The sequence below is a fragment of the Phaeobacter sp. JH20_34 genome (genome assembly GCF_048056095.1).
GTDB classification, from domain to species: domain Bacteria; phylum Pseudomonadota; class Alphaproteobacteria; order Rhodobacterales; family Rhodobacteraceae; genus Phaeobacter; species Phaeobacter bryozoorum.
The window spans coordinates 339,971-452,586 of record NZ_JAYMWT010000021.1; the positions used below are offsets into that span (position 1 = coordinate 339,971).

The following is a 112,616-nucleotide window of genomic DNA, read 5'->3' on the forward strand; positions in this document are numbered from 1 at the left end:
AGCGCATGACCCCCTGTCTGGTGCCGGCGGATTCACCGCTTGGCCAGCTGGAAGGCGGCACCAATATGGTCGTGATCGAAGGTGACGCAGTTGAACAGATCGTTCTGCGCGGCCCCGGCGCCGGCGAGGGCCCAACCGCCAGCGCGGTCCTGGGCGATATCTGCGATCTGGCCCGTGGCACTCGTCTGGCCACCTTTGGTCAGCCTGCCACCTCGCTGGAGGATGCCCCCGCCGCCCGCACCAGCCTGGCCGCACCGCATTACCTGCGCCTGGCGCTGCTGGACAAACCCGGCGCGCTGGCCAAGGTGGCGGCGGCCCTCGGCAATGCCGGCATCTCGATCGACCGGATGCGCCAATACGGCCATACCGAACCGACCGCTCCTGTGCTGATCGTCACCCACAAATGCACCTCCAGCAACCTGCAGACCGCGCTGGAAGACCTCGCCAAGACCGATGTGGTGGCAAGCGAACCCGTTGCCCTGCGGATTGAAGAGGTCTGACAGGCCCAAACGCAGAAAAACACCGGCAGCGGCGCCGATTGCAGCGCGCCGTTACCGCCAACTGCCCTTGCCCGCGCTGCCAGATGCAGGGTATGCGACGGCACCGACCCGGGATTGAGATAGGACATTGGCTATGACTTCTGACACCAACGACGCCGCATTCAACGACCGCCTGCTGTCGCTCGGCCTGGCCCGTGTGGCCGAACAGGCCGCTCTGGCCTCGGCACCGCTGATCGGCCGCGGCGATGAGAAAGCCGCCGATCAGGCCGCCGTCAACGCCATGCGCGAGCAGCTGAACCTGCTGGACATCGCAGGTGTCGTGGTCATCGGCGAAGGCGAGCGTGACGAGGCGCCGATGCTTTATATCGGCGAGGAAGTCGGCACCGGCAATGGCCCCGGCGTCGATATCGCTCTGGACCCGCTGGAAGGCACCACGCTGACCGCCAAGGACATGCCCAATGCGCTGACCGTCATTGCCATGGGACCGCGCGGCTCCATGCTACACGCACCGGACACCTATATGGACAAGCTGGCTGTCGGCCCGGGCCTGCCCGAGAATGTCGTCTCCCTCGACATGAGCCCGCGTGAACGGGTCGAAGCCCTCGCCAAGGCCAAGAACTGCGCGCCCGGTGACATCACCGTCTGCATTCTGGAACGGCCGCGTCATGAGGCCATGATCGCCGAGGTCCGCGAAACCGGGGCCTCGATCCGCCTGATCACCGATGGCGACGTTGCGGGCGTCATGCATTGCGCCGAAAGCGAGATCACCGGCATCGACATGTATATGGGCCAGGGTGGCGCACCTGAGGGCGTGCTGGCCGCCGCTGCGCTGAAATGTATGGGCGGGCAGATCTTTGGCCGTCTTCTGTTCCGCAACGACGATGAGAAAGCCCGCGCCGCCAAGGCTGGCATCACCGATCTGGACCGGGTCTACAGCCGTGATGAAATGGTGACCAGCGATGTGATCTTTGCCGCGACCGGCGTCACCGGCGGTTCGCTGCTGCCGTCGATCAAGCGCCAGCCGGGCTGGGTTGAGACCACCACCTTGCTGATGCGATCCAAGACAGGCTCGGTCCGCCGGATGAGCTATCGCACTCCGCTGAGCGCGCATCAGTAAGCTCTGACCGTGCGGCTTGCAGCACCGGTCGGGATTTGAGTATTTGAAGAAAGGTGAAAGGCCGGGTCCGCGCAGATCCGGCCTTTGCCTTGGTCAGCCCCGGTATCGGACTAGGGGCGGGCACGCAGGAAAGGGGCGCAGATATGAGCTTTCTGGGAGTTGAGACCTCGCTCACCGGTCGTCGCTGGATCGGTCCCGACGTGGACACCGCCCGCGCCGCCGAGATGATGGAACAGCAGACCACCCTGCCCCCGGCCGTCTGTCAGGTGCTGGCCCGGCGCGGCGTCCCGGCGCATGAGGCCAGCGGCTTTCTGACCCCGCAGCTGAAGGAGCTGCTCCCGGACCCGCGCCGGATGAAGGATATGGAAAAGGCCGCCGCCCGGTTTCTGCAGGCGGTGGAGCGGCGCGAGCGGATTGCGGTCTTTGCCGATTATGATGTGGATGGCGGGTCTTCTGCCGCACTGCTTCTGGTCTGGCTGAACCAGGTCGGCCTGAGCGCCTCGCTCTATGTCCCGGACCGCATCGACGAAGGCTATGGCCCCAATGACGAGGCGATGGCCGCCCTGGCGCGGGATCACGATCTGATCGTCTGCGTCGATTGCGGCACGCTGTCTCATGGCCCGATTGCCGCCGCCAAAGGCGCCGATGTGGTGGTTCTGGACCACCATCTGGGCGGTGAAACCCTTCCCGACTGCGTGGCGGTGGTGAACCCCAACCGTCAGGATGAGGACGGCGATCTGGGCTATTTCTGCGCCGCGGGTGTGGTGTTCCTGATGCTGGTCGAGCTGCGCCGCCAGATGCGCGACAAGGGACTTGGCACCGGGCCGGACCTGATGGCGCTGCTGGATCTGGTGGCGCTGGCCACCGTTGCGGACGTGGCGCCGCTGATCGAAGCCAACCGGGCGCTGGTCCGTCAGGGGCTGAAGGTGATGGCCGCCCGCCAGCGCCCCGGCCTGGTGGCGCTGGCCGATGTCTCGCGGATGGATTCGGCCCCTTCGACCTATCACCTCGGCTTCCTGCTTGGGCCTCGGGTCAATGCAGGTGGCCGCATCGGCAAGGCCGATCTGGGCGCGCGCCTGCTGGCGACCACGAATCCTGCCGAGGCCGAGGCAATCGCGGCCCGGCTGGATGAGCTGAACACCGAGCGTCGTGATATTGAAAACGCCGTTCGCGCCGCGGCGCTGGAACAGGCGGAGGCGCGCGGACTGGATGCACCGCTGGTCTGGGCCGCAGGCGAGGGCTGGCATCCGGGCGTTGTCGGCATTGTCGCCTCGCGCCTGAAGGAAGCCGCAGGTCGCCCCGCCATTGTCATCGGCCTTGACGGCGACGAGGGCAAGGGGTCGGGCCGCTCTGTCAGCGGCATCGACCTTGGCGCCGCGATCCAGCGGGTCGCCGCCGAAGGGCTGCTGATCAAGGGCGGCGGTCACAAGATGGCCGCTGGTCTGACTGTCGCGCGCGACCAGCTGGAGCCCGCGATGGCACGGCTGAGCGAGCTGCTGGCGAAGCAAGGTGCCGGTGATCTGGGGCCCAGCGACCTGAAGCTCGACGGAATGCTGATGCCGGGCGCCGCCACGGTATCGCTGATCGAACAGATTGAACAGGCGGGCCCCTTCGGCGCGGGCGCACCGGCCCCGCGCTACGGGTTCCCCGATCTGCAGGTACGCTTTGCCAAACGGGTTGGTGAAAGCCATCTGAAACTCTCGCTCAGCGACGGGCTGAGCAGCGGGATTGACGCCATCTGCTTTGGTGCCTTTGACACCCCATTGGGACAGCGCCTGCTGGACCACGGCGGCGCGCGGTTCCATTTTGCCGGGCGCCTTGAAATCAACACCTGGGGCGGCCGACAGTCGGTGCAGCTGCGACTGGAGGATGCGGCAGAGGCCTGACCGCGCGCCGCCAGCAGAGCCAGGGAGAGCACAACAATCTCCAGCTTTTGGCGGGGACAAAATAAATCGCGATGCCGGTGTTTTTTGGCTTGCGGCTTCCGGCCTGAGCCACTAAATACCCGCTCACACCAAGTGGCCCGTTCGTCTATCGGTTAGGACGCCAGGTTTTCAACCTGGAAAGAGGGGTTCGATTCCCCTACGGGCTGCCACTTTTCCTCCCCTTGCATATCCTTGCTGATCTTGACGCCCCTGTTGCCTTTTGCGCGTCTGCGTGGCCTGCCTGCGGGTCTCCCGCCGTCATGTTCCCTTGCAACACCGGCAAACGGCCCGTTCGAATAAATCCGAAAAGCTCTGATTATATTCTGAGGTTTTTCAGAAGCTTGCAGAGATTTTTGCGATTTGGAAAAAAACTGGTCTTCTTGTGAAAATCCCTCTTGCACCGGGGCAGCGTACTCAGTAAACACCCCCTCACAGACCAAGTGGCCCGTTCGTCTATCGGTTAGGACGCCAGGTTTTCAACCTGGAAAGAGGGGTTCGATTCCCCTACGGGCTGCCACTGTATCTCCCCAGATTTTGCTTAGAGATGCCTACGCGCTTGAGACCCAACTGGTCCTGTTGGTGGGTTCAAAGGGTATCCGGGTCTCGAATATATCACCCGTTTTCCCCGCAGATGCTGAGCCCCTGCGCAACGGGTGATCTGGCAAATCCATCTGAAAAACTGCCTCCGATGCGCCTCCAGCGACGTCTGCCGACAAGACAGGTCCAACTCGCCGGTCGCGAAATCAGGCCACAGGGAGCATCAGACGCCTGAAGGCCGCGCGCAGGTCGCGCCGCCGCGGAACAGCCGCTTAAATCGGCTTGACGGTGTCTTTGTCTTCCATACCCGGCTGGTAAAAGAAATGGCGCGCGCGCCCGGCGTTTTTCGCCGCATAGAGCGCCACATCGGCCTGATTGAGCAGCGTCGCGGCATCCAGCCCGGCAGAAAACATCGTAGAAAGCGCGGTGCCTGCGCTTGCCGAGATCTTGCAGGTCTTGTCGCCAAAAGGGATCGGCTCTTCAATGCTGGCGATCAGACGGCGCGCGATGCCCGATAATTGGATCCGGTCAATAAGCCCCTCGAAGATCAGAACAAACTCATCCCCGCCGACCCGGGCAACGGTGTCGTTCTGGCGGGTACATTGCACCATAAGCTTTGCCACCCGCTGTAGCACGGTATCGCCGGCGGCGTGACCAAGCGTGTCGTTGACCTCTTTGAAGAAATCCAGATCCACATGCATCAACGAGAAATCCCGGCCCGAGGCGATCAGCCGGTTGAGGATATGATCCATCGCGCGGCGGTTCTTCACCCCGGTCAGCGTATCAGTGAAGGCCTGTTCCTCGGCGGCGATTTTTGCCCCCTGCAGGCGCAGGTTCAGCTGGCGTGACGCCTCCATCGCGGCCGATTTGGCTTCAACCAGATAGAGCATCTCGATGGTCAGATCGGTGGGGGAGAAATCGGCGCTGGTCAGGTCATAATCACGCACGGCCTCAAGCACGGAAATACCAAAAGACAGGTTGATGAACCCACCCTTCCCCTCTGGAAACGGTGCCAGAACCCCCTTCAGGCCGGTCTGCGGCGCATCGCGGAAATTCAGGTGCAGTTTGGCCCCCGCCGTCTTCATCAGATCCTCGGTCGAGCGCACCCGGCGCGGCCGCGCCAGATCAAAGATCCGAAAGAACCTGCTGCCCAGCCATTCCGTATCCGGGCGCAGCTTTCGCAGCGTCGGTCCGACCCCGGTAATCCGACCGTCATGGTTAATGACCACATGCATCGGGCAGATTTCATTGGCGATGGAGGAGATTTCCTGCATGCTCAGCATCATAGCGAATGGGCCCCAAGATCGAAGGCCCGGCCTTCGGCAAATTCGGTTTCGACCAATGTGATCGATATCACCTCGGCATTGTCCTGCGTGCCGGAGTGGTCAAGGAAGACCAGATCGCCGTAGTCATCCGCCATCGCCCGAAGCACGCCCATCAAAACATGGGCATAGCCCGGCAGACCCGGCTGGCAATGCAGTTCGAATTGCCCCGGTGCCTGTTCGATCAGTTCCAGTCCGGGCAGGTTCAGATCAGATACCGCAAGCCGCGCACGATCCGGCAGATCGTCCAGAGAATGCAGGAATTCCACATAGTTAACCCCGCCAAACCGCAGCAATCTGCGCAGCGATTCCAGCTGCGGGTTCGACACCAGAAACGTGCCCATATCCTCAAGCATTTCAGGCAGCGGACGCCTCAGTAGCTCTTCGGCGGTGCGCAGCATGGTCTGGGATTGTTCATCCGTGTAGGTGAGCATGGCTTCGAACTCGCTGAAGCCGAGCTCTGCCGAATCCATAATCGCCTGCCAGCTCTCCGTTCCGAAGGTGGTGCTGACAAACGCCTGGAATGCCCTGTTGATCAGACCGTGCATCACTGGCCCCTTGCTACATGTCTCTACTTTTGGCCCAGCCTGGTTAATAAAGGGCCAACAATTAAAATTGCTACGGTTTTCCCTCAACCGTCGATCAGGGGGTTATCAGAACCTCCAAATCGCCCAATTTCAACGTATTTTGCCGCGCGGGCGAGATTTCGAAACGACCCGCCTGCGCCGCCGCCAGCAGGGCCTCGACCTGCGCTATGGTCTGCTCTGTCCGCGCCGCCTCTCCAAGCAGAACGCTGCCCAGCATCTCGGCCCCATCCGGGCCAAACCGCAGGGCCAGACTCTCAAGCTGGGCACCGTTGCGGCCCTCTCTGAACAACAGCAGCGCCTGATCATCGGCCGCATCAGCACTCACCCCGAGTGGCCCGCGAACCAGCACACATCCGGCGGCGCCATCCGGCAACAGCTGTTTGCAGCCCCGGATCCAGCGGACCAGCTGATAACGTCTCAGCCCCCTGAAATCCTCAGGGGTCGGCGCCGCTCCGGCTGGCTGCACCGGCATCACCTCCAGCAGGTCCCGGCGCAGATCATCGGTGACATCCTGCACATCCGCCGCCAGTTCCCAATAGGTCGCGGCACTGCGCGCCTCTTGCAGCCGGGTCGTCAGATCCGTGTTGCCCGAGGCCTCGGCATAGGCCGCCAGCTGCTCCAGCCCGTCGCGCCCGGCCGTCCCCCACCGATGCGCCATCTGCCACAGGGGCAATTCCGCCGCATCGGCCTCGCCCGCCAGCACCCGCGCCACCTGGCTCTTGGCGGCAATGCGCCCGGCATCCACAACCGGTGTCAGGATCAGGGCCAAGGCGGCCGCGGTCACCAGCGCAAGGCCAACAGCCGCCCGGCGCAGCCGACCGGGCCACCCTGACCCGCCAAAGACGGCACAGCCGGCATAGGCCAGCCCATGCAGCAGCAAGACCGCCGCGAACCACAGCGCATAGACCCGATCCGGGGTCCAGCCATATTGCCGCACGCGCATCAGCACCGCCCAGACGGCAAGCCCGGTCACCAGCATCAGCGCACCCGCCAGCAGGCGCGCGGCAGCCCCGTTGACCCCGCTCGGGTGCTGTTGCCAGGTCAGCGCCACGCAGACCAGCATCATCATCACAAGAGCCATCGCCATCAGGGTTCCCGCCGACGACAGCTGGCCAAAGGCGCTGGACAACCCCTGCACAGGGATAGCGGCCAGGAACAGGCCGACCACCAGCGCCACCGGAATCAACAGCAGGCTGAGCAGCCGGAACAGCAGCTGAGGCGCACCGCTGCCACCCAGATCCTGCACCACCGCCAGCCCCAGCCCAAAGACAGCGCCGCTCAGCATCAGCGCCAGCCAGTCGATCTCGGCGATATCCTCCAGCAGGGTGATGTTCACCAGATCAAGAAGCGCATGGGACAGGAATCCCAGGATCCAGAACACCAGAACAAACCCGGCGCCACAGGACAGGCGGAACAGCATCCCCCAGCTGGCCGACGACAGATCAGCAAAACGCATCCAGCGCCCCGGATGCGACATCCGCAACAGAACAAAGGGGCAGGCGATCGCCACCAGCACCACGGCCACCAGGACCAGAACTTCGTTGTCAAAGAGACCTGTTGCGACCTCGTACCGCGTTCCCGCCAGCAGCATCAGACCCGTGATCGGCAGCGCGATCCACAGCGCCCCCCGCAGCGCCCGCGCCAGCGATACCGGGCCAATCATCGCAAGCGCCGCACCGCAAAAGCTGGAGAGAAACGCAAATACCGCCAGGAACCCGGCCTCCGGCAGGACCGTCTGATCCCAGGACCGCGCCAGCAGCCAGAAGGCAAACCCGCTGCCAGCCCCCAACGCCACCATCGGCAAGCGGGCCCGTAGCAAGGTCGCGGTATCCGGATCAGTCATGGTTGCGATTCTCTCGTTAGACCGTCCTGATTTATACAATCGCATCAATTAATGGCAGAGGTCCGAACAGGCGAAACTTCCCCTCAACCGGGATTAGAAGTCCGTGGGGGCACCTCCCTCGGATTTTCGCCGCGCGACAAACTCCGCCAGCTCCTCGCGCAGAGCGGGATCCAGCGGTGGAGCCTCAAACCGGGCGATGATCTCCTTGAACAGATTATGGGCGCGCTGCGGGGTCCAGATGGCGCCGGCCGCCTCCCAGGCCTCGTAATTGCGCCAGTCGCTCAGATAGGGCTGGTAAAACGCGGTGCTATAGCGGTCCTGCGTGTGCTGGATGCCAAAGAAATGGCCGTCGTTCCCGACCTCGCGAATGGCGTCCAACGCGATATCCTCAGGGCCGGTCCCAATGATCTCAGGCTGCATATAGCGCTGTATCTGCTGGAGAATTTCGCAATCCATGATGAATTTCTCGGGGCTGGCGATCAGCCCGCCTTCCAGCCAGCCCGCCGCGTGATAGACCATATTGGTGCCGGACTGCACCGCCGCCCAGAGCGAATTGGAGGTCTCCCACATCGCCTGCCCATCAGGCACATTCGCCGCGCAGACACCGGAGGATCGCATCGGCAGCCCATAGTAGCGCGCCATCTGCCCGGTCATCTGGGTCGAGCGCATATATTCCGGCGTGCCAAAGGCCGGGGCGCCGGACTTCATATCCACATTGGAGGTAAAGGTGCCGATCACGCAGGGCGTCCCCGGGCGCACATATTGAAACAGGGCAATGGCCGACAGCGCCTCCGCGATGGATTGCGCAACTGCACCGGCCATGGTCACCGGCGCCATCGCCCCCGCCAGGGTAAAGGGCGTCACGACAATCGCCTGACCACGGCGCGCCAGCCGCAGACAGCCGTCGATCATCGGCTGATCATGTTTCAGCGGCGAGGTGGAGTTGATGTTGGTATACATATGCGGACGGGCCTCGAACTCCTCATGAGTAAGCCCTGCGGCGATGCGCACCATCTCCATCACATCCTCGACCCGCTCCTTGCCCAGCGAATAGGCGTGCATCGCCTTGTCGGTCAGCGTCAGCTTGTCATAAACCACGTCCAGATGCCGCACCGAGGCATGGATATCCACGGGTTCCACCGGGTAGCCACCGGCAAAATGAATGCAGTTGAAATACTGGGTCAGCTTCAGCAGGTTCTGGCACTGCTCGCGGGTGCCTGCCACCTTCGCATTGAGCGACATGTCCCAGTAGTTCGGTGGCGAGGAGACATTGCCGAACAGCAGGTGATTGCCGCCCACCGGCAGGCTATGGTTCGGGTTGCGCGGGGTGATGGTGAACTCAGATGGTGCCTTGGCGATCATCTCCATCACGAACTCACGATCCAGATGCACGCGGTCGCCGACCACCTTGCAACCCGCTTCCCTGAAGATCGCAAGCGCCTCATCGTTGAGGAACACGATGCCGATCTCTTCCAGGATCCGCATCGCGCCATCATGGATCGCCGCAACCCCCTCAGGCCCCAGCGGTTCCACCGGGCGGTCGATGTTGCGCGGAATCGACCAGGGCATCTGTTCGATCACCGCATCGCCGCGCCGGGCAGCTGCCCCCGCGCGCCCACCACCGCGCCGTCTGGATCTGGTCTCGGATGTCATGGCGGCCCTCCCCTGCTGTCATCCAGCCGCAGCAGACACATTGAGATGCGCCCGACCGCCGGCTCATGTCTCTCAGCAGGCCCTGTTCACACCGGGCAGGAATGCCTGTTCCCGACAGGTTTTGTCGCTTTTCAGCGCCAAACCGTCTCAGAACACATAATTCTGGGCATATGTGTCCAGTCCGTCAAACCCTGACCGCCGGTCAGCGGTCCAGCCAGGCCGGGATATGGCCAATATCCGGCAGGACCACATCGGCATGCGCTTCCAGCTCCGCCGCCCCGGCAAGGCCGGTCAGAACCGCGATCCGTCGCATCCCCGCCGCCGCACCGGCCTCCAGATCGTGCAGGCTGTCGCCCACCATCGCCGTCCGCTCAGGTGCGATCCCGGTGGCGGCGCAGAAGGCCAGCAGCGGATCGGCATCCGGCTTTGCGCCATGGCCGCTGTCGAACCCCGCCACAAAGGCAAAGCGATCCAGCACACCGACGCGGCTCAGCTGCGATTTGGCCGAGAGTTCCGCATCATTGGTCATCACCCCAAGCACCTTGCCCCGCGCCAGCAGATCATCAAGGAAGGCCGCCAGAGGCACCGCCTCTGCAAGCTCTGCCGCCCCGGCGCTTTCAGCCATGTAACGCTCCAGCGCATCCAGATCCATCGTCGACACATATGGCGCCAGAGCCTCGGCAACCTGTCGATTGGTCGAGGCGATCACCAGACTGCTGGGCAGGATCTTTCCCGTCTCCAGGTCAAAATCTATCGCCGCCGCCATCGCCTGCAACCGCTCGGCATCGCCGTCCGACAGCAGCTCCAGCATCCGCCGGGTCCAGCGGTTCCAGGTCTCGGCAAAGTCGAACAGGGTTCCGTCCTTGTCGAACAACAGGGCATCAACGGGCATGGGCTCTCCTAGATCAAAGCTCTGTTTCATCCCGCGCCCTGACATCAGCGCAACGGGTCAGACGCGGAACGGTTGCCCGCAGGCTGCCGGAGACGTCGCCCGAGTCATAGGCGATTGCCACGCCCCACACCAGAGCGCGGCAGCACCGCCCAGATCGCCTGGTTCAGAGAGGGTTAATCAAATCGGTTAACACCGCGCCCACCGGCTGCGCACGTCAGCGTCACATTCCCGCCATCACAGCCATTGCAGACCTGCCGTCCCGGCTGGGAGTCGTGGCTGGGCGTCGCTGCCGCGTGGCTCAGGTCCAATGCACCTGCGAACCGCCGGGCAACGCCATCCGCGCCTGCATCGGTTGATCATAGGCCAGCCCGACACTGTCGCAGAACTGTATGACCCAGGCGTCATCCATGGTCAGAAAATCAAGGACGGACCCCAGAAACTCGGGATTTGCGGCCTGATCGCGCAGATCCGCCTCGCTCGCTCCGGTTGCGCCCAGAAAAACCGGCAGCAACTCATCATTGCCCGCCAGCCAGGCAAGCGCTTTTAAGCCCAAAGTCTCGGCTGCATCGGCGGAAAATAGCATATGGGCACACATTCCTGACACTTCGCTGTCAAATTGATGAAAATACGAAAGGGTTTGTTAACCAGTCTCATTAAAACTTGAGTCAATTCCAATGCAAGGGGCGAAAGGGCACCACGTGCAGGGCACTATCCTCATCATCGACGGGGTTGCGACCAACCGGATCATGCTAAAGGTCCAGCTGTCCGCCGCCTATTACCGGGTGGTTCAGGCCGAAACGGTCGCCGATATTGCCAAGACCGCCAGACGCTGCCGCCCCGACCTGATCCTCAGCGCGATGTCGCTGCCCGATGGCGAGGCGATGGATGTGAAACAGGCGCTGGCCGCAGATGACCAGCTTGCCGAAATCCCGATGATCGCCATTGATCGCGACAGCGACGCCGACCGCCGTCTGGCCGCTCTCAGCGCCGGCATCGACGACGTGCTGTGCCAGCCGCTCGACGACACCATGCTTCAGGCCCGCATCCGCAGCCTGCTGCGCGCCAGCAGCACCCAGGAAGAGCTGCATCTGCAACAGGGCGGCTCGCATGGCTATGCCCTTCCCCTGTCCAGCCCGCATATCAGCGCCGGTCTGAGCGGCGCCCATGTCGCGCTGGTCACCGAACAGACCGCCACTGCGGTCTACTGGCAGGCGCAGCTCGCGCCGCGGGTTCCCTACCACCTGTGCAACCACCAGTTCAGCGCCGTGCATCCGCTGATGCGCGAACCGGTGCCGGATGCCATCGTGATCGAACTCGGCCGCAATACGCTGGCGCAGGGCCTGCGCCTGCTGGCCGACCTGCGCGCCCGCGCCGCCACCCGGAAATCCGTCGTCATCGCTGTCGTCCACCCCGCCGATCCCGCCATCGCCGCAGAAGCTCTGGACCGGGGCGCTCATGATGTGCTCCAGTCCGGGTTCGATGTCGCCGAACTGGCGCTGCGACTGGATAGCCAGCTGCGCAACAAGGCGCGGATCGACCAGCTGCGCGACAATCTGCGCAACGGGCTGCGCGCCGCCGTCGAAGACCCGATGACCGGCCTCTTCAACCGCCGCTATGCCAAGCCATTTCTGGAGCGCGTCGCGCAGACATCGGCCAAGACCGGCGAGACATTTGCCGTCATGCTGGCCGATCTGGACCACTTCAAGCAGATCAATGATCTCTACGGCCACCCGGTCGGTGACGCCGTGCTGATCGAAGCGGCCAAGCGCCTGCAGACCGCGCTGCGCCCAGTGGACCTGCTGGCCCGCATCGGCGGCGAGGAATTCATGATCGTGATGCCCGCGATCGGCGAGGCCATGGCCGAGGCCGCCGCCAGCGATCTCTGTAACCGGATCAACAGCAAGCCGTTTCACATCGCCGGTGTCGAGACACCGATCTATGTGACCATCAGCATCGGTGCGGTGATCGGCGGGCGATCGACCCCGGCAGATCAGCACAGCCGCACCGCGCTGTCGCCTCAGGATCAGGACAGCGCCGTCAGCGCCCTGATCACCAATGCCGACCGGGCGCTTTACGCGGCCAAACATGCCGGACGCAATCAGGTCTCGCTCGCGGAGCTTGCCGCCTGACGCAGTCCACCGCAGCTCCGGGACTACTTACGGGGCAAACGGCTCAGAGATATCCGCGCGGACCATGGCGCGGCGCAGGACACAGACCACGACCACCAGACACGGGACAGTGTTATGGGCGCCAGCGGCCACAGACCGGGACAACCCGGCAGGCCACTGGCACAGACGCAGGCAGGACCGGCCGAGCAGCCAAAGGGTCCAGAAACATGAAACGGGGCAGCGATCCTCTCACTGCCCCGTTTGGTATGGTTGCAATTCGACGAGGTGCTATATCCCGATCATTCGCACCTCATGCCTGTTAGCCTGCGCAGAAATGGCTCAATGCGGCCACCGGCGCCGACGCGGATGTTTGATCCGCTGTTCCAGATTGTCGGCATAGGCCGCCCGTTCGAGCGGGCTCATCGCCACCACCTGATCCAGCCAGGCCGCCTGCACCGAGCGCTGGAACCCATGCCGCCGCTCGGCGTGTTCATCCAGCATTCCGCTCAGCGCCTCGGCATCAAAGGGGTCGGCCCGCAGCAGATCCACCACCTTGCGCCCCTCGGCCTGACGCCGTCCCTGATAGCTGCCGTGCTCGCCTTCTGCCGCTTTGCGCAGGCTACGGCGGGTCTCGACCTCCAGATCCCGGAACAATATCGCGCCCACCGGCGGTGGCATCCCGGCAGCGGCCCTGCCGCCCGCAAACCGCCAGGCGGCCCCGCCCACAATGCCGACAATCACCAGGTTCAGCGCCAGAGAGGCAATCAGAAGCCAGCGCATCCAGCGACGCCGCTCAGGTCTGGGGGGTTCGTTGGTCATTCCATCTCCTCGCTCAGCACCATCGCCAGGTCGTAACTGTCATCCGGCAACGCATCCTCACTCATCTCCAGCCCGGCAAGGCTCACCGGGTCGGGCAGGAACGACGGCGGCGCCAGCCCGATCCACAGCCCCGCCGCGCCCGCCACGCTAAGGCCTCCTAGGGCAGGCCATCCGCCCAGCCCGGCCAGCAGATCCCGCAGCCCGGCAAAAATCCGGTCGCGCATATCAGCGGGCTCAGCCGCCAGATCCCCCACAGGCACGCTGCGCTGCAGGATCGCCGCCTGCATCGCCTGTGCATCGCTCAGGATCGCGCGCTCCAATGCCGGGGGCAGCGCCATCGGGGCGGCGGTTCGCGCCTCGGCAAACAGATCGTCCAGCACCAGCTCCGCAGCTTCCAGCGCCGCCGGATCCAGCTCATGCAGCGCATCATCGCCCATATCCGCGGGCGCAGTTTTTCCAGTTTTATCAACCATCACTATACCCCAGTTCGGCCCGCCGCCCGGCAAGAAGAGCCGCCAGCGCCCGCTTGCCCCGCGCGGTCAGACTTTCGACCGCCTCGACGCTGATGTCCATGATCCCGGCAATTTCCGGGTTCGGCAGATCCTCAATGTGGCGCAGCACCACCGCCTGCCGCTGACGCTCCGGCAGCTGCATCAAAGCCGCCTGCAAAGCATCCTGCCGCGCGCCATCCTGCATCTTCTCTGCGGCGGATTTCGACGGATCGGACGGATCGGGTATCGCATCCAGATCCACATGCCCCCCGCGCAGGCGGCGCTTGTGATCGATACAGAGGTTCATCACCACACGGTAGAGCCAGGTCGACAGCCGCGCCCGTCCGGGTTCCCAATGTTCCGCCTGTCGCCACAGACGCACCATTGCCTCCTGGGCGATATCCTCGGCCTCGGCCCGGTTGCCCAGAACCCGCATCGCGACCCCTAAGGCCCGAGGCGCCAGCCGCGAGGTCAGCAAACCCGCCGCATCGCGGTCGCCCGCCGCAAATCGGATCAGCAAGGCGCCATCGGGATCATCCAACACAGGACCATCCACAGCGCCCGCATCAGCCGCCGCTTTGACGTCAGGCGGTGACATCAGCGGGCCCTCATCACGGGCCCGCTGCAGGGTATCGGCAGAATTATGCACCTGTCGTATCGGATCAGTTCTGTTCCGTCCCGCTGTCCTGCGCCCCGGCGCGTGGTCGGTGACCAGCGCCATGGCGGTCACGGAGCTTTGCCCGGGCAGCTTCGAATTCATCCTTGCTGATTGCACCATCGTCATTGGCATCGGCGCGGTCAAACATCTTTCCGATCCGGCGCGGTTTCGGCAACTCATCCAGGCTCAGCGCGCCATCCTTGTTGGCGTCCATCCGCTCCAGCATCGCTGCGGCACGGGTCTTGGCACGGGCCTCGGCAGCCTTTTCCATCTCCGCCAGCGTCAGCTTGCCATCGCCATCCGCATCCGCCGCAGCAAAGCGCGCCTCGCGCAGACCTTCCATCTCGCTCCTGGTGACCTGACCATCACCATTGGTGTCCATCTCCTCAAAGCTCATCCGTGGACCATGCCCGCCCTTGCCCGCAAACCCCGGTTTGGCGATCGCACCGGTGGCCCCAATCAGAGCTCCGACAGCAACAACAGCGGCAATAAAATTGGTATGCTTCATATCTGCGCGTCCTCTTGCAGCAGGCAGCCCCATGCTGCCGATCACAGAAACAAAACGCAGCCCCATCCGGGTTCCGTCGCAAAAACTTCAAAACCGTCGCAGAAAGCTTCAACCGTCCATTGCACTGAAGCACTTGGCAGCGCAGTCTTGCGGCATGCCGACGCACTGTGGCGCACTGCCTCTTTAAACTTATGGGAGAAACGCTCAGATAAGCGGACAAAAGATAGGATTTGTCATGACCGAGTCATCTGTGGCCCTTTCGGCCGATATTCAATCGAACGATCAGGAAGACCGCCCCACCATGCCCGCCGTTCTGCGCGGCTGGCGGTGCAAATGCCCCAACTGCGGCGAAGGCAAGCTGCTGCACTCCTATCTGAAGGTGAACGACAGCTGCTCCAACTGCGGGCTTGATCTTACCCATGCGCGCGCCGATGACGGCCCGGCCTATCTGACCATTCTGCTGGTCGGCCACATCATGGCCCCGCTGCTGCATGTGGTCTATTTCACCTGGCGGCCCGAGCCGATGGTCACCTTCACGGTGTTCTCGCTGGGCTGTTTGCTGTCCTCGCTGTACCTCCTGCCACGGATGAAAGGCATCGTGATCGCCTATCAATGGGCACGCCGGATGCACGGCTTCGGCAAGGACAGCTGATCCCGAAAATCGACAGGAAGACCCAGACATGAGCAAATCGCCCAGCCCGGCCCAGGCAACCATGGACACCGGCTACGCCGATGCCGCCACTGCCCGCCGGGACACAACACCGATCCGCAACGCCGCGACAATTATCGCCGTGCGCGACCGGATGGGCGACGACCCTCAGGTGCTGATGGGGCAGCGCGGGGCAAAGGCCGCCTTCATGCCCAACAAGGTGGTCTTTCCCGGCGGCGCCGTCGATCCGGGCGACGCCGATGTCCCGCTCGCCAGCGCCCTGCCGCCCCTCTGTCGCGAACGGCTGACGGAGCAGGCGCAGGAGGATCTGCATCACGCTCTTGCCGCCGCAGCCATCCGCGAGCTGTGGGAGGAAACCGGCCTCATCCTCGGGCAGCCCGGCAGCTGGCCGACAGCCCCCACCCCCGACTGGGTCGATTTTGCCGCGACCGGTCATCTGCCTGCCGCCGAGGCGCTGCAATTTGTCTTTCGCGCCATCACGCCCCCCGGTCGCCCGCGCCGCTTTGATGCGCGGTTCTTTCTGGTGGATGCGGCGCATGTCAGCAGCGATATCGACGATTTCTCCCGCGCCTCGGATGAGCTGTCGCACCTGCAATGGATCCCGCTCAGCCAGGTGCGCACCTATGATCTGCCCTTCATCACCGAGGTGGTGCTCGCCGAGGTCACCCGCCGCATCCGCCAGGAAGGCCCGCCCGCAAGCGTGCCGTTCTTTCGCAATGATGATGAATCGAGCCATTTTCTGCGGCTGAACGGCTATCCGATGCCGCAGGACGGCTGACCCCCGGCCAGTTGCCTTGCCCGCACGATCGCTCAGATCGCCAGCAGCAGTGCCAGAATGGACAGGATCAGCAAGCCCATGCCCAGGATTTCCCGGCGCGTGATCTGTTCCCTGAAAAACAGCACCGATGCCAGCAGGGACAACAGCAATTCGATCTGTCCCAGCGCCTTTACATAGGCCGCGTTCTGCAGGGTGAAGGCCCAGAACCAGCAGAAGGATCCCGCCATGCTTGTCAGGCCAACCCAGATCGCAACCCGCCGCGCCGCCCAGACCCGCGCGATTTCGCCCGGCTCCCGCCACTTCAGCCAGACCAGCATGAACAGCGTCTGCAGGCTCACCACGATGGCCAGCGTGACCCCGGCACGAAACGCAGGCGCCAGCGCGTCAAGCTCAAGCGAGGCGGCGCGGTAGCTCACCGCGGAAAAGGCAAACAGCACCCCCGATCCCAGCCCCAACAGCGACGCCGGGCTGGACAGATGCCGCCACCACGGCCCCTTGCTTTCGGGCGTCTTCGACAGCACCAGCACCGCGCAGAGGCCGATGACAATGGCCAGCCAGCCCAGCGGCGTGATCTGATCGCCCAGCACCACCAGCCCCACCAGCGCGGTCTGAATCACCTCGGTTTTCTTGAAGGTGATGCCCACGGCAAAATTGCGCTGGCGAAACAGCGCCACCACGCAGACGGTCGCAAGGATCTGCGCCGTCCCGCCAATGGTGGCAAATACCCAGAACCGCCCGGTCAGCGCGGGCATCCCCTGCCCCGATATCGCCAGATAGGCCAACAGCCCGGCCCAGATCACCGGCGCCGAATAGACAAACCGGGCAAAGGTCGCGCCGGCCGACGACAGCGTGACGCTGCTCAGCACTTTTTGCAGCATGAAGCGAACCGTCTGGAAACTGGCCGCGGCGATAGCGATGGGGATCCACAATGTCATACCGCCCTTATGGGGCGCTATCGGCGCTCTGACCAGATCGGATGTGCCACTGGATCCTTTGCGCGCAGCGCATATCGGCGCAGGACCGCGCCATAAGACGGGTAGGCATAGCCTTCGTTGCGCCTGAGAAATTCCGCGCGCCGACTTCGGTACAGCTTCGGCAACGCGTACCAGGGCACCCCCGGATGGCTATGGTGCACCACATGCAGGTTGTTGTTCAGAAACAGAAACCCCAGAACACCGCCCCGCTCGATGATCACCGTGCGCGCCGCCGGGCTGACATGGGCGCGATGCTCCAGAAAGGTGCGGATCTTCAGGATCGCAAGCCCCAGATAGGCCGCCAGCAGATAGGCCCATAGCGGCAGCGCGCTCTGTCCCACCAGCCACAACGTCAGCCCAGCCCCCAAGATATGCAGCAGCCAGTCGCGCAGCACTGCAATGCTCCCGCCCCGGATCAGCCGCCAGTCCGCCACCATAAAACGGATCTGCCCCAGCAGCGGCCCCAGCAGCACCCGCCCCAGAAGCGTGTTGTTCACCCGCAGCAGCAGCCGCGCCGACAGCCCCAGCCGCCGCCAGCGCGCCGGATCCAGGTAATTGCTTTCGGGATCATCATAAGGATCGGTCAGCCGCTCATCCCGGTGATGCGCCAGATGGGTGTCGCGAAACCGGCCATAAGGAATGGCAAGGTTCAGTGGCAGCGCCATCAGCGCCTCGTTCAGCGCCCTCAGGCGGAACGGATGCCCATGCAGCGCCTCATGACAAAGCGAGGAATGCAACGTGATCAGACAGGCCAGAACCGGCACCGCCAGCCAGACCGATAGAGGTGGCAGCCAGATCAGTGCCGCGCCCCAGACCGCGTAACAGCCGAGCATCAGCCCCAGCGTGCCCCATTCGACCCGCCCCGGATTGAGCACGAAACGGTCTAGGCCAACGCTGCGAGCGGTATGCGGATCAGACATGCCGCCGCCCCCAGCCCACGCCTGCCCAGACCCGTTCATAGATCACATAGCACAGGAACCCGACGCAGCTGTTCAGGATCGCAAGCCTGCCGCCCAGCCCGGCAGATCCGGTCACCAGCCAGCCAACGCCTGCCATCATTATCAGGCCAAGCAGGTTCCAGATCACCGCCTTCGCCACGGATCGCGCCCGCGTTTCCATCCGCATCCTCCTGTTTTTTCGGCTCCCCTCAGGCCTACCCCGGCGCGACACGATGCAGAATTCGGAATATGATTAACAAAATTCAGCAACAGTGATAATAATCACCACATGATTGAAATTCTGGACAAACGGCTACGCGCCGAACAGTTCCGCCTGCGTCTCAACCGCGCGCTCAGCGACAGCGGCCTCAGCCAGAGCGCGCTGGCCCGCGCCATCGGCGTCGACCGCTCCACCATCTCGCAACTGCTGACCGACGCCGGCGCGCGGCTGCCGAACGCCCATGTGGTCGGCGCCTGCGCCGCGGCCCTCGGCGTCTCTGCTGACTGGCTCCTCAGCCTTTCGGACCGCCCGGAGAACGCCGCCGATCTGGTGGCCGCCAGCCTGACGATGACCGAGGCCCCCCGCGCTCTGGTGGATGAACGTATCTTTGAATGGCACCAGGAGGCACAGGGCTACAAGATCCGCCATGTACCCGCCGCCCTGCCCGACATGCTGAAAACCCGCGCCCTGCTGGAATGGGAATATGCCCCGCATCTGGGCCGCACCGCCGATCAGGCCATCGGCGCGTCGGAGGATCGTCTGACATGGATGCGCCAATCAGCCTCCGATTATGAAATCGCCATGCCCATCTATGAGCTGGAGAGCTTTGCTCAGGGCGTCGGCTACTATGAGGGGCTGTCGGCAGAGATCCGGCGGGAGCAGCTTACCCACTTTGAACGCCTCTGTGAGCAGCTCTACCCCCGCCTGCGCATCTATCTCTTTGATGCCAAGCGGCTTTATTCCTCACCGATCACCATCTTCGGCCCGCTCCTAGGGGTGTTCTATGCCGGCTCGCATTATCTGGCCTTCCGCGACAAGGAGCGGATTGCCACCTTCACCAGCCATTTCGACAATCTGGTGCGCGAGGCCGATATCACCGCCCGGCAGCTGCCGGGACGGCTCAGAGCGCTCAGCGCCGCGATCGGCAGCGGTTCCACCTAACACCGAGGGCTGCGCCTGCCTTGCAGCCGGGCAGAACATTTCACCGTTGGGCAAGCGTTTCCGCCCGCCACTCCACCGTCACAGCTTCGGGTCCGGATTCTCCGTGTGGCCATCAACCGCAATCACCTGCCCCGATACCAGCCGCGCCGCGTCCGACCCCAGAAAAACCGCCATATTGGCAATGTCGCTGGCCTCGACAAACCGTCCCATCGAGGTGCCGGAGGCATAACCCGCATAGACCTCATCCCGGGTCATGCCCTTGGCCGCCGCCTCGCGCTCCAGCACGCCCTCCATCCGCGGGCCTTCCACCGCTCCGGGACAGATTACATTGGCGCGGATGCCAAAGGGGCCAAGCTCCATCGCCAGCGTCTTCATCAGGCCGATGACCGCCCATTTGGCCGAACAATAAGGTGCCCGGTTCGGATAACCGTACTGCCCGGCAGTTGAGGATGTCACGATGATCGACCCGGCCTTTGCCGCCTTCATCAAAGGTGCGGCGTATTTCGCCGCCAGAAAGCAGCCCTCCAGATTGACGCTCACGCATTTGCGCCAGTCCTCCAGCGCAATGTCTTCGATCAATGCGGTCGGCCCGGCGATCCCTGCATTGGCACAGAGCACATCGAGCCCGCCCCAGGCGTCAGCGATTTCGGCAAACAGCGCCTTGACGCCCGCCTCATCGGTGGCATCCACTGCCGTCGCCCTCCAGCCCTCCGGCACGTCTGCCAGTGCGACGGCGCTCACATCCGTGACCCAGACCTGATGCCCGGCGGCGGCAAAGCCCTCGGCCATGGCGCGGCCAATTCCTGACCCGCCGGCGGTGATCAGAACCCGGCTCATGCCCTCGGTACTCACCGTGGCGCGCCGATGGCGCGGCCCAGCCCGTCCGGCGCGGGCAGCGCCGCATGAGCCTCGGCCAGCTTCACCAGATTGGCCTCGATATGCGGCGCAGGCGGGGCAGAGCGGCGGGTCGCAAGGTCCACATGCAGCAGCATATGCTCGCCCGTCGCCAGCAGACGCTCGCCCGAATACATTTCGTGCCACAGGTGCATCTTCTTGCCAGCGCCCATGATCACCCGTGTCCGCACCTGGATCGGGTCGCCCGCGTGCACCTCGTCGATGTGGCGGATATGGGTCTCGGCGGTGAAATAGCTGCCGCCACTGGCGATATACTCCGCATTGCAGCCGATGATCATCATCAGCCGGTCGGTGGATTGCGCAAAGGCATCCAGATAGCGGCTCTCGGTCATGTGGCCGTTGTAATCGGTCCAATCCAGCGGCACCACGCGGCTCTGGGTCAGCACCGGCTGGCTCAGGTCCTCGATGTCATCAATCGCGCGCACCAGACCGGCCTCGCTCTCGCGGCCCCGGTCATGGGCATTCTGCAGCGCGCCGGTGCCCCAGTCATTGGCGCCCAGCGCCCGCATCATGCCGACCAGGTTGTCGTCCCGGTGCCGCTCCAGCTCGCGGATCGAATACTGGCCGGACTGCGCGTCCGACTGGCCCGCGATCAGGTCTACCAGCTCATCGGTGAACTCCGGCACATCCATCAGCTTGGTCCAGGGCCAGCTGAGGCAGGGGCCGAACTGCGCCATGAAATGCTTCATGCCCGCCTCGCCGCCCGCCACCCGGTAGGTCTCGAACAGACCCATCTGCGCCCAGCGGATGCCAAAGCCATAGCGGATCGCGTTGTCGATCTCCTCGGTGGTAGCGATACCGTCCTTGACCAGCCACAGCGCCTCGCGCCAGACTGCCTCCAGGAAACGATCCGCCACATGGGCGTCGATCTCTTTCTTCAGGTGCAGCGGGTACATGCCGATCTCGGTGATGATCGCCTTGGCCCGGTCGACAACACCCGCCGGGTTGGCCCCGGTGGTGACCAGCTCCGCCAGCGGCAGCAGGTAGACCGGGTTGAACGGATGCGCGACCACGATCTGACCGGGGTTCTCGCGCCCGTCCTGCAATTGTGACGGCTTGAAGCCCGAGGTGGAGGAGCCGATCACCGCATCCGGCGCGCAATGCGCCTGCAGCTCGGCATAAACCTTCTGTTTCAGGTCCAGCCGCTCCGGCACGCTCTCCTGAACCCATGCCGCGCCGTCCACGGCCTCCGCAATGGTGTCATGGAAGGTCAGGCTGCCCTCCGCAGGCAGCGCCACATTGCCAAGGCCGGGCAAGCTCCGGCGGGCATTCCCCAGCACTTCGCCGATCTTGCGCTTCGCTTCCGGGTCCGGGTCGAACACCCGCACGTTCCAGCCATTCAGCAGGAACCGCGCGGCCCAGCCGCCGCCGATAACCCCGCCGCCGATGATTGCTGCTGTTTTCATGTCAGAATACTCATCCAAGTCCAGGTCCATAGCGTGGCAATACCGACAAGAAATGCCACGCCTCCTACTTTTCCTGCTGTACTGATTCGCTTGCCGATCAAACCGATCACTGCGCCAGCCAACACCAATGCACCTGCGTTGAAACCGCTTCCCACGAGAAACGCAATTTGCCCATTCTGTTGCCAGCCCTCATGAAGAAATGCCGGAGCGGCCAACGCTGCAGCCATCATGGCGACCGCGGCGGCAAAGTACCTCCATCCGCCATCGCTTGCCTGAAGAAAGGCAGAAAGACCAACAATCCCTGCAAACGGAAGCGTCATTACCAAAACCATGCTGAAATCCCCTTTTTGGTTATGATTCGCATCATTGGGTTTTCGCTGCCAAGTTCAAGCAGGGCCAATTGGCCGGTGCACAGGGGGTGCACGCATGTCACCCCCGGTTTTGAATGCTTACGTCGCCACCGGTGCGCGTTTCACCAGACCCAGCTGCTCCCGCACGTCCTGCGGCCCCATCACACGGGCCCCCATGTTCTCGATGATGGTGCCCGCCCGTTCGACCAGCTGCCAGTTTTCCGCCAGCTGCCCCTTGCCGAGCCACAGGTTGTCCTCAAGACCCACCCGCACATTGCCGCCCGCCAACACGGAGGCCGCCACATAGGCCATCTGATCGCGCCCCAGCGAGAACGCCGACCAGTCCCAGTCACCCGGCACATTATTGACCATCGCCATGAAGGTGTTGAGGTCATTGGGCGCGCCCCAGGGGACCCCCATGCACAGCTGGACCAGCGCCGGGCTGTTCAGCACGCCTTCCTTCACCAGCTCCTTGGCGAACCACAGATGACCGGTGTCGAAGGCTTCGATCTCCGGCTTCACCCCCAGATCGGTCATCATCTGGCCCATGGCGCGCAACATGCCCGGCGTGTTGGTCATCACGTAATCGGCCTCGGCGAAGTTCATCGTGCCGCAATCCAGCGTGCAGATCTCCGGCAGGCACTCAGCCACATGCGCCATCCGGGCGGTGGCGCCGATCATATCGGTGCCAGCCTCGCTCAGCGGCAGCGGGTTTTCGGTGTCGCCAAACACCATGTCACCGCCCATGCCCGCTGTCAGGTTCAGCACCACATCGACATCCGCATCGCGGATCCGCTCGGTCACCTCGCGGTACAGATCCAGCCGTCGGCTGGGGGCACCGGTCTCGGGATCACGCACGTGGCAATGCACGATCGCCGCCCCGGCCTTGGCCGCCGCAATCGCGCTATCGGCAATCGCCTGGGGTGATCTGGGCACATGCGGGCTGCGATCCTGGGTGCTGCCAGAGCCGGTCACGGCGCAGGTGATAAAGACGTTTTTGGCCATATTCAGAGGCATTTTGGTTTTCCCCTCGATGTACAGGGTTGTGCCCGAGTTATCCCCAAGCCTGCCCCCAGATTCCTGTTTGTGTTGCTTTCAACAGTGCCGCAGCCTTGGTGCACCCACTAGTCAACATGCGAATCGAACTTGATGAAATCCGCAAAAAACATCCTCCAGCCCGAGAATCAGCCGCTAAAAACCGCTGTTTTGGTGCTTGATGAGAGCAATACGCTGTCCTTCGCCGCGGCCGTCGATCCGATGCGCGCGGCCAATCGGCTGGCAGGTCGCGGCGCATTCGACTGGGACTATGTCACCGCCACCAGCGAGCCTGCGATGCTGACCAGCGGCCTCTCGGTGCCCGGCATCCCGCTGGCCCGGCTGCAAAGCTGCGAATTGCTGATCGTGATCGCCGGCTTCCAGCTCGCGCGCCATGCGACCCCCAGCCTGCTCGCCGGTCTGCGCCGTCTGGCGGCAGGTGGCGCGACCATCGCGGGCATCGACGGCGGCCCCTGGCTGATGGCCGAGGCCGGCCTGCTTGATGGCCACCCCGCGACGACACATTGGGAAGATCTGGACAATTTCGCCAGCCGCTTTCCGGGCGTGCAAAGCCGCAACGACCGCTTCACCCTCTCCGAGGGGCGGATGACCTCCGGCGGGGCGACCCCGGCGATCGAGATGATGCTGCATATCATCGGCAGCCGTCATGGTGCGGGCTTTGCCTCACGCGTGGCCGGCCTGTTCCTCTACGATGGCCCCGGCTCGACCGAACGGCCGCAAAGCCGCCTTGGCAGCTCCAGACATTCCTCGCTCACGGCACGGGCCAACGCCCTGATGGAGGCCGCGCTGGACGATCCCAAACCGCTCAGCGAGATTGCCGAGGAACTGGGAACCAGCACCCGCAGCCTGCAACAGCAGTTCCGCCTGCGGCTGAATACGACGCCGCAGGACCATTATCTGCAACTGCGTCTGGCCGAGGCACGCCGACTGGTGACCGACACCGATCTGCCGATCATGGAGGTCGCGCTGGCCACCGGCTTCAACTCGCAGTCGAGCTTTGCCCGCGCCTTCCGCACCGCCCATGGCATCACCGCGCGCGAACTGCGCCAGACCAGCCTCGCAACCGCCGCAACGCCACGTCTGGCGGCAAGCAAACCGCTGTTCAGCCAAGCCCCCCTGTCGCAGGGCCAGACCTCGCTGCGCCAGAGCGGACCACTGCCACGGCACTCAACCGGTTCTTACTGACTGAGCCTTTTGCAGATCAGAACGGGCGCCCCGGCGGGCGTGCCCGTTCTGCCAGCAGCACCGCCAGATCAATAAGGCATCGGATGGGCGCGATGGGCCGCGTCGATCTCGTCCATCAACTCCGGCGACAGCGTCAGATCATCGCCCGCCAGCGCGTGCTCCAGCTGCGCCAGCGTGGTGGCACCCAGAATGGCCGACGCCATGAACGGCCGGGTATGGCACCAGGCCAGCGCCATATGCACCGGGTCCAGACCATGGCGCGCGGCAATCTCCAGATAGGCAGCAACCGCCGGATAGACCCGCGGCGTATCACGCCCGCCCAGTTCCGGGTTCAGCGTCTTGCGGGAGGCCTCAGGCACCGCACCATCCTGATATTTCCCCGTGAGCAGGCCCGTTGCCAGCGGCGAAAATGCCAGCAGCCCGACGTCCTCATAGGCGCTCAGCTCCGCCAGATCGGTATCGTATAGACGGCACAGCAGCGAGTATTCATTCTGGATCGAGGCCACCCGTGGCCCGCCCGTCTCCTCCGCCAGCCGCAGCCAGTGCGCCGTGCCCCAGGCGCTTTCGTTGGACAGACCAAAGGCGCGGATATTGCCCTTGTCCACCTGCGCTTTCAGCGCCTCCAGGCAGCCGGCCATATTGTCCAGCACCTCGGCCCGGTCATCGCCACCCGGATCATACTGCCAGTTCTTGCGGAACATGTAGCTGCCCCGATTGGGCCAGTGAAACTGATAGAGGTCGATGTAATCCGTCTGCAGCCGCCGCAGCGATCCCTCGACGGTGGCCGGAATGGTCTCTGCGGTGATCGCAGCGCCATCGCGCACCGCCTGCAACCCCTCGCCGGAATGTTTGGTCGCCAGGATGTAATCCCCGCGCCGCCCGCTGCGGGCATTCCAATTGCCGATGATCGCCTCGCTGTCCCCGATCGTCTCGGCGCTGATCGGATTCACCGGGTACATCTCGGCGGTATCCAGAAAATTCACCCCCGCCGCCAGCGCCAGGTCGATCTGCGCATGGGCGTCAGACTCATCCGTCTGGGTGCCAAAGGTCATGGTGCCAAGACAGATACGCGACACCTCCATACCGGTGCGGCCAAGCGGGTTCTTTTTCATTTCGCGCAGATCCTTCGTGTTGCAACTCGCAACAGACCCTAGCCCACCCGCGGCCCGGTGCAACCAGATCGCCTCCGTCGTGCATCAGGGCGTTAACCTTTCATGCACAATCCAGACGTGAAACACGATGAATATGATATGATTAAAATTGTCGCAAATCTAGAAAAGGAGAGTGACAACATGACGTTCTCTATGTCCAAAAGCTACAAAGACCTGATCGCAGAAGCTGAAGCCATCGTGGTGTCGATTTCCCCGGCAGAGGCGGCAGATCTGCATGGCCGTGACGACAGCCTGTTTGTCGACCTGCGGGTAATCCGCGAAGTTGAACGCACCGGCGTCATCCCCGGCGCCCTGTCCTGCCCGCGCGGCCTGATGGAGTTCTGGATTGATCCCTCCAGCCCCTACCACAAACCGGTCTTTGCCGAGGATCGGGCCTTCATCTTCTATTGTGACAACGGATGGCGGTCGGCCCTGGCTGCCAGCACCGCGCTGGAAATGGGATTGCAGCGGGTGGTCTTTTTGAAAGGCGGCTTTGATGCCTGGATCGCCGACGGGGGCGATGCCATCCCTTACAAGTGGTAAATACCGGCTGATACCGGACAAGCGGTGCTTGTCACCCCGCGCAAAACCCGGCAGCCTGTGCCTCTGACAGCCAGAGGGAGCACAGCATGCCGCAAACCATCACAAAAGGCGTCAAGGCGCTCCTTGACGAGGCCAACGCCGTCGTGGACACCATGTCCGTGGAGACCGCAAAAGAGGCCATCCATGATGACGCCTATGCCTTCATCGACCTGCGCGATATCCGCGAATTGCAGGCCAGCGGCATGATTCCAGGCGCCTTTTCCTGCCCGCGCGGGATGCTGGAATTCTGGATCGACCCGGACAGCCCCTACCACAAACCGGTGTTCAATCAGGACAAGACCTATGTCTTCTACTGTGCCAGCGCCTGGCGCTCCGCGCTGGCCGCCAAGGCGGCGATGGAGATGGGGCTCGGACCGGTGATGCACCTTGAGGGCGGTTTTACCGCATGGAGCAAGGCCGGCGGCGAAATCGCCCAGCGCGACGACTGACCCGCAGCCCACCTGCGCCGGAATGACCTGCACCGGAATAACCCGCGCCTGACAGGCCTGCGCGGCAAATCTGCCGCGCCGCTGCACAATACGACATTCCTGACCGGCAAATGTCGGAAACACCCGTGCAATCCCGCGGCGCAGCGGTCATGACTGGCCATTATGCGGATGATGATTTCCTTTGCGGCGCTGTTTCTTTCGGTGATCCTGTTGCAACTGTCGACCGGCGGCGTTGGCCCGCTGGACGCGATCTCTGGCCTGACGCTTGGCTTTGACAAGGAGCAGATCGGCTTTCTCGGCTCGGCGCATTTCCTTGGCTTTTTTGTGGGCTGCTGGTGGGTGCCGCGCCTGATGGGCAATGTCGGCCACAGCCGCGCCTTTGCCGTCTGTACCGCGCTCGGCGCCATGGGGCTGATCGGCCACACCCTGACCGAGGATCCAATGGCCTGGGCCGTGATGCGCATGGCCTCCGGCCTCTGCGTTGCGGGCTGCTATACGGTGATCGAAGCCTGGCTGAACGCCAAGGTCACCAATGAAAGCCGTGGCCGCGCCATGGGCACCTACCGGATCGCGGATCTCTCCGCCTCGCTCGCGGCGCAGCTGCTGATCGCGGTGCTGCCGCCGGCCTCCTACGTGTCCTACAACCTGCTGGCCATCCTCTGCTGTGCCGCGCTGCTGCCGCTCACCATGACCAAGGCGAGCCAGCCGGAGATCCCCGACGCCCCGCGCCTGCGCCCGAAACTGGCCTGGGCCTGCTCGCCACTCGCCGTCGCGGGGGTGATCGTCGCCGCGCTCAGTTCAGCCTCCTTCCGTATGGTGGGGCCGATCTACGGTCAGGAGGTCGGTCTGGAGGTCGGCCAGATCGCCTTCTTCCTCGCCACCTTTGTTCTGGGCGGCGCGCTGGCGCAATATCCGCTCGGCTGGCTGGCCGACAAATACGACCGCCGCTGGGTGCTGATCTGGCTGTCGGTGGTGGCGATCCTGTCCTGTGGCGTCACCATGGCGGCCAGCGGCATGGGCACATTGGCGGTGATGGCCTCTGCCGCCTTCTTCGGTTTTACCACCATGCCGATCTTCTCGGTCTCGGCCGCACACGCTAACGACTTTGCCACCTCGCAGCAGCGCGTCGAACTCTCCGCCGCGCTGATGTTCTTCTACGCCCTTGGTGCCATCGCCTCGCCGCTGATCACCTCGGCGCTGATCGAAAACTACGGTCCCGGCGCGTTGTTTGCCTTTGTCGCCGTGGGCCACCTTGGGCTGATCATCTTTGGTCTGCTGCGGATGCGCGCCCGCCCCGCCCCCGAGGATCGCACACGCTATGTCTATGCGCCGCGCACCTCCTTCACCATTGGCCGCCTGCTGAAACGCTCCCGCGAGCGCCGCTAGCCCGCCGCGACCCGATACGGGAAAATGGCGGCAAAGCGCACCACGGGGTTTTCGGCGGCAGCGCCATGCGCTAGACGGGCCAGCAGAGCTTTAGTTGGATGGATGATATGGCGCGCTTTCTCATTACCTCGGCGATCCCCTATATCAACGGGATCAAGCATCTGGGCAATCTGGTCGGCAGTCAGCTGCCCGCAGATCTCTATGCCCGCTACCAGCGGGCGCGCGGCCATGAGGTGATGTTCCTCTGCGCCACCGACGAACACGGCACCCCCGCCGAACTGGCCGCCGCCAAGGCAGGCAAGCCGGTGGCGGAATACTGTGCCGAAATGCACGAGGTCCAGGCCGGTATTGCCAAGGGGTTTGGTCTCAGCTTTGACCACTTCGGCCGTTCCTCCAGCGCGCAGAACCATGCGCTGACCCAGCATTTCGCAGGCAAGCTGGCCGAACAGGGTCTGATCCGAGAAGTGACGGAAAAACAGGTCTATTCCCACGCCGACGGCCGCTTCCTGCCCGACCGCTATATCGAAGGCACCTGCCCCAACTGCGGCCATGAGAAGGCGCGCGGCGACCAATGCGAGGAATGCACCAAGCAGCTGGACCCGACCGACCTGATCGACCCGCGCTCCGCGATCTCCGGCTCCACCGATCTGGAAGTGCGCGAGACCAAGCACCTGTACCTCTGCCAGTCGCAGCTGAAGGACCAGCTGGATGCCTGGATCGACTCCAAGAAGGACTGGCCGGTCCTCACCACCTCGATTGCCAAGAAATGGCTGCATGACGGCGACGGCCTTCAGGACCGCGGCATTACCCGCGATCTCGACTGGGGTGTCCCGGTCAAGAAAGGCGATGAAGATTGGCCCGGCATGGAGGGCAAGGTGTTCTACGTCTGGTTCGATGCCCCCATCGAATACATCGCCTGCGCCAAGGAATGGGCCGACGCCAACGGCAAGACCGACGCCGATTGGGAACGCTGGTGGCGCACCGACAAGGGCGCTGAGGATGTGAAATACGTCCAGTTCATGGGCAAGGACAACGTCCCCTTCCACACCCTCTCCTTCCCGGCCACCATCCTTGGCTCGGGTGAGCCGTGGAAGATGGTCGACCACCTCAAATCCTTCAACTACCTGAACTATGACGGCGGCCAGTTCTCCACCTCGCAGGGGCGCGGTGTGTTCATGGATCAGGCGCTGGACATCCTGCCCGCCGATTACTGGCGCTGGTGGCTGCTGAGCCATGCGCCGGAAAGCAGTGATTCCGAATTCACCTGGGAGAATTTCCAGCAATCCGTGAACAAGGATCTGGCCGACGTGCTGGGCAACTTTGTCAGCCGCATCACCAAATTCTGCCGCTCCAAATACGGCGAGGCGGTTCCCGCAGGCAATGACTACGGCGAAGCCGAACAGGCGCTGATTGACGAAATCAGCACCCGCGTCACCGCCTATGAGGGCCATATGGCCGCCATGGATGTGCGCAAATCCGCGCAGGAGCTGCGGGCGATCTGGGTCGCAGGCAATGAATACCTGCAATCCGTAGCCCCCTGGTCCGTCTTCAAAACCGACCCCGATCAGGCCGCCGCTCAGGTGCGTCTGGGGCTGAACCTGATCCGGCTCTATGCGGTGCTGTCCGCCCCCTTCATCCCCGACGCGACCGAGCGTCTGCTGGCCGCCCTTCAGACCGAGGATCGCAGCTGGCCCGACGATGTGGCCGCCGCCCTCAGCGCGCTGCCCGCAGGTCATGCCTTCACCGTGCCGGAGGTGCTCTTTGCCAAGATCACCGACGAACAGCGCGAATACTGGCAGGAGCGCTTCTCCGGCACCCGCGACTGATCTCAGGGCCGCGCCCCGTGACAAAGACCAAGGCCGCTCCACCGGGAGCGGCCTTTTTCGTCAGATGCGGGCCATTCCGCCCAGCACCGCCACCACCCACACCTGCGCGCTGACAAAATATCAAGGCGCGCAAAAAACCTTAATCTGACTAAAAAAGTCAGGTTGACGATTCCGATTAAATCAGTCAGGTTTAGCGCAGTTCAGCCAACCTGTGATTGTGCAGCCAGCCCGACTGATAGCAATTCAACCGAGATCGTCCAGTGTCGTTTCTTCTGCAATTCTTTTCCCTGCGCCACCGCCCCGCCGAGGGTCGGAGCATACCGCACAGCCTGAACGCCTACGGGCTGCCGCGCGGCGATCAGGGGTTTTGCCTGGAGTGGTATCTGGATCGGTCGGAAAACAGAAACGGGTGACCCTGATGAACCAGATGAATTTTGACCACGCCACCACCACGACAACTGCGGCCACCGAAGTCTTCCCAACCTACCACGCCGAGGAACTGGCCCGTGGCGGGAACCAGGCCCGCATTCTGCTCAACGGCCAGATCTACAGCCTGCGGATCACCCGCGCCGGAAAGCTGATCCTGACAAAATGATTTCCAATACTGCAACAGCCGCATCTGCGGTCTCACGGGGCGGGGCCACTGTTGGTCTGCTGACCGACTTGCCCGCCCTGGAAGCCATGGTCGTGCGCCATCTGCGCCACTGGTTCAGCGGGGCCGAAACCCGCATCGCCCTGCGCCACCAGCTGCAAGACCTGCTTGGCCCGGTTCTTGGCCGTCAGACCTATGAGAATTTTGGCCGCCTCTGCAACTTCTGCGTGACCGAAGGCCGCCGCCCGCTGGTGCGCCACGGGATGACCTGCACCTGCCTTGGCGCTGACGAAAACTGCTTTGCCAATCTGGTCGCCGCTGCCGCGCGTGGCGAATATGAGGATGCCAATCTCTTTGCCGCGCTGATGGTGCAGCCCCGACAGGCGCAGCGCGCCACCGTTCTCGCCGCCAAGATCGGCCTGGTACTCGACCAGCTCGCGGATCGGCAGGCCCGCCCCTCCGCGCATCCGGCACCGCTCACCCCGCTGTCGGCAACTCTTCACTGACGGTCCGGCGCCGACCGGCACCCGTCGCTTAACCCGTTCCACTTTACCCGTTTCGACGATCACCTAAGGACCAACCAGATGACATCGCATTTCCTCGCAGGCACCGCTGTTGCAGCGCTCGCCACAGTTGCGGCTCCCGCTTTTGCGGCCGACAAGGCTGAGGTGCTGACCACCTACGCAAATATTGCCCAGGCCAAATACCAGGACAGCCTTGAAACCGCCAAAACCCTGCAAACAGCCGTGGACAGCCTGATCGCTGAACCCTCCGCCGAGGCGCTTGAAGCCGCCCGCAAGGCCTGGCTCGCCGCCCGCGTGCCGTATCAGCAGTCCGAGGTGTTCCGCTTTGGCAATGCCATCGTTGACGACTGGGAAGGCAAGGTGAACGCCTGGCCGCTGGATGAAGGCCTGATTGATTATGTCGATGCCAGCTATGGCGGTCCGACCGATGAAAACACCCTCGCCGCGCTGAACATCATCGCCAATCCCAGCTTCGAACTGTCCGGCACCACCATCGACGCCAGCACCATCACCCCCGACCTGCTGGAAACCACCCTGCATGAGGCCGACGGCGTCGAGGCCAATGTCGCCACCGGCTATCACGCGATCGAATTCCTGCTCTGGGGGCAGGACTTGAACGGCACCGACCATGGCGCAGGCACCCGCGCCTGGACCGATTTCGCCGCAGGCGAGGACTGCACCAACGGCAACTGCGACCGCCGGGGCGACTACCTGAAGGCGGCGACCGATCTGCTGATCTCCGATCTGCAATGGATGGCCGCGCAATGGGACAGCGAAGGCGAGGCCAGAACCACGCTTCTGTCGGACGAAAACGCAGGCATCACCGCCATGCTGACCGGCATGGGCTCGCTCTCCTACGGAGAGACCGCAGGCGAACGTATGCGCCTTGGCCTGATGCTGAACGACCCCGAGGAAGAGCATGACTGCTTCTCCGACAACACCCACAACAGCCACTACTACGACGGTCTGGGCGTGCAGAATGTCTATCTCGGCGAATATATCCGCGCCGATGGCAGCCTGGTCTCCGGCGCCTCGCTCTCCGATCTGGTGCAGGATATCGACCCGGCGCTGGACGCTGAAATGCGCAGCAAGCTTGCGACCACCATGCGTGCGCTGGGTCAGATCAAAACCGCAGCCGAGGCTGGTTTCTCCTACGACCAGATGCTGGAACAGGGCAATGAGGCCGGCGAGGCGCTGATCATGGGCGGCGTCAACGGTCTGGTCGATCAGACCCGCTCCATCGAACGGGTGGTCACCGCGCTGGACCTCGACGGCGTCGCCATCGAAGGCTCCGACTCGCTCGACAACCCATCGGCGGTTTTCCAGTAACCCCGAAAACACTGCGCCAGCAGCACTGATCAGGCAGGGGCCGCGCATCGCGTGGCCCCTCTATCCGGGGGTCGGCCCGCCAGTCCGCTGCCCCCCGGACCCGCCCCGGCCCACCGGGGCACTTTAGTGCCCCGGCAAGAGTTGATGCCAGCTGCGGTTCCCCCTATCCATGGAAAGGAGGCACAGCGCCCGCCCAAGAAAAGTTGTCCTGCCCGTATGCGAGTTGTCCCGCCGCCCTGCCGTCCGCACCTGCCCTCCCTCGTGGTGGGGCTCAGCCTGATCGCACTGGCCGCGCCGCTTGCGCCCGCCTCGGCAAATCCGCAGGCCACCCCGCTGTCAAAGACCCTCACCGGGGATGTTGCCAATACCACGGCGCGCCAATCCTCCCCCTTTGACATCCTGACTGACGCGCATCTCGCCACCCTTCCCCGCACCGCCCAGGAACAGACCCGCATCCGCGCCGTCACCCGCCCGGCAGATCAGTTCGACCAGACCGAACCCTATGAGGCCCTGCCCGCAGGGGCCGCCACCGTCCGCGCCCGCACCGATGACGAGGCGTTTTCGCAGCACAGCGCCAATCTCAGCTTTGAGGAAGAGCTGGAATTCAAGCTCGGCAACGGGCTGTTCAAGAAAATCTGGGTCTTCTCCCCCGCCTCCACCCTTGCCTCCGACGGGCTGGGCCCGCTCTACAATTCCCGCGCCTGCCAGCGCTGCCACCTGAAGGACGGGCGCGGCCATGTGCCGGATAGGCCGGACTATGCCTCGACCACGATGTTCCTGCGCGTCTCTGTTCCCGGCCCGGTGCCAGAGCAGATGCAAACCATCGCCGACTATATCGGAACCGCGCCAGAGCCGACCTATGGCGGCCAGATGCAGGATTTCTCCGCCCCCGGCATCGCCCCGGAATACCGCCTCGGCGTCACCTACACCGAAGACACCATCGCGCTTGCAGGCGGCGAGATCGCCACCCTGCAACGCCCCGAGTACAGCGCCAATACCCTCGGCTATGGCCCGCTGCACCCCGATGCCATGCTCTCCCCCCGCGTCGCCCCCAGCATGATCGGCCTCGGCCTGCTGGAGGCGATCCCGGCCGCCGACATTCTGGCGGGCGCCGACGAGGATGACAGCAACGGCGACGGCATTTCCGGGCGCGCCAATCTGGTCTGGTCGGTAGAGCACAACCGGATCATGCTCGGCCGCTTTGGCTACAAGGCCGGGCAGCCCACGGTGCATGAACAATCCGCCGCCGCCTTCTCCGGCGATATCGGCATCTCCACGCCGCTGTTTCCTGCCCATGCAGGCGATTGCACCACCGCGCAGACCAGCTGCCGCAGCGCGCCCCATGGCGGCGCGGACATCCGCGAGACCGAGATCGACCAGCCCAATATGGATCTGGTCACCTTCTACAGCCGCAACCTCGGCGTGCCAGCGCGCCGCACCCCGGACGACCCCGCCGTGCTGCGCGGCAAGGCGCAGTTCTACGGCGCAGGCTGCACCAGCTGTCATACACCGAAATTCGTCACCAACCGGCTGGAGGCGCAACCCGCGCAGAGCTTCCAGCTGATCTGGCCCTATAGCGACCTCTTGCTGCATGACATGGGCGACGGCCTCGCCGACAACCGCCCCGAAGCCCGCGCCACCGGGCGCGAATGGCGCACTGCGCCGCTCTGGGGGCTGGGGCTGGTGCAGCAGGTCAATCCCCGCGCAGGTTTCCTGCATGATGGTCGCGCCCGCACCCTGCTGGAGGCAATCCTCTGGCATGGCGGCGAAGCCCAATCCGCCCGAGACACCGTGGTGGGCCTTGCGCCCGAAGACCGCGCCGATCTGATCCGCTTTCTGGAGTCGCTCTGATGCCCGCATCCCCCAACGCCACCCCCGCGCCATCGCGCCGCTGCCGCGCGCTCCTCACCGGTCTCGCTCTGGCCGCAACCCTTGGCGCAATCCTCCCCGCGCCGCCGCTGCTGGCCCAGACCGCGCCGCCGCTTCAGATCACCGCGCCGGAGCTGCCGCCCGCGTCGCTCAGCCGCGCGCTTCAGGTGGACTGGATCCTGACCCACCACATCCTCCCCGGCTTTGACGAGCTGGCCGCCCGCAGCACCACCCTGGCAGAGGTCGGCGCCCACCACTGCACCCCGGATGATCCGGCCCTGCGCGATGCCTTCGGCCGTGCCTTTGATGCCTGGATCAAAGTCAGCCATCTGCGCTTTGGTCCCACCGAAACCGACAATCGTGCCTTTGCCCTCGCCTTCTGGCCCGACAGCCGCAACAAGATCCCCGGCACCCTGCGCCGCGCCGTCACCGAAACCCCGCGCGAAGAGCTGACCACCCCCGAGATCTTTGCCAGCCAATCGGTGGCCCTGCGCGGGTTCTATGCGCTGGAATATCTGCTGTTCGATGCGGACATGCAGACCGAAGGCAGCGCCGCACAACGCTGCGCGTTGGTGGCCGCCATCTCCAGCGATATCGCCCGCACCAGTGCCGCGATCCGCAACGACTGGCACACCAGCTATGCCGCAACGCTGGTGACCGCCGGGCCGGGCTATCGCTACCGGTCCCAGGCGGAAATCCGGCAGGAGCTGTTCAAAACCCTCACCACCGGGTTTCAGGTGCTCTCCGACATGCGGCTGGGCCGTCCGCTGGGCCAGTTCGACGCCCCCCGCCCCAACCGCGCCGAGGCCCGCCGCTCAGCCCGCAGCCAGCGCCATATCGCGCTGAACCTCGCCGCGATGGAACCGCTTGCCCTTGCCCTTGCGGCGGGCGACCCCGCGCTGATGCAGGATATCGACGCAGGCTTTGCCAAGGCGCTGAAACGCGCCTCCGCGCTGGACGATCCGTCCCTCGCCGGGGTTGCCGATCCCGCCCGCCGCTTTCGCATCGAAGCCCTACAGCAGGATATCAACGACCTGCGCGACCTGATCTCCACCCGGCTGGGCGCGGCCCTTGGCGTCACTGCCGGGTTCAACTCGCTCGACGGGGACTGATCCATGGCAGGCCCCTCCCGTCGCGGCTTTCTCGCCGGTCTACTCGCCGCAGGCATGGCCCCGCAGGCCAGTTGGGCCGACCTTGGCCACCCGGCCTATCTCGCCGCCGGTAAAACCCCCGATGGCCGCTTCCTCCTCGCCGGTCTGGACCGCGGCGGCGCCATCCTGTTCCGCCACGCCCTGCCCGCCCGTGGCCATGCCGCAGCCGCACACCCGAGCCGCCCCGAAGCCGTCGCCTTTGCCCGGCGCCCCGGCCAGTTCGCGGACGTGATCGACTGCCGCAACGGCGCGGCGCTGGCGCGGCTGACGCCACCGACCGGGCATCATTTCTACGGCCACGGCGTCTTCTCACCGGACGGCGCCTATCTGTTCACCACCGAAAACGCCTATGAAAGTGGCGATGGTCGCATCGGGATCTGGGACGCCAGCGCGGGCTACCGCCGCATTGGCGATCATGCCTCCGGCGGGATCGGACCGCATGATATCCGCCTGCGCACCAGCCCTGACGGCCAGCACAATCTGGTGGTGGCCAACGGCGGCATCCAGACCCACCCCGACAGCGGCCGCGCAAAGCTGAACCTCGCCACCATGCAGCCCACCCTCAGCTACCTCAGCCTTGATGGCACCCTGGACGATCAGCTGATCCTGAACGCCGACATGCGCCTGAACTCGATCCGCCACCTTGCCATCAGCGCCTCCGGCACCGTCGGCTTTGCGATGCAGTGGCAGGGCGATGCGGGCGCCGATCTGCCAATCATCGGCCTGCACAATCCCGGCTCCGCCCCCCGCCTGATGGCCGAGGATGACCCCCGCCTGCGCAATCTTGATGGCTATGGCGGCTCCCTCGCCTTTTCCCGCGATGGAACACAGATCGCCGTCACCTCGCCACGCGGCGGCGTGGTGCAGATCGCCGACTGCGCCAGCGGCGCGCTGCTGCATGAGGTCCGGCTGGCCGACGTCTGCGGACTCACCGGCGCGGGTGCGGGATTTATCGTGACCACCGGCACCGGTGAGGTCAGCACGATCCGCAACGGCACGCTGACCCATCTGGGCCGGGCCGATCTCGCCTGGGACAATCATCTGGTTCCAATCCCCTGACGCGCCCCTGCAGAAAGCAAAACGAAAGCAAAACGAAAATAACTCGTGACTTTTCGCAATCGGAGGCCTAGATAAGCCTGCGAGAGGACGGGCTATGGACGCAACCGAAAGACAAACGGCAATTCTGGATCTGCTGACCCGGCAGGACCGGGTCGAGGTCGAGGACCTCGCCCAGCGCTTTGGCGTCTCATTACAAACCATCCGCACCGACCTGCGCGATCTGGCCGCCCGTGGCGCCCTCTCCCGCGTACACGGCGGCGCGGTGCGCAGCAGCAGTGGCGCCAGCCGCGACTACGCCGAACGGCGCAAGCTGAACGCCCGCGGCAAACGCGCCATGGCGGCCCTTGCCGCTGATCTGATCCCTGACAATTGCGCCATCACCCTCAATATCGGCACCTCCACCGAACAGGTCGCGCGCGCGCTCTCCGGCCATCGCGGCCTCACGGTGCTCTCCAACAATATCAACATTATCAATATGATGATGGAGGATGAGAGTAAGGAACTGATACTTGTCGGCGGTGCCATCCGGCAAAGCGATGGCGCTATCGTGGGCGAGGACGCGCTGGAGTTCATCGCCCGCTACAAGGTCGATATCGCCGTTATCGGCGCTTCGGCCATGGACGCCGACGGTGCCATTCTCGACCATGATGCACGCGAAGTCTCGGTTGCCCGCGCCATCCTGAAGAACGCCCGCAAACGGGTGCTGGTCTGCGACGGCAGCAAGTTCGAGCGCACCGCCCCGGTCCGCATCTGCGATGTTGCCGATCTTGACGTGGTGATCACCGACCGCCCCGTCCCCCCTGAATTCTCCCGCGCAGCCGAGGCTGCGGACACGCAAATCCTCTGGGTTGGCGAACACGAAAGTAGCGAAAATGCCTGATACTCACGCGCAAGACCAGATCACCGATCTTTTCATCATCGGCGGCGGCATCAACGGCTGCGGCATCGCCCGCGACGCCGCAGGGCGCGGCCTGTCGGTGGCGCTGGCCGAAATGAACGACCTCGCCTCCGCCACCTCCTCGGCCTCCACCAAACTGTTCCACGGCGGCCTGCGCTACCTTGAATACTTCGAATTCCGTCTGGTCCGCGAGGCGCTGATCGAACGCGAGGTGCTGCTGAAGGCGATGCCGCATATCTCCTGGCCGATGCGTTTTGTCCTGCCGTTCCACAAGGACATGCGCTTTGACAACACCACACCGACGTCGAAACTGCTGACCACCTTTCTGCCGTGGATGAAGGGCCGCCGCCCCGCCTGGCTGATCCGCCTTGGCCTGTTCATGTACGACAGCCTCGGCAAACGCGGCATCCTGCCCGGCACCTCCAAACTGGATCTCGCCAGCGACCCCGCAGGCCGCCCGCTGGACCCGAAGTTCAAGACCGCCTTTGAATATTCCGACTGCTGGATTGAAGACGCCCGTCTTGTGGTGCTGAATGCCCGCGACGCCGAGGCCCGCGGCGCCGAGATCATGACCCGCACCAAGGTCACCGGCGCCCGGCGTCGCGATGACCACTGGGTGATCCAGCTTCAGGATATCGCCACCGGCGAGACCTTCGAACGGCGCGCAAAGATGCTGGTCAATGCCGGCGGCCCATGGGTTGCCGATGTGCTGCGCCAGAAACTGGGCCAGAACAGCCGCGAAAGCGTACGGTTGGTGCGCGGCAGCCATATCGTGGTCCCGAAACTCTACGATCACGGGCGCTGCTACTTCTTTCAGGGCACCGATGGCCGCATCATCTTCGCGATCCCCTACGAAGAGGACTACACGCTGATCGGCACCACCGACGCCGACCACCCGGATCCCGAAACCGCCCCGACCTGCACGCCCGAGGAACAGGATTACCTGATCAATTTCGCCTCGCAGTATTTCGCCAATCCGCTCAGCCGTGACGATATCGTCTGGACCTATTCCGGCGTGCGTCCGCTTTATGACGATGGTGCCAGCTCGGCCACCGCTGCCACGCGCGAATACGTGCTGACGCTGGACAACACTGCCGCGCCGCTGCTGAATGTCTTTGGCGGCAAGATCACCACCTACCGCAAACTGGCCGAGGCCGCGCTGGAGAAAATCGGCACCCAGTTTCCCGACCTCCCCCGCGACTGGACCGCAGGTGTCGCCCTGCCCGGCGGCGATTTCCCGGTCGGCGATGTGGCGAAACTCACCGCGAAACTGGCGCAGGACTATCCCTTCCTCAGCCCCTACGCGACCCGCCGCCTGATCCGCGCCTATGGCACCGAGGCCTGGGACGTATTGGGCGAGGCAACCTTAGCCGAGGATCTTGGCCAGGCTTTTGGCGCCACCATCACCGCGCGTGAACTCGACTGGACCATCGCCCGCGAATGGGTCCGCACCGGCGAGGATTACCTCCTGCGCCGCACCAAACTCGCCCTGCGCCTGACCGAGGAAGAGCGCGCCGCAGTTGACGGCTATATCCGTGCAAGGGCCGCCGATCTGACCGCCTGAGGTCCAGTTGCAGAGCGGGCGCGCCTCAGCTCGTTTCAGCCTGCGCGGCTTAACCCCGCGGCAACACATCCCAGCCCTATGCGCCCGCAGCCTGCGCAACGCCTACAAAAAGTATCAGCCCCCCTGTCCGATTGTTTCGCACGCGAAACATTTGGTCAGAGGGGCTGACATTGTTGGCAACAAGAGCGGCAATGCCCGGGGTGAGCAAGCGTTGCCATATTCCTTCGATCAACAATCCGCAGCGGCCTTCGTCCGGCGCGGCCTGCCGGTGCTATGTCCCGGCACGACCCAAGGATCTCTCGCGCCTCATGCGGTCTGATCTGCGGGCGACGGATCGTTGGAGCACAGCTTGCTGATGTGCTGAAGCCGCTGCGAGATACGCTGCTGGAATCGTCCCAGCTGGTCGATGATGTCAGACAGAGAATGCCCATCCTCGGGAAGCCGCGCGCTTTCGATTTTGCACAGCACCCGCGTCGAACTCAGCCCCAGCAGCTGGCGCTGCATGTTTTCGCAGATCTTGGTGATCCGCTCCGCCTCGCGGTTCACATCCGACAGCAACGTGCGGGCATGTTCTTCCCGCACTGCGGCCAGCGACCGCAACACCGATTGCTCATGCGACCGGCCTTCCTCGTCCAGCACGGAATGGTTCTCACGCTGAAGCTGCTTGTTACAGTCGCTGAAAATACGCGCCATGCCTTCGACGAACAGGCTCTGGCTGACCTGGCCCTTGATCTTTGAGAAATTGCTGTCCTTGCCCAGAACATGGGTGGCGAACCAGTTCGACATCTCCTGCGAGATGGACCCGTAGTTCTGCGACAGCACGGTCACCGGGCCGCCCGACGGTTCGATCCGCGACGCAAGGACCCGCAGGTTGTGGGGAATGGTGCGCATCGCCGCAAAATCGTCGATCAGACCACGGGTTTCTTCTGCCAGCACGTCGGAATTCGCAAACATCGTCCGCAGCCGTTCAATCGCCAGATCCGGCGCCCGTTCCAGACCCTGATCGCGGGCCGCCAGCTCATCCGCCAGCGCGTTGGCGGCGAACTGCTGGTAGTTCTCAAATCCCAGATCAACACACCAGGCCATCAGCCTGTCGCGGCTTTCCTCAGGGCTGAGCCCGCCGTCCTGCTCGGCTTTCAGCAGATCCGCGTAGCCCTGCTTGACGCTGTCAAACAGCTTGCTGGTCGGTTTGATCCGCACCGAAAGGAACCCCTCTTCGCAGGGGACAACAACGGCATAGACCCAGTAGTGCAGCCCATCGCGGGACTTGTTCTTTATGTAGCCGCCAAAGAAGTCGCCGGCCTGGATCGTCTCCCAGAACAGCTGGAACACCCCACGCGGCATATCCTCATGGCGGATGATCTTATGTGGCGCTCCGATCAGATCGCCCCACGGGTAGTCTGACACACGCCGGAAAATCTCGTTTCCGGTCTGAATAACCCCACGGCCATCCGTTCTGGAGTAGAATACTTCATTGAGCGCAAAGGGAGCCTCTCCCCTGAGCGGGCGCGCTTCGATCCGGCTGTCCATGAACGTCAAAGTGATTTCCCATCGCTACTTGTGTAGGTGACCTGCCTAAACCTTGTGCGTTACACAGCCGTAAATTTACCGTGGAAAATCGAGATAAATTTCAAGAATTCGGACTCTCCCGGCCCGGAGCCCGCCCTGCGGGTCCGCTTTCACCGCCTGCCACCGACCCCGCATCCGAACAACAATCGCCAACAAAAAAAAAGCCCCCGCAAAATAGTGCAGGAGCTTTTTGCCTCATGTCACGATCACGTCAGGAAATCAGAACTCCACACCCTTCTGGGCTTTGATGCCGTCGCGGAAAGGATGTTTGATCTGACCCATTTCGGTGACCAGATCGGCGATCTCGATCAGCTCTTCCTTGGCGTTGCGACCGGTCAGGACGACATGGGTCATCGGCGGTTTCTCGGTCTCAAGGAATTCCACCACATCGGCAATGTCGATGTAGTCATAGCGCAGCGCGATGTTGATTTCATCGAGGAGCACCATGGCGTTGCGCTCGTCGCGGATCATCTCCTTGGCCTTCTCCCAGCCCTTCTGTGCGGCGGCAATATCGCGCGCCTTGTCCTGGGTCTCCCAGGTAAAGCCTTCGCCCATCGCGTAGAACTGGCACAGCTCGCTGAAGTTCTCCTCGATCAGGGTGCGTTCACCGGTCTGCCAGGCGCCTTTGATGAACTGCACCACTGCCGAGGGCATCCCATGGGCAATGCAGCGCATGATCATGCCAAATCCGGAGCTGGACTTGCCCTTGCCCGGGCCGGTGTGGACGATGATCAGCCCCTTTTCGCCATCCTTGTTCTGCATCATGCGGTCGCGGGCGGCCTTCTTCTTGGCCATTTTCGCCGCATGGCGTGCCGCTTCTGCTTCGGAAATGTCGGTCTCGGGCGTATCGCTCATTGTGGCTCTCCTACTGGTTCGCCCATCTCTTGACAAAGACAGGGGCAATGGCGCAAGGGGGTTTTGTTGGTTCCTGCCATTTGGCAGGCGAAGAGGGAATGTGACAGTTGGGCCATCAGGGTCCGTCAAAGCACAGCCGCCCCCGCGACCGTGACCGGAGAGGTCTCCGACGCCACTGAGTACCACTCGGGAAGGCAGGATGACCGTCAGGACCCGAAAAAGGTCCTGGCATCCGCAAGCCGGGAGACCTGCCAACGCACGAAATGCAACGGGCGGACGGGGTGTTCCGCGACCGGCTGGGATCCGCGCGCGACCCTCGCGCCCCCGCTGGCCCGCAGCCCCCTCGCTGAACCAAGTGAAGGGCGCTCATGGCCGAGGTAATATTGACGATCTGCACCACCTGCCGTCGCGGCGAGGTGACCGACCCGGAGGCCCCCCGCCCCGGTGCCCGTATGCTGGCCGCCCTGCAAGAGGCCGATCTGCCCGAAGGCGTTGCGGTGCGCGGTGTCGAATGCCTCTCGGCCTGCACCCGTGGCTGTTCCATGGTGCTGAGCGGCGGCGACGCCCGCTGGAGCTACATCTACGGTGATCTTGATCCCGACGAGCATGTGCCCGACATCCTGAGCGGCGCTGCCGCCTATGCCGCCACCACGGATGGTCTGGTGCCCTGGCGCGAACGCCCCGTGGTGTTCCGCAAGCAATCCATCGCCCGTATCCCGCCTGCGCCCGCACCTGCGGCGACCTCTCCCACTCCTCCCTCCTTGTCCAAGGACTGACCCCATGAGCGATCTGAACAAAATCCCCGTCACCGTCATCACCGGCTTCCTTGGTGCGGGCAAAACCACCCTGATCCGCCATCTGATGCAGAACCCGCAGGGCAAGCGTCTGGCCGTGGTGGTCAATGAATTTGGCACCGCCGGTGTGGACGGTGAAATCCTGAAATCCTGCGCCGATGAGAACTGCCCGGCGGAGAACATCATGGAGCTCGCCAACGGGTGTATCTGCTGCACCGTGGCCGATGATTTCATCCCCACCATCGAACAGCTGATGAACCTGCCGGAAAAACCCGATCACATCGTGATCGAAACCTCCGGTCTGGCGCTGCCGAAACCGCTGCTGAAGGCCTTTGACTGGCCCGCGATCCGGTCGCGCATCACCGTGGATGGCGTGGTTGCGCTGGCCGACGCCGAAGCGGTCGCCAAGGGCCAGTTCGCCACCGATCTGGATGCGGTGCAGGCCCAGCGGGAAGCCGATGAGGGCATCGACCATGAAACCCCGCTGTCGGAGCTGTTCAAGGATCAGATCTCCTGCGCGGACATCATCCTGCTGTCGAAGGCCGATCTGGCCGGTGAAGAGGGCCTGGACAAGGCACGCGCGATGATCGAGGCCGAAGCGCCGCGCAAACTGCCGATCCTGTCGATGTCCGAAGGCGTGATCGACCCGCGCGTCATTCTGGGGCTTGAGGCCGCGGCCGAAGACGATCTGGATGCGCGCCCGTCGCACCATGAGCATCATCACCACCATGACGATGATCACGACCACGATCACGATCATCACCACCATGATCACAGCCATGACGATTTTGATACAATCGTGGTCGACCTCGGCGAAGTTTCCGATCCGCAGGCATTGCAAGATGCCATCGTGAAACTCGCCCGCGAGCGCAATATCCTGCGCGTCAAAGGTTATGTGGCGGTGGAAGGAAAACCGATGCGGATGCTTGTTCAGGCCGTGGGCGAACGCCTGCGTGCGCAATATGACCAGCCCTGGGGTGACATGCCCCGGCGTACCCAGCTGGTGGTGATTGCCGAGCATGACAACATCGACGCCGCCGCCATCCGCGCCGAGCTGGGGGCCTGAGCCGATGCCGGTCGGGCGCATTCGCACCCTCCCAGGCTCGGACGCAGCCCACAGAGCGCCCGCCGCCTGCCAGAATACAAAGGCCTGACCCATGCATGTCGTCTTCCGCGAAAGCCACGGCCTCGACGAGAGTGATACACCACAGGATCTGGGGCAGACGCCTGCGGACCTTGTGGTGCTGTCGTTCTCCGACAGCGATCTCGGGGCCTTTGCGGCGGGCTGGCACCGGGCCGAGGGCAAGCTGCCCAGCCTGCGCCTTGCCAATCTGGTGGCGCTGAAACACCCGCTCTCGGTCGATGTCTATGCCGAACAGACACTGGAGGGCGCCAAGGGCGTTCTGGTACGTCTGATCGGCGGCGAAAGCTACTGGTCCTACGGGCTTGCCACGCTACAGGATCTGGCGCGGCGCAAGGGCATCGCGCTGGCGATCCTGCCGGCTGACGGGCGCGAAGATGCCCGTCTGGACGCCCTCTCGACCCTGCCGGTTTCAACTCTGCGCCGGCTCCAGCATCTATGTGATGCCGGCGGTGCGGTGGCGGCACAGGCCGCACTTGCCCAGCTGTCGCTGGCGGCGGGGCTTTATGCCGGTCCGGTCCTTGGCCTCAAGAGCACGCCCGAACACGGGTTCTATGACCCGGAAAAAGGAGTGCTGGCGGATCTGCCGGCGCAGGACAAACCCCTCATATTGGTGAGTTTCTACCGCTCCTATCTGACGGCGGCCGATACCGCCCCGGTGGATGCGCTGATCAATGAGCTGCGCGGACGGGGTTATGCGGCCTATGGCGCCTTTGCTGCCAGCCTCAAGGCACCGGCCAGCGCGGACTGGCTGCGTGACAAACTGCCCGGACTGGCCCCGGCAGCCATCGTGAACGCCACCGCCTTCTCGGCGCAGGGCACCGATGGCAGCGCGTCGCCGCTCTCCACCACCGGCTGTCCGGTGTTCCAGGTCGCCTTGTCCACCGCGCGGCGCAAGGACTGGGCCGAGGCCGATCGCGGGCTGTCCCCGGCCGATCTTGCCATGCATGTGGTGCTGCCCGAGGTGGATGGCCGCATTTTCGCCGGGCTGGTCAGCTTCAAGGCGCCGGGCAAGAAAGACCCGGATCTGCAATATTCCCGCTTTGCCCATCGCGCCGATCCCGGCCGCATCACCGCAGCCGTTGACCGGATCGAGGGCTGGCTGCGGCTGGCGCAGCTGCCCAATGCCGACAAACGTCTGGCGCTGGTGCTGTCCACCTATCCGGGCCGCGATCACAATCTGGCCCATGCGGTGGGACTGGATGCGCTGGCCTCCTGCGATGAAATCCTGCGCGAGCTCTGGGATCAGGGCTATGTCGTGGAACCGCTGGAAAGCACCGGCCTGCGGCTGATGGCGGAGACGCAGACCATCTCGCTAGAGGGCTACAGGGCTGCGCTGGCGACCCTGCCGAAGGTGTTGCAGGACAGGCTGTCGGAGGCCTGGGGTGCCGCTGAGGAAGACCCGGATTGCCGCGATGGTGCCTTTCACTTCAAGGCGTTGCGGGCAGGCAAGGCGCTGATCGCGCTGCAACCCGAACGCGGCGAGGTGAAAACCCGCGTCGATGATTACCACGATCTCGACCGCACCCCGCGCCATGCCTATGTGGCGTTCTACATGTGGCTGCGCAGCCAGTCCGACGCCATTGTCCACATCGGCGCCCATGGTACGCTGGAGTGGCTGCCGGGCAAGGCCGTCGCCCTGTCGGAGCACTGCTGGCCCGAGGTGCTGACCGGGCCGCTGCCTGTTGCCTATCCCTTTATCGTCAATGATCCGGGCGAGGCCGCACAGGCCAAGCGCCGCATTGGCGCCGTCACCCTAGGCCATCTGCCGCCGCCGCTGGCGCAGACCAATCTGCCCGCAGGCATGGCGCGGCTGGAAAGCCTGCTTGATGAATATTCCACCGCTGATGGACTGGATCCGGCCCGCCGCGACCGGCTGATCGACAGCATCCGGGCCGAGGCGCAGGGCACAGGCGTGGAGGCTGATCTGGGCCTCACGCCAGACACCTCGCCCGCCGAGGCGATCACCCGGATCGACGCCTTTGTCTGCGACATCAAGGAAAGCCAATACGGGGAAGGGCTGCATATCTTTGGCACCGGTCAATGCGGCGCTGAGGAACGCGCCGGTCTGATTGCTGCGCTGAACGGGCATATGGTGCCCCCCGGCCCCTCCGGCTCGCCGTTTCGCGGCCGTACGGATGTGATCCCGACCGGGCGCAACCTCTTTACCACGGATCCCCGCGCGGTGCCGTCGCGCGCGGCGCAGGCGCAAGGGGTCAAGCTGGCGGAAGAGCTGCTGCGCCGCCATCTTCAGGACCATGGCGACTGGCCACGCGGGCTGGTGATTGATCTCTGGGGCTCGGCCACCATGCGCACCGCGGGCGAGGAATTTGCCATGGCGCTGCATCTGGCGGGGCTGGCGCCCAAGTGGGACGAAGGCTCCGAGCGCGTCTCCGGTTTCGAGGTGCTGCCGCTCTCGATGCTGAACCGGCCACGCATTGATGTCACCCTGCGGGTCTCCGGTCTGTTCCGTGACGTCTTCCCCGGTCTGGCGCAGATGTTCGAGGCCGCCGCCGCCGCGCTGGCAGGCCGCGAGGAAAGCGCGAGCGACAATCCCTATCTGGCGCAGACGCCCCGCGTTTTTGGCCCGAAACCGGGCCAATATGGCCTATCGATGAACCCGCATCTGGATGACTACAGCGACGCGGCCCGCGCGGCAGCGGGCGAGGCCTGGCTCAACGCGTCTTCGCACGCGATTGATGCCAAGGGCACCATCACCGATGCCCGCGAGGCCCTGGAGATCCGGCTGCAAACCGCGGATAGTTTTGTGCACCTGCAGGATCTGCCGGAAACCGACCTGCTGGTGGCCTCGGATTATGCCGCGCATGAGGCCGGGTTTGCCGCCGCCATGGCGCGCATCGGCCAAAAGGCACCGGCGCTCTACCACATGGATGCCACCCGGCCTGACAAACCGCAGGCGCGCAGCTTGGGCGAGGAGATCGCCCGGGTGACGCGCGCCCGTGCCGCCAATCCGGACTGGGCCACCTCGATGATGAACCACGGCTTTCGCGGCGCGGCGGAAATCGCGGCGACGCTGGATCATATGGCGGCCTTTGCCCATCTGGCGCAGGTGGTGCAGCCGCATCTCTTTGATCTCTATTTCGAGGCCACTTTGGGCCGCGAGGATCTGGTCGACTTCATGGAGCGCGAGAACCCCGACGCGCTGGCTGCCATGCGCGACCGCTTTCGCGCGCTGTTTGATGCCGGCCTGTGGAGCACGCGGCGGAACTCGATCATGGCCGAGCTGGAGGGCGCGGTGTGACTGAGCAAGCCGCCTCCCCAGCGCCCAAAGTCTATGGCTGGTGCCCCGGTGCGCTGCGTCCGATGATGTCGGGCGACGGGCTGGTGGTGCGGGTGCGCGCACCTTTGGGGCGGCTCACACCGGATCAGGCGCGCGGTCTGGCCGATCTGGCGCAGCGCTGTGGATCCGGCATTGTCGATATTTCCGCCCGCGCCAATCTGCAACTGCGCGGCATTCGCGAGGACGCCCATCTGCAACTGATCGCAGGTCTTGGCGATCTGGGTCTGGTCGATGAGGACGCAGAGGCCGAAGCGCGTCGCAATATCACCCTGACGCCGTTCTGGCGCGCAGGCGACGACAGCCACCAGATTGCGCAGACGCTGGCCGCCGCGCTGACGGAGGCCCGCGATCTGGCGCTTCCCGGCAAGTTCGGCTTTGCCGTGGACTGTGGTGACCTGCCCGTGCTGGCCGAGACAGCCGCAGATATCCGCATCGAACGTGGCCCTGACGGGCTGATCCTGCGCGCCGATGGTGCAGACAGGGGCCTGCCGGTCACGGCTGACAGTGCCGCAGGCGACGCCCTCGCGCTGGCGCGCTGGTTTCTCGACCAAGGCGGCGCGTCCGGGGGGCGTGGCAGAATGCACCGGCTGATTGCGCGCCGCGGCCCCCCTGCGGCGCATGTGGCAACGGTCGGTGCCGCAACGTCTTCCCTCCGGCCTCTCCCGGGCGCATCGGCGCAGGGGCTGTTGGTGGCTTTGGAATTTGGCCAGATGCCTGCCCGCACGTTGGCGGCGCTGGCCGATCACGGTGCGCTGCGGCTCACCCCCTGGCGGATGCTGCTTGTCGAAGGCGCCAGCACCCTGCCCCCCCTGCCCGACCTGATCCTGGATGCAACCGATCCCCGCCTGCGGGTGAGCGCCTGCACCGGGGCACCCGGCTGCCCGCAGGCGCGCGCGGCGACGCGCGCTTTGGCCCGCGATCTGGCCCCTGCGGTGCCTGCGGGCCTGCATCTGCATGTCTCCGGCTGCGCCAAAGGCTGCGCCCACCCCCGCCCCGCCGATCTGGTGCTGACCGCCACCGGTGACGACCAATTTGACCTGATCCGCAATGGCACTGCCGCCGATCACCCGCTAAACACCTCCCTGAGCGCCGCCCGCTTACGCGCCGCTCCAGACCTTATGACAGAGGGCAGCTGATATGCTCCACACCTATGAAACCAATGGCGCCGCGATCTATGCCGAAAGCTTTGCCACCATCCGCCGCGAGGCCGATCTGGCGCGCTTCAGCAAGGACGAGGAAGTTGTCGTCGTCCGCATGATCCACGCCGCAGGCATGGTGGGGCTGGAGGAGCATGTGCGGTTTTCCCAAGGCATGGCCGAAACCGCCCGCGCAGCCCTTGCCAAGGGCGCGCCGATCCTCTGCGATGCGTATATGGTCTCCGAGGGCATCACCCGCCCGCGCCTGCCCGCGGACAATGAGGTGATCTGTACCCTGCGCGACCCAAAGGTGCCGGAGCTGGCCAAGGAGATGTCCAACACCCGCTCCGCCGCCGCGCTGGAGCTTTGGCGCCCGAAACTGGAAGGTGCGGTCGTGGCCATCGGCAATGCCCCAACCGCGCTGTTTCACCTGTTGAACATGCTGAAAGACCCCGATTGCCCCCGCCCCGCCGCCATTATCGGCTGTCCCGTCGGTTTTGTCGGTGCGATGGAATCCAAAGAGGCGCTGATGGAAGATCTGCCAGTGCCGTCGATGATCGTCAAAGGGCGCCTCGGCGGGTCTGCAATCACTGTCGCTGCCGTGAACGCGCTGGCGAGCTGGAAAGAGTAAGCCATGACCATTGCGAAGGGCAAAGTCATCTGCGCGGGGCTCGGCCCCGGCGATCCCGATCTGATGAGCCTGCGCTCGCACCGGATGATTTCCGGCGCGCGCCACATCGCCTATTTCCGCAAGGCCGGCCGCAAGGGCCAGGCCCGCGCGATTGTCGAAGGCATGCTGGCAGACGGCGTCACCGAACACGCGATGGAATACCCGGTCACCACCGAGATCCATTTCTCAGACCCCGAATACAACCGGGTGCTGGCGGAGTTCTATGACCGCTGGGCCGATACATTGGCCGAGATTGCCCAGACCGAGGACGTCGTGGTGCTCTGTGAGGGGGATCCGTTCCTCTATGGCTCTTATATGCATCTCTACACCCGCCTTCAGGGCCGGGCCGCGCAGGAGATCATTCCCGGCATCACCGGCATGTCCGGCTGCTGGACCGCCTCCGGCCAGCCGATCACCTGGGGCGATGATGTGCTGACCGTGGCGATGGCCACCCTCAGCGAGGATGAGCTGGCCAAACGCGCGGCAGAAACCGACGCGCTGGTCGTCATGAAAATCGGCCGCAACCTGCCCAAACTGCGCCGCGCGCTGGAACGTGCGGGCCGCGCAGATGACGCCTGGCTGGTCGAACGCGGCACCATGCCCGGCCAAACCGTGCAGAAGCTGTCGGAGATCGACGGCGAAGTGCCCTATTTCTCCATCGTATTGGTTCACGGACAGGGGCGCCGGCCATGAAACTAGCGCAAAACGGCTGGGTGGTGATTGCGGGGCTTGGGCCCGGCAACGAGGCATTGGTAACGCAGGAGGTGCGCGACGCCATTGATGAGGCCACGGATATCGTTGGCTATATCCCCTACGTCAACCGGGTCGCGCCGCGCGAGGGGCTGACGCTGCATGCCACCGACAACCGGGTCGAGGTGGACCGCGCCACCCATGCGCTGGAAATGGCATCCGAGGGCAAGCGGGTTGTCGTTGTCTCCTCCGGTGATCCGGGGGTGTTCGCCATGGCCTCTGCCGTGTTCGAAGCGCTGGAAAGCAACGCCGAACGCAACCCCGAGTGGCTGAATCTGGAGATCAAGGTGCTGCCCGGCATCACCGCGATGCTGGCCGCCGCAGCCGCCATCGGCGCGCCGCTGGGGCATGACTTTGCCGCCATCAACCTCAGCGACAACCTGAAGCCCTGGAGCCTCATTGAAAAACGCCTGCAACTGGTTGGCGAGGCCGGTCTGGCGATGGCGTTTTACAACCCGCGCTCCAAGTCGCGACCGCATCAGTTTGCCCGCGCGCTGGAGATCCTGCGCGAGGCCTGCGGTGCGGAGACGCTGATCACCTTTGCCCGCGACGTGACCAAGCCGGGACAGGAGCTGCTGACCGTGCCGCTGAAGGACGCAACGCCCGAGATGGCCGACATGCGCACGGTGGTTATTGTCGGCAACCGCGACACGCGGCGGGTGGGCCATTACGTTTATACCCCCCGCTACGCGGCTGAGGGTTAAGCGGCGGAATGCAACAGCCAGGCCATCACCTCTGCCACGCTGCCCATGACGGGGCGCTGAGGCACCTCGGGTCTGCCGATCATGATGACCGGCAGGCCGAGGGTGCGCGCGGCGGTGAGTTTGGCGGCTGCGCCTGCACCGCCGGCGTTCTTGGCCACGATATGGGTGATGGCGTGGCGCTGCATCAGATCTGTGTCGCCCGCCACGTCAAACGGCCCGCGGGCGATTTCGACCGTGGTGTTTGGCAGCGGCAAGTCGGCCTCAGGTTCGTCCACCAGCCGCAGAAGGTAGTGGTGCTGCGGTTTGGCGGCGAATTGCGCAAGGTTCTGTTTGCCGATCGCCAGAAACACCCGCGCGGGGGAATCCGGCAGAGCATTTACCGCGCCTTCGATGCTGTCCGTGTGAACCCACCGGTCGCCCTCCCCCGCCTGCCAGGCCGGGCGCTCAAAGGCACAGAGCGGCACGCCCGCCGCTTCGCAGGCGTGCACCGCGTTGGTGCTCATCTGCGCCGCGAAGGGGTGGGTCGCGTCGACCACATGGGTGATGTTTTCGGCCTGAAGGTATGCCGCCAGCCCCTCCACGCCACCAAAGCCGCCAATGCGGGTGGGCAGCGGCTGGCTGACCGGTCTGGCGGTGCGGCCCGCGTAGGAAAACACTGCATCCGCGCCAGTTTCCGCAAGGGTTTTGGCCAATTGCGAGGCCTCGGTGGTGCCGCCCAGCAGGAGGATGCGTGTCATGTCTGATGGCCTTTCCAAGCACTGGCTCACAATCGTTGGTCTGGGCGAAAATGGACTGGATTCCTTAAGCGATGCAAGCCGGAAGGCGCTGGAGCAGGCCGAGGTGATCTTTGGCGGCCCGCGGCATCTGGAGCTGGTGGAGGCCGGCAGCAAGGGTCAGCCCTGGCCGGTGCCGTTTTCAACCGGGCCGGTGCTGGCGATGCGCGGGCGCAAAGTCGCTGTTCTCGCCTCCGGCGATCCGTTCTGGCATGGCGCCGGCGGCTCGCTGGTGCGGGATCTGGAGGCGGGTGAATGGGTGTCGCACCCGGCGCCATCCTGTTTTGCGCTGGCCGCCAATCTTCTGGGCTGGAAGCTGGAGGAGGTTCTGTGCCTTGGCCTTCATGCCGCACCTTTTGCGCGGCTGCTGCCGCTGCTGGGCCGGGGCGTGCGGGTGATCTGCACCCTGCGCGATGGCAAGGCGCCGGCGGAGCTGGCGCAATGGCTGGTTGCAAACGGCCAGCGCGACGCGCGGCTTCATGTGATGGAACGGCTGGGCGGGCCAAGGCAACGGCTGCGCCAAGCAACAGCCGAAGCCTGGGATCTGCCGCAGGCAGAAGCGCCGGTCCTTATGGCCATCGAGGCCATGCGGCCCGGGCTGCCGCAGGCGTCGGGGCTGGCGGATGATCTCTTTGCAAGTGACGGGCAGATCACCAAACGCCCCATTCGGGCGCTGACCCTGTCGGCGCTGGCCCCGCGCGCAGGTGAGCTGCTGTGGGACATCGGCGGCGGCTCCGGCTCGGTCTCGGTCGAGTGGTGCCTGGCCGCACAGGGTGCGCGGGCGATCACCTTCGAGCCGCGCGAAAGCCGGCTGGCAAACATTCGCGCCAATGCCACAGCGTTCGGGCTGGATCACCGGATGACAGCGGTGCTGGGCAAGGCGCCGGAGGTGCTGGACGGGTTTGAGATACCAGACTGCGTGTTCATCGGCGGCGGCGGGTCGCAGGCGCTGCTGGATCATCTGTGGGACATCTTGCCCGCAGGCACCCGGCTGGTTGCCAATGGGGTGACGCTGGAAACCGAAACCCTCTTGATGCAGGCCCATGCGGACCGTGGCGGGCATCTCTTGAAAGCGGAGATCGCCGAGGCCGGGCCGCTGGGCACCATGCGCGACTGGCGCCGGGCGCGGCCTGTCATACAATGGAGTGTCACGCGATGAAGGTGGCAGGCATCGGGTTCCGCAGCACGGCCACGGCGGCGGATTTGCAGGCCGCGCTGGCGCTGACCGGGGAGCGGGTGGATGCGCTGGCCTCCATCGCTCAGAAGGCCGACGCCCCCGCTATGCAGGAGTTTGCGCGCAGCCTTGGGCTGCCGGTGATTTCATTGCAGGAACAGGATATAACCGGGGAGCGGACATTGACCTGCTCGCCAAGGATAAAGGCGCGGTTCGGCACCGGGTCGCTGGCGGAAGCCGCGGCGCTGGCGGGCGCGTGCCATGGGGTGAAGGGCGCGCGCGCGCGCCTTCTTTCCCCGAGAGTTGTCACCGCGGATGGGCTTGCCACCGCGGCCATAGCAGAAAGACTTGAGCCATGACCGTTCACTTCATTGGCGCCGGACCGGGCGCTGCCGATCTTCTGACCCTGCGCGGGCGCGATATCATCGCCGCCTGCCCGGTGTGCCTATACGCAGGCTCGCTGGTGCCGGAGGAGATCCTGAGCCATTGCCCCGAGGATGCAAAGATCGTGAACACCGCGGCGATGGATCTGGATGCCATCGTGGCGGAGATCAAGGCGGCGCATGAGGCGGGACAGGACGTGGCGCGGTTGCATTCGGGCGATCTGTCGGTGTGGTCGGCGATGGGCGAACAGCTGCGCCGATTGAAGGCGGAGGGCATTCCGGTGAGCGTCACCCCCGGTGTGCCATCCTTTGCCGCCGCTGCTGCCGCGCTGGGGACCGAGCTGACCCTGCCGGGCCTTGGCCAGTCAGTGGTGCTGACCCGCACGCCGGGGCGCGCGTCCTCGATGCCCGAGGGCGAGACGCTGGAGAATTTCGCCCGTACCGGTGCCACGCTGGCCATTCACCTGTCGATCGGCAATCTGGACCATGTGGTGGACAGCCTGACACCGCATTACGGCGCGGATTGTCCGGTGGCCGTGGTCTACCGCGCCAGCTGGCCGGATCAGCAGATCATCCGCGCCACGCTGGAGACCTTGAAGGATGCGCTGGACGAGAAAATCTCCCGCACCGCGCTGATCCTTGTTGGACCGGTGCTGAAGGGTGAGGGCTTTGACGAAAGCTGCCTCTATTCCACCGAATACGATCGCCGCTACCGGCCGCAGAGCGCCGACAGCCCGTGGTCGAGCTGGAGCCATGGGGACGATTAAGGCCATGACCAACCTGAACCCTCCCGGACTGATGATCTCCGCGCCCTCCTCGGGCACCGGCAAGACCACCGTGATGCTGGGCCTCCTGCGGGCGCTGGCCGAGGACGGGCTGACCGTTCAGCCTTACAAGAGCGGGCCGGACTATATCGACCCGGCCTTCCACCTGGCAGCAGCAAAACGGCCCAGTTTCAACCTCGATACCTGGGCGATGGACGGCGGCCTGCTGGATGCAGTCACAGCGCAATCTGCGGGGGCGGAGATCTGCGTCGGAGAAGGCTCCATGGGCCTTTATGACGGTGTGGCGACGCGCGGGCAGTCGGGCTTTGGCTCCTCCGCCGAGACCGCCAAGCGGATGGGCTGGCCGGTGGTGCTGGTGGTAGACGTGGGCGGACAGGCGCAATCGGCGGCGGCCACGGCGCTGGGGTTCAAGAATTATGACACCGAAGTGCCCTTTGCCGGGGTGATCCTCAATCGTGTTGCCAGCCCGCGCCATGAGCGGCTGACCCGGCTGGGGATGGAGAAGGCAGGCATCAAGGTGCTCGGCTCCCTGCCCCGACGCGGCGATCTGGCTTTGCCGGAGCGGCATCTGGGTCTGATCCAGGCGGTGGAGCATCCCGATCTGGAAGCCGCCATCGCGGGCTATGCGGCGTTCCTGCGCGAGAATGTCGACCTCGACGCGATCAAGGCAGCTGCCCTGGCAGGTCCCGCACCCGCGCCGGCCAGCCTGCCAAAGCCACCTGCCCAGCGGATTGCGCTGGCGCGGGATGCGGCGTTTTCCTTCACCTATCCGCACCTGCTGGAAGGCTGGCGCGCGGCGGGAGCAGAGATCCTGCCGTTCTCGCCGCTGGCCGATGAAGCCCCTGCGGCGGATGCCGATCTGGTCTGGCTGCCCGGCGGCTACCCCGAGCTGCACGGCGGCACGCTGGCGGCGGCGGAGACCTTCCGCGCCGGTGTCCGCAAGCACGCCGAGACCAGGCCGGTGCATGGCGAATGCGGCGGCTACATGGCCCTGGGCGAGGCGCTGATCGACAAGGAGGGCAACCGCCACCGGATGCTGGGCCTCTTGGGCCTCGTGACCTCCTACGAGAAGCGCAAGTTCCACCTTGGCTACCGCCGTGCGGTGCTTCAGGCGGCGATGCCCGGATTTGACGCAGGCACAGCACTGCGCGGCCATGAGTTCCATTATTCGACCATTCTGGAAGAACCCGATGCGCCGCTGGCCAATGTCATGGATGCCGACGGCGGGCCGGTGCCAGAGACCGGCTCGATCAAGGGCCATGTTACCGGCACGTTCTTTCACCTGATCACGGGAGAGCGCGCATGAGCGGTTTTGTCTCCTTTGTCTCCTCCGGTCCGGGCGACCCGGAGCTCTTGACCGTGAAGGCGGTGAAGCGGCTGGAGGCCGCGGATGCGGTGCTGTTTGACGACCTGTCCTCGGGGCCGATCCTGACCCATGCCCGCGCCGACGCGGATCTGGTGGGCGTGGGCAAACGGGCCGGACGTCCCTCCCCCAAGCAGGACCATGTGAGCCAGCTTCTGGTGGATTATGCCCAAAGTGGGCTGCATGTGGTGCGGCTGAAATCGGGCGATTCCGGTGTCTTTGGTCGGCTGGAGGAAGAAATCACCGCGCTGCGGCAGGCGGGTATCGGGTTCGAGATCGTGCCCGGCGTTACCGCGGCCTCGGCAGCGGCGGCGGCTGCGAATATCCCGCTGACCCGGCGGCTGACGGCGCGGCGGTTGCAGTTCATCACCGGCCATGACGTGACCGGTGGGCTGCCCGATCAGCTGAACCTCGCCGCACTGGCGGACCCGGATGCGACCACCGTGGTCTATATGGGCAAGCGGACCTTTGCGGCGCTGGCGGAGAAGCTGCTGGAGGCGGGGCTGCCCCCGCAGACCCATGCGCTGATTGCACTGGGGGTCTCGACGCCGGAGCAGGAGCTGCATTGCCACACGGTGGGCGAGCTGCCGGAGGTGCTGCGTGCGATGGAGACCACCGCGCCGGTGCTGATCCTCTATGGCCCGCTTGCCGATCAGCCTGCGGATCCGGCCCATGCCGCCGTGAAGGCCAAGGACGACCACTGACCCGCCGTCACCGCGCGGTTCCTGCGCCCGGACCATAGGTCATCCCGCTCTGAGCGCACCACACCCTGCCCGTGTTTCGCGGGTGGGGCATTTCCATTTTCGCGTGTTCGCCGCAGCTGACCCAAGGGCGCGTCGCAATCGCCTTCTCCGGGGCCGGATTCAAACTTGACCGAGTCGGGGCGCAGGGGCCAGATAGGCGCCATATGGTGTCCAACGGCGCGAAGCGTCAGGACTGAAACGGGAATGAGGAACGGTGGACCCAATTGCGGCACCGAAGCCTCAACCGCCCCCGCGACTGTGAGCGGCGAGCAGCTTTCCAACACCCACTGGCCAACTGGCTGGGAAGGGGGAAAGCAAGCAGCGACCCGCGAGTCAGGAGACCGGCCATACCACATAATCAACCCGTCGGGTGAGACGGAGAGGAGACAGATATGCATATCGAACCGGGCATCGTTGATGCCACCAAAATTGGCTTGTCCTATGCCACCGCAGCCGGTGCCGCGACCTATGCTGCAAAAGAGACCTTTGTGGATCTGAAAAGGACCAATATCGCCTCCTACGCGATGCGCGCGATGATCGCGACCGTGGGTGTGCTGGTGTTCTTTGAAGTGCTGCCGCATTTCCCGGTGGGCGTCTCCGAGGTGCATTTCATTCTCGGCTCGACCCTGTTCCTGATCCTCGGGTCCGCGCCTGCGGCCTTTGGTCTGGCGATGGGTCTGCTGATCCAGGGCGTGTTCTTTGCGCCGTTTGATCTGCCGATGTACTTCATCAATCTGACCACGCTCTTGGTGCCACTGTTTGCGCTGCAGGCGCTGGCCAGCCGCATCATCACGCCGGGCACCGCCTATATCGACCTGAAATACAGCCAGGCGCTGGCATTGAGCACCGCCTATCAGGGCGGCGTGGTGGCCTGGGTGGCGTTCTGGGCCTTCTACGGTCAGGGATTTGGCAGCGCGACCGTGACCTCGGTGCTGAGCTTTGGCGGCGCCTATATGCTGGTCATCCTGATCGAGCCGATTGCCGATCTGGCCGTTCTGGCGGCGGCAAAGGCGACGCGTGGCCTCAATGGCAGCGCGCTGGTCACGCCGCGTCTTTACAACAACGCCTGATCCTTGGCACATGAGTGAACCGGCACGGCCCCGCCTTCGGGGCCGTGTTTTCGTCTGAAAGGCCCCGCAATGATTGACCTCACCCTGATCGGCATTGGCACCGGCAACCCGCAGCATCTGACCCTTCAGGCCGTTGAGGCACTGAACGCGCAGGATCTGATCCTGATCCCCAACAAAGGGGCCGGCAAAGATGATCTGGCGGGACTGCGACAGGCGATCTGCGCCGAGGCGATCCGCAGTCGCGGACAGCAGGGCGATGCCCCCCGTATCGTGGAATTCAACCTGCCGGTGCGCGATGAGGCGACACAGGATTACCGCCAACGGGTGGATGACTGGCATGACGCCATTGCCGAGATCTGGTGGCAGACCATCACCAGCCACCTGCCCGAGGGCGGCGCGGTCGGGTTTCTGGTCTGGGGGGATCCGTCGCTCTATGACAGTACGATGCGGATTGCGGACCGGCTGAAAACACGGGCCGAGATTGCCCTGCGCGTCATTCCCGGCATCACCTCCATTCAGGCGCTGACGGCGGCCCATGCGATCCCGATCAATACGATCAACGGCCCGTTCACCATCACCACCGGACGACAGCTGCGCGATGCCGGCTGGCCTGCCACTGCGGATACCGTGGTTGTGATGCTGGATGGCGCCTGTTCGTTCCAGTCTCTTGAGGCTGACGGCATCGACATCTGGTGGACGGCCTATGCCGGCATGGCGAATGAGATTTCGATCTCGGGTCCGCTGGCCGAGGTCACCGATCAGATCATCGAGACCCGTGCCAAGGCGCGTGCGGATCACGGCTGGATCATGGATATCTACCTGCTCCGGCGCAGCTGACAACAGCTGCGCAGATGTCCGGTCTCGCGCTCGGCGATGACTGTGGCCATGCGCTTGAGTTTAGGGCAGCTGGAGTGGCGGGGAGACAGGGATTCGAACCCTGGGAACGCTCTCACGTTCAACGGTTTTCAAGACCGCCGCATTCGACCACTCTGCCACCTCCCCGGTCGGCGCAGGGTTTAGGCGCTGGTTGCCGTTCTGGCAAGAGGGAATTGCAGCGGGCGGCATTTCTGCAGCGCCGTGCTCAGCCGCAGTTGGCCCCCTGCGGGGATGTGGAGGGCGGGCGGATCCGCGATCTTCGAAATCTTGCCGAGCGGGCGGCGGCAGGGTTTCCATGCGATTGCCTGACGGCTATGCTGCGCCCAGCATAAGGGCGCCGGAACAACCGGTACAGGAACAGCTGACGCCGGAGCAACCGGCTCGGGGTGGGTGACTGGTCATATGGCTGAGCACAAGACCGGGCGCGGGACGCCGTCAGATACAGGCAAGGAAGCACACATGGTTCACGCTATGTCGACACGGAAACACAGCGCGCGACGCCTCGGTGCGCCGCGTCGCGGGGCGCGGCTGGCTGCGGCATTGGCCGGGCTTATGATCCTTGGTGCCTGCGAGGATGGCCCCGGGCTGGCCTTTCTGAAACCAAAGGCGCAGGACGCAGGCGCCGTCATGCCCTCAAGCAGCACCCGGCTGGTGGAACGCGAGGTCGAGGCGCCGGAAGTGTTCCAGGTGACCGAAGCGGGTCTCTGGGATGGTCGCCCGTCGCTGGGCGGGGTCTGGGTGGCGCATCCGGATGCCGAGGATCCCGAACAGGTGATCATCCGCAATCAGACCAATGGCAAATTTGTGATCGGCGCGCTGTTCCGGCGCGAGCGGGAGATCCCCGGCCCCCGGTTGCAGGTCTCCTCCGATGCCGCCGAGGCGCTTGGCATGCTGGCGGGCGCGCCGGTTGAGCTGAATGTGACCGCCCTGCGCCGCGAAGCTGTGGCCGACCCGGATCAACCTGCGCCGGAGCTGCTGGATGACGCGGATATCGCAATCAGCGATGCCGCTGACATCGACATCCAGCCGCTTGATCCGATTGCCGATGCAGCCGCTGCGATTGATGCCGCAGCCCCCACCGCCATTGCCCCGGCGCCCGCCGCCGTGAGCGCAGCACCCGCTGCGACAGCCAAGGTGGCGGCGGCCAGCTCATCGCTGAGCAAACCCTATATCCAGATCGGCATCTTCAGCGTTGAGGCCAATGCCAAACGCACCGCCGATCAGATGCGCAACGCCGGGCTTGTGCCCTCTGTCCTGGCCCAATCCAGCAACGGCAAGCCGTTCTGGAGGGTGCTTGTGGGTCCGGCTCAATCGAAATCAGAACGCAGTCAGCTGCTGAAGAGCGTAAAGGACGTCGGCTTCTCCGATGCCTATGCGGTCACCAACTGACCCTGCCTGTGCGGCGCTGCCTGACCTGACCAATCGGAAAGACGACCCTGTCATGACCTTTCTTCCCTCCCCGTTTCGCTCTGCCTTGAAACTGACCTGTGCGGCTGGCCTTCTGGTCAGCCTCTCGGCGCTGTCGGCGGCGGCTTTTGATACCCGCGCCCGCGCCGCCTATGTGCTGGATCAGGAGACCGACACGGTGCTGCTGGCCAAGAACGCCGATCTGGCGCTGCCGCCTGCGTCGATGTCGAAGCTGATGACGCTCTATGTGGCGTTTGAGGCGATCCGCGATGGCCGCCTGACGCTGGATGAGCGGCTGCCGGTCAGTGAACACGCGATGAGCTACAAGGGCTCGACCATGTTCCTCAACACCCAGGACCGGGTCCGGGTCGAGGATCTGTTGCGCGGGATCATCGTGCTGTCAGGCAATGATGCCTGTGTGGTGCTGGCCGAAGCGCTGAGCCCGGATGGCACCGAGGCGGGGTTTGCCCGCTACATGACCAAGCGGGCGCAGGAAATGGGGATGGAGAATTCCACCTTTGCCAATTCCAACGGCTGGCCCGCCGCCGGGCACCGTATGTCGGTGCAGGATCTGGCGATTCTGGCGGAAAAGCTGATCGAGGATTTCCCCCAGTATTATCCGCTGTTTGCCGAGCGGGAGTTTGAATTTGATGGCCGCGCGCCCTCCAATGTGCGCAACCGCAACCCGCTGCTGGGTCTGGGCATTGGCGCGGATGGTCTGAAGACCGGTCACACATCCGAGGCGGGGTATGGGCTGGTGGGCTCCGCGGCACAGGGTGACCGACGGGTGATTTTTGTGATCACCGGTCTGGACAGCACCACCGCCCGCGCAGAGGAGGCCGAGGCCATCGTTAACTGGTCGTTTCGCCAATTTGCCAAAAAAACGGTGGCTAAAGCGGGTGTTCCGGTCGCAGAAGCCGAGGTCTGGCGCGGGGCAGAGACAACCGTAGGGCTGGTGCCTGCCGAGGATCTGAATGTGTTGTTGCCTGCGCTTGCGGGCCGCGAAATCACCGGCGAGGTGGTCTATACCGGGCCGATTGATGCCCCCATCGAAAAGGGCCAGAAACTGGCCGAGCTGGTGCTGCAACCGGATGAGCTGCCCGAGGTGCGCCTGCCGCTGGTGGCGGAGAAGGACATTCCGACCGGCGGCTTTCCGGTGCGGGTGAAAACCGCAGCCCAGGTGCTGGTGAAACGCTTCCTCAGCGGTCCCGAGGTCAGCCAGTGACAGCAACCAAACCTGCCGCTGGCTCCGGCGGTGCCTCTGCTTACCCCGGCCTGTTCGTGACCTTTGAGGGCATCGACGGGTCCGGCAAATCGACACAATGCCGGCTGCTGGCCAAGGCGCTGGAGGCGCGTGGCCATGAGGTGGTGCTGACCCGTGAGCCGGGAGGCTCCGATGGTGCCGAGGAAATCCGCCGTCTGGTGCTGGAGGGGGATCCTGACCGCTGGTCTGCGGAGACCGAGCTGCTGTTGTTCACGGCGGCACGGCGCGACCATATGGAACGGCGGATCCTGCCTGCGCTGGCGGCAGGCAAGGTCGTGGTCTGCGACCGCTTTGCCGATAGCACCCGGATGTATCAGGGGCTGTCGCGCGGCGATCTGCGCGCCAGCGTCGACCAGCTGCACGCGCTGATGATCGGGCAGGAACCGGATCTGACCGTGCTGATCGACATGGACCCGGCCAAGGGGCTGGCCCGCGCCAAGGGGCGTCAGGGCAGCGAGGAGCGGTTCGAGGATTTCGGTCTGGATCTGCAACAGCAGATGCGCGCAGGGTTTCTGGCGCTGGCGGAGGAGTTTGCCGACCGGTTTCGCGTCATTGACGGGGACCGCCCGATTGAGCTGGTGGCCGAGGATGTGCTGGCGACCGTCACCCCGTCGCTGCCCGGCGTGACCTCAGCCGCCGCAGAGAATGGCGCGGCGAGATGAGCAAGGATGACGCCCCCCTGCGCGCGGATCAGACCGTTGGCGCGCCGCACCCGCGCGAGACGGTTCAGCTGTTCGGACAGGATCAGGCAGAGCAGGATTTCCTGACCGCCTTCAATTCGGACCGGCTGCATCACGGCTGGCTCGTGACCGGACCGCAGGGTGTGGGCAAGGCGACGCTGGCCTGGCGGATCGCGGCCTTTCTGCTGGCGCAGCCCCCGGCGGAGGATGCCGGTCTGTTTGGCGCGCCGCCGCCTGCCACCTCGCTGGAGATTGGCGCGGACCACCCGGTGAAGCACCGTATTCAGGCGCTGGCGGAGCCGGGGCTGGCCTCGATCACCCGCAGCATCAACGACAAGGGAAAGCTGCGCGATCAGATCGTGGTCGATGACATCCGCGCACTGAACAAGTTCTTTGGCCTGTCGGCAACTGACGGCGGGCGCCGGGTGGTGATTGTCGATGCCGCCGACGAGATGAACACCAGCGCCGCCAACGCGCTGCTGAAGATGCTGGAGGAGCCGCCTGCCCGCACGACGCTCTTGCTGGTGTCGCATCAGCCCTCGCGGCTGTTGCCGACGATCCGGTCGCGCTGTCGCCTGCTGCGGCTGTCGCCGCTGGGGCCTGAGGATATGCAGGCCGCGCTCAATCAGGCGGGGGCCGAGCTGCCCGGTCAGGCCGATCATCTGGCCGCATTGGCCAATGGCTCTGTCGGGGCGGCGCTGCGGCTGCTGAACCTTGGCGGCCTACAGGCCTATAGCGATGTGGTGCGGCTGCTGGACAGTATGCCCCGGCTGGATCGGCAGCGCGCCATGGCGCTGGCGGAACAGGCCGCAGCGCGCGGTGCGGCCGACAAATTCGAGCTGCTGCTGACGCTGATCGACACCGCGCTGGCGCGGCTGGCGCGCACCGGGGCCACCGGAATGGCGCCGCAGCCGGAGGCCGCCCCGCAGGAGGCCGCGGTGCTGTCGCGGCTTTCATCAACACCGCAGAAGGCGCGGGCCTGGGCGGATCTGGCAGCGCAGGTGACAGCCCGGATGCGCCACGGTCAGGCGGTGAACCTTGACCCCGCAGCACTTGTTCTAGATACGGTTTTCAAGATGCAGGACACTGCGGCGCGCTGATCCGGGCGACCGGACCGCCCCGCAGGACGCGACAGAGAGCACAGATGACCGAGAGCCTTTCCCCCATGCCCCCGTCCATCACGGACAGCCATTGCCATCTGGATTTCCCCGATTTCGAGGGCGAGCTGGACGCGCTGATCACGCGCGCGGCAGAGGCCGGTGTCACCCGGATGGTCACTATCTGCACCAAGCTGCGCAATGAACCCACCGTGCGCGCCATCGCCGAAGCGCATGCGCCGGTGTTCTATGCCGCCGGCACCCACCCGATGAGCGCCGCGGATGAGCCTCTGGTGTCGGTTGATGAGCTGGTGACGCTGGCCCAGCATCCCAAGTTTGTCGGCATCGGCGAGACCGGGCTGGACTATCACTATACCGCTGAGAGTGCTGAGGTGCAGAAGACCTCGCTCAGGACCCATATCACGGCAGCGCGGGAAACCGGCCTGCCGCTGATCATCCATGCCCGCGCGGCGGATGATGATATGGCGATGATCCTGCGCGATGAGATGGCCAAGGGCGCCTATAGCTGCGTCATGCACTGTTTCTCCTCCTCGCCCGAACTGGCACGGGCGGCGCTGGATCTGGGGTTCTACCTGTCGATGTCGGGCATCGCCGCCTTCCCCAAGAGCCAGGAGCTGCGCGATATTTTTGCCGCCGCCCCGCTGGAGCGTATTCTGGTGGAAACCGACGCGCCCTATCTGGCGCCGCCCCCCTATCGCGGCAAACGCAATGAGCCGGCCTATACCGCCCATACCGCCCGCGTGGGTGCCGAGGTGTTTGGTGTGGACTACGCCGATTTTGCCGCGCAGACGCAGGCAAATTTCGACCGGCTGTTCTGGAAAGCCGCCCAATATGAGGCCGCCGCCTGATGGGCGTGCTGCGCTTTACCATTCTGGGCTGCGGCTCCTCCGGTGGGGTGCCGCGTCTTGGCGGGCATTGGGGCGCCTGCGACCCGACCAATCCGCGCAACACCCGGCGGCGCTGTTCGCTGCTGGTGGAGCGTGAGGGGCAGGAGGGCACCACAACGGTGCTGATCGACACCTCCCCGGATATGCGCAGCCAGTTGCTGGACAGTGGTATCGGGCGGCTGGACGGGGTGGTCTACACCCATTCCCATGCCGACCATGTGCATGGCATTGACGATCTGCGCATGATCGTCTTCAACATGCGCGACCGCATTCCGGTCTATGCCGATGGTGAAACGCAGAACGCGCTGCTGTCGCGGTTCGGCTATGCCTTTGTGCAGCCTGAAGGCTCTCCCTACCCGCCCATTCTGGACCTGCGCAGCATTGATGGACCGCTGACCATCTCTGGCCCCGGTGGCGATATCACCCTGCGCCCGTTTGAGGTCAACCACGGCTCCATGGATGCGCTGGGGTTCCGCATTGGCGATCTGGCCTATCTGCCAGATGTGGCCAAGATCCCCGACAGCGCGCTGGTGGAATTGCAGGATCTGGACTGCTGGATTCTGGATGCGCTGCGCCGCAAGCCACATCCCACCCATCTGTCGCTGGACGAGGCGCTGGAGTGGATCGACCGGATGGCGCCAAAACGCGCGGTGCTGACCAATATGCACATTGATCTCGATTATGCCGAGGTCGCCGCAGAGACCCCCGATCACATCGACCCGGCCTATGACGGGATGGTGATCGAATACCCGATCTGATCCGCGTCCGCCGGTGGGCAGACCCCTCTCCCGCCGATAGGAAGGCACGTCATGTTTCAGAGCCTGATTGATGTCATCCTGCCGGTATTTCTGGTCATCGGTGCGGGGTATATCGCCACTCGGCGGGGGTATTTTCAGGCCAGTCATGTCGATGGGCTGATGAAATTCACCCAGAGCTTTGCCATCCCCTGCCTGTTGTTCCGCGCCATTGCGACGCTGGATCTGTCGGCGAGTTTCGATCCGCGCCTGCTGATCAGTTTCTACACCGGCGCCGCGGCCTGTTTCTGTCTGGGCATGGCGGGCGCGCGGCTGATTTTCAAACGCGACTGGGAAGATTGCGTGGCCATCGGGTTTTGCTGCCTGTTCTCCAATTCAGTCCTGCTGGGGCTGCCGATCACGGAACGGGCCTATGGTGCCGACAATCTGACCGGCAACTATGCGATCATCGCCTTTCACTCACCGTTTTGCTACGGGCTGGGGATCACGGTGATGGAGATCGTGCGCAGCCGGGGCGCTGGCAGCAGCAAGACGGTGAAGGCCGTGCTGAGCGCGATGTTCAAGAATGTGCTGATCCTGGGCATCGCCCTGGGGTTTGTCGTCAATCTCTCGGGCCTGTGGATCCCGCAGGCGGTGGATGAGGCGCTGTCGCTGGTCATTCGCGCCGCCCTGCCTGCGGCGCTGTTTGCACTGGGGGGTGTGCTGGTGCAATACCGGCCAGAGGGCGATCTGCGCGCCATAGGCTTTGTCTGCGCGATCTCATTGATGGTGCATCCGGCAATTGTCTGGAGCATGGGCACGGCGCTGAAGGTGCAGCCGGATCTGTTCCGCTCCGGCGTGCTGAACGCGGCCATGGCGCCGGGGTTCAACGCCTATATCTTTGCCAATATGTATGGGCGCGCGAAACGGGTGGCGGCCTCCTCGGTGCTGATTGCGACCGGCAGCTGTATCCTGACAGTCTGGCTGTGGCTGCTGATCCTGGGCTGAGGGGGCAAACAAACAGGGGCGCCGCAGCGCCCCCGATGGTCTGTTTCCATGGCGCCCGTCAGTCGCCGTCCGCCACCCCGGCCTGACGCAGCCGCGCGCGGCGGGCGCGGTAGCTGGGCAGGATCACCAGAATGGCTGCCAGCCCCAGCAGGCCGATGGTCATCGGGCGTTCCATCAGGAAGCCCAGCCCATCATAGAGCTGCATCGAGCGGGAGAAATTATCCTCCAGCATCGACCCCAGGATGAAGCCGATCAGCAAGGGCGCAAGCGGATAGTCGGCAAAGCGCAGCACCGTGGCACAGATCCCCAGACCCACAAGGATCAGCAACTCTGTCGCATTGTTCTGCCCGATATAGGCCCCCATCAGCGTAAAGAAGAAGATGAAGGGGATCAGGTAGTTGCGCGGGACCGCCAGCACCTTGGCGATATAGGGGATCAGCGGCAGATTGAGGATCAGCAGGACCAGATTGCCGACATACATCGAGATGATCACGGCCCAGAAGATCTCCGGTTCATCCACCATCAGGCGCGGACCGGGCGAAACATTAAGCGCAATCAGCGCCCCCAACAGGATCGCAGTGGTGCCGGAGCCGGGAATGCCCAGCGTCAGCAGTGGCACAAAGGAGCCGGTGCAGGCCGCGTTATTGGCGCTTTCGGGCGCGGCGAGGCCTTTGATCGAGCCTTTGCCGAACTCTTTCTGTTCGTCCTTAGGCGCGATATTGCGCTCCACCGCGTAGCCCAGGAAGGAAGCGATGGTGGCCCCGGCCCCCGGCAGGACGCCGATCAGAAAGCCCTGGATCGACTGACGGCCAATCACCGGCGCGATGGACTTGGCCTCCGCTCTGGTGATGCGCAGATCCTTGATCTCGCTGCTGCCGCCTTCGCTGGCAGAGCGGCTGGGATCAAGCACCAGATAAAGCGCCTCCGGCAGGGCGAACATCGCCATCGCCAGCGTGATGAAACCGAAGCCAGACTGAAGATCCATGATGCCCATGGTAAAGCGGGGCATGTTGAACAGCGCGCCCTCGCCCACGGTGGCCATGATCAGGCCAAGCACCGTCATCAGCAGCGCCTTCACCACCTGGCCGGTCCCCGCAAAGGCGGCGATGGCCGACAGCCCCACCACCATCAAGGCGAAGTATTCGGCGGAGTGGAACAGCAGCGCGACGCTGGCCAGTGCCGGCGCGAAAATCATCAGCAGGACGGCACCAATGGTGCCGCCGCAGAAGGAGGAGATCGCGGCCACGGTCAGCGCCTTGCCGGCCTTGCCCTGCCGCGCCAGCGGGTAACCATCGAAGGACGTTGCCACTGTCGAGGCCACGCCCGGTGCGTTGATCAGGATTGACGAAGTGGAGCCGCCAAAGATGGCGCCATAATAGACCCCGGCCAGCAGGATCAGTGCCGCCGAAGGATCGCCGATGGAAATCGCCACCGGGATCATGATGGAAATGATGCTCATCGGGCCGAGACCCGGCAACATGCCGATAAAGGTGCCGATGAGGCAGCCACCGATGACCATCAGCAGGTTGCTGAGGGAAAAGGCGGTGCCGAGGCCGATCAGAATACCGTCCAGCATATCAGACTCCATTGCCAAGGAAGAGCGGAAGCGGGCGCAGGTAGATGCCCAGCACCCCCTGCACGAGATACCAGACCACGCCTGCCGCAAGGACGGCGATGGGGATCAGCATATGCAGCTTGCGTTCGCCCAGGATCATGGCGCTGATCACCAGAAAGCCGACGGTTGCGATCAGGAACCCAACCGGGCGCAGCGCCAGTGCATAGATCGCCATCATCGCCAGCAGTGCAACGGCCTGCCCCAGCTTGTAATCCAGCAGGCGGCGGTAGTCGATGTCACCCGTCTTTGGGCCTGCATCGGCTTTCTGCGGCGACAGCAGGATGATCAAAGCACAGATCACCGCCAGAACCGACAACCCCTTGGGGAAGGTGCTGGGCCAGATGGCATTGAATTTCATGAACGGCGGCAGCCCTTCGTCCATGGTGAAAAAGGCCGTGTAGCCATAGGCGAGGCTGATCATGAGGATGACCAGCGCGATCCATCGGTCGAGCGCCATGAGGCTCTCCCCCCCTTTGGTGAGATATGTTCAGAATGAAACCTGAGAGGCAGCGCGGCTCCTCCCGAAGATCTGCGCCGCCGGTTTCTGTCGTCAGAGGCGGGCGCCCGACACCTCTCGGACCGGACGCCTGTCTGCTCTGCCAGACTTAGAGGAAGCCGAGTTCCTGCATCAGGCTCTTGATGACTTCTTCCTGACCTTCCAGGAAGCTGACGAAATCATCGCCGCTGTTGTGGATGTTGACCCACCCGTTGCGGGCGCGGACCTCTTCCCATTCGGGGGTGTCATACATCTTGGCCAGGGCCGCGCGATAGGCGTCGACCTTTTCCTGCGGAAGGCCGGGGGCGCCAAAGAAACCGCGCCAGTTGACGAAGGTTGCGTCGATCCCCTGTTCTTTCATCGTGGGGGCGTCTGCATAGGCCGGCACGCGGTCCTCGGCGGTGACGCCGATGATTTTCACCTCGCCTGCGTTGGCCAGATCAATCGCCTCGGAGAAACCGGTGGAGAGTGCTGCGATTTCACCGGACAGCAGCGCCGCCATGGCAACCCCGCCTGCATCATAGGGGATGTATTTCACCGCCGTCGGCTCTTCGCCTGCGGCCTTCATCACCATTGCGGCAACCAGATGGTCCATGCCACCGGGTACCGAGCCACCGCCGATGGCGGTCTTGCGCGGATCGGCCTGATAGGCGGCGATCAGATCGGACATGGAGTTGATCGGGCTGTCCTTGCCCACCACGATGGCCGCGTAATCGCCAATGGTGCCTGCGACCATGGTGAGGTCACGGAAGTTATGCGGGAAGACACCGGTCAGCGAGCGGATCACAATCGGGGTGGAGTTCACCATCAGGGTGCCGTGGTTGCTCTCGGCGTTTTCGATCAGATAGCCGATCGCCTTGCCACCGCCGCCGCCGGACATGTTCTCGTAGGAGGCATTGCCCACAAGCCCCGCCTTGGTCAGCGCCTCGCCGGTGCCGCGCGCGGTGCCGTCCCAGCCGCCGCCTGCGCCGCCGGGGATCAGAAAGTGGATGCTGTCCACCATTTCATCCGCAGAAACCGGCGCCGCAAAGGCCAGTGTCGCAGCGGTCACCGCCATCAGGGCGCGCCGGGTCAAAGTCGTTTTCATCTGTTTGTCCTCCCATTTGACAAATGGCGGCTTGGCCGCTCATGACTGGAAGGGAACACGTTAAGCTGACACAAACCTGTCACACCCGATGCTGCCGCCACCTGCCCGGCCACCTGGATGAATGGACTCCCATGCGCTTCTTGCTGGTTGAAGACAATCTTAGCCTTGCGGCCGCCGTCGAGGACCGGCTGCGGATGGATGGCCATGTGGTGGATCACGCCCCCGATCTTGCGGTGGCGGATGACTATGCGGCGACCGCGGATTACGATTTGATTTTACTGGATATTATGTTGCCAGACGGGGATGGCCGCAGCTTCTTGAAATCCCATCGCAACCGTCAGGGCACAACGCCGGTGATTGTGCTGACGGCACGGTCCGAGGTGTCGGACAGGGTTGGTGTGCTGGATCTGGGGGCGGATGACTACATCACCAAACCCTTTGACTTTTCCGAGCTGGAGGCGCGCTGCCGGGCGGTGCTGCGGCGCCATGGTGGCGGCAGTTCCAACCAGAAACGATTCGGTGCGCTGATCTTTGATCCGCTTGCGGGAACCCTGACGGTGGGCGGCAGAACCGTATCGCTGCGCAACAAGGAGCTGCGGCTGCTGGAGATTTTCATCAACGCGCCGGACCGTATCTTTTCCAAGTCGAAACTGGTGGACCGGTTGTTCTCCTATGAGGAGGACGTTTCGGAAAATGCGATCGAGGTCTATGTGGCGCGGCTGCGCAAGCATCTGGCCGGATCTGAGGTGGAGATCACCACGGTGCGCGGCCTTGGCTACCGGATGTCGCTTGCATGAGCGAGGCCATCCGCACCAGTGGGTCGATCCGGCGGCGTCTCACGCTGCAACTGGTGGGGAGTGCGGCCTTTCTGGCGTCGCTCTTGTTCTTTATCGTGCTGGTCTTCACCCGCGATGTGTCGCAGCAGACCCATGACAGCATTCTACAGGCCTCGGCCACCTCGATCATGGATTCCGTTTCGGTCCGCTCGGGCGATGTGACAGTGGATATCCCCTATGCGGCGCTGTCGATGCTGGGCAACGTCAGCAATGACCGGGTATTTTATCGCGTCGCGCAGGATCAGCTGGTGCTGACCGGTTACGACGACCTGCCCCGACCCGACCCGTTGCCACGACAGGGGGCGCCCCGGTTTCAAACGCTGAGCTACAAGGGCGACAGCATTCGGATGGTGACGCTGGCGCGGCGGGTTTCGCTGGGCGGGCAGGCATCCGACCTGATTATTTCGGTGGCGCAGACCCGCGAGGGGCAATCGGCGCAGCTGGCGCAGCTGACACGCCGCGCCTTGCAGCTGGGGGTCGGTTTCTTTGTCATTGCCGCAGTCCTCGCGATCTGGGCGGCGCAATCCAGTGTGCGGCCGCTGGCCGAACTTGCCGGGGCGGTGTCGCGGCGCGGGCCCAAGGATCTGCGCCCGGTGCGCAGGCCCGTGCCCTCGGAGATGATCCCGCTGGTGTCCTCGCTCAACCGGTTTATCGACCGGCTGCGGATTTCGCTGTCTCGGTCGGAGGATTTCATCGCCGAGGCCGCGCACCGGGTGCGCACGCCGCTGGCCACTGTGCGCACGCAGGCGGAGATCACGCTGCGCCGGGTTGAGCGGGACGAAAACCGCGCCTCGCTGCGCGAGATGATCCGCGCAATTGACGAAAGCTCGCGCGCGGCGGGTCAGCTGCTGGATCATGCGATGGTGACCTTTCGTACCGATAGCCTCTTGCGCGAAGAGGTGGATCTGGGGGCGCTCTGCCGGGAGCTTCTGAACCGGCTTCGTCCGATTGCCGAGCTGAAGGACATCGCGCTGCATTGCGACCTGCCGCAGACACCGGCCCTGTCGGGTGATCCGATCCTGATCCAGAACGCGGTGCGCAACCTCTTGGACAATGCAATCAAATATGCGCCGGGCGAAAGCGATGTGCAGGTGATCCTGCGCCGGGAGGGACAGGCGCTGCGGCTGAGCATCATCGATGAGGCCGGTGGGTTTCCGGATGGCGACACCGACGCGCTGACCGCGCGGTTTGCCCGTGGCACAAACGCCGAAGGCACCATCGGCTCCGGTCTTGGCCTTACCATCGCGCGCGAGGTGGTTGAGGCCCATGGCGGACGGCTGAGCATTGCCCCCAGCGACGCCACCACCGGCCCGCCAGCGGCGGCCCCAAGACGGGAGGGATCATGCGTATCCTTGTATTTTCCGCTATCGTGAGCCGCCCGGTGCGGGGTCTGTGTCTGGCGCTACTGGCGCTTGTTCAGCTGGGGATCGCAGCGCAGGCGTTTGAGATCGAAGATCGCCGTCGCTTTGGGCCTGCCGCAGCCGAGGCGGCACCGGATCTGCTGCGGGTTCTGTCAACCACAGACACCGATCTGCTGGCGCCGCTTGTCGATAGCTTCCTGCGGACGCGACCGACCGTGGTGGTGGACTATGTCGCTGTCAGCAGTGCCGAGCTGATGCGGGCGGTCGTGGAGGAGAACGCGCCGTTTGATCTGGCCGTTTCCTCGGCGCTGGATTTGCAGACCAAACTGGCCAATGACGGCTATACGCTGGCGCATCGCTCCACCACGACGGCGCAGCTGCCGGTCTGGGGCAACTGGCGCGACCATGTCTTTGCCTTCTCGCAGGAGCCTGCGTCGATTGTGCTGTCTCCGGCGGCCTTTGAGGGGCTGGAGATGCCGCGCAGCCGGCAGGCGCTGATGTCGCTCTTACGGCGATACCCCAACCGGTTCCGGGGCCGCATCGGCACCTATGATGTCGAAACCAGCGGCCTTGGCTATCTGTTTGCGACGCAGGATCTGCGCACCTCAGAGAGTTTCTGGCGGATGATGGAGATTTTCGGCAGTCTTGACCTGCGGCTCTATTGCTGTTCCGGCGAGATGATCGAGGCGGTCGCGCGGGGAGATCTGGCGATTGCCTATAACGTGCTGGGCAGCTACGCCCGCGCGCGGGATGATCTGGCGGATCGGATCGAAATCGTGGATCCGCAGGATTACACCAACATGATGCTGCGCACCGCCGTGGTGCTGAAGGGGGCTGAGCGGCCGGATCTGGCCGGCGCCTTTATCGACCATCTGCTGCGCGCGGCCTGGGGAAGCAGCCGCGATCCGGCCTATCCGTTCCCAAGGTATCCAACCGGGGCCGCCAGTCCCGAGGCGGCGCTGCGCCCGATCCAGATGGGACCGGGGCTGCTGGTGTTTCTGGACCGGCTGAAACGGGCGCGTTTTATCGAAGAATGGCGCAGCACCGTGTTGCAGAAATAAGCCCGCCTGCCGCCCGCACCGCTCAACGATAGAGCAGCGACTGGCCGTTGTGGAACAGATGCAGCTTGGCCGGGTCGGCGTAGAGCCGCACAGAGGAGCCGCGCAACCCCTTGTGAATGCCGGGGAGTTTCGCAATCAGGGGATCCTTGCCCTCGCCTGCGGCGATGTAGAGCACCGTAACCTCACCCAGAGCCTCCACAATATCGACGCGGCTGTCGATCAGCGCGCCGCCTGTGCCGGTTTCGACCAGATCCTCGGGCCGGACGCCGACATTCACCGCGAGCCCCTGATCGGTGTCGGTGGTGGGGATATCGGCGATGACCTCTTCGCCGCTGTTGAGCCGCACGGTGGTGCGTGGGCCAGTGGCGATCACAGTGCCGGGAATGAGGTTCATTGCGGGCGAGCCGATGAACTGGGCGACAAATTCATTCTCCGGTCGCTGGTACAGCTCGAGCGGGGTGCCGACCTGTGCGATGCCTTTGTCGGCCAGAACCACAATGCGGCTGGCCAGCGTCATCGCCTCCACCTGATCATGGGTCACATAGATCATGGTGCTGTCCGGCATCGCCTCTTTCAGCTGGGCGATTTCGATCCTTGTGGCGACCCGCAGGGCCGCGTCCAGATTTGAGAGTGGCTCGTCAAAGAGATAGACCTTCGGATCACGCACGATGGAGCGACCGATGGCGACCCGCTGGCGCTGCCCGCCCGACAGCGCCTTGGGCAGGCGGTCGAGATAAGGCTCCAGCTGCAGGATCTTGGCGGCGCGGTCGATGGCGGCGTCGATCTCAGGCTTGCTTTTCTTGGCGATTTTCAGCGCAAAGGCCATGTTGTCGCGGACGGTCATATGCGGATAGAGCGCATAGGATTGAAACACCATCGCGATGCCCCGCTGGGCGGGCGGGATATCATTCATCACCGCATCGTCGATTTCCAGCGTGCCGCCGCTGATCCGCTCCAGCCCCGCGATCATCCGCAGCAGGGTGGATTTGCCGCAGCCAGAGGGGCCGACAAAGACGATCAACTCCCCCTGTTTGATATCGAGATTGATATCTCTCAGGACCTCGACGCCGCCCCCGTAGGTCTTGGCGACATTGGTCAATTTCAGGTTTGCCATCTACTGGTCCCTCCCCTGCTCGTCGTTTCTGTCAGACCCGCACCGCAAGGCAGGCCTGCCACGGTGCCAGCGCGACACGGGCGCCGCTTTGCGGCAGGTCGGCCAGGGCGATGTCGGTGTCGGGCCTGCGCCATGTGCCCTCCGGCAGGGTGATCTCTGCCGGGGTGTCCCCCAGATTGAAAGCGCAGAAGATCACCTCGTCGCGGTCTTGACGGGTGAAGAAGGCGACATTGCCCTCTGCCCGCAGCTGATCATGAGTGCCCACCGCGAGCGCCGGATGTGCCTTGCGCAGGGCGATGGCGCGGCGGTAGTGGTGCAGCATGGCCTGCGGGTCGGCTTCCTGACTGTCGACGCTCAGGCTGAGATGCTCGGGCGAGACGGGCAGCCATGGCTTGCCTTCGCTGAAGCCGCCTGCGCTGTTTGACGGTTCCCAGACCATTGGCGTACGGCAGCCGTCGCGGCCCTTGAATTCGGGCCAGAACTCAATGCCATAGGGGTCCTGCAGATCTTCAAAGGCGATGTCTGCCTCTGGCAGGCCAAGCTCCTCGCCCTGATAGATGCAGGTGGTGCCGCGCAGGCACATCATCATGGTGGTGAACAGGCGCTGCGCCTCCGGGCTGAGATCCCAGCGGCTGCTGTGGCGGATCACATCGTGGTTGGAAAACGCCCAGCAGGCCCAGCCGCTGGCGGCAACGCGGTCCACCTCGGCAAAGACTTCGGCCAGCCGGGAGGCGGTCAACACATCCTTGGCCAGGAGTTCAAAGGCGTAGCACATGTGAACGCCGCTGTTGCCTGCCGTGTAGCTGCCCATGATCTCAAGACCGCGCTGCGCGTCGCCCACCTCGCCCACGGCCGCCTTGGCCGGGTATTCATCCAGAAGCGCGCGGAACCGGCCAAGGAAGGCCAGGTTTTCCGGCTGGTTCTTGGAGTAGAGATGTTCCTGGTGATTATAGGGGTTTACCGAAGGCGCGATGGTGGCATTGCGCTGCTCTGGCGGCAGGGCCGGGTTCGACCGCAGCTCAGCGTCGTGGAAATAGAAGTTGATGGTATCCAGACGGAAGCCATCAACGCCGCGCTCCAGCCAGAAGCGGGTCACATCCAACAGCGCGTCCTGCACGGCGGGGCAGTGAAAATTCAGATCCGGCTGCGAGACAAGGAAGTTGTGCAGGTAATACTGCTCCCGCCGGGGATCCCATTGCCAGGCAGAGCCGCCAAAGATCGACAGCCAGTTGTTCGGCGGCGTGCCATCGGGCTGCGGGTCGGCCCAGACGTACCAGTCAGCGCGGGCATTGTCGCGGCTCTGGCGGCTTTCGCCGAACCACGGGTGCTGGTCAGAGGTATGCGACAGCACAAGATCAATCATCACCCGCAGGCCCAGGCCGTGCGCCGTCGCGACCAGCTGGTCAAAGTCGGACAGGCTGCCGAACATCGGATCGACGTCGCAATAGTCAGAGACGTCATAGCCGAAATCCTTCATCGGGGAGGTGAAGAATGGCGAGATCCAGATCGCATCCACCCCAAGCGAAGCAATATGCGGCAGGCGCTGGGTGATGCCTCTGAGGTCACCGATGCCATCGCCGTTGCTGTCCTGATAGCTGCGCGGGTAAATCTGATAGATCACAGCACCGCGCCACCAATCGGGGTCAGCGGCGAGAACCTGTGCCGGGTCGAGTTGAGCTTGAGCGTTCATATCAGCTGTTTCCATAGTCTGTAGAGTAAGAGGCAGGACCGGTGTGATCCGGCCTGCGGATCACGTCACTTGACCGAGCCTGCAAGGAGGCCACGGACGAGGTATTTCTGCATGGCAAAGAAGACACCGAGCGGCACCGCAATCGAGACAAAGGCGGAGGTTGCGAGGATCTCCCAATTGCCGCCACGGGTGCCCAGCAGCTCAACGATCTGCTTGGTCATCACGGTGGTTTCCCCGGTGGCGTCGATCAGGAACACCATGGCCACCAGAAGGTCGTTCCAGGTCCACAGGAACTGGAAGATTGCAAATGAGGCCAGCGCCGGAAAGGACAGCGGCAGGATGATGCGGGTGAAGATCATGAAATCGGTCGCGCCATCGACACGGGCATTTTCGATGATATCGCGTGGAATGCCGACCATGTAGTTGCGCAAAAGGTAGATCGCGAGCGGCAGGCCAAAGCCGGTGTGGGCCATCCAGACGCCGATGTAGCCTTTGCCGATGCCGATCTCATTGTGGAATTTCAGCAGCGGGATCAGCGCCAGTTGCAATGGCACCACCAGCAGGCCAACGATGGCCGCCACCAGCAGGGCGCGGCCCGGAAATTCCATCCACGCCAGCGCATAGGCCGCGAAGGCGGCAACAAGGATCGGGATGATGGTTGCCGGAATGGTGACGGTCAGCGTGTTGAAAAATGCCTTGGTCATATTGTCGGTTGAATTGCCGGAGATGAGCACTGTTTCATAGTTCTCCAGCGTGAATTCCGGCGGCACGGTTGCGGTGACAAACACCCGGGGGCCGCGTTTGCCGCTGATTTCCTCGGTGCTTTCCAACCGGTAGGCGCCATCTGCCGCAACCGACAGGGTGCCGCCACGGCGCAGCTCGGCCGTTTCACCGGGTTGATAGGCGGCAGGCTCGCGCGCCGAGGTGCCCCAGGCGGAAATCTCGCTGCTGGTGTCTTCGGCAAAGAGGCGGCCCTCAATCACAAAGAGATCTCCCTGTCGCAGCTGTTCGCTGGGCGGGTCAATGCGCAGGGTCAGGTTCTGTTCACTGGGGAACATCGCGCGCCACCAGCCGCTGGTCGCGATCTGATCGGCGGTGCGGAAGGAGGACACCAAGAGGCCCAGCGTCGGGAACAGCCACAGCCCTACGAGCAGCACCACAGAAAGGCGTAAGGCCCAGGTCAGCGCAGGTTTTTGTCCGGCAATCATTGTCATGGCGGTCTTCTCCTCAGCGCATTTCGCGGCGGGCGTTGTAGACGTTCCAGACCAGGATCGGCAGGACCAGAAGCATGATGACCATGGCGCTGGCGGAGCCGACGCCCCAGTCATTGGCGCGGAACAGTTTGTCGTACATGTAATTGGCCAGAACCTGCGTCTCCCACTGGCCGTTGGTCATGGCAAAGACGATGTCAAAGACCTTGAGCACAACGATGGTGATGGTGGTCCAGACGACGACGATCGTGTCCATGATCTGCGGCACCTTGATCTTGAAGAAGATCTGAAACGGTCCGGCCCCATCCACGATGGCGGCTTCAACGGTTTCTTCGGGGATGCCGCGCAGGGCGGCGGAGAGGATCACCATGGCAAAACCGGTCTGGATCCAGATCAGCACCATCATCAGGAAGAAGTTGTTCCAGAACGGGATGGTCAGCCACTGCATCGGCCCGTCGCCGCCGAAATAGATGTAGAGCGCGTTCAGAACGCCGATCTGCTCGGTGCCCTCGGGGCGGGCGTCATAGACCAGTTTCCAGATCACCGCAGCCCCGACAAAGGAGATCGCCATCGGCATGAAGATCAGTGACTTCGCAATATTGCCCCAGGCCAACCGGTCCGTCAGCTGTGCGGCCAGCAGGCCGAAGGCGGTCGAGGCGGCAGGCACCACGAGAAGCCACAGGAAATTGTTCTTGAGCGCTTCCCAGAATTTCGCCTCGGCCAGCATCTGCTGGTAGTTGGCAAGGCCGACGAATTCAGATCCGCCACCAGGCAGGCGTTCGCTGACAGAAAGGCGCAGCGTCTCGACCACCGGATAGGCCAGATAAAGCCCCAGCGCCAGCAAGGCGGGCAACAGGAACAGCCAGGGTCGGATCATATTGGCGCGGCGGATATTGCGGGCGATATGCGCACCGCGTGCCGGAAAGATCACCCGGTCCAGCACCAGATTGGAGAAGTAGAAATAGCCGACACACCCTCCGACGCCAAAGGCGATTGTGAGCAGGCCCTGAATGGCTGGGTGCATGGGAAACTCCCTTCGCGGTGGGGTGGAGTGGGCAGATCAGCCCCCGGCAGCAACGCAGGCGGGCAGATCGGCGCGGATCTTCGATGGGAAAACTGCAAATTGTGCGGGCCGACCTGATAGAGGCAGCCCGCACCTGTGACTTATTTCAAAGCATCCCAGGAGGACTGGATCTCGGCCGCGACCTCTTCTGCCGGGGTGCCGCCAGCGTAGCCGACCATGCCTGTCCAGAAGGAACCCGCGCCAACCGCGCCGGGCATCAGATCCGATGCGTCAAAGCGGAAGGTGTCTGCGGACAACAGGATATCGCCCATCTTTTTCAGGGTATCAGTGGCATAAAGGTCGGTGTTGACGCCCTTGTGCGGGGTCAGGAAGCCCTGTTGCGCCATCCAGACCTCATGTCCGATGGGGGATTTCAGGAATTCCATCAAGGCGCGCGCGCCCTTGCTGTCGTTGGTGATCGACCACAGGGTGCCTGCCCCCAGAACCGGGCTGCCCAGATCCTTTTCCTCATAGGCCGGGAAGTAGAAGAAATCCGCATCCAGCCCCACTTCGGTGCCTTCGGGGAAGAAGGCCGGGATGAAGGACGCCTGACGGTGCATCAGACATTGCGGCGGGCTGGCGAAAAGGCCCTTGGGGCTGTCGCGGAAATCTGTGGAGGCCACCGCCCCTGCCCCGCCCGAAACATAGGCGTCATTGCGGGCGAAATGCCCAAATTCCTCAATCGCACCGATGACGCGGGGATCGGTGAATGGGATTTCGTTGCTGACCCACTGGTCATAGACGGACGGGTCCTGGGTGCGCAGCATCATATCCTCGACCCAGTCGGTGGCAGGCCAGCCCGTGGCGCCACCGGACCCCAGACCAATGCACCAGGGCGTATTGCCATCCTCGACCATCTGATCGGTCAGCGCCTTCAGCTCTTCCATCGACTGCGGCACGTCGTAGCCGAAATCCTCAAAGGTCTCAGGCACGTACCAGACAAGGGATTTCACATCGACCTTGTAGAACAGGCCAAAGAGATCCTCGTTGCCATCCGGGCCCTTGAAGGTGCTGAGATCGACCCAGGAGTCGCCAGCGGCGTAGTTTTCACGCACCCAGTCGGCGGTGTCGCTGCCCAGAGGCGAGATAAAGCCGCGTCGCGCCATGTCCGCCACCAGTCCCGGCTGTGGGAAGACGGCGATGTTGGGCGCGGAGCCGGCCTCGGCGTCCACGACGATCTGCTGTTCGAAACTGTCGGAGCCGGTGTAACGCACATCGGCGCCGGTAGCCTCGGCAAAATAGGCCAGCACTTTCTCGACCAGTGCCTGATCGGGGCCAAGCCAGGGTCCGAAGACGGTGACCTGTTCACCGGCAAGATCGGTCGCCTTTAGCGCCTCGAAGCTGTCCCAGTTGAACTCTCCCTCACCGACCGGAAAGGTCAGCGCCCCGTCGGCCTGCGCAAGTCCGGCTGTCAATGCCAACACGCCCGCAGCGGCAGTAAGCCTGCGTTTCATGATATTTCCTCCCGATAATCACAACGCCCTGCCAGATCCTGTTTGATCCGGTTATCCAAAGCGCTTTGGATTTCGCTACACTTCTAGATTCGCGCGGCGCTGTCAACAAATTACCAAGAAACACCTCTTATCTCTTAATTTAAACGACCCTTGCCAGCCTCACCTCACCCCTGCCATAACTACCTGAGCATGAGCACTGCGTTGCGATATGCGCCCGAAATATCAAAGCGCTTTGGAGACTTTCCGTATGAATCTGAAGGAACTGGCCGCCCATCTGAACCTGTCACAGACAACGGTCAGCCGTGCGTTGAATGGGTTTCCCGAAGTAAGCGAAGCCACCCGCAGGCGGGTTGCGGCGGCGGCGGAGCAGCACAACTACCGCCCCAACACCCGCGCCAAGGCGCTGGCAACCGGGCGGGCAATGGCCATCGGCCATGTGATTCCGCTGTCATCGCAGCATGAGATGGTGAACCCGATCTTTGGCGATTTCATCGCCGGAGCGGGCGAGAGCTACGCCAAGGCCGGCTATGACATGGTGCTGTCGCTGGTCGAGGACAGCAAACAGGAAAAGGCCTATCGCGAGATGGCGGCGAAGCGGAACGTCGATGGCATCGTGCTGCATGCGCCGCGCATGTCGGACCCGCGGATTGCACTGTTGCGCGATATTGGCCTGCCTTTTGCGGTGCATGGCCGGGCCTCCGATCTGGAGGGGCCGTACAGCTGGCTGGATGTGAACAACAAAAGCGCCTTTGAACGGGCGACACAATTCCTGCTCGATCTCGGGCATCGGCGGATCTGTCTGGTCAATGGTCTGGAGAGCATGGATTTCGCATGGCGCCGTCGCGCAGGCTACGAATGCGCGCTGACCGCAGCGGGCATCCCCCTGGATCCCGCGCTGATGTTTGCCGAGGAAATGACCGAGAGCTACGGTCACCGCACCGTCGTACACACTCAGGCCATGGCCGATCCGCCCACCGCCTATCTGGTGTCGTCGATCATCCCGGCGATGGGTGTGCGCCGCGCAATCGAGGATTCGGGGCGCCAGATGGGGCGCGATATTTCGGTGATCACCCATGACGATGATCTCTCCTATCTGCGCAATGGCGATGAGCTGCCGCAATTCACCGCGACGCTTTCTTCTGTGCAGGAGGCCGGCCGACAGCTGGCCGACCTGCTGCTGGCGCAGATCCGCGATCCGGGTGACGCCCCTTTGACACGCCTGCTGGAAGCGCAGCTGACGGTTGGCCGCTCCACCGGGCCTGCGCCGTCGCGCTAGACTCACCGCTGCCCGCACCATCCAATCAGGAGAGCCGCCATGTTACGCAACAGCCGCCAGGACTTCCCCGAGGGTTTTCTCTTTGGCGCGGCAACCTCGGCCTATCAGATCGAAGGACACGGGTTTGGCGGCGCCGGGGCGACCCATTGGGACAGTTTCGCCGCCACCCCCGGCAATGTAGTGCGAGCCGAGCACGGCCAGCGCGCCTGCGATCATTACCACCGCTACGCTGAGGATCTGGATCTGGCGGCGGCTGCCGGGTTTGACTGCTACCGGTTCTCCACCAGCTGGGCGCGGGTTCTGCCCGAGGGGCGTGGCACACCCAACCCCGACGGGCTGGATTTCTACGACCGGCTGACGGATGCGATGCTGGAGCGGGGGCTGAAACCCTGCGTGACGCTCTACCACTGGGAATTGCCTCAGGCGCTGGCCGATATGGGAGGCTGGCGCAACGCCGATATCGCCAAATGGTTTGGCGACTTTACCGCGGTCATCATGGGCCGCATTGGCGACCGGATGTATTCCGCGGCGCCGATCAATGAACCATGGTGCGTAGGCTGGCTGTCGCATTTCCTTGGCCATCATGCGCCCGGCCTGCGTGATATCCGGGCAACGGCGCGGGCGATGCACCATGTGATGGTAGCCCATGGCACCGCCATCGAAACGATGCGCGGCCTTGGCATGGAGAACCTTGGCGCCGTGTTCAATCTGGAATGGGCAGCCCCCGCCGACAACAGCGAGGCCGCCCGGCAGGCCGCTGCGCGCTATGATGCGATCTACAATGGCTTTTTCCTTGGCGGTGCCTTTCAGGGGCGCTACCCGGATCTGGCTCTGGAAGGGCTGGAACCGCATCTGCCGCACGGCTGGCAGGATGATTTTGCCACCATCTCAGCCCCCGTCGACTGGTGCGGCCTCAACTACTATACCCGCAAGCTGATTGCGCCGGGCAGCGGCGCCTGGCCCCATTACGCCGAGGTCGATGGCCCGCTGCCCAAGACCCAGATGGGATGGGAGATCTATCCGCAGGGGCTTTATGATTTTCTGACCCGGACGGCGCGCGACTATACAGGCGATCTGCCGCTGATCGTGACCGAAAACGGCATGGCCAACGCGGATATGGTGACAGATGGCACCGTGCCGGACGACGCCCGGATTGCCTTTGTCGATGACCATCTGGACGCGGTGCGCCGTGCCATTGCAGATGGCGTGCCGGTGCAGGGCTATTTCCTGTGGTCGCTTCTGGACAATTACGAATGGGCGCTGGGGTATGAGAAACGGTTCGGGCTGATACATGTGGATTTCGACACGCTGACCCGCACCCCCAAGGCATCATACCGCGCGCTGCAATCGGCGTTGGCACCCCCGCCGTGATGCCGGTGCTTCGATCGCGGGCTGGCGTCAGTCCGCCAGCCGCGCTGCCAGCTGGTCCAGCACGCTGAGGCATTGCCCGAGCTGATCAATGGCGAGGTATTCATCCGCCTTATGCGCCTGCGCGATGGACCCTGGCCCGCAGACGACCACATCCATACCCAGCGCCTGAAACAAGCCCGCCTCGGTGCCGAAGGGCACCAGTTCCGCGCTCTTGCTGCCCAGCAGCTCCGCCATGATGTCGCGGGCCTCATTCCGCGTGGTGGGGACCAGCCCTGCCACCTCTCCCACCACCTCGGTGTCGATGCTGGCCTCGGGGTAGACCGCGCGCATGGCAGGCAGCAGAACATCGTGGCAATAGCGTGCCATCGTGTCCTTCACATGGTCGGCGTCGGCCTGCTGGACCGGACGCATCTCCCAATCGACCTGCGCCTTTGATGCGATGACATTATGCGCGCTGCCACCGTTGAGCGCACCGATGTTCAGCGTGGTCCAGGGCGGATCAAATCGACTGTCCGGCGGGGTACGCTGCTGCAAATCCAGGCGCAGATCGAGCAGGCGGCTGACATAGCGCACCGCGTATTCCACCGCATTGACCCCTCGTGACGGATCCGACCCGTGACCCTCAAGTCCCTGAAAACGTGTGGTGTATTCGTGGCAGCCCTTATGGCCCTCAATGATGCGCATACTTGTCGGTTCACCGATCAGGGCCAGTCGTGGCCTGATCTCGCGGTCGCGCAGCGTCTGAACCAGATGACCGGCACCGACGCAGCCCACCTCCTCGTCGTAGGTAAAGGCGAAATGCAGGGGACGCTTGCCGATCTGCCCGGCGAACTGCGGCGCTATGGCGAGGGTCGCCGCGATGAAACCTTTCATGTCGCAGGTGCCGCGTCCGTAGAGCCGCCCGTCGCGCTCCACCATCGTGAAGGGGTCACTGCTCCAGTCCTGATCGGTCACCGGCACCACATCGCTATGGCCTGACAGCACGATCCCGCCATCGGCCTCCGGGCCAAGCGTGGCGAAGAGATTTGCCTTCTGACCGCTGGCATCAAACAGCACATCAACACTGGCGCCGCAGTCCTCAAGCCGGTTGGCAAGATAGGCAATCATCTCCAGATTGCTGTCAGCCGAGACCGTTGGAAAGGCAATGAGATCCGACAGGATCCGGCTGGTCTCATCAATCACCGGCTCATCCTTTTATGAACAGTTTCCGCTCCACTGTGCAGAGCGGTTCGGCGGCGCCGGTGTCGCGGATCAGCAGGGTTTCGGTGGTCTCAAGCCCCCAGCTGTCCATCCAAAGCGCCGGCATAAAGTGGAACACCATGCCCGGTTGCAGCACGGTGGTGTCTTCGCTGCGGATCGACGCCGTTCGTTCGCCCCAGTCCGGCGGGTAGGACAGGCCAACCGGGTAGCCCATGCGGCCAGAGCGTTCGATGCCGTGTCTGGCCATCACCGCCATAAAGGCGTCGGCAATGTCGCAGGTGCGATTGCCTGCGCGCGCCGCCTCGATTCCGGCGGCGATGCCTTCGATCTGGGCAGCCTCGGTTCGCAGCATCTCCGCCGGAGGAGTGCCGAGGAAGACCGTGCGCGACAGTGGCGCATGATAGCGGCGATAACAGCCGGAGAGTTCAAAGAACGTTGCCTCGCCCGCGCGCATCGGGGTGCCGTCCCAGGTCAGATGCGCTGCGGTGGCATCCAGCCCCGAAGGGGTCAGCGGCACGATGGCGGGATAATCCCCCCAGTCCTCGCCCACGCCGGTGATGCCCGCATGAATAATATCCGCGACCAGATCATTTTTGCGCACCCCGGGTTCGGCGCGGTCGATGGCGGTCTGGATCACCCGATCGGTGATCCGCGCCGCCTTGCGCATGAAGGTCAGCTCAGCCTCGGTTTTGATCAGCCGTTGCCAGTTGACCACTCCGGTTGCGTCCTGAAGGTCGGCGTGAGGCAGCTCTGCCGCCAGTACCGCATGTGCCTTGGCTGAATAGTAGTAATTCTCCATCTCGACACCGATGCGGGCGCCCGCAAGCCCCTGCGCGAGCAGACGCTCGGCCAGATCCTGCATCGGATGGCGGTCGATTGATTGAACATAGTGATCGCCGTAGCCGAGAAGCCTGTCCTGAGCCATCCAGCAGGTGCGGCGGGCCCCCATCATGTCCATATGCCGCCCCCACCAGATCGGGTCATCGTCATGGGTGACGATCACCCCCTGATGAACATAGAAGGACCAGCCGTCATAGCCGGTGAGCCAGGCCTGATTGGAGGGATCGGTGACAAAGAGCGCATCCAGACCGGCGGCAGCCATGGCGGCCCGGGTCTTAGCGAGCCGCTGCTGGTATTCGGATTGCTCAAACGGGGTATTTGGCTTGACCATTTTGTATCTCCCTTCCTGCCCTCAGCCCAGAACCGCAGTGACGGCCCGGTGCGTTGCCGCGACCACCTGATCTGCCTCCTGCCGGGTCAGGCAGAACGGCGGCGCAAAGCCGAGGATATCCCCCTGCGGCATCGCCCGCGCAATCACGCTGTCCTGCTCTAACAGTTTGGCGGCGATCTGCGGTCCGATCTTGTCACTGGCGTCAAAGAAACGGCGATCATCGCGGTCGGCCACGAATTCCACCGCGCAGAGCATCCCCTCGCCGCGCACGTCGCCCACATTGGGATGGTCTCCCAGCGCCTTGCGCATCTCATCATTGAGGTAGGCGCCGATGGCACCGGCGTTTTCGACAAGTCCGAGCTGGTCGATCAGATTGAGGTTGGCCACGCCAGCGGCGGCGCCGATGGGATGCGCCGAATAGGTCCAGCCATGACCAATCGGGCCGTTCTCATCTGTGCCGCGCTCCAGAACCTGCCACATCTTGTCTGACACGATAGAGCCCGACAGCGGCGCATAGGCTGAGGTCAACCCCTTGGCGATGGTGATAAGATCGGGTCGCATGCCGTAGTGATCAGAGCCGAACATCGTGCCCAACCGGCCAAAACCGGTCACCACCTCATCCGCGACCAACAGGATATCGTGGCGCTCCAGCACCGCCTGAATGGCGGGCCAGTACCCGGCAGGCGGCGGCACGATGCCCCCGGTGCCCAGCACCGGCTCACCGATAAAGGCCGCGATGGTGTCGGCCCCCTCACGCTCGATCAGCGCCTCCAGCTCGGCCACGCAATGGGCAACAAAGTCTGCCTCGCTCTGGCTGAGATCTTCACGGCGGAAATAATAGGGGGCCTCAGTGTGCACCACCTGCGCCAAGGGCAGATCGAACTTGTTATGGAACAGCTCCAACCCGGTCAGCGACCCCGTCATCAGCCCGGATCCGTGATAGCCCCGCCAGCGCGAGATGATCTTTTTCTTTTCCGGCCGCCCCAGGATGTTGTTGTAATACCAGATCAGCTTGATGTTGGTTTCATTCGCATCGGACCCGGAGAGGCCGAAATAGACTTTCGACATGTGATCGGGCGCCCGGTCCATGATCATCTTGGCGAGGGTGATCGAGGCCTCGGTACCATGGCCGACATAGGAGTGGTAATAGGCCAGGTCGCGGGCCTGGGTGGCGATGGCCTCGGCAATCTCAGGGCGACCATAACCGACGTTGACGCAGTAAAGCCCGGCAAAGGCGTCCAGCATCCGATTGCCGTCGCGATCCTCAATATGGCAGCCACTGCCGCCGGTCACCACCCGCTGCGGCAGGTTTCCACGGGCAAATTCGGCAAGGTGCGTGGAAGGGTGGAAAAAACTGTCGCGGTCCCATTGGTCCAGTTGATCGTTGTGCAGCATGGCTCTGTCCTTGGCTACGGCGGCGCGCCGCCTTTGGTCACATGAAGGGAGCCAGTTGCACGCGACAGGCCAGCGGGGCGGCCTGTTTTTGAGCAGAAGAAGGCTCCGCTCACCCGGACAGCAGCGCGCAATGCCTTTATTGCCAGGGTCGTGCAGCAGTTGGACCATGAGAGACCGGCCGATGGCAACAGATTTTTTTTGCGCCGTGGCTAGGACCGGTGGTCGCCGGCCCCTGCCCCGATGGTCGACGCCGCAGATCTGTTTCCAAACCGCGCGGTATCACAGATTCGACGGCAGCCCTATCCGGCAGGCGGCGGCGCCAGGGAGTTCCGTCTGACAACAGCTGTGTTGATGCAGATCGACTGACCGTCGGAGCGGCCTTCAACCATGGCGATCAGCTGTTGAGCCGCCTTGCGCCCCATTTCACGGTGCGGAACATGCACCGTCGTCAGCGGTGGGCTGACGATCTCCGCCAGTTCAATATCATCAAAGCCGGTTATCGAGACATCCTGCGGCACCGCGATGCCAAGGCGATGCGCCTCGCCCAGCGCACCGGCTGCAAGGACGTCATTGCCACACATGACCACGGTCGGACGAGGATCACGGGCCATCAACTCAGCAAATGCCCTGGCGCCTTTTTCAATTTCATAGGGGGTTTCGATCAATGTCAGCGCCTGCGGATCGCAGCCCTGCGCCTGCAGGGCATCGCGGACCCCGCTGACGCGGTTCTGTGCCCGGTCATTGCCTTGCCGGATACCCGAGATCATGGCGATGCGACGGTGACCCGCCGTTAGCACCGCCTGCGCCAGGTCATACATGGCCCCGGTATTGCTGAAGCCGACGGAGATCTGAGGCAGGTCGGGCGCATATGACCAGGCCACCAGAACCGGCACCTGATGTTTCGCAAGATACTGGTAGATCTTCTCGTCCCGTTCATGGCCAATCAGCAGCAGACCGTCGGCCCCGCGCGCAACCAAAGCCCGGATCTGCTCCTCCTCCACGTCTGGGCTGTAGGCGGAGCTGGAGACGAGAAGCGTATAGCCATCCTCGCGCAGCTGGTCCTGAAAGGCCTGCAGGCCGCGGGCAAAGATCGCGTTGTCCATGGTGGGAATGATCGCCCCGATGGTGAAGCTGCGTTTGGCAGCCATCACCCGCGCGGCGAAATTCGGCGTGTACCCCAGCGATTCGACCGCTTCCATCACCCGGTCGCGGGTTGCCTTGATCACCCGGTCAGGTGAATTCAGGCAGCGCGACACCGTCGCGGTGGAAACGCCCGCCGCCTTGGCAACATCGTTAAGTGTTGGAGCTGAGGGGATTTTTCCCATGTCTTACCTGCCATGTCTTTGGCGTATGTTAGCATAAATCGGGGCAGCTGCCAGCTACCAATGTAAGCGCTTGCATTATTGATGTAAGCGCTTACAAATGATGTTGAGATACAAACCGGGATCTTGCGATGTTTCTGATGGCGTCTGTTTGCGTATTTGTCGTGTTCTTTGCCAATGTTGCCCTCGGCGCGTTTGGCGGCGGCGGCTTCCTGGGCGATGTCGGCGAAATGGTGGTCCTGTTTGCTGCTTCCATTCTGTTTGTGGCGGCAATTCTCAAACGAGAGGCTGACCAGAAAAATCAAAACGGCAGCTGACGGATTTCCAAGGGAGGAAGACAATGACCAATGGCAAGGATGGCCTCAAATCTGCGGAGCGCCGCAATTTTCTGAAACTGGCCTCGACCGGTTCTTTTACTGCGGCGATGGTCGCAGGGGCTGGCGGTGTGCTCTGGTCCACTGAGGCGGTTGCGCAAACCGCCAAGGAGGAAAAGGAACGTGAGGGTGCGGCCGAGCATATCATGACCGTGGCAACCGCCTATGTGCTGGGCGCTTCGCGCAGCTATCCGATCATGCAGCTGGATCTGAAGGAAAACATCCAGAACGCCACCAACGGCAAGGTCTACGTGAAGCTAGCCCCCGGCGGGCAGCTCGGCGCAGGCGGCGCATTGGTGCAGAAGGTACAGGGCGGCACCATCCAGGCAGCGCAGCATTCGCTGTCAAATTTCGCGCCCTTTGCCTCTACCGTAGACCTGATCAACATGCCCTATCTCTGCGGTTCCAACCAGCGGTTCACCAATCTGGTGACCTCAGATTTCTGGAACTCGGAGGTGCATCCGAAAGTGGAGGCCGCAGGGTTCAAGGCGCTGTTCTATGTGAACATCGACCCCCGTGTGGTGGCGGTGCGCAAGGGTGGCAACGCGGTGATGTCACCCGGTGACATGGCCGGGGTGAAATTCCGGGTGCCAGGCTCGAAGATGCTTCAGCAGTATTACCGCATGGTCGGCGCCAATCCGACGCCGGTGGCCTGGGGCGAGACGCCATCGGCCATCAAACAGGGTGTGGCGGATGCGCTCGATCCATCGGTCGGGGCGCTCTATGTCTTTGGCTTCAAGGATATTCTCAGCCATGTGACCTTTACCCAGGCGGTGCCGGACAGCCAAGTTTATTCCTGTAATCTGGAATGGTTCAATTCACTGCCCGCCGATGTGCAGGAGGGCGTGATGTGGGGGTCTGAAATGACCGCGCATCAGAACCTGTCCAAAGTGCCCTCCGCCCGCGCCTATGCGATGGCGGAACTGACCAAGGCCGGTGTCGAATTCCATAGCCTCAGCGACGATCAGCTGGGCGAATGGCAAGAGGCCGGCGGCTATCAGCGCAGCGAATGGGATTCCTTCAAGACCGAGCTGGCAGGCTCAATGGACAATTTCGCCAAGCTGGAGGAGGCCGCAGGCACCCAGGGCAAATACTTCGTCCACGACGCCTGAGCCGGACCGGGCGGGCAGCGCGAAGCCACCCCGCCCGTCCTTATTCCAACAGCCGCCGCCGCAACAGTCTCCCGGGCTGGTTGCGGGGGTGCGCCTGAACCACGGGAACAGCAATGCAGATCCTGCGAACGATCGACAAGAACGCGGAGCGCTGGCTGCTTCTGGTGTTCTACGTGATGCTGGTCATCACAATGGCAATCGAGGTGATCCGGCGCGAGCTGTTTGCTTTCTCCTCGATCTGGGGCGAGGAGATCGTCCGCTATTCCTTCATCTATCTGGCCTGGATCGGTGCCGCCGCCGCGGTCAAGGAACGTGCGCATATCCGCATTGATGTGCTGATGCACTACCTCGGCCCACGGCCCAAGGCGCTGCTCTATATCTTTGGCGATCTGGTGATGTTCATCGTGGCGCTGGTGGCGCTCTACTGGTCATTCGAGACGGTTCTGGTCTCCGCCAAGTTCGGATCTGTCAGCCACGGGCTGCGGATTTCGATGGTCTGGTTCCTGATGGCGGTGCCTGTGGGCTTTGCGCTGATGGTCTGGCGGCTCTTGCAATCCTTCCTGCGCGACTGGCGCAGCCTTCGCGACGGCACCCCCGTCTTCGAAGGCGACAAGCTGTTTGATTGAGGGGCGTTAAGCGATGCTGTGGAATTCACTCAATCAAACGGTCGAACTGGGATGGGATTTCTACCTGCCGGTGATCATGTTCGTGGCGCTGATTGCGCTGGCGGTGCCGGTCTGGGCCGCCATTGGTGCTGCTGCCATCACCATGCTGGTGATGTCGGGAGATTTGCCGCTCAGCGCCATCGGCGAAAGCCTGTTCACCGGCATTGATGCCTTTGCGCTGACCGCGGTGCCTTTGTTCATCCTGACCGGCGACGTGCTGGTGCGCACCGGCCTCAGCAAGAAATTTCTGGATGTGGCAGAGGCGCTGACCTGCTGGACGCGGGGCGGCTTCGGCTCGGCCACGGTGCTGGTCTGCGGCATGTTCGCGGCGATCTCCGGCTCCGATGCGGCCGGTGCTGCCGCCGTCGGGCGGATGACCATCAACCGGCTGGTCGAAAGCGGCTACCCCCGCCCCTATGCCTGCGCGCTGGTCGCGGCGGGTGCCTGCACCGGCATCCTGATCCCGCCCTCCATCGCCTATATCATCATCGGCCTGGTGCTGGGCATTTCCGCCTCGACCCTATTCTTGGCGGCGCTGATCCCGGGAATTGCCATTCTGGTGTCGATCCTGGTCACCAATATCATCATGAACCGGCTTTACACTTATGAGACCGGCGGCAACATGGGGTTCGGTGAATGGCTGGGCAATCTGGGCCAGTCGCTGAAATCCGGCTGGTATGCCTTCATCGTGCCGGGGATCATCTTCTATGGCATCTTCTCAGGCCGCCTGACCCCGACAGAGGCCGGCGCCACGGCAGTGGTCGTCACCATCCTGATGGGCTTTGTCCTCGGCACTCTGAAACTGGCGGATTTCCCCGCGATGCTGGTCAGCTCAGCCAAGGTGAACGGGGTGATCCTGCCGATCATCGCCTTCTCCGCGCCGCTGGCAGAGGCGCTGGCGATCATGGGTGTGCCGCAGGGGTTTGTGACGGCTGTGACCGGGCTGACCGATGACCCCTCTGTGCTGATCCTGCTGATGATCTGCATCCTGATTGCGGCCGGCTGCGTGATGGAGACAACCCCCAATATCGTGATCCTGGCGCCGATCCTGAAGCCGCTCGCCGACAACATCGGCATGAACGAAATCCAGTTCTGCATCATGATGATCACCGCGCTGGGGGTCGGCTTTATCACCCCGCCGCTGGGCCTGAACCTCTTTGTCGTCTCCGGCATCACCGGCGAGTCCATCCTCAAGATCGCCGCCCGCGCCATTCCCTTTGTGCTGACCATGCTGATCGTGGTGCTGCTGATCGCCTATATCCCCGCGATTTCGACCACGCTGCTTCCTGATATTTACAAGTAGGATCCTCTGACATGACCCGTGAATACCTGAAAAAGGCGGCCCTGACCCCCAAGTCGGACGCGTCCGAGACCCATAAGATCGTGCAGGGCATCCTGGACGACATTGAGGCCGGCGGCGACGTCAAGGCGCTGGAGTACGCCGCGAAGTTCGACAAATACCAGGGCAACGTCCTGCTGACGGCAGAGGAGATCGAAGCCGCCTGCGCGCAGGTACCGGAGAAGCTCAAGGCCGACATCCGGTTTTCCCACGACAACGTGCGCCGCTTTGCCGAGCTGCAGAAAAGCACTATGCAGAACGTGGAAACCGAAATCTGCCCCGGCTTCATCACCGGGCAGAAGGTAATCCCGGTGGATGCGGCGGGCTGCTATGTGCCGGGCGGGCGCTACAGCCATATCGCCAGCGCCATCATGACCGTGACCACCGCCAAGGTCGCGGGCTGCAAGCACATCACCGCCTGCTCGCCGCCGCGCCCCGGCGTGGGCGTGGCCCCCGCCATCGTCTATGCCGCCCATATCTGCGGCGCGGATAAGATCATGGCGATGGGCGGCGTGCAGGGGGTTGCGGCGATGACCTTTGGCCTGTTCGGTCTGCCCAAGGCCAATATCCTGGTCGGCCCCGGCAACCAGTTCGTGGCGGAGGCCAAGCGCATCCTGTTCGGCCGCGTCGGCATCGACATGATCGCAGGCCCCACCGACAGCCTGATCTTGGCCGACCGCACCGCCGACGCCCATATCGTCGCCACCGATCTGGTGAGCCAGGCCGAGCATGGCTATAACTCGCCGGTCTGGCTGGTGACCGATGATCGCGCCCTGGCCGAGGAGGTCATGCGGCTGGTGCCGGGGCTGATCGACGACCTGCCAGAGGTGAACCGCGAGAACGCCGCCGCTGCCTGGCGCGACTATGCCGAGGTGATCCTGTGCAAAGACCGCGAGGATATGGCGGCCTGCTCCGACGAATACGCGCCCGAGCATCTGACCGTGCAGGCAAAGGATCTGGACTGGTGGCTGGAGCAGCTGACCTGCTACGGCTCGCTGTTTCTGGGCGAGGAGACCACGGTCTCTTACGGGGACAAGGCGGCGGGCACCAACCACGTGCTGCCGACCTCGCGCGCGGCCAGCTATACCGGCGGCCTCAGCGTTCACAAATACATGAAGATCGTCACCTGGCAGCGCGCCACCCGCGAAGGCTCGAAACCGGTGGCAGAGGCCACGGCCCGGATCGCACGGCTGGAAGGGATGGAAGGCCACGCCCGCGCTGCTGATGTGCGGCTGGCCAAGTATTTCCCCGACGAAACCTTTGACCTGACCGCCAATGGCTGACCCGCGCGCCCTGTTCGATCTGACGGGCCGGACCGCCTGCATCACCGGCGCCAGCTCCGGGCTGGGGCGGCGCGCGGCCATCGCGCTGGCCGCCGCCGGGGCGCAGGTGGTGGCGGTGGCGCGCCGGGCGGAGGCTTTGGAGAGCCTTTGTGCAGAGATCGGACCAAGCGCGGCTTATACGGTCGCGGATGTGGCCGACCGCAGCGCGCTGGCGGCACTGCGGGACGCCGTTGCGGCCCCTTTTGGCGCGCCGGACATCCTGATCCACGCGGCCGGCGTCAACACGCGGCAGCCTGCGGATGACGTCACAGCGGAGGGCTGGGACCGCACCCTGGCGCTGAACCTCTCGGCGCCCTTCTTCCTCAGCCAGACGTTTGTGCCTGTGATGAAGGACAGGGGCTGGGGGCGGATCGTCAATTTCGCCTCGCTCCAGACCTCCCGCGCCTTTCCCGGCGGCATCGCCTATGGCGCCAGCAAGGGCGGGATCGGCCAGCTGACCCGCGCCATGGCAGAGGCCTGGTCGCCCCACGGCATCACCGCAAACGCGATCGGGCCGGGCTTCTTCCCGACCGAGCTGACTCAGGCTGTCTTCGAAGATAACGCCCGCGCTGCCCGCAATGCGGCTCAGACCTGCATCGGCCGCAACGGGCGGCTGGAGGATCTCGACGGGCCGCTGCTGTTCCTGTGTTCGGAGGCCTCGGCCTATGTCACCGGGCAAATCCTGATGGTTGACGGGGGGTTCACCGCGAAATGAAAGCCTTGGTTTATGAAGGGGTTGAGACGCTTTCGGTCCGCGATGTGCCGATGGCCGCGGGCCAGCCGGGCGAGCATCTGATCCGCATCCATGCCTCCGGCATCTGCGGCTCCGACATGCACGCCTATCTGGGCCACGACGACCGCCGGCCCGCACCGCTGATCCTCGGGCACGAAGCCGCCGGGGTGATCGAGGACGGGCCACAGGCAGGCCGCCGGGTGACCATCAACCCGCTGGTGACTTGCGGCAGCTGCCCGGCCTGCGCATCAGGGCGCGAAAACCTCTGCGCCAGCCGCCAGATCATCTCCATGCCCCCGCGCGAGGGCGCCTTTGCCCAGTTCGTGGCGATGCCGGAGCGCAATCTGGTGACCGTGCCGGACGCGGTCCCGCTCGCAAAGGCCGCGCTGGCGGAGCCGCTGGCGGTCAGCTGGCACGCGGCCCGGCTGGCGCTGGAGGCGCTGCACCCGGACACCGAACGCCGCGCGCTGGTGATCGGCGGCGGTGCCATCGGGCTGGCGGCGGCGCTGGCGCTCAGCGCGATGGGGGTGGAGGACGTGACCATCCAAGAACCGAACGCCGCGCGCCGGGCCTTCCTGGCGGACCGCTGCGGCCAGCAGGCAGTGGCGGAGTTTCAGGACATGGTGCCGCTGGTGGTGGACGCGGTGGGCTATGCCGCCACCCGCGCCGCCGCCTCTGCCACTGCCGCGCCCGGCGGGGTGATCGCTCATGTTGGCTTGGGCGAGGACACCGGCGGCTTGGATATCCGCCGCATGACCCTGCAGGAAATCACCTTCATCGGCACCTATACCTATACCGCGCAAGACTTCCGCGACACCGCGCAGGCCATCTTTGACGGCCGCCTCGGGCCGCTGGGCTGGTCTGAGCTGCGTCCGCTGTCAGAGGGCGCCGCCGCCTTTCGCGATCTGCGCAGCGGCGCGGTGGCGGCGCCCAAGATCATCCTCGACCCCTGGGCCTGAGCCCGCGCCCCTAACAAACGGAGAGCAACGATGTATGACAAAATCCTGGTTCCCATGGCTCTGGATCACGGGGTGTCGGGGACAACGCTGAAGGCCGCCGCCACCCTGTGCAACCCCGGCGGGCAGATCACGGCGCTGCATGTCTATGAGGCACCGCAGGGATCCGTCAGCACCTACCTCGACGAGGACACCCTGCGCGAAGGCCTGGCCAACGCCCGTCTGCAGCTGACAAAGAAAACCGCAGATCATGGCGATGTATCGACAGAAATCGTCAAGGGCCGGTCCTACCGCGCCATTGTCGAATACGCGCAGCAGCACGGCATGGACTGCATCGTCGTCGGCTCCCACAAACCGGGTCTCAGCGATTTTTTCCTCGGCTCGACGGCTGCCCGCGTGGTCCGCCACGCGCCCTGCGCCGTGCATGTCTGCCGCACCACCTGACCCCGAGAAACAAGACACCCGAAGCAAAGGCAACCAACCATGACCATAGACAAGAGGATCGCTGACGATCTGGCGGCCAACGGCGTCTCCTTCGTCACCACCGTGCCCTGCAAGCAGCTGGCCGGGGTGATCGAGGAGATCGACCAGCGCGACGACATCTTCCATATCCCCTCCAACAAGGAGGATGAGGGCATGGGGCTGTGCGCCGGCGCCTGGATGGGCGGCAAGCGCCCGGCCATCATCATGCAGAACACTGCCATCGGGGTCACCATCAACACGCTGGCGACGCTGATCCAGTACTACCGGATGCCGCTGCCGATGCTGATCTCCTACCGCGGCGAGCTGCGCGAGCCGGTGGCCTGCCAGGTCGAAATGGCGGTGCATACCAAGGCACTCTTGGCGCAGCTCAACATCCCGACATACCACTTCCACTGGCAGAAAGATGTCGAGGAGCTGGACAACATCCTGAAATACACCTTCATGTGCAACAAGCCCGTTGCCATCCTGACCGACGCCAATTTCTGGGGAGGCTATGGCGACCAATGATCCGTTCTGAAATCCTGAAAGAGATCGCGCCGATCCTACGCAACGAACTGGTGGTCTGCAACATCGGCATTCCGTCGCAAGAGCTGCACGCCATCGACGACCAGCCCAGCAATTTCTACATGCTGGGCACCATGGGGCTGGCGTCCTCCATCGGCTTGGGACTGGCGCTGGCGCAGCCGAAGCCTGTGATCGTGATCGACGGGGACGGCTCGATCCTGACCAACCTCGGCACCCTGCCCACCATCGGCAACAACGCGCCCGGCAACTACATCCTGATGATCATCGACAACGGCTCCTATGGCTCCACCGGCGATCAGCCGACCTACACCAGCCAGCACACCGATCTGGCCGGCATGGCCCGCGCCGCCGGCTGCGCCCGGGTGGTGGAGGTGCAGGACAAGGACACCGGCCCTGCGCTGGAGGAGGCTTTGGCCAGCGGCGAGGCGACGGTTCTGGTGGTCAAATGCGACAGCGGCAATGCCAAGATGCCAGTGATCACGATGGACCCGGTGGTGATCCGCGACCGCTTCATGAAGGCCGTGGCCGGCTGATGGGTGCAGGCGCCATCCATTCGGCCGAGGACGCCCGCCGCCTGGCCCGGCGGCGGCTGCCCTGGATGGTGTTTGACTATATCGACGGGGCCGCCGGGCAGGAGACCGGGGCGGCGCGCAACCGTGCGGCCCTGGATGCCATCACCCTGCGGCCCCGTATCCTGCGCGATGTCAGCCAGCGGTCGCTGGCGGTTCGGATTTTTGGTGCCGAGGCGGACCGGCCCTTCGGGATTGCCCCCATGGGCATGTGCAACCTCGCAGCCCCCGGCGCCGACCTGATGCTAGCCCGGCTGGCCGCCCGCCACCGGGTGCCGCATGGGGTTTCGACCGTTGCCTCGACCCCCTTGGAGACTATCCTGGAGGCGGCGGAGGGCTATGCCTGGTTCCAGCTCTATTTCAGCGGTGACGGCACCGGCACCTTCAAACTGGCGGAGCGCGCCCGCGCGGCCGGCTATCAAACCCTGGTGCTGACGGTCGATGTGCCCGAGGTCGGCCGCCGCCCGCGCGAGCTGCGCCATGGCTTCAAAATGCCGTTCCGCATCGGCCCGCGGCAGTTCCTCGATTTTGCCCTGCACCCGCGCTGGTCGCTGACAACCCTTCTGAGGGGCAAGCCGGTGATGGCGAATTTCCAGATGGAGGGCTATGACTTCGACCGCACCGAAAGCCGGGCGCGCGCCACATGGGACACGCTGGCACGGCTGCGCGACCTCTGGCCCGGCAAACTGGTGATAAAGGGCGTGCTGGACGTTGAAGACGCCCGCGCGCTGGTGTCCGCGGGCGTCGATGCCATTCAAGTCTCCAGCCACGGCGCCCGGCAGCTTGAGGCAGCCCCTACCCCGATCGAGATGCTCGCGAAGATCCGGGCCGCGCTGGGGCCGGAATTCCCGGTGTTCTACGACAGCGGCCTCCGGTCGGGTGAAGACGTCCTGAAAGCCTTGTCCATGGGGGCTGATTTTGTATTTCTGGGCCGCATTTTGCAGTTTGCGATTGCTGCAAAAGGAGAATCCGGGCTGACCCAGCTTTGGCAGGCGCTCAGCGACGAGTTGAGTATTGCCATGGCACAGACCGGGCGCCACTCACTGGATCGCCATAACCATCAGATCTGCTAAGATAACGGAATACCCGCGCGTGCCGCCCTGCGCATTCACGCCGCATCGCTGCGCTGGCTTTTTGCGACGACGCTAAGGTGGTAGGCTTGGCAGATTTCTCCACCCGCTTCGAACCGGGGGCCTGCCGAGCTTATCGAGAGGCTGGCCCTGCGCATGAGCAGCGCCGCCGTCACCGAGGTGATACACAAGAACGTATCAATATTCCAATCCCGGGCGAAACGGGCAAACCCCTGTTCCAGCAGCCGCCGCACCCGCATTCTATCACGGGCTCCCAGAGTGTCTTCGACAAAGAACCGGCTGACCTCCCAGATCCCCGGATCCTGTGGCGCGGCGTCATCCAGCACATTGGAGGGAAGCCCCGGCAGCAGGCCCAGCTGCGCATCCCGCAACATATAGCTGGTGTTCATACATTGCGCTGTTGTGGGGGTCAGCCTGAAGCCGCCGAGAACAGCCATCCCGTCGTGAACTGCACAGTAGATACTCTCGGGCGTGTCATATTGGTCGAACTCCAATCCACGCACATTGGGCAGATCCCAGCGCCGTAGCTTGACGAAATGACGGTAGCGCGTACGCAAAAGCTCGGTAAAGAGCGCGCCGGTCTCCCCAAAATTATCAAATGTAATATCTGTCGACTGCATCCGCGATCCGGCCAGCTGTTCCTGCCGCCCGCGGGCGTGCATTCTGCAAATTTATCGAAAATTTGACTCAACCTATCCGGCAATCGTAAATTTTGAATTAATTCCTGTGGGTTGAACTTCTTTTTACGAACGGTTCTTGTCGGTGTGAGAGCCGATCAGACCGTGCGAGTTAACGACGGCATCGCTATCTTGCGAATTTCCGACAGTAGAACCGATTTCTTGACAGGTTTGGCAAGGTAACTGGCCGCACCCAGCTGCAAAAACAGCTCCTGCTCCTCAGGGGCCGCATTCGCTGTCAACATGATCACCGGGGTGGCCCCGATCCGTCCACCACGCCGCAGCATTTCGGTCAGTGTTTCGCGACCGTCCATGACCGGCATCTTCATGTCCAACAGCACAAGATCAACCGGGTTCTGCTCAAGCCAGGCAAGCGCCTCGACGCCATTTTCGGCATCTGTGATCTGGACGTTGCTGTTTTTGAGGAAGGCGCGAACGACCATTCTATTGGAGGCGGTATCATCCACCACGAGGATCGACAGCCCCCCGAGATCGCTGATCTCGCTACCGGCTGCCGGCTGTTGAAGGGTCTCAACCTCCGCCGGGTCGAGGCTTTTTATCGGACAGACAAAGGTAAAGCAGCTGCCCCAGTCGGGGCTGGTCCGAACGGTGATATCGCCCCCCATGATGCGTGCCAGATGGCGGGCGATCGCCAGGCCCAGACCGGTGCCCGGCACATTTGGTGCAGCCTTGTCGATGGCACGATAGAAATCCGTGAACAGCTTGGCGCTCTGTTCGGGTGTCATGCCACGTCCGGTATCCGACACCGCGACACGCAGCATCGCACGCCCCTCGAACTCTTCGATATCGGCGACGACCTCGACATGGCCGACCTCGGTGTATTTCACGGCATTCGAAACAAGGTTTCCGATCACCTGACGCAGGCGCAGCGCATCACATTCGGCATAGTCGGGAATACCCGGCTCCAATCTGATATGAAGCCTGAGCCCCTTCTCATCCGCCCGTGCGCGATACATTTCAACGGCACTGGAGATTTCTTCGCTCGGGACCACTGTCGCGAGGTTCAGATCGAACTGACCGGACTCGATCTTGGCGTGATCCAATACGTCATCAAGAATGCCGGTCAGCGCCTGAGACGATTTGCGCAGAAGCTGCGTCTGCTCCCTCAGCGTTTCAGAGCCGGAGTTTTCCTCCTCGATCAGCTCGGACATGCCGCAGATCGCATTCAAAGGTGTGCGGATCTCATGGCTCATCGCTGCGAGGAAACGGCTCTTCGCGCGGCTTGCAGCTTCTGCCGCACGCAGGGCCTCTTGCAGGCGGGCGGTCAGCCGGTGCTGCACCCACATGGCATGAAGCATGTAGGCGGCCCCCAGCAGGGCGACCACCGCTGCTATGACCATCTCTCCCGCACTGGCAAACCGGGACAGCGTCGCGCTGATCATATAGCCAACCGTGCAGATGATCGGCACCGCCGTGATGATACCGAAATGAAGCCAGGCTGACCGCGCAACAACACAGTGGTTGAGCGCGATGATCAGCAGCATTGCGCCCATCAGTTTCGGAAAGGGTTCCGAGTGCAGAAACAACAGCAATGACAGGGAGTTAAAGACGCAGACGCCGACGAATGCGGAGCCGGCAAACAGCAGCGTGTTGCGGACGGTCACCTCAGATATCAGCCTGCGATAGACCCGCAGCCCAACAACTTCGACAAGGACATAGGCGCCATAGACCACCGCGACGGCCTGAAACGACAGGAAGTAGAGCGACAACAGCGAGACCAGGCTGATGGAGGCAAACCGCGACGGAAGATCCGAGCGCACAAGCTGGTTTTGACTGGACACGGAGTTCACGAGGTCTGGCGATAAAGAAAACAAACGCATCCTCCTTCCCGTGTTTCTTTGGCGCTGTCCCTTCGGTTACGCCCAAGCGTGAAAACAAGCCTCACCTGACTGCATCACTGCTAACCGATTCGTCCCTACCGTTAAATTGCAGTCAAATAATGACGGATGACTTAATACAGTCACGCTGGCCTATTGACACAGTCAGGTCGATTACCCTGCGCGGTGGCGGTGGATCGGATAGGTCCTGTACCAAAAAGGCCAGCCCGCAGTGCAAGGGCCGGAAAGACCCACGTCATGACCGAAGGTCGCCTGAGAGCACCCCATCAGCTGATTGCGACTGCAAAGAGCGCAAATCAATCGATCATACCAGCGATGTCAGGTAAATGGTGCCCCCACACGGACTCGAACCGCGGACCTACTGATTACAAATCAGTTGCTCTACCAGCTGAGCTATAGGGGCCTTGGGCAGCGAGATAGCGTCTCTGGATGGAGGGTGCAAGACGAAAAATTCGTCACCCACCCGAGAATTTCGCGGCGTCAATTTCGCAGCAGAGCCCGTGCCCTCTCGTAGCGATCGGCGCAGTGTTCGTCGTGGTCAGACAGGAGGCCGCTGAAGCCCTGCCTTGCAGGCGCATTGACGAAATAGTAGCGCTCAGGCGGAACCTGCGCCTGCTGGTTCGACAGGCAGGCGGTCAGGCAGCAGATGCCAATCTCTCCAGAGACCTACTGGCAGCGGTGGTGGAAATATATGATCATGGCCGCAACCGCATTGCAGGGGATGTCGCATACGTGTCGAAAGTATATGAACACCGCATCGCCAGAAAACCGGACGCCACAACATGACCGATCCCCATTTCAACATCATGATCATCGGACAGGCCGGACGGTTGCAATATGAGGCGGTGCTGTTTGCCGCCTCTCTGCGACACTATGCTCCCGATTTTGCCGGGCGGCTCTATGTGGCGGTTCCGCAGCCTGGACCCAAGTGGCACAAGGACCCGAGCATCCGCAGCCAGCCGGTCTTGCAGGCGCTGGATATGCTTGGGGCGCAACTCCTGCCATTTCAGTCCGACGTCTTTGGTCAGGCCTACCCCTATGGGAACAAGATCGAGGCGCTTCTGGCGCTTCCTGAGGGGCAGCCTTTTGTCTTCTTTGACAGTGATACGCTGATCACCGGTCCAATTGATCAGGTGCCGTTTGATTTTGGTCGGCCCTCGGCATCGCTGCGGCGCGAAGGCACCTGGCCGAAGCCCACGCTCTATGGGCCCGATATGACAGGAATCTGGCGGGCGCTCTATGACCGTTTCGATCTGGATTTTGACAGCAGCCTCGATCTCAGCCAGCCTGAAAATTTCTGGCGCCGCTATCTCTACTTCAATGCCGGCTATTTCTATGGTGCCTGTCCGCAGGTCTTTGGGCGCCGGTTTCTCGACTATGCGACATCAATCCGCGACGACCTGCCCATGGCGCTGATCGGGCAGTCACTTGACCCCTGGCTGGACCAGATCGCCCTGCCCCTTGTCATACACAGCCTGGGCGGTGGCCGCGACACGCTGCCGGAGGGATATCTCGACGGGGTGACCAGCTGCCATTACCGCAGCTTCCCGCTGCTATATGCGCGCGAGAGCGACGCCGTTGTCGACGCGCTGGAGACCGTGGCAAGCCCGAACAAAATCAAGAAAGTTCTGAAGCAATATGAGCCGATGAAACGGATGATCTACCAGAGGCGCGGTGCCAAGCTGCGCGCGATGTTTGACCGCGACAACCTGCCTCGCAAGGAGCGGGCCCTGCGCAATCGGATCAAATCCGCAGGCTTCTGGATGCGGTAACCGGCGCCGCCGCTGGCAGCCCCGGATCAGGACCAAGGGCCAGGCAGCGCTGTTTCAATCGGCCCCGGCGTCACCGATCAAGAGGCGCGTCCAAATTGCGCCTTGCCTTACGCGCCGTGGCGGAGTGTTCTTACGCGCGAGACGTATTCGACCATCCAAGGGGAGCACATCCATGTCTGAAGCGCCAAGCTACGGGTTCGACACATTGCAGATTCACGCGGGCGCCAAGCCCGATCCGGCCACCGGTGCGCGGCAGACACCGATCTACCAGACCACGGCCTATGTGTTCCGCGATGCAGATCACGCCGCCGCCCTGTTCAATCTGCAGGAAGTTGGCTTTATCTATTCGCGCCTGACCAACCCCACGGTCGCCGTACTTCAGGAGCGCATTGCGACCCTGGAAGGCGGCGTCGGCGCGGTCTGCTGCTCTTCCGGCCACGCAGCACAGATCATGGCGCTGTTCCCGCTGATGGGCCCGGGCCGTAACGTCGTTGCATCGACGCGCCTTTATGGAGGCACCGTCACCCAGTTCAGCCAGACCATCAAACGCTTTGGCTGGTCAGCGAAATTTGTCGATTTTGACGACCCGGATGCGGTTGCTGCCGCAATTGATGACGATACACGGGCCGTATTTGGGGAATCGGTCGCCAACCCCGGCGGCTATGTGACCGATATCCGCTCGATTGCGGATGTTGCAGATGCGGCGGGCGTGCCGCTGATCATCGACAACACATCTGCCACGCCATACCTCTGCAATCCAATTGCCCATGGTGCGACGCTGGTGGTGCATTCCACCACGAAATACCTGACCGGCAATGGTACCGTCACCGGCGGCGTGATTGTCGATTCCGGCAAATTCGACTGGTCGGCAAATGACAAATTCCCGTCGCTGTCGCAGCCCGAACCGGCCTATCACGGGCTGAAGTTCCACGAGACCTTTGGCGGGCTGGCCTTTACCTTCCACGGGATTGCCATCGGTCTGCGTGACCTCGGCATGACGATGAACCCACAGGCCGCGCATTACACCTTGATGGGGGTCGAAACCCTTAGCCTGCGGATGGAACGCCACTGCGAGAACGCCAAAACCGTTGCGTCCTGGCTCGAACAGGATCCGCGGGTTGATTATGTGACCTATGCGGGGCTGCCCTCGTCGCCATATCACGCCCGTGCCAAGGAGCACTATCCCAAGGGCACCGGCGGGCTGTTCACCTTTGCGGTCAAGGGCGGCTATGACGCCTGTGTCAAACTGGTGAACTCTCTCGAGATTTTCAGCCATGTCGCGAACCTTGGCGATACCCGGTCGCTGATCATCCACTCGGCCTCCACCACCCACCGTCAGCTGACGCCGGAACAGCAGGAAGCCGCCGGCGCCGGGGCCAATGTCGTGCGTGTCTCGATCGGGATCGAAAATGCTGAAGACCTGATCGCCGATCTGGATCAGGCGCTGACCGCCGCCACCAGCTAGGGCAACGGCACTGCCAAAACATGAAAAAGGCCGGGGTAACCCGGCCTTTTTGCTATGTGGTTAGTCGGCGTCGGTGGATTTGATATCGTAGACAACCGACACGCTGTGACTAAAGCTCAGCTCGCCCGCCTCGATCGGCATAGGGGCGCTGCGGGCCATCTCCATCGCCATCATCGGCTGGCCACCGCCGGTCTCGCGGTCATGGATCGACCGTACCGGCCCCAGTTCGACCCCAGCGGCTTCGGCGAGCTGGGTCGCCTTGCGCAGGGCATCCTTTACCGCTGCCCCCCGGATCTGGTCCTGCACCTTGGCCGGATCGGCCACACCAAAGCTAAGCCCGCGGAAATCATTGGCGCCGACCCTCAGCACCTGATCAAGCACCTCGCCCAGACGATCCAGATCGCGGATCCTGAGGGCTAGGGTATTTGACGCCGAGAACCCGGTAATTTTGCGGCGGCCGTCGTCATAGCTGCGATCCTGCGACCAGACCGGGTTGAGCGAGATCTGCTGGGTCTGCATATCCTCAGCCGCGATGCCGGCCGCTCTCAACTCATCGACGACCTCCACCATCTTGGTCGAGACGGCCGACATGGCCAGCGCGGCCTCATCAGCTTCTTCGGTCACGCCAAGCGTGATTGTTGCCAGCGTGGGCGTGACCGCGATACGTGCGTCCCCGGTGACGGCAATCTGCCGGTCGATGCGGGTTTCATCGGCACTTGCCAGACCTGCTGCCAGCACGACGGCCAGGGCCGAGGCCAAAATATGTGTCGCTTTCATAGAACTGCTCCCTTTCTGAGGTGTTACATGGGGATGGCAATTGACCGCCTGCAAGGGGGAAATGGTGTCTTTTCCTTTCCCTTGCGCCCGCTCTGCCGTATGGTCTGCGCCAAGATCGCCTTGCCACACTGGGGTATGGGCACATTAGAGCTGAAGGCGTGTTTGCATCATGAAACCGGGGTTTGCACTCTCTCTGTCCTCCACCGGCGTTTGCCTGTTGCAGCGAGCCGCTGGTGGCTGGCGTCAGATTGGCACGGTTGCGCTGGATGTGGAGGATCTGGGTGAGGCATTGGCAGACCTGCGCCGACTGGGCGAACGGTACGCCCAGGGGCCGATCGCCTGCAAGCTCATCATTCCCAATGATCAGATCCGTTATCTGACCCTTCAGACCGGCGTCACTGACACTGCGGATCGTCGTGCCGCCGCCGAACGGGGACTGGACGGGGCGACCCCGTATCGGGTCGATGAACTGGCCTTTGACCTCAGCGAGGATGGATCGCAGACGCATGTGGCCGCAGTGGCCCGGGAGACACTGCAGGAAGCCGAAGATTTTGCTCTGATGCACGGGTTTCTGCCGGTTGGTTTCGTGGCGGTACCGGGCGATATGGATTTTCTGGGAGAGCCCTACTTTGGTGCCTCGCAGACGTTGCTGCAATCAGGGGAAGAACCGGCTGAGCCTGATGGAATTGCGGTCGTCAACATAGGCCCCGCCGCGCCGCCTGAGCCTGAGCCTGAGCCTGAGCCTGTGGAAAGCACGTCTGACGGCACCGAGGCCAGACCCGACGAGCAGCCGGATGCCCTGCCGACCGATGCCGCTGCTGTCGCCAAGGACGCAACGGCGGACGAAGCGGTTGTGAACACGGCTGCAACCGCGCCTGAAGCGAGCGACACTGTCGAAGCCTCTGCGGTGGAGACCGCACCGTCAGCGACAGCCGACACCCCAAGCGACCCCGCCGAACCCGCTGCCGCGACCGGGTTTTCCACGCGCAGGCGCAAGGAGGGCGCAGTCCGGAGCGAACCAACGCTGCGCGCCACGACTGCCGCGGCGGATGTGGCGTCGAGCCCGGCTGGAACTTCCACGGACGCGGCGCAACCGTCAGATAAACCGTCGGGCAAGGTCGCTGCTACAACACCAGGGCTGACTGCGAATGGCAAATCCCCTGATACTGGTCGCGTGGTCCCGCATGCGGCGTTTGGCACGATCGCCCTGGCAGATAGCCCTGTCGGGTCTGGTGGTGGTCTGGGCAAGGCCCCGGCCATAGTTACGCCGCCCGCAGCCGCCAAGGCCATCATCCCCCCGGCGCCAAAACCATCGGGTCCAGCGCCTGTCCTGCCCCGCGATGAAATGGTTGAGATTTCCCTGACGGACACCCCGAAGGATAAGAAATCCCTGCATGAAGCAGGCAAGGCTGCTCTGCTGGCAGGCGTCAGAAAGAAAAAAATCGGCGGCAAACCACGTTTCCTGGGGCTTGCTCTAGTGACGGCTCTGCTCCTATTCATGGCAATCGTGGCCGCCTGGGCCATACTTGCGGAAAAGCAGACGCGCAACGCCGTGACTGATGGTACCGCGGCCCCTCTGGACACGCCTGAGACCGCTGAGGCTGGCGACATTGCCCCACAGGTAAGCGCCATTCCCGATCAGCCGGACGATGGTTCCCTGCTACCGCTGGACAACATCTCCGATGACGCCGCCGCCGTGCCCTCAGACCCGGCAGAGAGCGACGTGGATGGGCTTTCCAGTACCGATACGGCGGTTCTGGATGCCCTGCGGCTTGAACAGGAGGGACCCGAAGCGGCGGAGCAGACGCTGACCGAAGACCTCGATCTGGCAGAGCTGGCACCTGAGGCGGACCCAGAAATGGGCGACGCCGAACAGGATACACCGCTGACCCGCGCCGCCCAATATGCGGCCACAGGTATCTGGCAGCACGCCCCCGAAACGCCGGAGGCACCGGGGGCGGAGAACCTCGAGACGCTTTACGTGGCCTCGATTGACCCGACAGATATTTCCGAAGATGCCATCGCGCTGCCGGATCCGGATCTCTACGCGACCGACCTGCAACTTGGTTCGGTCAGCACGCCAACGGCCGCCGGTCAGCAGTTTGAACTGGATGAGCGCGGCTTGGTCAAAGCGACCCCGGAAGGCAGCTTGAACCCGGATGGGGTCATGGTGTTCCTCGGTCGCCCGGAGAAAGTCCCGCCGCCGACACCGGCCCGCCCCGACCCCGAAGTTGCAGCGGCAGCAGAGGAAGCCGCGCGACAGGCGATCCTGTCGGAACTCCGGCCGAAGCAACGCCCCAGAGATCTGGTTGAGCAGAACGAACGGGCCCAGCTCGGCGGGTTGAGCCGCGCCGAGCTGGGCGCCTTACGTCCCCGCCCGCGCCCGCCCGGACTGAAGCCCGCTGAAGAGAACAGCCTGCCTGCAACCGCACAGGCCATTGCGCGCTCCGTGGTTCCGCGCGCGCGGCCGGCCAATTTTGCCAATCTGGTCGATCGTGCCCAACGCAACCCGCAGCGCAACGCGGAGCCGAGCATTGCCGAAGCCGTTGCCAGCAGCCCGCCGCAGACCGTGACGCCCCGGATCCCGTCCAGCGCGTCCGTGGCCCGTCAGGCCACGATCGACAACGCGATCAACCTGCGGCGCGTGAACCTGATTGGTGTCTATGGCACCCCTTCAAATCGCCGGGCGCTGATCCTGATGCCCAATGGGCGTTACAAGAAGGTGAAGGTCGGAGACCGGATCGACGGTGGCCGCGTTGTCGCTATCGGCGACAGCCAGCTGCAATACCAGAAAGGCAATCGAAATCTGACGCTGAAAATTCCGAGTGGCTAATTCCGAGTGGCTAGGGGCTGCATCTTAACTGAAGACGCTCATTCGAAGCTGACTTGTCAAAGCCGGACCTGCATAGGCCCGGCTTCTTTGGTTCAGTGGGGTAAGGGACAGTTATTCTACCCCTGTAAGCTCTCCATTGGCGATCTGCTCGCGCTCGATCGATTCAAACAGAGCCTTGAAGTTCCCCTCGCCGAAACCATCGTCGCCCTTGCGCTGAATGAATTCAAAGAAGATCGGCCCGATCACGGTCTTGGAGAAGATCTGTAGCAGGATCTTGGTTTCGCCCCCGTCAACGACCCCTTCGCCGTCGATCAGGATGCCGTGTTTCTGCATCCGGTCCAGAGGCTCGTCATGACCGACGACACGATCATGGCTCATCTCGTAATAGCTCGCGGGCGGCGCCGGCATGAAGGTGATCCCGCGTTCGGAGATTTCGTCGGTCGCCCCATAGATGTCCTCGGTCCCGACAGCAATGTGCTGGATACCTTCACCGTTGTATTTCTTCAGATAGGACACGATCTGCCCGGTTTCGCCACGATCTTCGTTGATCGGAATGCGGATCCGGCCACAGGGGGAGGTCAGCGCGCGGCTCAACAGGCCGGTGAACTTGCCCTCGATATCAAAGAAGCGGATTTCCTTGAAGTTGAACAGTTCACCGTAGAACTTGAACCACTTGTCCATATTGCCCTTGTAGACATTGTGGGTCAGGTGATCGAGGTAGTAGAAGCCGACGCCGCGTGGTTTGGACTGCTTCAGCCACTCGAACTCTTCGTTATAGGGCGAGGTGTCATAGTACTGGTCGATGAAGTAGATCAGAGAGCCGCCGATCCCCTTGATCGCGGGCACATCCATGGTCTTGTCGTCGCCCTCATAGGCTTCGGCGCCTTTGGACAGGGCATGTTCGAACGCTTTTTGCGCGTCAACCACCCGCCAGCCCATCGAGGGTGCGCAGGGACCATGCTCGGCCACGAATTTCTCGGCAAAGCTACCGGCCTCGGCATTCAGGATATAGGTGATATCGCCCTGCTGCCACAGCTCCACGCCGGGCTTTGCCTTATGATGACCAACCAGCTCATAGCCCATGCGCGTAAACAGATCGCGCAGCTCCTGAGGCTCGGGGTGAGCGAACTCGACAAATTCAAAACCATCGGTGCCGGCTGGGTTTTCGGCGCTGATGACGGACTTCGGGGCATTATGCGGGAACGGACCCATGCGGCTTCCTCCAGATCGGGAATGGTGTAGCTGCATCCAGAATACCGCAATTCCGATGCTTGTTTTGCGCATAGTTTAGGCTACACCTAGGACCAGATGCGCAGAATGCGCATTCATCTAGTGATTTACGTGAAAGTTCCGCACATGTTGGACGCAACCGATCAGAAACTGCTGGCAGCCTTGCAGAAGGATGCCCATCTTACCGCGCAGCAGCTGGGAGAATTGCTGAATCTCTCTGCCAGTCAGGCGGGGCGACGCAGGCAGCGACTGGAGGCTGATGGCTATATCCGCAGCTACGAGGCGCGGCTTGATCCTGACAAGTTGGGGTTGAGCGTACAGGGGTTTGTTCAGGTTCATCTGGAGAGCCACGGACCCGAACAGTCTGAGCGATTTTCCCGGTTGGTCAGATCGCGCCCGGAAATCACCTCCGCCTGGACGATGACGGGCGAAGCGGACTATTTACTTAGGGTATTTTGCACTGATCTGGCCGCCCTGAATCGACTTTTGCATGAAATTTTACTGCCACATCCCACTGTTGCGCGGGTCCAAAGTCAGATCGTCATGGCACAATTAAAAAGCGATGGCCCCCTGCCAACTTAAGGTTCCGTGAACACTCGTGCGATATACAAACACGGTACAGACTCAGAGATTGGATAGAGACCGTGTCCTTTGTAGATCGTCGCATTGAAAGCCGCCCCTCCCGCGGAGAAGCCCCATTTGGGCTGAACGAAGTATTTTTCTCGCGCACTGACAGCCGCGGGGTCATTCTTGCCGGTAACTATGTATTTCGAAGGGTGTCCAATTACGACTGGGAAGAGCTGCTGGGCGCGCCGCATCGCACCATTCGCCACCCGGACATGCCCAAGGGCGTGTTTCAACTGTTCTGGGACACGATCAAAAGCGGCCAGACCATGGGCGCCTACGTCAAAAACAAATCGAAGGATGGCCTGTATTACTGGGTCTATGCGGTTGTCGTGCCCTGCGGCGATGGCTACCTGTCGGCCCGCCTCAAACCCAGCAGCAAGATCTTTGACAACGTGCGCGCCCTATATACCAAGCTGTTGGCTGCTGAAAAAGACGAAGGTCTGTCGCCAGAGGAAAGCGCCGAACGGCTGAAGAGCTGGATCGTCGAACATGGTTACGAAAACTACCGCCAATTCGCCACAAAAGCGATGAGCGAAGAACTGATCGCACGAGACATCGGGCTGGAGAACGAGCCGGATCAGATGATCGTCGATCTGTGCAAGATGCTGGCCAACGCCAAGACGCTTGTTGCGGAAACCGAAGGTCTGATCAAAGATTTCGACGCCATGCACACGATCCCGCATAACCTGCGGGTCATCGCGTCGCGCATTGAGCCGTCAGGCGGTCCGGTCACAGTGCTCTCGCAGAACTACGGTGCTATGTCGCGCGAGATGTCGGATTGGTTCGCGGCCCATGTAATGGGGAAAGACAGCAATTTTGCGGTGATTGAAACCGCCGTCGATGATTCACTGTTTGTCGAATGTATGGTTCGCGTTCTGAAGGAATGCGACATCCAGCTTCAGAAAGAGCGGCGCAGCCTTGGCGATGTCGACATGCAGGGCGAGCGTGAGGTACTGGCCGAACTGGTGGCTGCGCAGCTTGAGCGCGCGGGCAAAGGACTGGATCAGGTGGACCGCGAGGCGTCGCGCATCATGCATGCCTGTCAGGTCATGCACCGACATTTTCTTGGCCTCAGCTCAACCCGTGTCCTGTGTAAGATTGAAAGCGCCCGCCTGCCGGAATCGGGCGAGACACTTGCCGATATCATCGACCAGCTCGGCGTGTTTCAGGAACGTATTTCCCATCGCCTGGAACGTATCGCCAAATTGAGCAATGAAATCCGCTCGCTGGAACGCTGACACTGACCAAGCTGTTACGCGGCTCATTCTTTCGCATGGCGCTTTCGCGCGCCTGACCGGGGGCGCTCCTTGCTTTGGAGCGCCTCCGGGGTTCGTTGATCCCTCCGCATTTTGACATCCACGGCCGTGTCCCTGCCCGGTCTCATGATCGGTGGTATGAAAGGCCGACCGGCGGCAACGCTCCGCTATCGGGACGGCGGCATGTTAGACGTTGCCAACACGCCCTACGCTTGCGATATCAAAGCCTATGGACGCATTTCTTTATCAGGCGACAATTTACCTAGCAGCCGCTGTAATTGCGGTGCCCATCGCGGCGCGGTTGGGCCTCGGTTCCGTGCTTGGCTATCTGGCGGCCGGGATTATCATCGGACCGGTTTTTGGCTTCGTCGGAAGCGAAGCAGAAGACCTGCGGCATTTCGCCGAATTCGGCGTCGTCATGATGCTGTTCCTGATCGGATTGGAGCTTGAGCCGCGCGCGCTTTGGGCAATGCGGAACAAACTGCTTGGCCTTGGGGGGTTACAGATCCTTCTCAGCACCGTGGCCCTGATGGGCGCGGCCATGCTGGCGGGGGAGACCTGGCAGGTCAGCCTGGCCGTTGGTCTCGCGCTCTCGCTCTCGTCAACTGCGATCGTCTTGCAGACCCTCTCGGAGAAAGGCCTGATGCGTACCGGCGGCGGGCGGGCGACATTCTCGGTGCTGCTGACACAGGATATCGCAGTCATCCCGATTCTTGCACTGCTGCCCCTGCTCGCTGCCCAGCATGGCGCTCAGATCATTGGCGATGGATCCATTGCGCGCAGCGCCGAGGAAGCCCATGCGGCCTCCGGCCACGCAACGCTTTCTCTGGTCGAAGGGCTGCCCGGCTGGGCCGTGACACTGGTCACCATTGGCGCGATTGCGTCCATTGTGCTGGCCGGTGTCTATCTTGCCCGCCCGGTCTTCCGCTTCATCCACGCATCGAATCTACGGGAGATGTACACCGCCCTGGCGCTGATGATCGTCGTCGGCATTTCCTTCCTGATGACGCTGGTTGGTCTCTCGCCTGCGCTTGGCGCCTTTCTGGCCGGCGTTGTTCTGGCCAACAGCGAATTTCGCCATGAACTCGAAAGCGATCTCAACCCTTTCAAGGGGCTGCTGCTGGGGCTGTTCTTCATCACGGTCGGGGCTGGCATCAACTACCGCCTGTTCCTGGCCGAGCCGGGCGATCTGATCGGCCTTGCGCTTCTCGTCATCCTTGCAAAAGGCATAGTGCTTTATTTTGTCGGCAAGGCCTTCGGCCTGAAGAAACGAAATCACTGGCTGTTTACGCTGGGCCTTGCACAGGCGGGGGAGTTTGGCTTTGTCCTGCTGGCATTTTCGCGGCAGCTCAATGTCGTGCCGCCCGAGCTGTCGGAAAAGCTGCTTCTGGTGATTGCATTGTCGATGCTGATCACCCCGCTTCTGTTCATCTTTTATGACGTGCTGTCGAAATACAGCAAGGACAACCCCAAGGAACAGGCCGCCGACGAAATCGACGAAGAAGGTCCCGTCATCATAGCCGGGATTGGCCGCTTTGGTCAGATTGTCAATCGTCTGGTGCGCGCCAGCGGGTTCAACACGGTTGTGCTCGATAGCAATATGGCCTCGGTACAGCTGATGCGCCGGTTCGGGGTGAAGAGCTTCCTCGGCGATCCGACCCGGCCAGAGCTGCTAAAAGCCGCGGGGATTGCCAAGGCCAAGGTTCTGGTTGTCGCACTGGATGATCGCGAGGCTGCGCTGAGGCTGGTCGCCCATGCCCGTCGCGGCCATCCGGAGCTGCACATCGTTGCGCGCGCCTTCGACCGCAACCACGTGTTTGAGCTCTATAAGGCGGGGGCGAATGATATCGTCCGCGAGATGTTCGACAGCTCGCTTCGCGCGGGGCGCTACGTTCTGGAGCAGATCGGCCTAAGCGAATATGAGGCCGCACAGGCTGAACAGACCTTTTATGCGCATGACCGCCATACTGTGCGGGAACTGGCGGGCCTCTGGATCCCGGGCACGCCGGCCAGTGAAAACCCAGCCTACATCGCCCGCGCCCGCGAGTTGGAAAAAGATCTGGAAACAGCCCTGCTGGAGCTTGCCGAAGCAAAGAAGTCCACTGACCAGAAGTCAGCCTGAGCGCCGATCCTGCGCCGTCGCGCCCTGGCCTAGCTGACGGAGACGCCCGCCTCTTCAAATGTCGCCATACCGCTGTGGCAGGCAACGGCGGCCCGCAGGACCTGGATCGCCAAAGCCGCACCCGATCCCTCGCCAAGGCGCAGGTCAAGCGAGAGAAACGGCGGCTTGCCCAGGTGGGTCAACAGCGCGGCATGGGCGCTTTCGGCGCTCTGGTGACCCGCGACCGCATGATCCAGCGCCGCCGGATGGGTCCGCATCAGGCAGGCCGCAGCGGCACAGCAGATAAAGCCATCAAGAATAACCGGGATACGCATCATGCGGGCCGCAGTCATCGCCCCGGCCATGGCTGCAATCTCACGCCCGCCCAAACGGCGCAGCGCCTCGACACCGTCGGTGATGGCTGGGCCATGCAAGGCCACTCCTTCGGCCACGACCCGGGTTTTGTTGGCAAGCCCGGTATCATCAATACCGGTCCCCCGGCCGGTCCAATCCGCAGCGTCGCCGCCAAACAGCGCGCAGGCCAGCGCTGCGGCGGGGGTCGTATTGCCGATGCCCATTTCGCCGACAACAAGCAAATCCGCAGCCGGATCCACCGACTTCCACCCGGTCTGAAGCGCGCTGAGCAGCTCGACGCTGTCCATGGCGGCGCCTTTGGTAAAATCCTGAGTCGGTTTTTCAAGATCAAGGCTGTGAACATCCAGCCGGGCGCCTGCCAGCTTGGCCAGCTGATTGATCGCCGCGCCGCCGTGTTTGAAGTTCGCGACCATCTGCGCTGTCACTTCACTGGGAAAGGCAGACACCCCCTGCTCCACAATCCCGTGGTTGCCGGCAAAGACGATCACCTGCGGCGCGCGGATCACCGGACGCTCGCTTCCGCGCCAGCTGCCGTACCAGATTGCCAGATCCTCAAGCCGCCCCAGCGAACCAGGCGGTTTGGTCAGTTGACTGTTGCGCTCGGCGGCAGCGGTCTCAGCCTGTTCGTCCACCCCCGGGGCCTGCGCAAGCTGCGCACGAAAGTGATCAAGCGAAAAGAGCGGTGACAGCATTGAAAGCCTCATTGCATCGAAGGGGTCGTCGCAGGTAAAGCGGATCATCCGTATGTACCCGTTCATCTTGACACCGCAAGCCCTCTGTGAGGCCCGCAAATGCGAAAAAACGACATATCTGGCATAGATTTTCTACTCGTGTTGATCTTGTTGACACGTTTGCCGATGCCAAAGTTGCAAAAACAACAGTTTGCGCGCCATGCGCACGCGGTCTGGGCCTTCCCCTTTGCCGGGGTTGCCGTTGCGGTACCTGCCTGCATTCTGTCGATGATGGCGCTGGCCTTTGGGCTCAGCCCGATGGTCGCGGCGGGGATTGCGCTGCTGACGCAGACGGTGCTGACCGGGGCGATGCATGAGGACGGGCTGGCCGATACAGCTGATGGGTTCTGGGGTGGCTTCACACGGGAGCGGCGGCTGGAGATCATGAAGGACAGCCATATCGGCACCTATGGCGTTCTGGCCCTGATCCTGAGCGTTGGCCTGCGCTGGATGGCGTACGCCAGCATTCTGGCGGCGGCCGCCCCCTGGGCCCTACTGCCTGTTGCAATGCTGAGCCGGGCCATGATGCCACTGGTCATGGCCGCGCTTGCGAATGCGCGCGGCTCGGGTCTGTCATCCTCCGTCGGCCGACCGCCTTGGCGTGCCTGCGGGCTGGGGCTGGCGATTGCGGGTCTGGTGGCGCTGCTGATACTGGGCTGGTCAGGCTGGGGCGTATTGCTGGCCATGCTTGCCGCGACAGCCGTGATCGCGGCAACCGCGCGTACCAAGATTCGCGGACAAACCGGGGATGTGCTGGGGGCGACGCAACAGCTGAGCGAGCTTTCCGGGTTGCTGGTCCTTGCGGCGGCGCTTGGCTGAACAGCCACGCCTGGTTCCGGTCACTCCACCCCGCTGGTGCGGATTTTCAGCTGCCCGCCGCAATGTTTACAATGCACCGCGTCGATATCGTGGCGCGTCAATCCGCATTGGCTGCAGGTGTAGCGCACCCGCTGGGGGTTAAAGATCGCCTGCGCCAGCCGCACGAACAAAGTCACCCCCACAACCATGACAAAAACCGAAAATGTCTTGCCAGCTGGTGTGGCCATGGTGATGTCGCCGAAGCCGGTCGTGGTCAGTGTCGCCACGGTAAAATACAGCGCGTCAATGTAGGGATAATCGCTGCCGGATGTATCCATGAAGAACACAAGAGCCGTCATCGAGGTTGCGAAGACAAAGATGAAGAGGTTGATCCCCGCGATGATTGCATCTTCATGGCGGCGGAAAAACCGGCTGTCGCGCCGCAGGTCCTGTAGCAGATGATAGGAGTGGATCAGCCGCAGCCCTCGCAGGATACGTAGGAAAGCCAGCCCTCCCGGCAGGATCGTCTCCAGCAGCAGTGAGATCAGCACCACAATGTCGGCCAGCGTATAGATGCGCCAGAGCAGTTTGCGGCGGTTGCCGCTGATCCAGAACCGCGCCGCCAGATCCAAAGCGATGACGACACCGGCCATCCAGCTCAGCCCGATCAGCCAGGGACCATGGGGAATATGGGCCGTCGACATGAAGAATAGAATTGTAACCGCATCAAATCCGATCAGCCCGTAGCGAAACCGGACCGACGCGCTGTCGGTCCCGCGATAGAGATCGGTCAGGCGAGTCTTTAGGTCCGTCATGGTGTTCTCTGCTCGTTTTTTGGGTCTTGGCTCGATGTGTCACACACGAACGCCGTCACGATCCACATGTCAGCGCCTAAAGCATAGCGCAAAAACGAAAAAGGCCACGCCCTGGAGCGCGGCCTAGGTTTCTTTGTTCGTATATCCGATGGATCGGACCCTGCGGCGATCAGATCTGGATCAGGCCGCGCGGGAGGTCAGCACCTCGTCCACCTGCTTGGCGGCGGAGATTTCGTCACCACCTGAAACCGCCGCAACCTCGCGCGTCAGACGCTCAAGTGCCGCTTCATAGAGCTGACGCTCGGAATAGCTTTGTTCACGCTGGTCATCGGTGCGGTGCAGGTCACGGACCACTTCAGCAATGGAGATCAGGTCACCGGAATTGATCTTCTGCTCATACTCCTGGGCGCGACGCGACCACATGGCGCGTTTGACTTTCGCCTTGCCTTTGAGCGTGGTCATGGCTTTGGCGATCACATCGGGGGAGCTGAGCGACCGCATGCCGATTTCGGTGGCTTTATTGGTCGGCACCCGCAGTGTCATCTTGTCCTTCTCAAAGGTGATCACAAACAGTTCCAGCGTGAAGCCGGCCACTTCCTGCTCTTCGATCGAGATGATCTGGCCAACGCCATGGGCAGGGTACACAACATAGTCGTCAGGGCGGAATTCAGGCTTCTTCGATTTAGTCATACAGGTCTTTCCTCGCTCTGTGCCGACCTTCGGGTCGGCTGGGCTGCCACACATCCACGCGCGCGGTGATCCGAATACCCGCACCCACAGAAATGCCGCAGAAAAACCGCCATAGGACCCGTGCGTCGCAGGGCGCACAGTCAAGGCGGACATCCGTGGTTGGTCATTTACTGAAAGAGTATATCATATTTTCTGCCCCACAAAAAGGCAGCGCTCCGTGAAACATCATGGTCCCAATGGATCCAGACCCGAAAAATGCCATAAAACGGCGGGTCTCCGGTGCGGCCCGTTCCCGGACCGCGCAGTCTTGCAAAGGTGAGTCGCGAAGCAACCAGCCAGCTGGAGCCGCAGACACCTGCTGTTATCAGCCGCCTTCGCCGGGAGCTTCGGAGAAGTACTTCTCCAACTTGCCTTCTTCTCCGTCGCGTTCCTCTGCATCTGGCAGTGGATCTTTCTTGGAGACGATGACTGGCCACATTTCGGAGTATTTCCGATTGAACTCAACCCATTTGTCCATATCCGGCTCGGTATCCGGGCGGATCGCATCGGCGGGGCATTCCGGTTCGCAGACGCCGCAGTCGATACATTCATCCGGGTGAATCACCAGGGTATTCTCGCCCTCGTAGAAACAATCGACCGGACAGACTTCGACGCAGTCGGTGTATTTGCAGGCGATGCAGTTATCCGTAACGACATAAGTCATGGTGGCCGAGTCCCGTAGCTGTTTGGCTTGTAGCTAATTCACCCGAGCGCCGGCTT

105 protein-coding genes, 4 tRNA genes and 2 riboswitches (1 of these 111 cut by a window edge) are annotated in these 112,616 nt (G+C 63.3%); of the genes, 66 read left to right on the top strand and 43 right to left on the bottom strand.

All coding sequences use genetic code 11. The features are described from left to right. The 5 genes from VWZ81_RS16220 to VWZ81_RS16240 all read left to right on the top strand — a co-directional run. Positions 1-500, top strand: partial view of a homoserine dehydrogenase gene (locus VWZ81_RS16220; protein ID WP_416543090.1) — the final stretch only. The gene continues 787 nt to the left of window position 1, outside the view; the window shows 500 of its 1,287 coding nt (coding positions 788-1,287); its start codon lies off the left edge, out of view; it ends in the stop codon at positions 498-500. Positions 501-633: 133 nt separating this feature from the next. After that, a complete protein-coding gene (glpX, locus tag VWZ81_RS16225) occupies positions 634-1,617 on the top strand; it encodes a class II fructose-bisphosphatase (protein WP_340544950.1) in 984 nt (327 codons plus the stop codon). Between the two features lie 143 nt (positions 1,618-1,760). Next, a complete protein-coding gene (gene recJ / locus VWZ81_RS16230) occupies positions 1,761-3,503 on the top strand; it encodes a single-stranded-DNA-specific exonuclease RecJ (RefSeq protein WP_416543091.1) in 1,743 nt (580 codons plus the stop codon). Between the two features lie 134 nt (positions 3,504-3,637). Further along, positions 3,638-3,712 (top strand) — tRNA-Glu (locus VWZ81_RS16235). A 272-nt stretch (positions 3,713-3,984) separates the two neighbouring features. After that, positions 3,985-4,059, top strand: a tRNA-Glu gene (locus VWZ81_RS16240). Between the two features lie 292 nt (positions 4,060-4,351). Here the strand turns inward: VWZ81_RS16240 and VWZ81_RS16245 are convergent. The 6 genes from VWZ81_RS16245 to VWZ81_RS16270 all read right to left on the bottom strand — a co-directional run bounded on the left by VWZ81_RS16245 (position 4,352) and on the right by VWZ81_RS16270 (position 10,959). Continuing rightward, positions 4,352-5,362 carry a diguanylate cyclase domain-containing protein gene (locus VWZ81_RS16245; RefSeq protein WP_416534817.1) on the bottom strand — a complete coding sequence of 337 codons (1,011 nt, stop codon included), beginning with the start codon at positions 5,360-5,362 and terminating at the stop codon, positions 4,352-4,354. Next, positions 5,362-5,949: a heme NO-binding domain-containing protein gene (locus tag VWZ81_RS16250; protein WP_416534793.1), complete on the bottom strand. Its 588-nt coding sequence runs from the start codon at positions 5,947-5,949 to the stop codon at positions 5,362-5,364. Before VWZ81_RS16250 ends, VWZ81_RS16245 begins: the two co-directional genes overlap by 1 nt. Before the next feature lie 94 nt (positions 5,950-6,043). After that, a complete protein-coding gene (locus VWZ81_RS16255; RefSeq protein WP_416543092.1) occupies positions 6,044-7,831 on the bottom strand; it encodes a DUF4153 domain-containing protein in 1,788 nt (595 codons plus the stop codon). A 93-nt stretch (positions 7,832-7,924) separates the two neighbouring features. After that, positions 7,925-9,484, bottom strand: a complete 1,560-nt coding sequence (locus VWZ81_RS16260) for a trimethylamine methyltransferase family protein (RefSeq protein ID WP_416534791.1) — start codon at positions 9,482-9,484, stop codon at positions 7,925-7,927. A gap of 202 nt (positions 9,485-9,686) precedes the next feature. Next, positions 9,687-10,376: an HAD family hydrolase gene (locus VWZ81_RS16265; RefSeq protein ID WP_416539306.1), complete on the bottom strand. Its 690-nt coding sequence runs from the start codon at positions 10,374-10,376 to the stop codon at positions 9,687-9,689. A gap of 298 nt (positions 10,377-10,674) precedes the next feature. Beyond that, positions 10,675-10,959: a DUF3572 domain-containing protein gene (locus VWZ81_RS16270; RefSeq protein WP_416543093.1), complete on the bottom strand. Its 285-nt coding sequence runs from the start codon at positions 10,957-10,959 to the stop codon at positions 10,675-10,677. 115 nt (positions 10,960-11,074) lie between these two features. On the opposite strand from VWZ81_RS16270, the gene VWZ81_RS16275 reads away from it, so the two are divergent. Continuing rightward, positions 11,075-12,505 carry a diguanylate cyclase domain-containing protein gene (locus tag VWZ81_RS16275; protein WP_340544937.1) on the top strand — a complete coding sequence of 477 codons (1,431 nt, stop codon included), beginning with the start codon at positions 11,075-11,077 and terminating at the stop codon, positions 12,503-12,505. A 318-nt stretch (positions 12,506-12,823) separates the two neighbouring features. Here the strand turns inward: VWZ81_RS16275 and VWZ81_RS16280 are convergent, their stop codons facing one another. The 4 genes from VWZ81_RS16280 to VWZ81_RS16295 form a co-directional block, all read right to left on the bottom strand. Continuing rightward, positions 12,824-13,303, bottom strand: coding sequence for a periplasmic heavy metal sensor (locus tag VWZ81_RS16280; RefSeq protein WP_416534788.1), 480 nt, complete (start codon positions 13,301-13,303; stop codon positions 12,824-12,826). Continuing rightward, positions 13,300-13,776 (bottom strand): hypothetical protein, encoded by a 477-nt coding sequence (locus tag VWZ81_RS16285; RefSeq protein WP_416543094.1) that lies wholly within the window; start codon positions 13,774-13,776, stop codon positions 13,300-13,302. Before VWZ81_RS16285 ends, VWZ81_RS16280 begins: the two co-directional genes overlap by 4 nt. Next, the gene (locus VWZ81_RS16290; RefSeq protein WP_416543095.1) at positions 13,769-14,392 is read right to left on the bottom strand and encodes an RNA polymerase sigma factor; all 624 of its coding nucleotides are present in this window, start codon (positions 14,390-14,392) and stop codon (positions 13,769-13,771) included. The genes VWZ81_RS16285 and VWZ81_RS16290 overlap by 8 nt, the downstream gene beginning before the upstream one ends. Before the next feature lie 64 nt (positions 14,393-14,456). Next, a complete protein-coding gene (locus VWZ81_RS16295) occupies positions 14,457-14,960 on the bottom strand; it encodes an EF-hand domain-containing protein (protein ID WP_416543096.1) in 504 nt (167 codons plus the stop codon). 235 nt (positions 14,961-15,195) lie between these two features. Between VWZ81_RS16295 and VWZ81_RS16300 the strand changes: the two genes are divergently transcribed. Next, positions 15,196-15,612 (top strand): DUF983 domain-containing protein, encoded by a 417-nt coding sequence (locus tag VWZ81_RS16300; RefSeq protein WP_416543097.1) that lies wholly within the window; start codon positions 15,196-15,198, stop codon positions 15,610-15,612. A 28-nt stretch (positions 15,613-15,640) separates the two neighbouring features. Continuing rightward, on the top strand, positions 15,641-16,408 hold the full coding sequence (locus tag VWZ81_RS16305) for an NUDIX hydrolase (RefSeq protein ID WP_416534784.1): 768 nt from the start codon (positions 15,641-15,643) through the stop codon (positions 16,406-16,408). A gap of 32 nt (positions 16,409-16,440) precedes the next feature. Here VWZ81_RS16305 and VWZ81_RS16310 read toward each other — a convergent pair whose 3' ends face one another. From VWZ81_RS16310 to VWZ81_RS16320, 3 genes are read right to left on the bottom strand one after another with little or no spacing between them, the layout of a single operon-like run. Then, a complete protein-coding gene (locus VWZ81_RS16310) occupies positions 16,441-17,343 on the bottom strand; it encodes a DMT family transporter (RefSeq protein WP_340544924.1) in 903 nt (300 codons plus the stop codon). A gap of 17 nt (positions 17,344-17,360) precedes the next feature. Continuing rightward, a complete protein-coding gene (locus VWZ81_RS16315) occupies positions 17,361-18,302 on the bottom strand; it encodes a fatty acid desaturase (RefSeq protein WP_416543098.1) in 942 nt (313 codons plus the stop codon). After that, positions 18,295-18,501, bottom strand: a complete 207-nt coding sequence (locus tag VWZ81_RS16320; protein ID WP_340544921.1) for a DUF2061 domain-containing protein — start codon at positions 18,499-18,501, stop codon at positions 18,295-18,297. The genes VWZ81_RS16315 and VWZ81_RS16320 overlap by 8 nt, the downstream gene beginning before the upstream one ends. A gap of 108 nt (positions 18,502-18,609) precedes the next feature. Between VWZ81_RS16320 and VWZ81_RS16325 the strand changes: the two genes are divergently transcribed. Beyond that, the gene (locus VWZ81_RS16325; protein ID WP_416543099.1) at positions 18,610-19,482 is read left to right on the top strand and encodes a helix-turn-helix domain-containing protein; all 873 of its coding nucleotides are present in this window, start codon (positions 18,610-18,612) and stop codon (positions 19,480-19,482) included. A 78-nt stretch (positions 19,483-19,560) separates the two neighbouring features. On the opposite strand, the gene VWZ81_RS16330 is transcribed toward VWZ81_RS16325, so the two are convergent. The 4 genes from VWZ81_RS16330 to VWZ81_RS16345 form a co-directional block, all read right to left on the bottom strand. Beyond that, positions 19,561-20,319, bottom strand: coding sequence for an SDR family oxidoreductase (locus VWZ81_RS16330; RefSeq protein ID WP_340544918.1), 759 nt, complete (start codon positions 20,317-20,319; stop codon positions 19,561-19,563). Between the two features lie 11 nt (positions 20,320-20,330). After that, positions 20,331-21,803, bottom strand: a complete 1,473-nt coding sequence (locus VWZ81_RS16335; protein ID WP_416543100.1) for a carnitine 3-dehydrogenase — start codon at positions 21,801-21,803, stop codon at positions 20,331-20,333. After that, positions 21,800-22,135: a hypothetical protein gene (locus tag VWZ81_RS16340; RefSeq protein WP_416543101.1), complete on the bottom strand. Its 336-nt coding sequence runs from the start codon at positions 22,133-22,135 to the stop codon at positions 21,800-21,802. Before VWZ81_RS16340 ends, VWZ81_RS16335 begins: the two co-directional genes overlap by 4 nt. A gap of 117 nt (positions 22,136-22,252) precedes the next feature. Further along, positions 22,253-23,170, bottom strand: coding sequence for a 3-keto-5-aminohexanoate cleavage protein (locus VWZ81_RS16345; protein ID WP_416543102.1), 918 nt, complete (start codon positions 23,168-23,170; stop codon positions 22,253-22,255). Positions 23,171-23,302: 132 nt separating this feature from the next. Here VWZ81_RS16345 and VWZ81_RS16350 point away from each other — a divergent pair, with 132 nt between their 5' ends. Further along, a complete protein-coding gene (locus tag VWZ81_RS16350; protein WP_260114364.1) occupies positions 23,303-24,394 on the top strand; it encodes a GlxA family transcriptional regulator in 1,092 nt (363 codons plus the stop codon). Positions 24,395-24,462: 68 nt separating this feature from the next. Here VWZ81_RS16350 and VWZ81_RS16355 read toward each other — a convergent pair whose 3' ends face one another. Continuing rightward, positions 24,463-25,506: an aldo/keto reductase gene (locus VWZ81_RS16355; RefSeq protein WP_416543103.1), complete on the bottom strand. Its 1,044-nt coding sequence runs from the start codon at positions 25,504-25,506 to the stop codon at positions 24,463-24,465. A gap of 180 nt (positions 25,507-25,686) precedes the next feature. Here VWZ81_RS16355 and VWZ81_RS16360 point away from each other — a divergent pair, with 180 nt between their 5' ends. The 12 genes from VWZ81_RS16360 (at position 25,687) to glpD (ending at position 38,774) form a co-directional block, all read left to right on the top strand. Then, positions 25,687-26,088, top strand: coding sequence for a rhodanese-like domain-containing protein (locus VWZ81_RS16360; protein ID WP_340544911.1), 402 nt, complete (start codon positions 25,687-25,689; stop codon positions 26,086-26,088). Positions 26,089-26,174: 86 nt separating this feature from the next. Continuing rightward, entirely contained in the window at positions 26,175-26,576 is a 402-nt protein-coding gene (locus VWZ81_RS16365) for a rhodanese-like domain-containing protein (protein ID WP_416539295.1), read from the top strand. A gap of 162 nt (positions 26,577-26,738) precedes the next feature. Beyond that, entirely contained in the window at positions 26,739-27,962 is a 1,224-nt protein-coding gene (locus VWZ81_RS16370) for an MFS transporter (RefSeq protein WP_416543104.1), read from the top strand. Positions 27,963-28,069: 107 nt separating this feature from the next. Next, a complete protein-coding gene (metG, locus tag VWZ81_RS16375) occupies positions 28,070-29,788 on the top strand; it encodes a methionine--tRNA ligase (RefSeq protein ID WP_416543105.1) in 1,719 nt (572 codons plus the stop codon). Positions 29,789-30,215: 427 nt separating this feature from the next. Then, complete coding sequence (gene hemP, locus VWZ81_RS16380; protein ID WP_317961085.1) at positions 30,216-30,383, top strand: hemin uptake protein HemP; 168 nt, start codon at positions 30,216-30,218, stop codon at positions 30,381-30,383. After that, entirely contained in the window at positions 30,380-30,886 is a 507-nt protein-coding gene (locus VWZ81_RS16385) for a hypothetical protein (protein WP_416540493.1), read from the top strand. The genes hemP and VWZ81_RS16385 overlap by 4 nt, the downstream gene beginning before the upstream one ends. A 78-nt stretch (positions 30,887-30,964) precedes the next feature. Next, on the top strand, positions 30,965-32,233 hold the full coding sequence (locus tag VWZ81_RS16390) for an imelysin family protein (RefSeq protein ID WP_416543106.1): 1,269 nt from the start codon (positions 30,965-30,967) through the stop codon (positions 32,231-32,233). A gap of 216 nt (positions 32,234-32,449) precedes the next feature. Next, positions 32,450-34,084 carry a di-heme oxidoredictase family protein gene (locus tag VWZ81_RS16395; RefSeq protein ID WP_416543107.1) on the top strand — a complete coding sequence of 545 codons (1,635 nt, stop codon included), beginning with the start codon at positions 32,450-32,452 and terminating at the stop codon, positions 34,082-34,084. After that, positions 34,084-35,214, top strand: coding sequence for an imelysin family protein (locus tag VWZ81_RS16400; RefSeq protein ID WP_416543108.1), 1,131 nt, complete (start codon positions 34,084-34,086; stop codon positions 35,212-35,214). Before VWZ81_RS16395 ends, VWZ81_RS16400 begins: the two co-directional genes overlap by 1 nt. Before the next feature lie 3 nt (positions 35,215-35,217). Continuing rightward, a complete protein-coding gene (locus tag VWZ81_RS16405; RefSeq protein WP_416543109.1) occupies positions 35,218-36,312 on the top strand; it encodes a DUF1513 domain-containing protein in 1,095 nt (364 codons plus the stop codon). Positions 36,313-36,406: 94 nt separating this feature from the next. Next, positions 36,407-37,192, top strand: coding sequence for a DeoR/GlpR family DNA-binding transcription regulator (locus tag VWZ81_RS16410; protein WP_416543110.1), 786 nt, complete (start codon positions 36,407-36,409; stop codon positions 37,190-37,192). Next, positions 37,185-38,774 (top strand): glycerol-3-phosphate dehydrogenase, encoded by a 1,590-nt coding sequence (gene glpD, locus VWZ81_RS16415; protein ID WP_416543111.1) that lies wholly within the window; start codon positions 37,185-37,187, stop codon positions 38,772-38,774. Before VWZ81_RS16410 ends, glpD begins: the two co-directional genes overlap by 8 nt. Positions 38,775-39,080: 306 nt before the next feature. Here glpD and VWZ81_RS16420 read toward each other — a convergent pair whose 3' ends face one another. Continuing rightward, on the bottom strand, positions 39,081-40,313 hold the full coding sequence (locus VWZ81_RS16420) for a PAS domain-containing protein (RefSeq protein ID WP_416543112.1): 1,233 nt from the start codon (positions 40,311-40,313) through the stop codon (positions 39,081-39,083). Positions 40,314-40,562: 249 nt separating this feature from the next. Then, the gene (gene cobO, locus VWZ81_RS16425) at positions 40,563-41,198 is read right to left on the bottom strand and encodes a cob(I)yrinic acid a,c-diamide adenosyltransferase (protein WP_340544893.1); all 636 of its coding nucleotides are present in this window, start codon (positions 41,196-41,198) and stop codon (positions 40,563-40,565) included. Positions 41,199-41,248: 50 nt separating this feature from the next. Continuing rightward, positions 41,249-41,469, top strand: a riboswitch (cobalamin riboswitch). Between the two features lie 97 nt (positions 41,470-41,566). On the opposite strand from cobO, the gene VWZ81_RS16430 reads away from it, so the two are divergent. The 7 genes from VWZ81_RS16430 to cobJ all read left to right on the top strand — a co-directional run bounded on the left by VWZ81_RS16430 (position 41,567) and on the right by cobJ (position 49,694). Continuing rightward, complete coding sequence (locus VWZ81_RS16430; RefSeq protein WP_416543113.1) at positions 41,567-41,974, top strand: DUF1636 family protein; 408 nt, start codon at positions 41,567-41,569, stop codon at positions 41,972-41,974. Between the two features lie 4 nt (positions 41,975-41,978). Continuing rightward, on the top strand, positions 41,979-43,058 hold the full coding sequence (gene cobW / locus VWZ81_RS16435) for a cobalamin biosynthesis protein CobW (protein WP_416534771.1): 1,080 nt from the start codon (positions 41,979-41,981) through the stop codon (positions 43,056-43,058). Positions 43,059-43,149: 91 nt separating this feature from the next. Then, the gene (gene cobN, locus VWZ81_RS16440) at positions 43,150-46,395 is read left to right on the top strand and encodes a cobaltochelatase subunit CobN (RefSeq protein WP_416543114.1); all 3,246 of its coding nucleotides are present in this window, start codon (positions 43,150-43,152) and stop codon (positions 46,393-46,395) included. Continuing rightward, positions 46,392-47,570 (top strand): precorrin-3B synthase, encoded by a 1,179-nt coding sequence (cobG, locus tag VWZ81_RS16445; protein WP_416543115.1) that lies wholly within the window; start codon positions 46,392-46,394, stop codon positions 47,568-47,570. The genes cobN and cobG overlap by 4 nt, the downstream gene beginning before the upstream one ends. Position 47,571: 1 nt before the next feature. Next, positions 47,572-48,201, top strand: a complete 630-nt coding sequence (locus VWZ81_RS16450) for a precorrin-8X methylmutase (protein WP_416543116.1) — start codon at positions 47,572-47,574, stop codon at positions 48,199-48,201. 3 nt (positions 48,202-48,204) lie between these two features. After that, positions 48,205-48,933: a precorrin-2 C(20)-methyltransferase gene (locus tag VWZ81_RS16455; protein WP_260087413.1), complete on the top strand. Its 729-nt coding sequence runs from the start codon at positions 48,205-48,207 to the stop codon at positions 48,931-48,933. Then, entirely contained in the window at positions 48,930-49,694 is a 765-nt protein-coding gene (gene cobJ / locus VWZ81_RS16460) for a precorrin-3B C(17)-methyltransferase (protein ID WP_416543117.1), read from the top strand. Before VWZ81_RS16455 ends, cobJ begins: the two co-directional genes overlap by 4 nt. On the opposite strand, the gene VWZ81_RS16465 is transcribed toward cobJ, so the two are convergent. After that, positions 49,691-50,431, bottom strand: coding sequence for a cobalt-precorrin-6A reductase (locus VWZ81_RS16465; protein WP_416543118.1), 741 nt, complete (start codon positions 50,429-50,431; stop codon positions 49,691-49,693). The two genes, cobJ and VWZ81_RS16465, sit on opposite strands and share 4 nt — an antisense overlap. Here VWZ81_RS16465 and cbiE point away from each other — a divergent pair. The 7 genes from cbiE (at position 50,430) to cobF (ending at position 56,822) form a co-directional block, all read left to right on the top strand. Continuing rightward, positions 50,430-51,626: a precorrin-6y C5,15-methyltransferase (decarboxylating) subunit CbiE gene (cbiE, locus tag VWZ81_RS16470; protein ID WP_416543119.1), complete on the top strand. Its 1,197-nt coding sequence runs from the start codon at positions 50,430-50,432 to the stop codon at positions 51,624-51,626. The genes VWZ81_RS16465 and cbiE overlap by 2 nt on opposite strands. After that, positions 51,623-52,000 carry a cobalamin biosynthesis protein gene (locus VWZ81_RS16475; protein WP_416543120.1) on the top strand — a complete coding sequence of 126 codons (378 nt, stop codon included), beginning with the start codon at positions 51,623-51,625 and terminating at the stop codon, positions 51,998-52,000. The genes cbiE and VWZ81_RS16475 overlap by 4 nt, the downstream gene beginning before the upstream one ends. Further along, positions 51,997-52,791, top strand: coding sequence for a precorrin-4 C(11)-methyltransferase (gene cobM / locus VWZ81_RS16480; RefSeq protein WP_416543121.1), 795 nt, complete (start codon positions 51,997-51,999; stop codon positions 52,789-52,791). The genes VWZ81_RS16475 and cobM overlap by 4 nt, the downstream gene beginning before the upstream one ends. 4 nt (positions 52,792-52,795) lie before the next feature. After that, positions 52,796-54,115 carry a cobyrinate a,c-diamide synthase gene (locus VWZ81_RS16485; RefSeq protein ID WP_416543122.1) on the top strand — a complete coding sequence of 440 codons (1,320 nt, stop codon included), beginning with the start codon at positions 52,796-52,798 and terminating at the stop codon, positions 54,113-54,115. Then, positions 54,112-54,876 (top strand): uroporphyrinogen-III C-methyltransferase, encoded by a 765-nt coding sequence (cobA, locus tag VWZ81_RS16490; protein ID WP_416540507.1) that lies wholly within the window; start codon positions 54,112-54,114, stop codon positions 54,874-54,876. The genes VWZ81_RS16485 and cobA overlap by 4 nt, the downstream gene beginning before the upstream one ends. A gap of 187 nt (positions 54,877-55,063) precedes the next feature. Next, positions 55,064-55,280: riboswitch (cobalamin riboswitch) on the top strand. Between the two features lie 27 nt (positions 55,281-55,307). Continuing rightward, entirely contained in the window at positions 55,308-55,985 is a 678-nt protein-coding gene (locus VWZ81_RS16495; RefSeq protein ID WP_416543123.1) for an energy-coupling factor ABC transporter permease, read from the top strand. A gap of 69 nt (positions 55,986-56,054) precedes the next feature. Then, complete coding sequence (gene cobF / locus VWZ81_RS16500) at positions 56,055-56,822, top strand: precorrin-6A synthase (deacetylating) (protein ID WP_416543124.1); 768 nt, start codon at positions 56,055-56,057, stop codon at positions 56,820-56,822. Between the two features lie 75 nt (positions 56,823-56,897). Here the strand turns inward: cobF and VWZ81_RS16505 are convergent. Further along, a tRNA-Ser gene (locus tag VWZ81_RS16505) sits at positions 56,898-56,987 on the bottom strand. Positions 56,988-57,320: 333 nt separating this feature from the next. Here VWZ81_RS16505 and VWZ81_RS16510 point away from each other — a divergent pair. The 7 genes from VWZ81_RS16510 to VWZ81_RS16540 are packed head-to-tail and all read left to right on the top strand — an operon-like array spanning position 57,321 to position 63,959. Then, complete coding sequence (locus tag VWZ81_RS16510; RefSeq protein ID WP_416543125.1) at positions 57,321-58,250, top strand: SPOR domain-containing protein; 930 nt, start codon at positions 57,321-57,323, stop codon at positions 58,248-58,250. A 52-nt stretch (positions 58,251-58,302) separates the two neighbouring features. Further along, the gene (locus VWZ81_RS16515) at positions 58,303-59,493 is read left to right on the top strand and encodes a D-alanyl-D-alanine carboxypeptidase family protein (RefSeq protein WP_340544874.1); all 1,191 of its coding nucleotides are present in this window, start codon (positions 58,303-58,305) and stop codon (positions 59,491-59,493) included. Further along, positions 59,490-60,194 carry a dTMP kinase gene (gene tmk / locus VWZ81_RS16520; protein WP_416543126.1) on the top strand — a complete coding sequence of 235 codons (705 nt, stop codon included), beginning with the start codon at positions 59,490-59,492 and terminating at the stop codon, positions 60,192-60,194. Before VWZ81_RS16515 ends, tmk begins: the two co-directional genes overlap by 4 nt. Continuing rightward, positions 60,191-61,312 carry a DNA polymerase III subunit delta' gene (locus VWZ81_RS16525; protein ID WP_416543127.1) on the top strand — a complete coding sequence of 374 codons (1,122 nt, stop codon included), beginning with the start codon at positions 60,191-60,193 and terminating at the stop codon, positions 61,310-61,312. The genes tmk and VWZ81_RS16525 overlap by 4 nt, the downstream gene beginning before the upstream one ends. Positions 61,313-61,356: 44 nt before the next feature. Further along, positions 61,357-62,178: a TatD family hydrolase gene (locus VWZ81_RS16530; RefSeq protein ID WP_416543128.1), complete on the top strand. Its 822-nt coding sequence runs from the start codon at positions 61,357-61,359 to the stop codon at positions 62,176-62,178. Beyond that, positions 62,178-62,975 (top strand): MBL fold metallo-hydrolase, encoded by a 798-nt coding sequence (locus VWZ81_RS16535; protein WP_416543129.1) that lies wholly within the window; start codon positions 62,178-62,180, stop codon positions 62,973-62,975. The genes VWZ81_RS16530 and VWZ81_RS16535 overlap by 1 nt, the downstream gene beginning before the upstream one ends. A 51-nt stretch (positions 62,976-63,026) precedes the next feature. Then, the gene (locus VWZ81_RS16540; RefSeq protein ID WP_340544869.1) at positions 63,027-63,959 is read left to right on the top strand and encodes an AEC family transporter; all 933 of its coding nucleotides are present in this window, start codon (positions 63,027-63,029) and stop codon (positions 63,957-63,959) included. Positions 63,960-64,017: 58 nt separating this feature from the next. Here VWZ81_RS16540 and VWZ81_RS16545 read toward each other — a convergent pair whose 3' ends face one another. From VWZ81_RS16545 to VWZ81_RS16555, 3 genes are all read right to left on the bottom strand, one after another. Then, a complete protein-coding gene (locus VWZ81_RS16545) occupies positions 64,018-65,535 on the bottom strand; it encodes a tripartite tricarboxylate transporter permease (RefSeq protein ID WP_340544868.1) in 1,518 nt (505 codons plus the stop codon). A 1-nt stretch (position 65,536) separates the two neighbouring features. After that, entirely contained in the window at positions 65,537-66,031 is a 495-nt protein-coding gene (locus VWZ81_RS16550; protein ID WP_416543130.1) for a tripartite tricarboxylate transporter TctB family protein, read from the bottom strand. 148 nt (positions 66,032-66,179) lie between these two features. Continuing rightward, entirely contained in the window at positions 66,180-67,157 is a 978-nt protein-coding gene (locus tag VWZ81_RS16555) for a Bug family tripartite tricarboxylate transporter substrate binding protein (RefSeq protein ID WP_260090143.1), read from the bottom strand. Positions 67,158-67,288: 131 nt separating this feature from the next. On the opposite strand from VWZ81_RS16555, the gene VWZ81_RS16560 reads away from it, so the two are divergent. Genes VWZ81_RS16560 through VWZ81_RS16570 form a run of 3 tightly spaced genes read left to right on the top strand, consistent with a single transcriptional unit; the run spans position 67,289 to position 70,415 of the window. Then, complete coding sequence (locus VWZ81_RS16560) at positions 67,289-67,954, top strand: response regulator transcription factor (protein WP_260090142.1); 666 nt, start codon at positions 67,289-67,291, stop codon at positions 67,952-67,954. Continuing rightward, on the top strand, positions 67,951-69,366 hold the full coding sequence (locus VWZ81_RS16565; protein ID WP_416534755.1) for a sensor histidine kinase N-terminal domain-containing protein: 1,416 nt from the start codon (positions 67,951-67,953) through the stop codon (positions 69,364-69,366). Before VWZ81_RS16560 ends, VWZ81_RS16565 begins: the two co-directional genes overlap by 4 nt. After that, complete coding sequence (locus VWZ81_RS16570) at positions 69,336-70,415, top strand: ABC transporter substrate-binding protein (protein WP_416543131.1); 1,080 nt, start codon at positions 69,336-69,338, stop codon at positions 70,413-70,415. Before VWZ81_RS16565 ends, VWZ81_RS16570 begins: the two co-directional genes overlap by 31 nt. A gap of 22 nt (positions 70,416-70,437) precedes the next feature. Here the strand turns inward: VWZ81_RS16570 and VWZ81_RS16575 are convergent, their stop codons facing one another. The 5 genes from VWZ81_RS16575 to VWZ81_RS16595 all read right to left on the bottom strand — a co-directional run bounded on the left by VWZ81_RS16575 (position 70,438) and on the right by VWZ81_RS16595 (position 76,947). Continuing rightward, entirely contained in the window at positions 70,438-71,529 is a 1,092-nt protein-coding gene (locus tag VWZ81_RS16575; protein ID WP_416543132.1) for an ABC transporter ATP-binding protein, read from the bottom strand. A 31-nt stretch (positions 71,530-71,560) separates the two neighbouring features. Beyond that, on the bottom strand, positions 71,561-73,219 hold the full coding sequence (locus VWZ81_RS16580; protein WP_416543133.1) for an alpha-amylase family glycosyl hydrolase: 1,659 nt from the start codon (positions 73,217-73,219) through the stop codon (positions 71,561-71,563). Positions 73,220-73,284: 65 nt separating this feature from the next. Then, a complete protein-coding gene (locus tag VWZ81_RS16585; protein WP_416543134.1) occupies positions 73,285-74,433 on the bottom strand; it encodes a carbohydrate ABC transporter permease in 1,149 nt (382 codons plus the stop codon). Positions 74,434-74,446: 13 nt separating this feature from the next. Next, positions 74,447-75,454 carry a carbohydrate ABC transporter permease gene (locus tag VWZ81_RS16590; RefSeq protein ID WP_260102984.1) on the bottom strand — a complete coding sequence of 336 codons (1,008 nt, stop codon included), beginning with the start codon at positions 75,452-75,454 and terminating at the stop codon, positions 74,447-74,449. A 140-nt stretch (positions 75,455-75,594) separates the two neighbouring features. After that, positions 75,595-76,947, bottom strand: coding sequence for an ABC transporter substrate-binding protein (locus tag VWZ81_RS16595; protein ID WP_340544856.1), 1,353 nt, complete (start codon positions 76,945-76,947; stop codon positions 75,595-75,597). Between the two features lie 247 nt (positions 76,948-77,194). On the opposite strand from VWZ81_RS16595, the gene VWZ81_RS16600 reads away from it, so the two are divergent. Both VWZ81_RS16600 and VWZ81_RS16605 read left to right on the top strand, forming a co-directional pair. Continuing rightward, positions 77,195-78,223 carry a substrate-binding domain-containing protein gene (locus VWZ81_RS16600; protein WP_340544854.1) on the top strand — a complete coding sequence of 343 codons (1,029 nt, stop codon included), beginning with the start codon at positions 77,195-77,197 and terminating at the stop codon, positions 78,221-78,223. A 39-nt stretch (positions 78,224-78,262) separates the two neighbouring features. Further along, positions 78,263-79,594 carry a GH1 family beta-glucosidase gene (locus VWZ81_RS16605; protein ID WP_416543135.1) on the top strand — a complete coding sequence of 444 codons (1,332 nt, stop codon included), beginning with the start codon at positions 78,263-78,265 and terminating at the stop codon, positions 79,592-79,594. A gap of 27 nt (positions 79,595-79,621) precedes the next feature. On the opposite strand, the gene argE is transcribed toward VWZ81_RS16605, so the two are convergent. The 4 genes from argE to VWZ81_RS16625 all read right to left on the bottom strand — a co-directional run bounded on the left by argE (position 79,622) and on the right by VWZ81_RS16625 (position 84,685). Beyond that, the gene (gene argE / locus VWZ81_RS16610; protein WP_416543136.1) at positions 79,622-80,776 is read right to left on the bottom strand and encodes an acetylornithine deacetylase; all 1,155 of its coding nucleotides are present in this window, start codon (positions 80,774-80,776) and stop codon (positions 79,622-79,624) included. 4 nt (positions 80,777-80,780) lie between these two features. Continuing rightward, positions 80,781-81,965, bottom strand: coding sequence for a M24 family metallopeptidase (locus VWZ81_RS16615; protein ID WP_416543137.1), 1,185 nt, complete (start codon positions 81,963-81,965; stop codon positions 80,781-80,783). Positions 81,966-81,986: 21 nt separating this feature from the next. Beyond that, positions 81,987-83,360 (bottom strand): aspartate aminotransferase family protein, encoded by a 1,374-nt coding sequence (locus VWZ81_RS16620; protein WP_416543138.1) that lies wholly within the window; start codon positions 83,358-83,360, stop codon positions 81,987-81,989. Positions 83,361-83,659: 299 nt separating this feature from the next. Next, positions 83,660-84,685 carry a LacI family DNA-binding transcriptional regulator gene (locus VWZ81_RS16625; RefSeq protein ID WP_416543139.1) on the bottom strand — a complete coding sequence of 342 codons (1,026 nt, stop codon included), beginning with the start codon at positions 84,683-84,685 and terminating at the stop codon, positions 83,660-83,662. Between the two features lie 128 nt (positions 84,686-84,813). Between VWZ81_RS16625 and VWZ81_RS16630 the strand changes: the two genes are divergently transcribed. The 11 genes from VWZ81_RS16630 (at position 84,814) to VWZ81_RS16680 (ending at position 93,833) form a co-directional block, all read left to right on the top strand. Further along, positions 84,814-84,999: a hypothetical protein gene (locus tag VWZ81_RS16630; protein WP_340544846.1), complete on the top strand. Its 186-nt coding sequence runs from the start codon at positions 84,814-84,816 to the stop codon at positions 84,997-84,999. 23 nt (positions 85,000-85,022) lie between these two features. Continuing rightward, the gene (locus VWZ81_RS16635) at positions 85,023-86,168 is read left to right on the top strand and encodes a TRAP transporter substrate-binding protein (protein WP_416539260.1); all 1,146 of its coding nucleotides are present in this window, start codon (positions 85,023-85,025) and stop codon (positions 86,166-86,168) included. Positions 86,169-86,281: 113 nt separating this feature from the next. Beyond that, positions 86,282-86,794: a TRAP transporter small permease gene (locus VWZ81_RS16640; protein WP_340544843.1), complete on the top strand. Its 513-nt coding sequence runs from the start codon at positions 86,282-86,284 to the stop codon at positions 86,792-86,794. A gap of 13 nt (positions 86,795-86,807) precedes the next feature. Continuing rightward, complete coding sequence (locus VWZ81_RS16645; RefSeq protein WP_340544842.1) at positions 86,808-88,136, top strand: TRAP transporter large permease; 1,329 nt, start codon at positions 86,808-86,810, stop codon at positions 88,134-88,136. Between the two features lie 11 nt (positions 88,137-88,147). Then, complete coding sequence (gene hisD / locus VWZ81_RS16650; protein ID WP_416543140.1) at positions 88,148-89,455, top strand: histidinol dehydrogenase; 1,308 nt, start codon at positions 88,148-88,150, stop codon at positions 89,453-89,455. Next, complete coding sequence (locus tag VWZ81_RS16655; RefSeq protein ID WP_416543141.1) at positions 89,448-90,209, top strand: SDR family NAD(P)-dependent oxidoreductase; 762 nt, start codon at positions 89,448-89,450, stop codon at positions 90,207-90,209. Before hisD ends, VWZ81_RS16655 begins: the two co-directional genes overlap by 8 nt. After that, positions 90,206-91,186, top strand: a complete 981-nt coding sequence (locus VWZ81_RS16660) for an alcohol dehydrogenase catalytic domain-containing protein (protein ID WP_416543142.1) — start codon at positions 90,206-90,208, stop codon at positions 91,184-91,186. Before VWZ81_RS16655 ends, VWZ81_RS16660 begins: the two co-directional genes overlap by 4 nt. Before the next feature lie 30 nt (positions 91,187-91,216). Continuing rightward, positions 91,217-91,627 (top strand): universal stress protein, encoded by a 411-nt coding sequence (locus VWZ81_RS16665; protein WP_340544836.1) that lies wholly within the window; start codon positions 91,217-91,219, stop codon positions 91,625-91,627. Between the two features lie 39 nt (positions 91,628-91,666). Next, the gene (gene comD, locus VWZ81_RS16670) at positions 91,667-92,173 is read left to right on the top strand and encodes a sulfopyruvate decarboxylase subunit alpha (RefSeq protein ID WP_416540528.1); all 507 of its coding nucleotides are present in this window, start codon (positions 91,667-91,669) and stop codon (positions 92,171-92,173) included. Next, positions 92,170-92,724, top strand: coding sequence for a sulfopyruvate decarboxylase subunit beta (gene comE, locus VWZ81_RS16675; protein WP_416543143.1), 555 nt, complete (start codon positions 92,170-92,172; stop codon positions 92,722-92,724). Before comD ends, comE begins: the two co-directional genes overlap by 4 nt. Further along, the gene (locus tag VWZ81_RS16680) at positions 92,724-93,833 is read left to right on the top strand and encodes an alpha-hydroxy acid oxidase (protein ID WP_416543144.1); all 1,110 of its coding nucleotides are present in this window, start codon (positions 92,724-92,726) and stop codon (positions 93,831-93,833) included. Before comE ends, VWZ81_RS16680 begins: the two co-directional genes overlap by 1 nt. A 35-nt stretch (positions 93,834-93,868) precedes the next feature. Here VWZ81_RS16680 and VWZ81_RS16685 read toward each other — a convergent pair whose 3' ends face one another. The 3 genes from VWZ81_RS16685 to VWZ81_RS16695 all read right to left on the bottom strand — a co-directional run bounded on the left by VWZ81_RS16685 (position 93,869) and on the right by VWZ81_RS16695 (position 96,790). Then, a complete protein-coding gene (locus tag VWZ81_RS16685; RefSeq protein ID WP_416543145.1) occupies positions 93,869-94,471 on the bottom strand; it encodes an acyl-homoserine-lactone synthase in 603 nt (200 codons plus the stop codon). A gap of 155 nt (positions 94,472-94,626) precedes the next feature. Continuing rightward, positions 94,627-96,369, bottom strand: a complete 1,743-nt coding sequence (locus tag VWZ81_RS16690; protein WP_416543146.1) for an ATP-binding protein — start codon at positions 96,367-96,369, stop codon at positions 94,627-94,629. A gap of 345 nt (positions 96,370-96,714) precedes the next feature. Beyond that, positions 96,715-96,790 (bottom strand) — tRNA-Thr (locus VWZ81_RS16695). Between the two features lie 379 nt (positions 96,791-97,169). On the opposite strand from VWZ81_RS16695, the gene VWZ81_RS16700 reads away from it, so the two are divergent. Next, positions 97,170-98,159 carry a hypothetical protein gene (locus VWZ81_RS16700; RefSeq protein ID WP_416543147.1) on the top strand — a complete coding sequence of 330 codons (990 nt, stop codon included), beginning with the start codon at positions 97,170-97,172 and terminating at the stop codon, positions 98,157-98,159. Between the two features lie 172 nt (positions 98,160-98,331). Then, positions 98,332-99,624, top strand: a complete 1,293-nt coding sequence (locus VWZ81_RS16705) for an O-acetylhomoserine aminocarboxypropyltransferase/cysteine synthase family protein (RefSeq protein ID WP_416534734.1) — start codon at positions 98,332-98,334, stop codon at positions 99,622-99,624. Positions 99,625-99,684: 60 nt separating this feature from the next. On the opposite strand, the gene VWZ81_RS16710 is transcribed toward VWZ81_RS16705, so the two are convergent. Then, positions 99,685-100,401 carry an SIMPL domain-containing protein gene (locus tag VWZ81_RS16710; RefSeq protein ID WP_416534733.1) on the bottom strand — a complete coding sequence of 239 codons (717 nt, stop codon included), beginning with the start codon at positions 100,399-100,401 and terminating at the stop codon, positions 99,685-99,687. Positions 100,402-100,570: 169 nt separating this feature from the next. Here VWZ81_RS16710 and VWZ81_RS16715 point away from each other — a divergent pair, with 169 nt between their 5' ends. Next, entirely contained in the window at positions 100,571-103,234 is a 2,664-nt protein-coding gene (locus tag VWZ81_RS16715) for a hypothetical protein (RefSeq protein ID WP_416543148.1), read from the top strand. Between the two features lie 111 nt (positions 103,235-103,345). On the opposite strand, the gene hppD is transcribed toward VWZ81_RS16715, so the two are convergent. Next, positions 103,346-104,446: a 4-hydroxyphenylpyruvate dioxygenase gene (gene hppD, locus VWZ81_RS16720; protein ID WP_340544789.1), complete on the bottom strand. Its 1,101-nt coding sequence runs from the start codon at positions 104,444-104,446 to the stop codon at positions 103,346-103,348. Positions 104,447-104,590: 144 nt separating this feature from the next. On the opposite strand from hppD, the gene VWZ81_RS16725 reads away from it, so the two are divergent. From VWZ81_RS16725 to VWZ81_RS16735, 3 genes are all read left to right on the top strand, one after another. Beyond that, the gene (locus VWZ81_RS16725) at positions 104,591-105,046 is read left to right on the top strand and encodes an Lrp/AsnC family transcriptional regulator (RefSeq protein ID WP_340544788.1); all 456 of its coding nucleotides are present in this window, start codon (positions 104,591-104,593) and stop codon (positions 105,044-105,046) included. A gap of 62 nt (positions 105,047-105,108) precedes the next feature. Next, entirely contained in the window at positions 105,109-106,329 is a 1,221-nt protein-coding gene (locus VWZ81_RS16730) for a PAS domain-containing protein (protein ID WP_416534731.1), read from the top strand. 247 nt (positions 106,330-106,576) lie between these two features. Further along, entirely contained in the window at positions 106,577-108,469 is a 1,893-nt protein-coding gene (locus tag VWZ81_RS16735) for a monovalent cation:proton antiporter-2 (CPA2) family protein (protein WP_416543149.1), read from the top strand. Between the two features lie 29 nt (positions 108,470-108,498). Here the strand turns inward: VWZ81_RS16735 and cobT are convergent, their stop codons facing one another. Next, a complete protein-coding gene (cobT, locus tag VWZ81_RS16740) occupies positions 108,499-109,515 on the bottom strand; it encodes a nicotinate-nucleotide--dimethylbenzimidazole phosphoribosyltransferase (RefSeq protein ID WP_340544785.1) in 1,017 nt (338 codons plus the stop codon). A gap of 99 nt (positions 109,516-109,614) precedes the next feature. On the opposite strand from cobT, the gene VWZ81_RS16745 reads away from it, so the two are divergent. Further along, entirely contained in the window at positions 109,615-110,373 is a 759-nt protein-coding gene (locus VWZ81_RS16745; RefSeq protein WP_416543150.1) for an adenosylcobinamide-GDP ribazoletransferase, read from the top strand. A gap of 20 nt (positions 110,374-110,393) precedes the next feature. On the opposite strand, the gene VWZ81_RS16750 is transcribed toward VWZ81_RS16745, so the two are convergent. From VWZ81_RS16750 to fdxA, 3 genes are all read right to left on the bottom strand, one after another. Next, complete coding sequence (locus tag VWZ81_RS16750) at positions 110,394-111,167, bottom strand: ion channel (protein ID WP_340544783.1); 774 nt, start codon at positions 111,165-111,167, stop codon at positions 110,394-110,396. Between the two features lie 180 nt (positions 111,168-111,347). Continuing rightward, positions 111,348-111,857: a CarD family transcriptional regulator gene (locus tag VWZ81_RS16755; protein WP_340544782.1), complete on the bottom strand. Its 510-nt coding sequence runs from the start codon at positions 111,855-111,857 to the stop codon at positions 111,348-111,350. Between the two features lie 364 nt (positions 111,858-112,221). Then, positions 112,222-112,560, bottom strand: a complete 339-nt coding sequence (gene fdxA / locus VWZ81_RS16760) for a ferredoxin FdxA (protein WP_008559821.1) — start codon at positions 112,558-112,560, stop codon at positions 112,222-112,224. Between the last annotated feature and the right edge of the window lie 56 nt (positions 112,561-112,616).

What these genes read in the sequence shown, in the direction of transcription:
- VWZ81_RS16630 (WP_340544846.1), top strand. Translation starts at nt 84,814, where the DNA reads ATGTTTCTGATGGCGTCTGTTTGCGTATTTGTCGTGTTCTTTGCCAAT.
- cbiE (WP_416543119.1), top strand. Translation starts at nt 50,430, where the DNA reads ATGTCTGATGGCCTTTCCAAGCACTGGCTCACAATCGTTGGTCTGGGC.
- VWZ81_RS16450 (WP_416543116.1), top strand. Translation starts at nt 47,572, where the DNA reads ATGCTCCACACCTATGAAACCAATGGCGCCGCGATCTATGCCGAAAGC.
- VWZ81_RS16635 (WP_416539260.1), top strand. Translation starts at nt 85,023, where the DNA reads ATGACCAATGGCAAGGATGGCCTCAAATCTGCGGAGCGCCGCAATTTT.
- metG (WP_416543105.1), top strand. Translation starts at nt 28,070, where the DNA reads ATGGCGCGCTTTCTCATTACCTCGGCGATCCCCTATATCAACGGGATC.
- VWZ81_RS16645 (WP_340544842.1), top strand. Translation starts at nt 86,808, where the DNA reads ATGCTGTGGAATTCACTCAATCAAACGGTCGAACTGGGATGGGATTTC.
- VWZ81_RS16260 (WP_416534791.1), bottom strand. Translation starts at nt 9,484, where the DNA reads ATGACATCCGAGACCAGATCCAGACGGCGCGGTGGTGGGCGCGCGGGG.
- VWZ81_RS16660 (WP_416543142.1), top strand. Translation starts at nt 90,206, where the DNA reads ATGAAAGCCTTGGTTTATGAAGGGGTTGAGACGCTTTCGGTCCGCGAT.
- comE (WP_416543143.1), top strand. Translation starts at nt 92,170, where the DNA reads ATGATCCGTTCTGAAATCCTGAAAGAGATCGCGCCGATCCTACGCAAC.
- VWZ81_RS16405 (WP_416543109.1), top strand. Translation starts at nt 35,218, where the DNA reads ATGGCAGGCCCCTCCCGTCGCGGCTTTCTCGCCGGTCTACTCGCCGCA.
- VWZ81_RS16655 (WP_416543141.1), top strand. Translation starts at nt 89,448, where the DNA reads ATGGCTGACCCGCGCGCCCTGTTCGATCTGACGGGCCGGACCGCCTGC.
- VWZ81_RS16370 (WP_416543104.1), top strand. Translation starts at nt 26,739, where the DNA reads ATGCGGATGATGATTTCCTTTGCGGCGCTGTTTCTTTCGGTGATCCTG.
- VWZ81_RS16355 (WP_416543103.1), bottom strand. Translation starts at nt 25,506, where the DNA reads ATGAAAAAGAACCCGCTTGGCCGCACCGGTATGGAGGTGTCGCGTATC.
- VWZ81_RS16475 (WP_416543120.1), top strand. Translation starts at nt 51,623, where the DNA reads ATGAAGGTGGCAGGCATCGGGTTCCGCAGCACGGCCACGGCGGCGGAT.
- VWZ81_RS16735 (WP_416543149.1), top strand. Translation starts at nt 106,577, where the DNA reads ATGGACGCATTTCTTTATCAGGCGACAATTTACCTAGCAGCCGCTGTA.
- cobJ (WP_416543117.1), top strand. Translation starts at nt 48,930, where the DNA reads ATGAAACTAGCGCAAAACGGCTGGGTGGTGATTGCGGGGCTTGGGCCC.
- VWZ81_RS16600 (WP_340544854.1), top strand. Translation starts at nt 77,195, where the DNA reads ATGAATCTGAAGGAACTGGCCGCCCATCTGAACCTGTCACAGACAACG.
- VWZ81_RS16750 (WP_340544783.1), bottom strand. Translation starts at nt 111,167, where the DNA reads ATGACGGACCTAAAGACTCGCCTGACCGATCTCTATCGCGGGACCGAC.
- VWZ81_RS16585 (WP_416543134.1), bottom strand. Translation starts at nt 74,433, where the DNA reads ATGACAATGATTGCCGGACAAAAACCTGCGCTGACCTGGGCCTTACGC.
- VWZ81_RS16535 (WP_416543129.1), top strand. Translation starts at nt 62,178, where the DNA reads ATGGGCGTGCTGCGCTTTACCATTCTGGGCTGCGGCTCCTCCGGTGGG.
- VWZ81_RS16575 (WP_416543132.1), bottom strand. Translation starts at nt 71,529, where the DNA reads ATGGCAAACCTGAAATTGACCAATGTCGCCAAGACCTACGGGGGCGGC.
- VWZ81_RS16550 (WP_416543130.1), bottom strand. Translation starts at nt 66,031, where the DNA reads ATGGCGCTCGACCGATGGATCGCGCTGGTCATCCTCATGATCAGCCTC.
- VWZ81_RS16455 (WP_260087413.1), top strand. Translation starts at nt 48,205, where the DNA reads ATGACCATTGCGAAGGGCAAAGTCATCTGCGCGGGGCTCGGCCCCGGC.
- VWZ81_RS16710 (WP_416534733.1), bottom strand. Translation starts at nt 100,401, where the DNA reads ATGAAAGCGACACATATTTTGGCCTCGGCCCTGGCCGTCGTGCTGGCA.
- VWZ81_RS16560 (WP_260090142.1), top strand. Translation starts at nt 67,289, where the DNA reads ATGCGCTTCTTGCTGGTTGAAGACAATCTTAGCCTTGCGGCCGCCGTC.
- VWZ81_RS16310 (WP_340544924.1), bottom strand. Translation starts at nt 17,343, where the DNA reads ATGACATTGTGGATCCCCATCGCTATCGCCGCGGCCAGTTTCCAGACG.
- VWZ81_RS16280 (WP_416534788.1), bottom strand. Translation starts at nt 13,303, where the DNA reads ATGACCAACGAACCCCCCAGACCTGAGCGGCGTCGCTGGATGCGCTGG.
- VWZ81_RS16395 (WP_416543107.1), top strand. Translation starts at nt 32,450, where the DNA reads ATGCGAGTTGTCCCGCCGCCCTGCCGTCCGCACCTGCCCTCCCTCGTG.
- cobF (WP_416543124.1), top strand. Translation starts at nt 56,055, where the DNA reads ATGATTGACCTCACCCTGATCGGCATTGGCACCGGCAACCCGCAGCAT.
- VWZ81_RS16285 (WP_416543094.1), bottom strand. Translation starts at nt 13,776, where the DNA reads ATGGTTGATAAAACTGGAAAAACTGCGCCCGCGGATATGGGCGATGAT.
- VWZ81_RS16330 (WP_340544918.1), bottom strand. Translation starts at nt 20,319, where the DNA reads ATGAGCCGGGTTCTGATCACCGCCGGCGGGTCAGGAATTGGCCGCGCC.
- VWZ81_RS16335 (WP_416543100.1), bottom strand. Translation starts at nt 21,803, where the DNA reads ATGAAAACAGCAGCAATCATCGGCGGCGGGGTTATCGGCGGCGGCTGG.
- fdxA (WP_008559821.1), bottom strand. Translation starts at nt 112,560, where the DNA reads ATGACTTATGTCGTTACGGATAACTGCATCGCCTGCAAATACACCGAC.
- VWZ81_RS16265 (WP_416539306.1), bottom strand. Translation starts at nt 10,376, where the DNA reads ATGCCCGTTGATGCCCTGTTGTTCGACAAGGACGGAACCCTGTTCGAC.
- hppD (WP_340544789.1), bottom strand. Translation starts at nt 104,446, where the DNA reads ATGGGTCCGTTCCCGCATAATGCCCCGAAGTCCGTCATCAGCGCCGAA.
- VWZ81_RS16365 (WP_416539295.1), top strand. Translation starts at nt 26,175, where the DNA reads ATGCCGCAAACCATCACAAAAGGCGTCAAGGCGCTCCTTGACGAGGCC.
- cobN (WP_416543114.1), top strand. Translation starts at nt 43,150, where the DNA reads ATGCATGTCGTCTTCCGCGAAAGCCACGGCCTCGACGAGAGTGATACA.
- VWZ81_RS16340 (WP_416543101.1), bottom strand. Translation starts at nt 22,135, where the DNA reads ATGGTTTTGGTAATGACGCTTCCGTTTGCAGGGATTGTTGGTCTTTCT.
- VWZ81_RS16620 (WP_416543138.1), bottom strand. Translation starts at nt 83,360, where the DNA reads ATGCTGCACAACGATCAACTGGACCAATGGGACCGCGACAGTTTTTTC.
- VWZ81_RS16690 (WP_416543146.1), bottom strand. Translation starts at nt 96,369, where the DNA reads ATGCGTTTGTTTTCTTTATCGCCAGACCTCGTGAACTCCGTGTCCAGT.
- VWZ81_RS16390 (WP_416543106.1), top strand. Translation starts at nt 30,965, where the DNA reads ATGACATCGCATTTCCTCGCAGGCACCGCTGTTGCAGCGCTCGCCACA.
- VWZ81_RS16385 (WP_416540493.1), top strand. Translation starts at nt 30,380, where the DNA reads ATGATTTCCAATACTGCAACAGCCGCATCTGCGGTCTCACGGGGCGGG.
- VWZ81_RS16485 (WP_416543122.1), top strand. Translation starts at nt 52,796, where the DNA reads ATGACCAACCTGAACCCTCCCGGACTGATGATCTCCGCGCCCTCCTCG.
- VWZ81_RS16430 (WP_416543113.1), top strand. Translation starts at nt 41,567, where the DNA reads ATGGCCGAGGTAATATTGACGATCTGCACCACCTGCCGTCGCGGCGAG.
- hemP (WP_317961085.1), top strand. Translation starts at nt 30,216, where the DNA reads ATGAATTTTGACCACGCCACCACCACGACAACTGCGGCCACCGAAGTC.
- VWZ81_RS16555 (WP_260090143.1), bottom strand. Translation starts at nt 67,157, where the DNA reads ATGAAAACGACTTTGACCCGGCGCGCCCTGATGGCGGTGACCGCTGCG.
- VWZ81_RS16685 (WP_416543145.1), bottom strand. Translation starts at nt 94,471, where the DNA reads ATGCAGTCGACAGATATTACATTTGATAATTTTGGGGAGACCGGCGCG.
- comD (WP_416540528.1), top strand. Translation starts at nt 91,667, where the DNA reads ATGACCATAGACAAGAGGATCGCTGACGATCTGGCGGCCAACGGCGTC.
- VWZ81_RS16565 (WP_416534755.1), top strand. Translation starts at nt 67,951, where the DNA reads ATGAGCGAGGCCATCCGCACCAGTGGGTCGATCCGGCGGCGTCTCACG.
- VWZ81_RS16745 (WP_416543150.1), top strand. Translation starts at nt 109,615, where the DNA reads ATGCGAAAAAACGACATATCTGGCATAGATTTTCTACTCGTGTTGATC.
- recJ (WP_416543091.1), top strand. Translation starts at nt 1,761, where the DNA reads ATGAGCTTTCTGGGAGTTGAGACCTCGCTCACCGGTCGTCGCTGGATC.
- VWZ81_RS16625 (WP_416543139.1), bottom strand. Translation starts at nt 84,685, where the DNA reads ATGGGAAAAATCCCCTCAGCTCCAACACTTAACGATGTTGCCAAGGCG.
- VWZ81_RS16345 (WP_416543102.1), bottom strand. Translation starts at nt 23,170, where the DNA reads ATGCCTCTGAATATGGCCAAAAACGTCTTTATCACCTGCGCCGTGACC.
- VWZ81_RS16255 (WP_416543092.1), bottom strand. Translation starts at nt 7,831, where the DNA reads ATGACTGATCCGGATACCGCGACCTTGCTACGGGCCCGCTTGCCGATG.
- VWZ81_RS16360 (WP_340544911.1), top strand. Translation starts at nt 25,687, where the DNA reads ATGACGTTCTCTATGTCCAAAAGCTACAAAGACCTGATCGCAGAAGCT.
- cobM (WP_416543121.1), top strand. Translation starts at nt 51,997, where the DNA reads ATGACCGTTCACTTCATTGGCGCCGGACCGGGCGCTGCCGATCTTCTG.
- VWZ81_RS16410 (WP_416543110.1), top strand. Translation starts at nt 36,407, where the DNA reads ATGGACGCAACCGAAAGACAAACGGCAATTCTGGATCTGCTGACCCGG.
- cobA (WP_416540507.1), top strand. Translation starts at nt 54,112, where the DNA reads ATGAGCGGTTTTGTCTCCTTTGTCTCCTCCGGTCCGGGCGACCCGGAG.
- VWZ81_RS16250 (WP_416534793.1), bottom strand. Translation starts at nt 5,949, where the DNA reads ATGCACGGTCTGATCAACAGGGCATTCCAGGCGTTTGTCAGCACCACC.
- VWZ81_RS16665 (WP_340544836.1), top strand. Translation starts at nt 91,217, where the DNA reads ATGTATGACAAAATCCTGGTTCCCATGGCTCTGGATCACGGGGTGTCG.
- glpX (WP_340544950.1), top strand. Translation starts at nt 634, where the DNA reads ATGACTTCTGACACCAACGACGCCGCATTCAACGACCGCCTGCTGTCG.
- VWZ81_RS16755 (WP_340544782.1), bottom strand. Translation starts at nt 111,857, where the DNA reads ATGACTAAATCGAAGAAGCCTGAATTCCGCCCTGACGACTATGTTGTG.
- VWZ81_RS16325 (WP_416543099.1), top strand. Translation starts at nt 18,610, where the DNA reads ATGATTGAAATTCTGGACAAACGGCTACGCGCCGAACAGTTCCGCCTG.
- cobO (WP_340544893.1), bottom strand. Translation starts at nt 41,198, where the DNA reads ATGAGCGATACGCCCGAGACCGACATTTCCGAAGCAGAAGCGGCACGC.
- VWZ81_RS16580 (WP_416543133.1), bottom strand. Translation starts at nt 73,219, where the DNA reads ATGAACGCTCAAGCTCAACTCGACCCGGCACAGGTTCTCGCCGCTGAC.
- VWZ81_RS16350 (WP_260114364.1), top strand. Translation starts at nt 23,303, where the DNA reads ATGAAATCCGCAAAAAACATCCTCCAGCCCGAGAATCAGCCGCTAAAA.
- VWZ81_RS16700 (WP_416543147.1), top strand. Translation starts at nt 97,170, where the DNA reads ATGACCGATCCCCATTTCAACATCATGATCATCGGACAGGCCGGACGG.
- VWZ81_RS16705 (WP_416534734.1), top strand. Translation starts at nt 98,332, where the DNA reads ATGTCTGAAGCGCCAAGCTACGGGTTCGACACATTGCAGATTCACGCG.
- VWZ81_RS16525 (WP_416543127.1), top strand. Translation starts at nt 60,191, where the DNA reads ATGAGCAAGGATGACGCCCCCCTGCGCGCGGATCAGACCGTTGGCGCG.
- hisD (WP_416543140.1), top strand. Translation starts at nt 88,148, where the DNA reads ATGACCCGTGAATACCTGAAAAAGGCGGCCCTGACCCCCAAGTCGGAC.
- VWZ81_RS16305 (WP_416534784.1), top strand. Translation starts at nt 15,641, where the DNA reads ATGAGCAAATCGCCCAGCCCGGCCCAGGCAACCATGGACACCGGCTAC.
- VWZ81_RS16590 (WP_260102984.1), bottom strand. Translation starts at nt 75,454, where the DNA reads ATGCACCCAGCCATTCAGGGCCTGCTCACAATCGCCTTTGGCGTCGGA.
- VWZ81_RS16680 (WP_416543144.1), top strand. Translation starts at nt 92,724, where the DNA reads ATGGGTGCAGGCGCCATCCATTCGGCCGAGGACGCCCGCCGCCTGGCC.
- VWZ81_RS16715 (WP_416543148.1), top strand. Translation starts at nt 100,571, where the DNA reads ATGAAACCGGGGTTTGCACTCTCTCTGTCCTCCACCGGCGTTTGCCTG.
- VWZ81_RS16510 (WP_416543125.1), top strand. Translation starts at nt 57,321, where the DNA reads ATGGTTCACGCTATGTCGACACGGAAACACAGCGCGCGACGCCTCGGT.
- VWZ81_RS16245 (WP_416534817.1), bottom strand. Translation starts at nt 5,362, where the DNA reads ATGCTGAGCATGCAGGAAATCTCCTCCATCGCCAATGAAATCTGCCCG.
- VWZ81_RS16270 (WP_416543093.1), bottom strand. Translation starts at nt 10,959, where the DNA reads ATGCTATTTTCCGCCGATGCAGCCGAGACTTTGGGCTTAAAAGCGCTT.
- VWZ81_RS16725 (WP_340544788.1), top strand. Translation starts at nt 104,591, where the DNA reads ATGTTGGACGCAACCGATCAGAAACTGCTGGCAGCCTTGCAGAAGGAT.
- VWZ81_RS16465 (WP_416543118.1), bottom strand. Translation starts at nt 50,431, where the DNA reads ATGACACGCATCCTCCTGCTGGGCGGCACCACCGAGGCCTCGCAATTG.
- VWZ81_RS16615 (WP_416543137.1), bottom strand. Translation starts at nt 81,965, where the DNA reads ATGGTCAAGCCAAATACCCCGTTTGAGCAATCCGAATACCAGCAGCGG.
- VWZ81_RS16295 (WP_416543096.1), bottom strand. Translation starts at nt 14,960, where the DNA reads ATGAAGCATACCAATTTTATTGCCGCTGTTGTTGCTGTCGGAGCTCTG.
- VWZ81_RS16495 (WP_416543123.1), top strand. Translation starts at nt 55,308, where the DNA reads ATGCATATCGAACCGGGCATCGTTGATGCCACCAAAATTGGCTTGTCC.
- VWZ81_RS16640 (WP_340544843.1), top strand. Translation starts at nt 86,282, where the DNA reads ATGCAGATCCTGCGAACGATCGACAAGAACGCGGAGCGCTGGCTGCTT.
- VWZ81_RS16540 (WP_340544869.1), top strand. Translation starts at nt 63,027, where the DNA reads ATGTTTCAGAGCCTGATTGATGTCATCCTGCCGGTATTTCTGGTCATC.
- VWZ81_RS16290 (WP_416543095.1), bottom strand. Translation starts at nt 14,392, where the DNA reads ATGTCACCGCCTGACGTCAAAGCGGCGGCTGATGCGGGCGCTGTGGAT.
- VWZ81_RS16570 (WP_416543131.1), top strand. Translation starts at nt 69,336, where the DNA reads ATGCGTATCCTTGTATTTTCCGCTATCGTGAGCCGCCCGGTGCGGGGT.
- VWZ81_RS16300 (WP_416543097.1), top strand. Translation starts at nt 15,196, where the DNA reads ATGACCGAGTCATCTGTGGCCCTTTCGGCCGATATTCAATCGAACGAT.
- VWZ81_RS16320 (WP_340544921.1), bottom strand. Translation starts at nt 18,501, where the DNA reads ATGGAAACGCGGGCGCGATCCGTGGCGAAGGCGGTGATCTGGAACCTG.
- VWZ81_RS16605 (WP_416543135.1), top strand. Translation starts at nt 78,263, where the DNA reads ATGTTACGCAACAGCCGCCAGGACTTCCCCGAGGGTTTTCTCTTTGGC.
- VWZ81_RS16595 (WP_340544856.1), bottom strand. Translation starts at nt 76,947, where the DNA reads ATGAAACGCAGGCTTACTGCCGCTGCGGGCGTGTTGGCATTGACAGCC.
- VWZ81_RS16315 (WP_416543098.1), bottom strand. Translation starts at nt 18,302, where the DNA reads ATGTCTGATCCGCATACCGCTCGCAGCGTTGGCCTAGACCGTTTCGTG.
- VWZ81_RS16545 (WP_340544868.1), bottom strand. Translation starts at nt 65,535, where the DNA reads ATGCTGGACGGTATTCTGATCGGCCTCGGCACCGCCTTTTCCCTCAGC.
- VWZ81_RS16530 (WP_416543128.1), top strand. Translation starts at nt 61,357, where the DNA reads ATGACCGAGAGCCTTTCCCCCATGCCCCCGTCCATCACGGACAGCCAT.
- glpD (WP_416543111.1), top strand. Translation starts at nt 37,185, where the DNA reads ATGCCTGATACTCACGCGCAAGACCAGATCACCGATCTTTTCATCATC.
- VWZ81_RS16515 (WP_340544874.1), top strand. Translation starts at nt 58,303, where the DNA reads ATGACCTTTCTTCCCTCCCCGTTTCGCTCTGCCTTGAAACTGACCTGT.
- cobW (WP_416534771.1), top strand. Translation starts at nt 41,979, where the DNA reads ATGAGCGATCTGAACAAAATCCCCGTCACCGTCATCACCGGCTTCCTT.
- VWZ81_RS16400 (WP_416543108.1), top strand. Translation starts at nt 34,084, where the DNA reads ATGCCCGCATCCCCCAACGCCACCCCCGCGCCATCGCGCCGCTGCCGC.
- cobT (WP_340544785.1), bottom strand. Translation starts at nt 109,515, where the DNA reads ATGCTGTCACCGCTCTTTTCGCTTGATCACTTTCGTGCGCAGCTTGCG.